The organism is Halapricum salinum (genome assembly GCF_004799665.1).
Lineage (GTDB): Archaea > Halobacteriota > Halobacteria > Halobacteriales > Haloarculaceae > Halapricum > Halapricum salinum.
Genome location: NZ_CP031310.1, coordinates 3149807 through 3262909 on the forward strand (window position 1 = coordinate 3149807; position 113103 = coordinate 3262909).

Consider the following 113103-nt stretch of genomic DNA (forward strand, 5'->3'; position numbering starts at 1 on the left):
GACACGCCATATCCTGACGCGTTCGAACAGGGACTCATCAAGGGTATCGGGAAGCACTTCGGAACGAACACCGGGTTCATCGCGATCCACGAGAGCGGGCGCTACCGGGCCGACGGTGGCGACGTCCGCGAGTTCGACCTGACGTGGTGGGAAACGCGCGACGACGTCAAGAAGATCAGCCCGCCACAAGAGCACGCACGCACTGGATCCCCTCAGTCAGCGCGCGCCGACTAGTCCTCGAGTCGACCCTTAGTCTTCGAACCGCACGTCGACGCTGTGTGCGTGGGCTTCCAGTCCTTCTTCTGTTGCGAGCGTCGTGATCGTCTCGCGAAGACCTGACAGTCCGTCTCTGGAGAGTCGCTGGACCGTCGCCGACCGGACGAACGTATCGACCGAAAGCCCACTGGCGAGTCGGGCCTGGCCATCGGTCGGAAGGACGTGGTTAGTGCCGCTGGCGTAGTCGCCGGCCGCGACTGGCGAATATTCGCCGAGGAAGGCGCTTCCGTAGTTCTCGATCCGATCGAGCAGGGCGTCCTCGTCGTCGGCCAGCACGTAGAGGTGCTCGGCCGCGAACTCGTCGGCGAACAGCGTCGCCTCGCTGAGCGACCGCGCGAGGAAGACGCCGCTGGCTTCGTTGGCCAGTGCCTCCCGAACGATTTCCTCGCGCTCGCGCTCGCTCGCCTGCTCGTCGACCGACTTCACGACAGCTTCGGCGAGGTCCGCGTCGTCGGTGACGGTCACGACAGCCGCGTTGGGATCGTGCTCGGCCTGCGTGAGCATCTCGGCCGCAAGGATATCGGGGTCTGCAGTCTCGTCGGCGAGTACCAGCACTTCGCTCGGGCCGGCGAGCATGTCGATTTTCACGTCACCCCGGACCTCGGCTTTCGCGGCCGTCACCCAGCGGTTTCCGGGGCCGACGATCACGTCGACGCCAGTGATCGACTCAGTGCCGTAGGCCATCGCTGCGATCGCCTGCGCACCTCCGACCTGATAGACTGCGTCCGCGCCGGCCGCGTGGATCGCGGCCAGTGTGACTGGGTTGATTTCTTCGGCCGGTGGGGTCGCCACCACGACGTGTTCGACGCCGGCGACCTTCGCGGGGATGACGCCCATCAGCGCGCTCGACGGATAGGCCGCGGTCCCGCCGGGCACGTAGACGCCCGCGCTGTCCAGCGGATAGAAGCGCCGACCGAGCCGCCGTCCCGCTGTCTCTGTGTCCCAGTCCTCGGGGACCTGTCGCTCGTGGAACTCTCGGATGTTAGTCGCGGCGGTCTCGATGGCCTCGCGAACGTCGTCGTCGATCTGCTCGTAGGCCCGTTCGGCCGCATCTGTGACCTCGAAGTTGCCGACCTCGACGTCGTCGAACTCCCGGCAGAACTCCCGGAGCGCCACGTCGCCTTCCTCGTGGACGCGGTCGACGATCTCTCTGACGTCCTCGCGGATGGCTTCGAGCCCCGCGTCGCGTTCGAACAGCGCACGGCGCTGGTCCGGATCGAGGTCTGCGATAGCCTGTACGTCCATACCTGCAAATCCGGACCGAGCGGGAAACGGTTTGCTATCCGTCGGCGCGATAGCGCCGGACGGCCATCCAGCTGCCGGCGACCGCCAGCACGAATGCGCCACCCAGGAAGAAGGCCAGAGCGGGGTCGATAGCGTTGACGACTTCGGTCGCGGGACCCGTCTGTTCGGTCTGGATAATGGGTTCAGATTGGGGCTGGCTCGGCTCGGGGGCAAGCCACTGCTGGACGGCAGCCCCGAACGCGAGACTCGCGGCCGCCAGGACCCCGACACCGCCGACGACTCTGGCGAGTGCTCGTTGGAGTCGCGAGCGACTCTCGTTGTCGCCGGCCATGAACACGACCGCATCGCTGGCGGGGGCGAAGACGGACATCTCGTTTCCTTTTTCTGAATAGCGGGTCCCGACCTGCCGGATCAGGCCCGCGGATTCGAGGTTGTCCAGATGGTAGTGGACGTTTTGGAGGGAAGTCCCGACCTGTTCCTGGAGCTCGGCCGGCGCGGCCGGCTGGTCGTACAGTTCGGTGAGAATCGTTCGTGCCGTCTCGGCCGAGAGTGCGCTGAGTGCGTCCTGTGTCTGCTCCTCTTCGAGCCCATATACTTTCGGGTCGTCGCGGGGCCGTGGATCGACCCGCGAGGGCAACAGCCGTTCCATCGACATACCAATTCCTTACAGGCTAACTTATATCTCGGTTTCCGTAGCTCAAATAGCTCTTTGACCGATCCAGAACCGCCCGAGTGAGGTCTTCTCACGTGTAGACGAGCGAAACCAGATGGAACGTCGACGCGGCGACTGCGGCGACGACCACGACGAATCCGAAGACGATTGCCGGAGCTACCAGTGCCGGGCCGACACTGGTGTAGAGGAAGATCGCCGTCGCGACGGCCGAACACACCAGCAAAACGTGCAGGACCAGCCAGATGCCGGCCGCGCTGACGAACTCGACGACACCGTGTGTTGACGAGTCAGTGTCGGCCGGTTCGGAGGGTCGGGACCGCGCCCAGGCGGCCGAGTTTCTGCTCCGGGACTGTGTCTCCGGACGAGTCGAGCCACCCGCAGGTTTCGGATCGGGGCCGGCTCGCGATCGCCACCAGTCCTCACTGCCGCCGTAGCCGTCGGCGACGGTTCTGGCCGCCGAGACTGTGTCCGCCGACACTCCCTGTGAGTGGTCGCCCCGCATGGGTTCGAGCGTGACGTCGAAGAGGTCAGTCCGATCGTGTTGGCGGACGTAGGCGTCGTGCCCGAGTTCGTCGTAGCGAGCGCGCTCGTCCTCGTCGAGAAGTGTATCGCGCGCGACGGTGAGCCGCTTGAATTGTCGGGTCGCATCGTCGGCGTCGCTCACGTCGGGGTGTGCGTCCTTCGCGCGATCCCGATAGGCGTCTTTGATCGCCTCGCGGTCGGCGTCCTCCGCGACGCCGAGGATAGCGTACAGCGACTCACCCATACCCTATCACCCGATAGAACCTCCCACCCCTTCAGTGTACCCGATAGTTTCTCAATGTGAGAAGACTCGACCCCCGGTTCGACGAGGCGTCAACCCGCTACGCCTCGTCGAACGTCTCGAATCGGAGATTCACGGGTTCGACCCGGCGCGCGCCGGGTCGAACGTCGCCGAGCGAGCTCAGCGTGCTCGACGAGGCGTCAACCTGCTACGCCTCGTCGAACAACGTCTCACCGTCGACCATATGTGCCTCGACGGCGTCCATATCGAGCGTCACACCCAGCCCCGGTTCTTCGGGAATCGTGACGTATCCGTTCTCGATGACGTCTTCTTCGACCAGATCGGCCCACCAGTCGAGTTCGTAGCTATGGTACTCGACGGCCAGCGCGTTGGGAATCGCGGCACCCACGTGCGCACTGGCCATCGTCCCGACCGGCGAGGAGACGTTGTGCATCGCCACCGGCACGTAGTATTGGTTCGCGACGTCGGCGATCTTTCTGGTCTCGCGCATCCCGCCGATCTTGGGCATATCCGGCGCGACGATGTCGACAGCGCCGTCTTCGATCAGCCGCCGGTGTTCGGTCACGCGATAGCGGTTCTCTCCCGCGGCGACCGGCGTCACCGTCGATTGGGTCACGCGCTGCTGAACGTCGAGGTTCTCCGGGGGGACCGGATCTTCGAGCCACCACACGTCGTACTCCTCGATGGCGTCAGTGAGCCGCTCCGCGGAGCCGCCGGAGAACGACCAGTGGCAGTCGAAGGCCACGTCCGCCCGGTCTTTCACCCGTTCGGTGACTTGCTCGACGATGTCGACCTTGTGGCGGATCTGCCCCGGTCGAAGGTGGCGGTTCGCGCGGTCTTTCTCGTGGCCCGTCGGCACGTCCAGGTCGAACTTCAGGGCGTCGTAGCCCAGTTCTTCGACGACGCGTTCGGCCTCGTCGGCACACGCCACGGGATCGGCCTCTTCCTCGGTGTGACAGTCACAGTAGACCCGTACCTGATCGCGGTATTTGCCGCCGAGCAACTGATAGGCCGGGATATCGAGGATCTTCCCGGCCAGGTCGTGCAGTGCGACCTCGATCCCCGAAATCGCCGTCACAGTGACGCCCTCGACGCTCCCCTCGCCGGACATCTTCTGGATCAGGTGTTCGTAGAGCCGATCGATATCCAGGGGATTCTCGCCGACGACGAACGGTTTCATCCGCTCGATGAGTTCCGGGACGCCCGCACCCCAGTAGGCTTCACCAGTGCCGACGATTCCGGCGTCGGTGTAGACTCGCACGAGCGTCCAGGGGAAGTTGCCGTCGACCATCGTGGTCTGGACGTCGGTGATCTCGACGTCACGACCGCCACCACGCTCACGGGAGTCGTCGAGCATCGTCTCCGCGGAGAGATTTCGCATCGTATATTCAGCGTTCGGATCGTGCAGACTCTCGTAGTTCGGGGCCATGTGCTCCCGTTCTGCCGGACCTGCCAAAAGTATGGAGGGGAGCGAGCGGTGGTCGATACCAGACGAGAAAATTCGTCCAGGAAGACGGGGACCACTACGCGATCGACGCGGCAGCGACTGTAGCGTCCGACTGGATCCACGCCGACGAGTTCTCGGCATCGTAGATCACGATACTGCCGTCTTCCAGGGAGAGTTCGGCGTATCGTTGCTCGTCGCGGGCGGGCGTTTCTGAGGCTGGCATGGGTGGACGGGAGGTGGTTACTCCCTGATTGCCCCTTCGCCTCGCTTCGTGTTAAGTGTTACCACACCACAAGAAAAATAGTCCTCGGTAACTCGCAAGCAACTATTTCGTCTTGGCCATCCTCTATGCAACCCATGGAAGTGGACTTCTCCCGGATACTGGTTCCAACAGACGGTAGCGACGCAGCAGACAGTGCGGTCGAGTATGCGCTCCACCTCGCAGCGGACAGTGACGCGACACTCCACGCGCTGTACGTGGTCGATACGCGTCTGTACGGTGATTCCGGATTTTCGAGTCTCGATGTGATGGTCACAGATATCGAAGACCGTGGCATCGAGATCCTCGACGAGGTGGCCAGCCGGGCCGAAGAACACGGAATCCCCATCGAAACGAAGTCCTGCCATGGCGTTCCCGACGAGGAAATCGCAACTTACGCCCGCGAGATCGACGCCGACATCGTCGTGATGGGCTTTCAGGGCGAAACCCACACCAAGAAGATCGGGTCGACGGCCGATCACGTCCTCCGGGAACTCGATCGCCCCGTCCTGACGGTCTGAGCCGGTGGGGACAAGCGCAACGGTTAGGACGACCCGCCCGATAGCGACTACGTGGACGAGACGATCGCCTGGCTTCGGGACCGACCGTACTACGAGGGACAGATCGCCGCCGAGCGCACCCTCGACGGCCGCGACGCCTCATTCGCCGATCTGGATCTCGATTCGCGCGTCGCAAGCGTCCTCGAATCCGAAGGGATCGACTCGCTGTACGACCACCAGGCGGCGGCCGTCGAAGCCGTCCGTGACGGCGACCACGTCGTCCTGGCGACCCCGACCGCCAGCGGCAAGAGCCTCGCCTACACGATCCCGGCCTTCGAGCGGGCGCTGGACGGCCGCCGAACGACCCTCTACATCGCCCCACAGGTCGCGCTGATCAACGATCAGGCCGAGACGCTCTCGGATCTCGCTCAGGGGCTGGGTTTCGCCTCGGGCGTCAACGTCGACCGCTACACGGGTCGGCTCTCGAAGACCGAGAAAGAACAGGTGCGCGAGCGCCAGCCCACCGTCTTGCTGACGACGCCCGACATGCTCCACTACGGAATCTTGCCCCACGCCCACCGCCTCTGGCAGTGGTTCTTCCAGCGACTCGACACCGTCGTCGTCGACGAAGTACACGAGTATCGCGGTGTCTTCGGCAGTCAGATTTCGCTCGTCCTGCGACGACTCAACCGGGTCGCCGACCGATTCGAGAGCGACCCGCAGTACGTCTGTTGCTCGGCGACGATCGGCAACCCCATCGAGCACGCCGCGACCGTCACTGGCCAGCCCGAATCCGACGTCACACTCGTCGACGAATCCACTGCGGCAACGGGACCGAAACACTGGCTGCTGTGGAATCCCCCCGAGTACGAGGGGGGCGGGTGGGGCAGTGGCCGCCGCAAGTCCAGCCATCCCGAGGCCAAGCGGCTGTTCGTCGACCTGCTCCAGCGCGGTCTCCAGACTGTAGTTTTCACCTCCTCGCGGCAAATTGCGGAGCGCTACGCGACCGAGAGCGCCGACACACTCAGGGATCGCGGCGAGTACGACCTCGCCTCGGGCGTCGCAGCGTATCAGGCCGCGCTCAAAAGCGACCGTCGGCGCGAACTCGAAGCCGGACTGGGAGACGGCTCCATCAGGGGCGTCTGGAGTACGAACGCGCTGGAACTCGGTGTCGACATCGGCGGCCTGGACGCGGTCATTCTCGACGGCTATCCCGGAACCAGAATGAACGCCTTCCAGCAGGCGGGCCGCGCAGGCCGGGGGACCGATCCCGCGCTCGTTGCCCTCGTCGCTGGCGAGGACCAGCTCGATCAGTACGTCGTCGCCAGTCCCGAGGCGCTGTTCGATCGCGACCCCGAACAGGCCATCGCTAATCCCGAGAACGACCACCTCCTGCCGGGCCACGTCCGCGCTGCCGCCCGGGAAAACTGGCTCAAACCCGACGACGACCGCCACTTCGGTGAGACGTTTCCGAAAGTAGTTGCCGACCTCGAATCGGCGGGTGACCTCGACCGACGCGACACTCGCGACGGCGTCCGCTGGACCTACGGGGGTGAAGGCAGCCCCCAGCACGAGATGAACCTTCGAACTGCGGAGGACCGCGAGGTCAAACTCTCGGTCCGAGGCACCAGTGACGCGATCGCGACGCTACCCTTCGGAGACGCCCTCCGGGACGCTCACCCGGGTGCGATCTACCATCACCAGGGGACCAGCTACGAAGTGACCGATCTCGACCGCCGACACGACGTCGCCACGCTCCAGCGAACCTACGCCGACTACTACACTCGGGTGCTGCACGACAAGGAAATCACCGTCGAGCGCGACCGAGAAGAGAAGCCCTTCCCCACGAGAGATGACGTCACGGTCCGCTTCGCCGACGTCACGATGCGCAAGCAGATCACCGGCTTCGAACGCCGCGACGGCTCCTCGGGGGAAGTGCTGGCGACCGAGTCGCTCGACCTCCCGGAGACGAGCCTGGAGACGACTGCGCTCTACTACACGCTGCCCCACGATCTCGCCGCGCGCCTGGACGAGATGGGCGACTTCGCCGGTGGGATCCACGCCGCAGAGCACGCCATGATCTCGCTCTTTCCGTTCGAGTATCTGTGTGATCGGCGCGATATCGGTGGTCTCTCGACGCCGATTCACCCCCACACTGATCGGAGTACGATCTTCATCTACGACGGGTATCCCGGTGGCGTCGGTCTCTCTCGAAGCGGCTACGAGGCGATCGACGACCTCGCGGCGACGACGCTGGACATGCTCCAGTCCTGCGACTGTGCGGACGGCTGTCCGGCGTGCGTGCAGTCACCCCACTGTGGCAACGCCAACGACCCGCTCGACAAGGGCGTGGCGATCGAGTTGCTGGAGTCGCTCCTCGGATAGTCTGTCCAGTCGCGAGCGATCAGCAGGCGACCGAGCGGGCCATCCCCATCGCGACCGAGCGATTCGCCCGCGTACTCACGAGATAGCGGTGCTCCTCGCATGTCCACGCGACGAATCGACGCTCGCTGAGCTCGGTATACGTCCCTTCGACTGGGCCGAGTGAGACGGGCGCTCCGTTCTGGATCGGGCCGAAAGAGGTATTGTCCCAGCGGAGAAGTCGAAGATCGGTCGTATCGTGCTGGTAGAACAGCAGCACCTGTTCGGTCCCGTTGATCGTCGTGACGTTGCCCCACCCGAACGCAAACTGTTCGGGCACGGTTGGTTCGGGGATGGGCGGCTGTATCTCTTCGTTCACGGCCGCTATCGTCTGGTGCTCGCCGAATCTCGATTCGAGTCCGGCCCAGAGATCCGTTCGCGTGGCGTTGGTCGGCGGTTGGAACGTCTCCGCAGACAGCTCGACGCCGCGTTCGATGTCCTCGTAGCGGTAGGTGACCGTCAGGGGGACCTCGTAGGCCCTCATGGTCAGACGCGTCTTGATCGGGAGCCAGCGATCGCGGTCGATCCAGACAGTCGCGTTCACGGGTGTCGATTCGTTCATCGCCGACGCCAGGCGGCTGCGTCGCTCGACCTCGCCCGAGATCAGCGACACCTTCGAGCCGTCGAGGGCGTAGGAGAGCTTCGCCGCGTCGTCACCGGCAACCGTCTCGTTGCCGGCGAAGGTGACGTTCGGGCCGAACTGCGTCGATGGCATCATCAATTGCGAGAGCGACCGCGGTCGCGTTTCGTTGTACCAGACGACCCGCTGGGTCGCGCCGTCGTATCCCCACAGCTGCGTTCCGTTGGCGATCACGGCGTCACCGGTCGCGTTCGGAATGCGATGGCCTGTCTGGTTCGTCACTTCGAGATACGTGAGATTGTAGTGGCGCGGGCGTTCGTACCGGAGGCGGACCCGCTCGGTGATCGTCGTGTTCCCCTGCTCGATCGTCGCGATCATCGTCGCTTCGAGCGTCTCTATCTCCTGCAGTTCGGTATCGACACGATCGGTGATCGCAGCAGCGTCACCACTGTCGCCACCGTCGTCGACGGCGATCGTACACCCGCTCAACGCGAGGACTGCCAGACACGCGAGGGCCAGCACACGGCGGGACATCTCGTTGTCGAATCATCTTCGAACAGCAAAATAGTCGTTGTGGTTGGACTGCGGCCGCTCCATTCGTCCCGGCAATCGCGGGCCAGGCTAGCGACCCATCTCGAAACAGTTTACAGTCTGAGTCGTGAGTTCTCGCCGACGACGAGCCGACGGCCGTCTGGAAGATAGCCGTCTTTGCTCTCGAGTCGTGTCCGGCGACCCAACAGACTATCCACGAACGTCTCGTGGGCCTCGATCGTCGACTCACCGATGACGACGCTGTTCTCGATGTGCGTCTCTCGGATCATCGTCTCCGGGCCGATCGAGGTGTAAGGACCGACGTACGCGCCGTCGCCGACGACCACGTCTTCGGCGATCGAAACCGGTCCACGGACCACGGCCCCGTCCTCGACGGTCGCCGTTTCGTGGAGGTCGATCTTCCCGACGACCTCCGCACCGGACTCCACCGTGCCGTCGATCGTCGATTCGATGTCGTCGAGGATCAGCCTGTTCGCTTCGAGGATGTCCTCCGGCCTCCCGGTATCTTTCCACCAGCCGTCGACGCGGTGTGAGTAGACCGGACCGCCCTCGTCGATGAGGATCTGGAAGGCGTCCGTGATCTCGTATTCGCCCCGTGCGGAGGGTTCGACCCGCTGAATCGCGTCGAAGACCTGCGCGGAGAACAGGTAGATCCCGATGACGACCAGATCACCCTCGGGATCGTCGGGTTTCTCGTCGATCCGGACGACGTTACCGTCCTCGTCCAGCGTCGCGACGCCGAACTGCTCGGGGTTCGGGACGTGCTGGAGTGCGACGCCGGCGGCGTACTCACCCTGCTCGAACCCACGGACGAAATCGGCGATCGATTCGTTGAGGATGTTGTCCCCGAGGTAGACGACGAAGTCGTCGCCGTCGACGAAATCCCGTGCACACCCAACTGCGTGGGCCAGCCCGAGTGGCTTACCCTGCACGATGTAAGTGATGTCGACGCCGAATCGTGAGCCGTCTCCGAGATACTCCCGGACCGCCTCTCGGCCCTGTGTGCCGAGGATGACGCCAATCTCGGTGATCCCGGCTTCTTTGAAATCGTCGATCGCGTACTCGATCACCGGCTTGTTGGCGATCGGAATCAGTTGCTTGGGACCGGTGTGGGTGATCGGCCGCAGTCTCGATCCAGTCCCGCCCGCGAGTAACACGCCTTTCATCGATTACTCCCCCAATACAGTGGGACAGTACCGCCGAAACCTGAAACCATAGGTATCTTTCGCCAGGAAATATCTTAAAAGTACGCGCCCCCTACCGCCGCGAGACATAGATTTTTGTAGACTCGGTGAGACTGTTAACCGATATGACAGTGCTCGTCACCGGCGGCCTCGGCTATCTCGGCTCGCAGTTGCTCCGGGACCTTCCGGACCATCCAGACTTCGCCGACGAGTCGATCCGAATCCTCGACAACTACCGCAAACCGCGCTATCAGGCCATGTGGGATCTCCCGTCGTACGCCGACTACGACTTCGCGGAGGTCGATATCCGTGACGAGGCTGCCGTTCGCGAGGCTATGAACGGCGTCGACACCGTCTTCCATCTCGCGGCGATCACCAACGCGCCCGAGACGTTCGACATCCCCGAGGAGACCTGGGACGTGAATCACGAGGGGGCGATGAACGTCTTCGAAGCCGCCAGAGACGCCGGTGCCAGCAACTTCGTCAACATCTCCTCGTGTTCGGTGTACGGCCGCACGAACGACGAGATCGACGAGAGCTACGCCTGCGACCCCGAGTCGCCCTACGGCGAGTCGAAACTCCAGTCCGAACAGGAGATGCTCGACTCTCGGGACGGGACGATGGACGTCACTGCCCTGCGGATGGGAACGGTCTACGGCTGGACGCCGGGGATGCGTTTCGACACGGTCGTCGACAAGTTCGCACTGCTGGCGGCGACAGGCGAACCGCTGACGGTCTACGAGGGTGCCGAAGACCAGCGTCGTCCGTACATCCACGTCAAGGACTCGATCCGGTCTCTGCTGTTCGCCGCGACCGAACTCGGCGACGGTGAGGTCTACAACGTCGTCGGTCAGAACGGCCGTCTGCAGGACGTGATCGACACCATAGAGACACACTTCCCCGAGGCCGAAGTCGGCTACACGCAGGTCGAACAGCTCAATCAGCTCTCGTACATCGTCAACGACGAAAAGATCCGCGCGGAAGGGTTCGAGCCGGTCTACGACATGGATCAGGGCGTCGCGGAACTGGCCGACAAGCTCCGGGCGTTCGTGTAAGCCTCGCTGTCGCGGTCACTGGTCGAGATATTCCTCACGATGCTCGCGATAGAAGTTGATCGTCTCTCGGAGTCCCGTCTCCAGATCCGTCCGAGGATGCCAGTCGATCGTCGATTCGAGTTTCGAGGGATCGCAGTAGACGTCGCCGCGGTCGATCTTCGTCCACTCTTCTGGCCACGGAACCAGTTCGACGCGCCCGATTCCGGCGATCTCGACGATCGTCTCTGCCAGTGCCAGTAGTTCGGTCGGGTCGCCGCTGCCGAGGACGAACTCCTCGCCGAGGACCGCGTCGTGAGTCCCGAGCGTCTCCAGTGCGTCGACGACGTCCTCGATGTAGACGATGTCCCGGATCATATCGCCTGGCTCGAAGACCTCGATGATCTCGTCGCGGAGCGCTTTCGCGACGAAGGTCCCCTGGACGCCGTAGCCCTTTTCGATCGGCGCGCGCGGGCCGTAGCCGTTCGCGAGCCGGCAGACCGTCGTCGGGACGCCCTCCTGCTCGTGATAGATTCGGCAGTAGTGTTCGGAGGCGCGTTTGTTCGCGCCGTAGAGATCCATCGGTCGTGCGGGCGTCGACTCGTCGACGGGATTCGTCTCCGGACGGCCGTAGACCGCCAGCGAACTCGTGTAGACCACGCGTGGCGCAGGATCACTGGCTGCCGCCGCGTCGAGGACGGTGACTGTTCCCTTGGCGTTGATGTCGACGTCCATCTGGGGCTGGCGGCCTGCGTGGGCCCGGTCGTTCTGGGCCGCACAGTGATAGACGACGTCGCTGTCGGCAACGAGGTCGGCGACCAGCGACTCGTCGCGGACGTCACCCTCGACGACCCGCACCTCCTCGGCGATGTCGGCAACGTTCGCGCGCTTGCCGCCGAGATGGGGTAGCAGTGCGTCCAGCAGTGTGACCTCAGCACCGTGCTCGACCAGTCTGTGGGCGAGGTTGCTTCCGATAAATCCCAGTCCCCCGGTAATCAGGACGCGGCGTCCGCTCCAGTCGGTCATAGCGCTGCTTGGTCAGGGACGGCGAAAAAGCTACCTTCCCCGGAGCATCGAACCCGTCGCACTGGCGAATTCGCGGTAGAGATCGACGTTCAGCGGATTGTAGAGTGCCGTCCGAAGACCGGCACGCGCACCAGCCACGAAGTCACCCTGGTCGTAGAGGCGAAAGCGCAGCTCCCGTAGCGAATGGTTCGACATCGCCCTGGCGTAGCGTCGCCGAGTGACCGGTGGGTCACCGTTGGGGTACCGCCACCGCATCCGTCGCAGGACGGTCTTCTCCTCGGCGAAGACGATATCGGAGCGACGGCCGAGATTCGCGTGTTCGTCGTCGCGAAGCATCCGGACCACAGGAGCGTCCATCTCGTAGACGGCGTCGTAGTGCTGGGCCGCGTCGAGCCAGTGCTCCCAGTCGCTCACCACCCTGAGATCCGGGTCGCCCCAGGGATGGGGGCCCTCAGGGAGGTGGTCACGGCGGAACAGCACCGACGGGCTGGCGATCGACATCCCGTCGACGTAGAGGTCGGTGAAGAACTCGCTGGCGTCGATCTTGCCTGGCCCCTGCCAGTCGCCCCAGGTCGTGAACACCTCGCCCTGTAGATCGACGAACTCCGCGGGCGAGTAGACGAGTCCGACGTCGGGGTGTTCGTCGAGAATTTCGACCTGCCGCTTCAGCCGCCCGGGCAGTGATTGGTCGTCCTGTGGGTGGACCCCGAGGTACTCCCCGTTCGCCAGTGTGATCGCCGTGCTCGTGGCGGCTGTCACGCCCCGATTCTCCTGGCTGACGTAGGTGATGTCCTGGTGGGGGAGGTATTGCTCGATGACGGCTTCGCTGTCGTCGGGCGAGCCGTCGTTGACGATCACGAGTTCGACCGAGTCGAACGACTGCTCGAGGACGGACTCGATCGCGTCGGCGACGTAGTCTTCCCCGCCGTAGACCGGCATCAGGAAACTCACGCGGTACTCCCAGGACATCGTCTCGTCTGGGTGGAGGTGGGTAGGGATAATTAAACCACCCCGATCATGCCAATGTTCGCAATCATTGATCCACCTCTCCTGGTACACTTCGAGTCGGTTCCCGAATGCGTGTCCCAGTGAGGATACCGATCGTTGATATTTTATCGATTGCCAACAATTTAGGAGGTGCCAATGGAGCGTCGTCAGTACCTCGCTTCGGCTGGAGTTATGCTCGGTGCGGGCTGTTTATCGAATAACAGCACGCCGGAGAGTTGGCAGTCGTACGAGGCTCCGACTGACACGCCACCGGGAGAGTTCGAGTCAGGTACCTCCTCCGGAATATGGGAATATGACTCCCCAGGCAACTACATGGCCATTGGGGTTGATGACGAGGGGGTGCACGTTGCGACGAGCACGGCTCTCACTTGCCTGTCCCCGGTCGGGGAGATAAATTGGATCACAGACTCCAGCGAGGACTCCTACGATGTCGTACGGCCTCACAATCTCACTGTCGCTGGCTCGACAGTGTACTACACGGCGAGGGTGTCCGGAACCAGTTTTGGTACCAATTATGTCGGTGAATACGGTGCGTACGATACAGCGTCTGGCGAACAGCGATGGGTGACAACCCTCGATACCGTTGCTCAGAACATAATTTCAGTGACTGAGGACACTGTCCTTGCCAGCCAGATGTCCGATGATCCGTCTACAGCACCAGTATTCGCGTTGGACGCTGAAACCGGAGAGGAGCAGTGGCGGACCGTGACCGGGATGGATATGGGATCGGCAGTGTCACACGGGCTCTGTCTGATCTACTCCATCGTGGACGGCCTCACCGCACTAGATATTGCGACTGGTGACGTGGCGTGGAGACGGACGCCCGGCGAGGGCTATAGTGCGCAAGTATCTGTCGCAGGTGATACTCTCTGTCTGTTCTTGGAAGGGACGGTTTACGGCTACTCACTTCCTGATGGAACACAGCAATGGGAGCAGTCAATAGCAGGCGATGGGTACGCCCGACATCCGCCATCGAATTCCGCACAAACTTCAGATCTCTATATCGCCACTGATAGCGGAAATCTGACGGCTCTGAATGCGGCGACCGGTGAAAAACGATGGGTCGTAACGACGAACGCCGACGGATACCCGGAGATGTGCGTGGGGACGGACTCAGTGTTTCAGCATTCCGGGACTGCAATCGCCAGTTACGACCCTGTAGACGGGGACCGGCGGTGGGCGTACTCACTTGGATCAGACTACGAGTCGAGTTGGCTGTTCATCGCTGATGGGAATCTGATTCTCATCACGCAAGAGGCTGACCAAGAGCCAGTGGTAAAAGCATTCGACGCCGAGACCGGCCACCGTCAATGGTCTGCGCAACTCCCAACAGCAGACATACCGCGAGTTATGGGTGTCTTTGACGAGTATATTGTCTTCGAGAAGGAGGAGCGCCTCATCGGTGTCCCAGCACCTCTTTCGACTCCCACGGAGCATGCAGAGTAACGACTCTTCGGGCAGTATCACCCATATAGACTGACCGATATACGGAGCGCGAGGAAGAAAGCCGATCAGCGTGAGACGTGCCTTGCATGCAGCAAGACCACTGAAATCGTTCATCGATTGAGAGATTCAACGACACCGAAGATCACGCCCGCATTCGGGAACGCCTTTAGGCCGAGGCCGACTACCCGATAGCATGACAGACGCGAGCACGCCCGAGGACGCCTGGTTCGCCGGGCTCGACTGGGGTGACGCCGACGCCGCCCGCACGGCGATCCGGGAGGGGTCGGCCCCAGAGGCCCGGGAGTGGCCGAGCGACGCCGTCGAAGCGGGCGTCGTCGCGGACACCGACGAGTACTACGACTGGCTCCGTTCGGCGACCATCGACGCCGCACGTACAGTCGCGGACGAGCACGAGCGAGCCGACGACCAGCAGTTGATCCACCTCCTCCGGGCGATGGACGACTGTGAGCGGACCGCCAACGAACTGGCCGAGCGCGTCGCCGAGTGGGGCGGCAGTCGCTTCGGCGAGTCCGGCAGTGGGATCGAGTTCGCCGCCGAGATCGCCGACCGCGACGCCGACGACCCGGCGACAGAACGGCTGGTCGGACTCGCGACGGAGGTCGTCGATATCGACCGCGAAGCCCGGGAAATCCGGGAGACGATCGAGCGACTCGCGCCCGACGTCGCCCCGAACCTCGCCGCGATGGCCGGCCCCGTGCTCGCCGCCCGCCTCGTCTCGCTCGCTGGTGGCCTGAAACCGCTGGCACGCTCGACCAGCGGCACGGTGCAGGTCCTCGGTGCGGAGGACGCGCTATTCGCCCACCTCAAGGGCAACGCCCCATCTCCAAAGCACGGGATCATCTACACCCACGAGTACGTCCATGGGACCCATCCCGACCACCGCGGCTCGGCGGCGCGCGCACTCGCTGGCAAGCTCACGCTCGCGGCCCGCGTCGACCACTACAGCGGCGAGCGCAAGCCCGAACTGCAGGCCGAACTCGACGAGCGCATCGCGACTATCCGCGCCCGAGGTGACGACGAATGACGCTTCCCAACGGCGTCGAGCGACGCGAGTTCGACGGCCGGGAGTCCCTGGCGACCGATGGTCCGACGGTCTCTGACGAACCCTCGATCGGCGGCTGGCGACGCTGGAATCCGAATCGCTCGAAAGTCGGGGCGATGCTCGATCACGGAATGGAACACGGTCTGTCGGGCGGTGAAACGGTCCTCTACCTCGGCGCGGCCAGCGGGACCACCGTGAGCCACGTCGCGGACTTCGCCGGCCCGACCTACGCCGTCGAGTTCGCGGCTCGCCCGATGCGCGACCTCGTCGGTGTCGCCGAGGATCGCCAGCGACTCTTTCCCCTGCTGAAAGACGCCCGCAAGCCCGAGAGCTACGCCCACGTCGTCGAGCCGGTCGACCTGCTGATCCAGGACGTCGCGACCCGAGGGCAGGCAGAAGTCGCACTCGCCAACCGCCAGTTCCTCGAAGACAATGGGCGGTTGCTCATGGCGATAAAAGCCCGCAGCGAGGACGTGACGGCCGATCCCGAGACGGTGTTCGACGAGGTCGTCGCGACCCTCGAAGAGGGCTACGAGATTCTCGACCGACAGCGACTGGAACCGTACCACGACGATCATCTCGGAGTCGTCGCGGTGCCGAACACGGACGGGTAGTAACACTGCCGTAACGAGAACGTTTTAGCGGCCAGCACCCAAACGCGTTGTATCGATGGATACGGGCTCTGCGTCGCCGTTCACCCGCCTGGGAACGCTGGGTATCGAAGAGGAGTTCTACGTCGTCGACGAGGCGGGCCGTCCCACCTCCGGCACGGACACGCTCGTCTACGAGACCGACCCGCCTGCGGTGCTTGAAGACAAACTGGATCACGAACTGTTCAAGACCGTCATCGAGATCCAGACGCGCCTGATCGAAGATCCTGACGAGGCTCGCGAGGCCCTCCTCGAAGTTCGGAACGCGCTGGTCGAACACGCCCGCGAACACGGCTACGACATCGCCGCCGCAGGGTTGCACCCACTCGCCAAGTGGCGCGAACTCGAACACGCCGACAAACCCCGCTACCGCAAACAGCTCGACCGGATCCAGTATCCGCAGCACCGCAACACGACGGCAGGCGTCCACGTCCACGTGGGTGTCGACGACGGCGAGAAGGCGATGTGGATCGCCAACGAACTGCGGTGGTATCTCCCCGTGATGCTCGCACTCTCTGCGAACTCTCCGTACTGGAACGGCTTCGACACCGGCCTCGAATCGGCACGAGCCAAGATCTTCGAGGGGTTGCCCAACACCGGGATGCCCACGAAATTCGACTCGATAGACGACTTCCGGGCCTTCGAGCGGCGGATGCTCGACACCGACTCGATCAACGACCGCGGGGAGCTGTGGTTCGACGTGCGCCCGCACACCGAGTACGGGACCGTCGAAATCCGCGCGCCGGACGGGCAGGCCGACCCAGACCGGACGATGGCGTTCGTCGAATACACTCACGCGCTCGTCCTCGACCTCGCAGCGCGATACGAGGACGGTGAGTCCGGTAGCGACCTCCGACGGGAGACCCTCGACGAGAACAAGTGGCGCGCGATCCGCCACGGCCACGACGCCTCGTTCGTGACCCGGGACGGCGAAGAGACAGTCGGCCTGGGCGACATCGTCGACCGAGAGTGTTCACGGCTCGAAATCAGCGGGATTCGCGACATCTACGAGGCGGGCAGTGGGTCCCAGCGTCAGCGGCGGCTCCGCGAGAACGAGGGAGCGGACGCGCTCTGTGACTCGCTTCGGCTCGGAATCGTCGACTCCTGAACTCTCGGGTGCCAGTGGGGTCGACAGGTACAATTGACTCTGGCTCCTCAGAGAACACGTGACCCGGGCAGCCGTCAGCGATGGGTTCGAACACTTTGTCAGTGACGCGATAGACGTCACCGCCGAGCACTTCAGCGTCGCTCGGGCGCTCCGAAACGGCGTCAGAGGACCCGGCGGATCGGCCGTCGATCGCCTCCTGAAAAACTCCGATGCTGTCTGGCGGCGGGTAGTCGAACCAGAACTCCAGGCGTATCGCCGGCAGACACTGACCCAGTTCGACGCCATCCTCGACTACGCCGAGAGTGATGCTTCGATCGAGGCATTCCGTGATCAGATTCTCGATCGAGACGCGTTCGCCAGCGCAATCCGCGACGACATCACGCCAGCACGGCGTGCGGAGGTCGTCGAGGCGCTGCTCGAACGCCACCGCATGCTCGGTGATGCGACAGTTCCGTTGATCGAGTCGCCCGAAGACGACTTCTGGGAGGCGGCCCGTACCACGATCGATCGCGAGGCGGCCGAACGACTCGTCGAACAGCGGTTCGTCTTCGTCGATCCGATCCGCCCCTACACCGACGCGATCGCGATGCGGACGGCGCTCGAACCCGGCGACGTGCTGGGCGGCATCGGCGGCCTGCTCGGCGGTGGCCTCCCGACGCTTTCCGTCGAATACACCGACGAAGCGATCCGGGCGATGAGCCGGGCCGAACAGGAAGTGATCGCCGACGCGAAACGCGAGATCGATCGTCGGTTCTGACCTCCGAAGCAGGTTTCACTCGCGGCCCCGCAACGAAAACCATGCAACAGCAGAACGTCCTCGGGACGGCCCTGGAACCCTGTAGCGCCGATCCCGAAACGGGGTTTCTCCGCGACGGGAACTGCACCGCCGTTCAACGTGATCCGGGCCGCCACGAAGTCTGTGCGGTGCTCACCGAGGAGTTTCTCGAATACAGTACAGCGCAGGGTAACGACCTCGTGACCCCGCGACCGGACCTCAATTTTCCGGGCCTGGAACCCGGCGATCGCTGGTGTCTCTGCCTCCCGCGATGGGAGGAAGCCCGCGAGGCCGGCGTCGCCCCGCCCGTCGTCCTGGAGGCGACCAATGAGGCCGTGCTGGATACCGTCGAGGCTGAGACGTTGAAAGAGTACGACGTCGAGAAGCGGGACGTGTAGGGGTCCTCCCCGAAGCAATCGAAATCGCGGTCGAGTTGGGTGGCCGAATCTTTCTTTCTTCCCCGATATTTCTTCGAGACTGTGCTGCATACAGGGCACGTATCTGTCACCGACTATCCGTCCCTTTTCTACGAGGCTATTTTGACGGACCCGCTGGATCGAGACGCCAGCTGACAGTCAGTCGTCAGCCACCTCCTTGGCGTCGGGGGCGTTGATCCCAACGGTCGATTCGAGGTGCTCCAGGCGGGCTTCGAGTTCCTCGTTGCGCTCGTGGAGTTGTCGGTTTTTCTCACGGAGCAATTCGGTCTGTTCTTCGAGTTCGTCGATGCGGTCGTCTTTCTCGTGGAGTCGCTCGGAGAGACCCTGAACCGCGGCAAGCGCGACGCCATCGGCGTCGACGTGACCGATCGTCTCGGGGTCGTCCCCGAGCCCGAACGTGTCGTGGAACTCGCCGGCCATCGGACCCATCCGGTCGACATCCGGGTTGGCGTCGTATGCCCATCGACTGATTGAGAGTGATTCCACTCCCGACAGCACCTCGTCGGGATCGATGGGTCTGACGTCGTGCTTGGCGCTGGCCGCCGACACCGTTTGCCAGGTGCTGTCGCCTGATGAGAGGTACGCGCCTGCGTTGGGATCGTCGTTGGTGTCGAGTCCCGTCACGAACCGGATTCCTCCTGTCGCTCGCACGTGGAACGTGTTATTCCCCGTGGGACTCGACCCCGTCCCGGACTGGTTCGATTCGAAATCCGCGTCCGTCCGGTCGGCCCAGACGAACGCGCCCGCGTTACGGGCTTTCGCTCGCTGGCCCGCAGCGAAGCCGTGATCGGCCTGTACCCGATTTTCTCGACCCCCTGGGATGGTCCCGTAACTACCGTCGACCTGGTTACTTTCACCGCCACCCACCGTTGCCGCGCGTGCGGTCGCGTCGTTCGAGTTACCCCCGGCAACGGTGTGGTACCGGTCACTATTGATGCCACCCGTCGACCCGCCCGCGGTGTTGGAGAAGCCGCCGCCGATAGTCGCATGTCGCCCGCTCGCAGTATTTTAGCCGCCGCCGCCCACGGTCGCTTCCTGGTCGCTGGCGGTATTACTCAAACCCCCACTCACGGTGGCGTACGTCGCGTACACGTCCGAGTCGCTGACTCCGGCCTGGTTGTCCCCGCCGCCGCCGACAGTCCCGTAGTCGTCGTACACCACGTTCTGGGTGCTGTCCTGATCCGGATCCTGCGGCGCGCCACCCGCGATGGTCCCGTAGTCGCCGGTGACCAGGTTGTTGTTTCCACCGGCGATAGTCGCGTACCGCGCGTCAGCGATGTTCAGTGACCCACCGCCGACTGTCGACCCGTTCGTCCTCGATTCGTTGTTCTCGCCGCCGCTGACCACGGTAGTGCTGTCGAGGGCCTTGTTGAATTTACCGCCGCAGACAGTCGATCTCACACCAGTTGCGTCGTTCTCCCCGCCGCCGCCGACGGTCGCGTTGATGGCCGTCGCTGTGTTGCTCGTTCCACCGGAGATGGTCGCGTTGTCCGCATTGGCAGTGTTATGATCGCCGCCGCCGACCGTGGCGTACTCCGCGTTCACAGCGCCGTCCTGGTCACCCGCCTGATTGCCATCTCCGCCACCGATGGTTCCGTAGTCGTCGTAGACGACGTTCCGAGGCGGGGAGAACGTATCCAAATCGGCTCCTTTCCCGCCGCCACCGATGGTGGCTGCTTTGCCCTTTGCTTCGTTGCCGTAGCCCCCACCGACAGTCGCCTCATCGCCGGTGGCGGCGTTGTTCAGACCACCGCCGATGGTCGTTCTCTGGGCAGTCGCTTCGTTTCTGGAACCGCCGCCGACGGTGGCGAGATCTGCGTTGGCGGTGTTCGAAAACCCCCCACCGACGACCGCGGTGCCGCCGCTGGCTTCGTTCGTACGTCCCCCGCCGACTGTCGCTCTCTTCCCGGCTCTATTGGCCAGCCCACCGCCGATAGTGCCGTAATCACCCGTTACAGCGTTGATGCTATCACGCAGGCCGTCACTATTGGAGGAACCGCCGCCGCCGATCGCCGCTCCGACGGTGCCGTTCTGGACGCCGTTGTCCTCGTAGCCCGCGATGACGTTCCCGCCGCCGGTGTCGCCGAACTCGTCAGTGTCCGTCGGACCCAACTGCAGGGTGGGCGCCCCGTCGATCCTCAGGGTGTGGCCGCTGGTCGATTCGATCGCTCCCTGGACCCTGGCGTCGTCGGGCGTCGCCAGACCGTACCCGCTGGCATTGTTGGGTACCGCTCCCTGGACACCGATCGGCGTGCCGTTATCGGCGTCGTTCTGGCCCAATACGCCGACACCGTCGTCAGCGTCGAGTTGGCCGAGTATCTTGAACGTCGACGTCACGGCAGTACTTTGCAGATCGATACTCTCGTTGCTCGAAATGTCGTCCGGTGGGTCGCCGTTTGCGTTGTTGGACATTCTGTGGTCTCCCACACCTTCCACATATACTATCCACGGTCATCGTCTCGCCAGTATGACTGAAAGGTGCTAACAGGTGGGAAATTAAACTGAATAGACAATAAACGTGCTGGTTGTCCTGCTGCATCGATCCGCTGTATTCGGCACGCCGTTTCTATCAACGGCGCATTGCTTCGCCGGCTGCACGTTGTGGGTAGCGGTCTATTTCTCGGGACTCTGTCTGCCCACAAGAGATCCACGTATTTCCGAGACGACGCTCGGCGACCGTGGTCGGCTGACGCCGTTCGACGCACTCCACTTCGTCGAATCGGACGGGGAGACCATCGTCTCGAGTGACGAGGCACCGAGGAGGTCACGACGCGGCTGGATCTGCGGTCGATCGAGAAAGACTGACCGTCCACGAACGGCAGGTGACCGACGGAACCTTTTAGAATATGAATCGAATATGAATACGTATGGCTTCCGAAACACGGACAGTCGGGGAGCGCGGTCAGGTAACGATTCCGAAGGAGCTACGCGAACGGCTGGGGATCATGGGGGGAGACGAGGTCGTTGTTCGAGAGGAAGACGGACGAGTGATAATCGAACAGATGACGGTTCGTGAGCGACTCGCGGAAGGGTATCGAGCGCGGGCCGGGCGCGATAGTCAACTCGAACGAGAAATGGCGGACGTCTCAGCAGAAGCCGACGACGATCTCGGCGACGCCCCGGAGTGGTGATCGTCGTGCGAGTCCGTCGCGGTGATGCCGTCGTCGTCGACCTGGATCCGACGAAGGGGTCTGAACAGCGGGGAACCCGGCCCTGCCTGGTCGTCCAGAACGACGTCGGAAACGAGAACGCTCCGACGACGATCGTCGTCCCGTTCACCACGTCTTTTGGCGACGAACTGTACCCGTTCGAGGTGCTCCTCCGGGGCGAGGAAGGGCCACTGAACGAGGATTCGGTCGCGCTCTGTAGTCAGGTCCGGACCGTGTCGATAGATGACCGGATCCGGAAGAATCTCGGGTCGATTCCCGACCATCGCATGGACGAGGTCGATCAGGCGTTACGGTACAGCTTCGGCCTGGTGCGTCCGACCTGATTGCTGCGTCGCTCCACAACCCCTAAGCGACGGACCCTCCTACAGAGTGCTAATGACCGACTGGACGGAGACGTACCGCCCGTCGACGCTGTCGGAAGTCCGGGGCAACGACAAGGCCCGCGACGCCCTGAAAGAGTGGGCCGACACCTGGGAGGACCACCGGGAGGCGGTCGTGCTCCACGGCTCGCCGGGCGTCGGCAAGACCTCTGCGGCACACGCCCTCGCCAGTGACCTGGGCTGGCCGACGATCGAACTCAACGCCAGCGACGCCCGCACGAAGGACGTCATCGAGCGCGTCGCGGGCGAGGCCGCGAAATCCGGCACCTTGAGCCAGGGCGGGTCGGGTCGCCGGGTCGTCATCATGGACGAGGCCGACAACATCCACGGCAACGCCGACCGCGGCGGGGCACGGGCGGTCACGTCGCTCGTCAAGGAGGCCGACCAGCCGATGATCCTCATCGCCAACGAGTTCTACGAGATGGGAAAGGGGCTGCGAAACGCCTGTCAGGACATCGAGTTCCGGGACGTCGGCAAGCGCTCGATCGTGCCCGTCCTCAGGGACATCTGCCGCAAAGAGGGAATCGAGTTCGAGGACGCCGCGCTGGATCAGATCGCAGATATGAATTCGGGAGATCTCCGCGGCGCGATCAAGGACCTGCAGGCGCTGACCGAGGGGCGGGATTCGATCGTCGAATCGGACGTCGTCACGGGCGAGCGCGACACCACGCAGGGAATCTTCGAGTATCTGGACGTCGTCATCAAGGAGGGCGACGCCGAAACGGCGCTCAAATCGTCCTACGACGTCGACGAGACGCCGGACGACCTGATCAACTGGATCGCGGACAACGTCCCAAAGGACTTCGAGGGCGCAGAGCTCGCGCGGGCCTACGACGCGCTGGCCCGAGCCGATCAGTGGCTCGGCCGGGTTCGAGCCACGCAGAACTACAGCTTCTGGAAGTACGCCGGCGACAACATGACTGCGGGCGTCGCCGCTGCTCGCGGGAGTCAGAAAGGCGGCTGGACACGTTACGGGCCACCCTCCTACTGGTCGAAACTCGGGCGCTCGAAGGGGACCCGGAAGACCCGCGATTACATCGCTCGCGAGATTGCGACCACCAACGGCGTCAGTATCTCGACGGCTCGGCGGGAGATCATGCCCTTCCTTGCGACGATGACTCATCACTGCAAGAACCGTGAGCTCACGGTTGCGATGGCTGCTGCGTACGACCTGAGTGCCGGTCACGTCGCCTTCATCACAGGGAGTGGCGAGGACACGAACAAGGTCCAGTCGATCGTCGAGGACGCCGAGACGCTTCGGGAAGAAGCGGCCGTCGCGGCCAGCGGTGACGCGTTCGCTGGTGGCCGCGCGGGCCAGTCCGAGTCGACCGACGCAGCGGCGGACGAAGCGAGCACTACGAAACGAGCAGACGAGGGCGAGCAGCAAGCGGCCTCGACAGACGCAGCCGACGATTCGGGGGCCGAGGAGTCCGAGGAGGCAGACGACGACGGACAGACTGGTCTCTCGGACTTCATGTGACCGCCGTCGAGCGTGGAATCCGACTCAGTACCAGTCGACGCCGGTGATCTCGAAGCGAGCGCCGCCCGAGTCGCTGTCACGGACGTCGATCTCCCAGTCGTGTGCCTCGACGATGGCCGAGACGATGTAGAGGCCGTAGCCTGAATCTTCTGCGGCATCGGCGTACTCGACCTCGAAAAGATCTGCTTTCTGCTCGTCCGGTATTCCGACGCCGTCGTCCGCGACGTAGAAGCCATGGTCGAGCAGCCCCACGTCGATCGAGGCCGGAGCGCCAGCGTGCTCGACGCTGTTGGTAAACAGGAAGTCGAACAGTTCGATCAGCGAGTCCGAGTTGGCTGCGAGCGTCGCCTCGGGCGGGGGATCGATCGTCGCGTGGTCGGTTTCGATCTTCGTCCAGGCGCTCGCCGCAGCTTCGCGGAGATCGGTCGCATCGGTCGTACGGGGAATCTTGCTCGTCTGGGCCAGCTGTAACAGCTGCGTCAGCAGACGTTCCATTCGTTCGAGTGTGTGCTCGGTCCCCTCTAGCCGCTGGGAGTCTCGAGTGGCACGCTCGCGAGCGACGTTTGCGAGCGCGATCTGCAAACGGTTGCGAAGCTCGTGTGCGCCGAGCGTCGCGAACTCTTCGAGCTGGCGGTTCTTCCGGGCCAGTTCGCGTTCGCGCTCGGCGCGGTCGAATGCGGCCGCGACGTTCGAGGCCAGGACGTGCGCGAGCCGATCGCTGAACTCGTCGACAGCCCCGCTGGGGGCGACCAGCCCGAGTACGCCGTGGCCACCCAGGGGGATGACGATCCCGACGTCACCGTGTTCGAACGACCCCTCGAAGACGGCGTCGACGATCGTCGACGCGTCACGTGTGATCGCGTCGTCCGAATCGACGTAGTGGGTTTCACCGCGTTCGTGGGTCCGCCGAAACGCCGTCCGGTAGCGGTCGAAGATCGACTCGGCTGCGTCTGTCGGGCTACTCTCGATCGGGGCGAGTTCATCGCCGCGTTCGAGCGCGACTTCTACTGCCGGCAGGTAGTCGATCTCCCGGGCGATGTCCACGGTGACGGCGGCGATCTCGGGTTTGGTCGTCGCTCGCGAGAGTTCTCGGCTGGCCTCGTGGAGAGCCGCCATCAGTGTCTCTTGCTGTTTCGCTGGTGTGACGTCCTGCGTGCCGCCCACGAGTCCGACGATTTCACCGCTCTCGTCGTAGCGGGGGACTTTCGTGGTGCTGACCCAGCGTCGGTTTCCACCCTGATCGACGTACTCTTCGACGTCGTTGATCATCGCCTGCCCGTCTGCGACGAGCCGTTGTTCCTGTTCCCAGAGTTCGTCAGCGTGGTTGGCCTCGAACAGTTCGTAGTCCGTCATCCCGATCAACTGCTCGCGCGTGAAGCCGTAGTTGCCCGCCGTGTGGGTCGTGACGTTGGCGAACCGACCAAGATCGTCCTTGATGAACAGTGTGTGCGGGTAATTCCGAAGGAGCGACGACAACTGAGCCGAGCTGGGTTCGAAGTCGGCGCCGTACCCCGCCGCGTGCTCAATCCGACGGGCGATCAACGCCGGTCGAGACGCCGGGACGCGGATCACGTCCGTCGCACCGAGATCTAGCGGCGCCCGCACAGACTCGTGTCCGGCGCGTCGCGTGTAGACGACGACGGGGGCATCGAATCGCTCACGTGCGTCGTCCAGAAGAGGGAGGGCGTTCACCTCGGGCTTGTCCTCCGTCTCGGGCGCGTCCAGAACGACCAGACAGTCCGGGGTCGTCTCGACCTCGTCGAGGCCGGGGACGCGTTCCGCGATCGGGAGCGACGCCGACCGGAGCGCGTCGGCTACCGGTTGGAGACGACCGTCCGGGTCGACGAGTACGATACCTGGCTCTGACATGGCTTTCCCCGCCCGCCCCTCCGAGGGCGACCGTACCCCGATACACCGACTACGTGGTAATAAACGTCCCGTCCGATTTCACCACGCGAAGAAACGTCGTCGACTCCGATTTCTCAGTTCGTGCTCACGAACTCCAGCAAGACGCCGCCCGTGTCTCGGGGGTGGAGGAACGCGACATCGTGACCCCAGGCCCCGGGACGCGGCTCGTCGTCGAGCGACTCGATCCCCATCCGTTCGGCCCGTGCCAGTGCCTGTTCAATGTCGACGGTCGCGAGAGCGAGATGGTGGATCCCGGAGCCCCGTCGATCGAGATAGCGCGCGATGGCGTTGTTCTCAGCGACTGGCTCGAGCAACTCGAAGTAACCGTTTCCGAGGTCGAGAAAGACGATTTCCATGCCGTCGAAGGTCTCCTGATGGGCGATCTCGGCGTCGAGCAACGACTCGTAGCGCTCTGCGAGCACCGCGGCGTCCTCGGTCGCGATCCCGGCGTGGTCGAAGCGCATAGCGGCCCGTCTCGTGGCTCCCATATCAACCTTGAGTCGGCATTGTTTTGTGAATGTGGGACAATATACACACTATGGACCGCAACGTCGGTATGACAGATCGATTCGTTCGAATGGGGCTCGGTTTCGTGGCACTGATCGCCGCACTCGCCTTGTTTGCCGGTGTCGGTGGCCTGTCCGGCACTGTCGGGACCGTCGCCGCTCCAATCGTCCTGGCAATCGTCGGTGCGGTATTGCTCGTGACAGGGTACACCCAGACCTGCCCAGCCTACCGGTTGATCGGCTTCCGGACGCTCAATCGCTGAGTGGGGTTACGTTCCAGGCTGGTGTTCGCCGAAGACGTCTCGTAACGCGTCACAGATCTCCCCGGTCGTCGCGTAGGCTTTCACTGCGTCGATCAACGGTGGCATGAGGTTGTCGCCGTTCTCGGCCGCGTCGCGAACTGCCGCCAGTGCGCTCGCGACGGCGTCGTCCTCGCGCTCTTCTCGCACTCCCTCCAGACGTTCGATCTGACGCTGCTGCTGTTGCTCGCTCACGTCTTCGATCGCGGCGTCTTGCTGGGTCTCGTCGACAGTGAACTCGTTGACGCCGACGATGATCCGCTCACCCGACTCGACTTCTTGCTGGCGTTCGTAGGCGACGTCCTGGATCTGCCGCTGGACCCATCCTGACTCGATCGCCTCGCGCATCCCGCCGCGATCGTCGACCTCGGCGATGATCTCCCGGGCTTCGGCTTCCAGATCGTCGGTCAGTGACTCGACGTAGTAGCTGCCGGCCAGCGGATCGATCGTGTCGGCGGCACCGGACTCGTGGGCGAGGATCTGCTGGGTTCGCAGCGCGGTCCGGACGCTCTGTTCGGTCGGTAGCGAGAGTGCCTCGTCTTTGCCGTTGGTGTGGAGACTCTGGGTGCCGCCGAGAACTGCCGCCAGCGCCTGGTAGGCGACCCTGACGACGTTGTTCTCTATCTGCTGGGCCGTCAGCGTCGAGCCCGCAGTCTGGGTGTGAAACTTCAACTGCTTGCTCGCCGGATCGTCTGGGTCGAACCGCTCCTCGACGATCGACGCCCAGAGCCGCCGCGCCGCACGGAACTTCGCCGCTTCCTCGAAGATGTCGTTGTAGGAAGCGAAGAAGAAAGATAGCTGGGGCGCGAACTCGTCGACGTCCAGTCCCGCGTCGAGGGCCGTCTCGACGTACTCGATGGCGTTCGCCAGCGTGAACGCGATCTCCTGGGCAGCGGTCGAGCCGGCCTCCCGGACGTGGTAGCCCGAGATCGAGATCGGATTGAACTTCGGGAGTTCCGCGGCCGCAAACTCGAAGATGTCAGTGACGATCCGCATCGACGGCTCCGGCGGGTAGATGTAGGTGTTGCGCGCGATGTACTCCTTGAGCACGTCGTTCTGGATGGTCCCCCGAAGTTCCTCGCGCGGGACGCCTTGCTGATCGCCCACCGCGACGTACATGGCCAGCAGGACGCTCGCCGGCGCGTTGATGGTCATACTCGTCGACACGTCCGAGAGCGGAATCCCGTCGAAGACCGTCTCCATATCCCGTAGCGAGTCGATGGCGACCCCCGCTTTCCCGACTTCCCCGGCAGCCATCGCAGCGTCCGAGTCGTAGCCCATCTGCGTGGGGAGGTCGAACGCCATCGAGAGGCCAGTCTGACCCTCCTCTAGCAGATAGTTGAATCGCTCGTTGGTCTCGCTCGCGGTGCCCATCCCTGCGTACTGGCGCATCGTCCAGAGCCGGCCGCGATACATCGTCGTGTAGACGCCGCGCGTGTAGGGTTCCTTTCCAGGGAAGCCGAGGTCCTCGCCGTAGTCGAGATCGGCGACGTCGGCTGGCGTGTAGAGGCGGTCGACCTGCTGGCCCCCAGTGTCGGTCCTGAACTGCTCGCGGCGCTCGCCGAACCGGTCGAGGGTCGGCTGGAGAGTCTGGTCTTCCCACTCGGCTTTCGCCTCGCGAATCGCCGCCAGCTCGTCCGGATCGAACATACCTCAGCCTACGCGCGCCCGGCCTTGAAGGTTGGCCGTCGAAAAGCGAAACACCCCAGTCGAGCGCCACCATAGCACGATTCGATGGCCGACTACGACACCGTCCTGCTCGATCTCGACGGGACACTCTGTGAGTACGTCCGGACCAAGAACGACCTGCTCGCTGCCGCATTCGGAGAGCTCGGCGTCGAACCGCCGTTCTCGGCACGTGACTACGTCGAACGAGTCGATCTCTACGCCGACCGGGCGGACTCGATGGTCGAGCGTCGCCGGCTGTGTTTTGCAGAACTCGCCGAAGAGAACGGCCACGACCCCGATATCGGTCGTGCAGCCGCCGACGTCTACGCCAGGGAGCGCGACCACAGCAACGTCCGCTTTCTCGACGGCGCGAGCGAGGCCCTGGCAGCACTCCGAGAGCGCTACCCGCTCGGCTTGGTGACTAACGGCGGCCCGGACATGCAGGACCAGAAGATCGATGGACTGGGTGTCCGCGAGCACTTCGAGACAGTCGTCTACGCCGGCCACGACACGCCGGCTAAACCCGATCCGGCGCCGTTCGAGCGCGCGCTGTCCGATCTCGGCTCGAACGCTGAGCGATCTATCTACGTCGGGAACAACTACGAATCCGACGTCGTCGGGGCCGCAAACGCCGGCCTGGCGTCGATTCTGGTCGGTGAACCACCGGTCGACGGCAGCGTCGATCCGCTGGCGACGGTCGACTCCCCGGCCGACGTGCCGCGGTTGCTCGAGTAGTCGCGGGGGCCGTTCGATAGTCGATAGCCTCTGATGATCAGTCGCTGGTATCGTACTTGTAGGTCGCTTCGTCGGGGTCGATCCCGAAGTCCTCTGGCGTCTCGGTCGGCTCGGGTTCCTCGTCGGTGACGCCGGCGGCTTTGAACGCTTGCCGGAGGTCAGTGGGCATCTCGAAATCCGCGACGTCCAGCCGCATCGGGACTGCCTCGGGCTGGATGTTCCCCCGCTTGGTGTCGAGTCGTTCCTGTAGCTTCTCGGGGAGTCCGTCGGCGTCCATCCCCTCGAAGCCGAACTGTGCGAGGTACTCGGGCTGGTCGGTCAGCGAGTAGACGACCTCGAACCCTTCGTCGCCCGCCTTCTGGACGAGACGCTCGATGACGTGCGCCCCGACGCCTTGCTCGCGCCAGTCGTCGAGCACCCCGATGCTGGTGAGTTCACAGGTCTCTCCGCCGTCGGTCTTGTGGATTCGGATGCGGCCGAAACCCGCCTTCGCGTTGGTCTGCTCGTCGATGGCGATGACGTAATCGCGCGAGCGAAAGGCGGTCTCGTCCAGGCCCATCTCTTCGATCCGATCCAGCAACCAGACCTCTTCTCGGTTCTTCGCGTCCCGGACGTACATACCTGCACGTAGGCTGGCCGCGCTCAAAAGGGTACTGTCGATAGGTGGTTGCGTCCCGGCTGGCCCGGCCGTTTTTTGTCGGCTCGACTCCCACGTCCGCTATGCAACTCCCCCTGGGGTCCGGGACCATCGAAGTTACGCTGCCCGATTGTTCCGTCGAGACAGCGGTCCCAGCCGGTGGCGAGTCGATCGACGTCCGGTCGGCTGCCGAACGCACCGTCGCCGATCCGCACGGCCCGCCGCTGGCAGACGCAGTGGACGCGAGCGACGACGTGGCGATCGTCGTCACGGACGTCACGCGGGCGACGCCCGACGACGTGCTGCTGGACGTTCTCGTGGACTGCCTCCGAGACTGCGGCGTCGGTCGCGAGCAAGTGACAGTCGTGCTCGGCCTCGGCCTCCACCGCCCCATGACCGACGACGAGATCCAGTCGGAATTCGACGAGAACGCCGACCTCGTCGAGAACCACGACCCGCAATCGGTCGTCACGGTCGGCCAGGTCGATGGCGTCGACATCGAGATTAATCGAACGGTCGCAGCCGCGGACACGGTCCTGGCGACGGGCATGGTCGAACCCCACCAGTACGCCGGCTTCTCCGGCGGCGCGAAGACGGTCGTGATCGGCGCAGGAGGCGAATCACAGATCGGCTACACCCACGGCCCGGATCTACTATCCCAGGACGGGACGCGGATCGGTCGGATCGCGGACAATCCCTTCCGGGACTTTCTGGATCGGGCCGGCGACCTCGCAGGTCCCGACTTCTGCATCAACGTCACCCACGGTCCGCAGGGATTTCTGGGCGTCGAGGCCGGCCGACCACGAGCGGTCGTTCGAGCGCTGGCTTCGACGGCCCGCGAGGCACTGGCCGTCGACGTAGACGGGGGATACGACGCCGTGATCGCAGGAATCGGCGCGCCCAAGGACGCCAACCTCTATCAGGCCTCACGAGCGGCGACATACGTCGCGCTGGGCGACCACAATCCACTCCACGAAGGCGGACGGATCGTCGTGCCCGCCGTACTCCCAGAAGGAGCGGGCGACGGTACTGGCGAACAGCGCTTCAAGCGCTGGCTCGAAAGCGCCGTCGACGCCGATTCGCTGTTCGAGACCATGCGAGATGGGTACGAACCCGGTGCCCAGCGGGCGTTCGTTCTCGCGCGCATCCTCCGGTCGTACGACGTGTGGATCACCAACAGTCAACACCCCCAGCTCGTCGCGGACTGTCTCATGCACGCCGCAGACTCGCCCGCGGACGCGATCGATTCCAGCAGTCGAGTCCTGGTCGTCCCCGACGCTATCAACACGCTCCTGCAATAAGCAATTCGGCCGGCAGTGTCAGGCGTCGAGTTCGGAGACCGCGATCAACATCCGGCCGTCGTCGAGTGCCGTGACCATCTTCGACTCAGTAAAGGTCGAGCCGTCGGCGCGCAATCCCTTGCTTCGGCCGGTCCACTCGCCGCCGCCCTGGACTACGGGCAGGACGTGTGTCTTGATGTGCTCGACCTCCTCGTCCGGGTGGAGTTCGGTCCAGTGTTTGCCAGTGACCTCCTCGGACTCGTAATCGTAGAGACTGGCGTACGTATCGTCGACCTCGTCGAAGGATTCGTCGACCCCCACGACACCGACGCCGTCGAGTTCGATTTCCGACTCGGGGTCGAACGCGCCGCCGCCCGCCATCGCGTGTTCGACTCGACGGACGAGCATCGTGTAGGGCTCGCCACCGAACCCCTTCTTGAGGTAGTCCGTCAGGCCGGCGTGGACGACCTCGGCGGCGACGTCAGAGGTCTCTGCACTCGAAAACAGCAACAGCGGGAGTTCGGGATGTAATTCCCGGACGGCTTCGAGGAAGTCGATACCGTTCATCTCGGGCATATCGTAGTCGCTGACGACACAGTCGTACTCGGTCGGTCCGTCCCGAAGCTCCTCCAGCGCGACCTCTGGATCGGTCTCTACGTCGACCGTACAGTTCAGTCCGCTCTGCTCGCGCTCTAAGTACGTCGCGACGATCTCGCCCATCGCCGGGTCGTCGTCGACGTGAAGAACATCGTAGTGAGTCATCAGCGCAGCCATACCTGAATGGACTGCGTGCTGAAATATGGCCTGAGTGCCTACCTCGTTTGGTATCACTCTTCGACAGCTACCGGCCCGACACCATCGTCATCTAGCTCCTCCAGCACGCGCTGGTGGAACTCCTGCAAGACGGCGGACTCGTCCTCGGCCAGCACCACGTCACTCGCCGAGAGGGTCGCCAGCCCGAACGCCCGCGGCGTCGGCGAGTCGACGCGGTGGTGAACGACGTCAATCTCGCCCACCTGCACCCCGTCCAGGAAGTCCTCGATGGCGTCGACGTCCAGTTTGTCCTCCAGTATCTCACGGTACGTTTCCTCCATCACCGCGAAGCAATCGAGGTCGTCCGCGAAACTCAGCAGCATGTCGGCGTTGAACTGCTGTTCGCTCGCGGACTTCTCGTAGCCCTTGTAGCGCTTGAGGATCATCAGTGCCCGCGTCGCGTTGATCCGGAAGTACCGCTCCAGGAGGTCCGTCCCCTCCAGACTCGCCCGGAGATCTGCCCGGACCTCGCCGGGGTCGAGATTCGCGACGATCCGCTCGACGTCGACCTTCCGATTCAGCGGCATCGAGAGCGTGAAACCGTTGTCAGCGACCGCGACCTGGACGTTGGCGGTCGCGGCCTGTGCGATCCGGTAGGCCAACAGCCTGGAAAAACCGTCGTTGAACTGCCGGCCGTAGACCGAATGGACGTGATAGCGACGCTCGTACTCCTGGCGATCCCTGACTTCCTCGATGACCAGTCGATCGTCGGTGGCGACGCTCTCCGGTCCCGCGTATCTGAGCTGTTCGTCGTACAGCCGCGCGATAGCCCGCACCGAGTGCTCGTCGATGGGAAACTCCCGGAGCCACACGCGGACGGCGGGCCGTCCGCCGTCGCGGAAGCGTTCGAGTAGCTCGCGCTGGAAGGACAGCACCTCCAGCCCGAGGTCGTAGCTCATCGGCAGGCGTTCGGAGAACCACGAGGGGACCGTCGGCCGCGCACTCGTGCGGTCGACGTAGACCTTCGACCCCCGCCTGTAGCGAAACTCGAAGTGATCGCCGCCGAGGACGAACACGTCCCCGGTTTCGAGGCCGTCCAGATACGCCTCGTCGAGTTGGCCGACCCAGTCCTCGCCCGAGCGGGTGAACACGTCACAGGTGAAGCTGTCGGGGATCGTCCCGATGTTGGTCATGTAGATGACCCGGGCCATCCGCCCGCGCTTGCCGATCAGGGGCTCGTCGACGTCGAATTGTTCGTAGTGGTGTTCGCCATCCGGGGAATCGTTGGTGTCGCGCCAGATCTTCGCGTAGACGTTCTTCTCCTCGAGGCCGGGATAGTCGGCCGTGAGATACCGCATGAGTGACTCCCACTCGTCGTCGCTGTAGGTCCGGTAGGGGTAGGCCCGTTCGAGAATCCCGCGGATATCGGATTCGGGTCTGGGGCCGTTGATCGCCATGCCGTAAACCTGCTGGGCGGCGACGTCCTGGGCGTTCTCGGGGACGAACACTCGATCGACGAACCCCTCTTCGGCCTTCTTCAGCATGACGGCACACTCGATCAGTTCGTCCCGGTCGAGGGCGATCACCCGCCCGGTCACTGTTTCGCCGAGCTGGTGGCCCGCGCGGCCGATCCGCTGGAGTAACGCGGCGACGGATTTGGGCGAGCCCACCTGGACGACCAGATCGATGTGGGGCATGTCGATCCCGAGTTCCAGGCTCGTCGAGGTGGTCACCACGTCGAGGCTCCCCTCCTTGAGCTGGCTCTCTATCTCCTCGCGCCTGTCTTTCGAGAGGCTGCCGTGGTGACACCCCGAGTTCTCCTCGCCGTAGGTCCCGAATTTCTCACGGAGGTTGTGCAGGACCCGCTCGGCCCCCGAGCGCGTATTCGTGAAGACGAGGGTGTTGGTGTGCTCCTGAACGAGGTCGTGAAGCTGGTCGTAGAACCGCTTGGAGACGATCTCACCGGGCGTGTCGATCAGGTCGTCGGTCGGACAGGAGAGTTCGATGTCGAACTCGCGGGCGAAGCGGGCGTCGACGATCTCGTAATCGCGGGGCTGGCTTGCTCGCGGGGCGTTCCCCACGCTCGCCCGTTCGGAGACGCGTGGCGTCTCCCGCCCGACCAGATACTCGGCCATCGTCTCCAGGGGCTCGACGGTCGCCGAACAACCGATCCGCGTCGGCGACTTCGCTGTCATGGCCTCCAGTCGTTCCAGCGACACCGAGAGGTGCGTCCCGCGCTTGTTCGCCGCCAGACTGTGGATCTCGTCGACGATGACGTACTCCACAGTCTCTAATTTCTGCTTGAATTTGGGAGAGTTGAGCAGGATCGCCAGCGTCTCGGGCGTCGTGTTGAGGATGTGTGGCGTCTCCTCCAACATTCGCTGGCGTTCGCTGTCGGGAGTGTCGCCGTGGCGGATCGCGTGACGAATCTCGACGTCTTCACCGCGCTCGTCAAGTGTCTCGGTGATTCCCTCCAGCGGGACCTCCAGATTGCGGTGGATGTCGTTGGCCAGCGACTTGAGGGGAGAGATGTAGAGACAGTAGACCGAGTTGTCGAGACGATCTGCGCGGTCACGAGCGAACAGTTCGTTGATGATCCCGACGAACGACGCCATCGTCTTCCCGCTCCCGGTTGGCGCGGCGATCAGCGCGTTCTCGCCCTCGTGAATCAGCGGGATGGCCTCCTTCTGTGGCGGCGTGAAGAAGCCGCCGTTGTCGGGGACGAACGCGCCGAACTGCTCGACCCACCACTCGCGAACGACGGGGTCCAGCAGGTCCAGCACCTCGCCGTCGTCGATTGCGACCGCCTCGGGGTCGAAGTCCACGTCCGACTCTGCGAGCAGTTGGCGACCTCCCATCTGTCTCGTCTCTCGGTGCTGGACAGACTTGTGGGTTTGGAGCGTACAGTGAAAGTGAAATTGTTGCCAAGAGCGTTCCTACCCCTCTCTGAGAGCTACGAGTCTGAGAGTTCGCGGGCGTCTGTCCAGACATCTTCGAAGGCGGTTTCGATCGAGTCGGCGAAGGGTTCGTCTCGGACGGCGACGACGCCGAGGCGCTCGCTCGGATCGAACGGGTCCGTGACGTGGACATAGACCGTGTGGCCGTCGACGACGTCGACGGTGATCGAGAGGTCGGGAGTCGACCGCACGGCGAGGCCGGCCGAGAGATCGAAGAGTTCGCTCTGGATCTCGTCGTCGATTCCCGACAGGAGTGACTCGCTGACGAGCACGCGAACGTCCAGTTCCGGATCGATCTCGCGCTCGATGACGTCGATCTCTCTGGCGTACTGCTGCCAGGCGGCGTTCTCGTAGGGCGCGCCGATCACCGACGTGATCCGGTCCTCGGCGAGTTCCTGTTGCTCCCTGGCGAGCGAGCACGCCTCCTCGCTGCCAAGTGCGGCCGTCCAGAACCGACTCTCAGTGGGGATCGCAGGCGAGAGTCGCTCGCTCACCGATTCGGCGACCGACTCGTAGTGTTTTCGCTGTTCGGTCAGTTCGCGCCGGCGTTCGTCGAGCAGGCGATCGACGGCGATCTCGGGGTCGACGGCCGCGTACCGCGTCGGCTCTCGCGAGTCGTGTGTCCGGACGAGTCCGCGACTGTCGAGCGTGTTCAACACGTCGTAGATCCGGCCTCGGGGCACGTCGCTCGCGTCCGAGATCGCCCTGGCCGGCGCGGAGCCGAGACCGAGCAGCGTCCGGTAGACCACGGCCTCGTAGCTCGACAGCCCCAGTTCGGCGAGGTCGCTCATACCCGCCGTTCAGCCACTATCGAGGAAATATTGACGGTCTCCCCTGCAACTGCGCGCAAGTGGCAGCGGATTCGAGAACGTACATTGGGGTGGTCGGCTTTTCCTCGCTCATGAATCCCGCGCTGGCGCTGGTGCTCGCGATCGCGGCCGAACTGGTCGGCACGACCGCCCTCAAACTGTCCGATGGCTTCTCGAATCACGTCGCAACCGGCGGTGTCGTCGTCGGCTATCTGAGTTCGTTCTACTTCCTCGGACTCGCCCTCGAAGCGATGGCGATCGGGAAGGTCTACGCCATCTGGTCAGCAGTGGGGATCGTCGGCACGACGGCGATCGGACTCGTCTACTTCGGCGAGTCGATCGACCTGGCCGCAGTGGTCGGGATCGGCCTCATTATCGCCGGGATCGTGTTACTGACGACGATTTCGGGCGCGTACACGCCCGCACACTGATTGCCGTCACCGTTCCATCTCGGCGGCCAGTTCCCTGAGTCGGCGGATTCGCTCGTCAGTCGGCGGATGTGTCCGGAACGGGTTGTCGCTCGTCTCTGCGGCGTCAGCCGGCAAGATATCCAGTACGCTGGCGGATTGCCGCCACGTTCGCAGGTCCTCGTCCGGCCGTCCACGTTCGGAATCCAGCGTCTCCAGAGCTGACGCGAGTGCGCTCGGCTCACCGGTCAGCCTTGCGGCGGCACGGTCGGCCGCGAACTCCCGTTCTCGCGAGAGGACGGCTAGCCCGAACTGATTTCCCACCCGCTGGATGGGAGCGACGACCGACAATAACGCCCACATCAGGTACGCCCCGATGTAGGGCAGGCCGAACGTCTGGATCGAGTGCAGAAGTAATCGAGTGCTCGGCGGGTCCCGATCGCTGAAGTGCTCGATGACCAGTGTGGGCGTCAGTACCAGTCCCATCAGTCGGCTGTCTCCGTTTGCGAGGTGGGCCACCTCGTGTGCGAGGACGCCCCGTAGCTCGGACTCCGAAAGCGTCGCAAGTAATCCGGACGTGACGACGATCGTCCCGTCTGACCGGCCACCGATGGCGTAGGACTCGGGTCGGCGGCGTCTCGTGACGAACACATCCGGTTCGGCGATGTCGGCCTGTTTCGAGAGGAGTGTAACCGTCCGGACGAGGTCGGTATCGCTGGGCCGGCCGTGCACGCCGAGTTCCTCCCGGAAGGACTCGATTTCGGAACGGACCGGGCCGAGAGACACCACCAGTATTAGCGCGAGACCGCCGAGAACGACCGTCAGCACTGGCTCGTTCAGCATCGTCGAGAAGAGCAAATATGGGTTTTCGGCGAACGGGATCAGTAGTGTCCCAACCACGACCCCCACCAGAAGCGAGAGTGGCACAGCCACCACACCCAGGACCAGCGTGGTGATGGCGACAACCACGGTGGAGACGGCCAGGACCACGAGCAGGGCGGCGAGCATCCGTCCGAGGCGGGCGGCTCCCGACCCGATGTCTGTGGAGGGCGCTGCTTTCATGGCTCGATTCCTGTCTTCGCACACCAGCGGATTAATTCTGTCCTTCGTCGTGGGAAAATACGAAGAGTGGTCCAGTGAGCGAATAGGAGGTGCCAGAACGTCTCTTTCAGGAGATCTGGATCGCCGGCTTTCCGGGCTCGGCTTTCGACGCGAGCTGGTCGTCGGCTGCCTCAGCCTCGTGGACGACGACTTCGGCGTCGAACTCGTCGTCGAGCAGCCAACTCGCCCGCTGTAGTTCCGCCGTCTCGGTCGCCCGCGAGAGGATGGGTTCAAGACCGTGCCCGCGCCCTTCGAGTGACTTCGCGTAGGACTCGGCTTGCTCACCGCGTTCGCGCATCGACTCCACACCCATGATCGCCGAGACGATCGAATCGCCCGACTGCTGGCGTGCTATCTCGTATGCGTTATACTTCCACTCCGGGGCCACCACGAGTTCGATCCGCTCGGGATCGTCGATCCCGGCCGTCTCGCAGATGTCACGCACGTCGTCTCTGACGGTGGTGACCAGGGTACGTTCGCGATCGTAGGCTTCGAGGTCGCTCTCGACCGTGGGCCAGTCGGCCTGGACGACCAGCCCCTCCGCCCGGAGCATGTTCCAGCACTCCTCGGCCAGGTAGGGCGCGACCGGCGCGATCAGCCTGAGCAGGACGTTCAATCCGTGGCGGTACGTTTCTCTGTCGGGGACGTCGTAGGCGCGGTACTGGCCCAGTAGTTGTGCCAGCCCCCTGACCTCGCCGATCGCCTGGTGGATTCGGAACCGCTCGTAGTCCTCGGTCGCGGCCGCGACTGTGCGGTCGAGTTCGCGTTCGAGGTACTGTTCGGCTGGGCCGTCACGATCGGTGGTCGGCTCGCCATCCGCGAAGTCGTAGACCAGCCCGTAGATTCGCTGCTGGAGGTCGTAGGCCTCCCCGACATCTTTGGCCGCCCAGTCGAAGTCCCGGTTGGGGTGGGCGGCGCTCAGAACGAACAGCCGAGTCGTCTCCGCGCCATACTCGTGGGGTGCGATGGCGTTCCCTTTCTTCTTGGACATCTTCTCGCCGCCGTGCAGCACCGTGCCCTGGTTGATGAGACGCTCGACGGGCTCTTGGTGGTCGAGCAAGCCGACGTCTGACAGGGCCCGAGCGAAAAAGCGGATGTAGAGTAGGTGGAGGACGGCGTGTTCCTTCCCACCGACGTAGACGTCCACCGGGAGCGTGTCGTTCGCGAGGTCGACGTCGTAGGGCGCATCGTCGAGGTCGGGCGAGAGGAATCGCAGGAAGTACCACGACGAGTCGACGAAGGTGTCCATCGTGTCGGTCTCGCGTTCGGCAGGTTCGCCGCAGTCGGGACAGGTCGTCTCCTTCCACTCCGTCGCCGCGTCGAGGGGGTTACCGCGAGACTGGACGAACTCCGGGAGTTCGACGGGGAGATCCGCTTCGGGAACGAGGACCGGCCCGCAGTCCTCGCAGTGGACCACCGGAATCGGCGTGCCCCAGTACCGCTGCCGGGAGATCAGCCAGTCTCGAAGCCGGTACTGAGTGTCGACTGCGGCACTGTCGAGGTCCTCGAGTAACTGGGTGTGCGCCTCCGCAGTCGAGAGTCCCGAATACTCCTCGCTGTCGACCAGTCGGCCAGCACCGGTGTACGGCTCAGTTTCGACGTCTACCTCGACGGTGCCGTCGCCGCGGGGTTCGACGACTTTCCGGACTGGAAGCCCCATCGCGGTCGCGAATGCGTGATCGCGCTCGTTGTGCCCGGGAACACCCATGACCGCGCCCGTCCCCACGTCGTCGAGGACGTAGGCGGCGACGGAGACGGGAATCTCCGCACCCGTTACGGGATTCGTGGCTGTCAGGTCCGTCTCGACGCCCGTCATCGACTCGGGGTCGTGTTCGTCGAGGTAGTCCGCGACGGCGTCGTCCTCGGCCGCGAGTGTCTTGGCGAGATCGTGGCCCGGCCCGACGGCGAGATAGGTCGCGCCACAGATCGTATCGAGTCGCGTGGTGAAGACCTCGACATCGCCGTAGCCTTCGACCGAGAATGCGACGCGGGCACCCTCGCGCTTGCCGATCCAGTTGCGTTGCATCTCGGTGACGCTGTCGGGCCACTGTTCGAGGTCGTCCAGTCCATCGAGGAGTTCGTCCGCGTAGTCGGTGATCGTGAAGAACCACTGATCGAGTTCGCGGGTCGTGACCGGGGTCTCACACCGCCAGCAGACGCCCTCGGCGTGGTCGTGTACGTCGACATCCTCGGGTGGATCGACGACCTGCGCGTCCGCGAGCACAGTCTGACAGTCGGGACACCAGTTGACCTCGGCACCGCGGTAATCGACCAGCCCCTCGTCGTAGAACTCCCGGAAGAAGAACTGATTCCAGCGGTAGTAGTCCGGCTCACAGGTCGTGACCTCACGGGACCAGTCGTAGCCGAATCCCATCGTCTCCATCTCCTCGCGCATCTGGGTGATACACGAGTCCGTCCACGACCGCGGGTCGGTCGCACGTTCGTAGGCGGCGTTTTCCGCGGGCAGGCCGAATGCGTCCCACCCCATCGGGTGCAGGACGTCCTCGCCTTGCATGCGTTTGAACCGGGCGTAGGCGTCCGTGATCGCGTAGTTGCGGACGTGGCCCATGTGGAGGTTCCCGGAGGTGTAGGGGAACATTCCGAGAACGTAGCGTGGATCCTCGGGGTCGTCGAGTTCGTAGACGTCCTCTTCGTTCCAGCGGAACTGCCAGAACTCCTGTACCTTCGCGTGATTGTAGGTGCGTCCTCGCTGCATGGTGTCTCCCCCGTGTGGGTTGTCGTAGTTCGTGGTTCGGGTGTCCGCGTGAAAATCCTTCGCCCCCTTCGCGTCTCTTTTGTATCTGTTTTCGCATCGCGGTCGCAATCGACCGCGCAGGCCGCGAAAACGCGCGCCGTTATTGCTTGACGACGCCTTTTCCGACACGAGAAAAATTGCGGCGGGAAGCCGAGGAGGTTTTGGTGAGGCCCCCGCAACCCCTGTCCATGGACGAAGACATACGCCAACAGGCCGAAGAGGCCGCCGAGATCAACGCTCTCTTCAACGCGCTCAAACACGACAGCGACGCTCAAGTGGGTGCGATCATGGGCCCACTCATGGGACAGAACCCCGAGTTCCGCGAGTACGGCGACGAGATCGCGGGCGTCATCGCACCCGTCGTCAACCGCGTCAACGGGATGGACGCCGAGGCAAAGCGCGATCGCCTCGAAGAACTCGCACCCGAGCGCGTCGAGGAACTGGAAGCCGAGGACGAGGCAGACGAACACGACCTTCCCGACCTGCCCAACGCCGACGACTACGACGAGATTCGCATGCGCGCCGCGCCCAATCCCAACGGCCCGTGGCACATCGGCCACGCCCGGATGCCCTCGGTCATCGGCACGTACAAGGAGCGCTACGACGGCAGCTTCATCGTCCGCTTCGACGACACCGACCCCGAGACCAAGCGTCCGGATCTCTCCGCCTACGACGCCATCCTCGACGATATCGACTATCTCGGCTTCGAACCCGACGAGGTCCTTCGGGCCAGCGACCGCCTCGACATCTACTACGACCACGCCCGCGAGTTGATCGAAAAAGGCGGCGCGTACACCTGCACCTGCCCACAAGAGGAGTTCTCCGACCTGAAGAACTCCGGGGAGGCCTGTCCCCATCGCGAGAAGGATGCCGAGCAGACGCTCTCGGAGTTCGAGGCCATGATCGACGGCGAGTACAGTTCGGGCGAGATCACCCTCCGGGTGCGGACCGACATCACCCACAAGAATCCTGCACTCAGAGACTTCGTGGCCTTCCGGATGATCGACACGCCACACCCCCGAGAGGAGGCCAGCGAGTATCGCTGCTGGCCCATGCTGGACTTCCAGAGCGGGATCGACGACCACCTCACGGGCGTCACGCACATCATCCGTGGGATCGACCTGCAGGATTCGGCCAAGCGCCAGGGGTTCGTCTACGACTACTTCGGCTGGGAGTACCCCGAAGTGATCCACTGGGGGCACGTCCAGGTCGACGCCTACGACGTGAAGATGTCCACCTCCTCGATCGCCGAGCAGATCGACGCTGGCGACCTCGACGGTTGGGACGACCCGCGCGCACCGACCCTGAAGAGTCTCAAGCGCCGTGGGATTCGGGGAGAAGCGATCGTCGACGCGATGGTCGAACTCGGTACTTCGACCTCGAACGTCGATCTCTCGATGTCGGCGGTCTACGCCAACAACCGCGACATGATCGACGAGGAGACCGACCGCGCGTTCTTCGTCCGGGACGGCCACGAGAACGACGACACAATCGGCCCGGCGGTCGAGAAACCGATCATCGGCGGTCCGGAGACTGGCGAGCCCCCGGTTCATCCGAACCACGAAGATCGCGGCATTCGCGAGATTCCGGTCGAGGGTGCAGTCCTCGTCGAGGCGGCAGACGTCCCGGCGAACGGTCAGAAAGTCTGGCTGAAGGGCTACGGCTGCGTGAAACACACCCGCGATGCATTCGAATTTACTGGTGACGAAATCGACGTGGTCCGGGAGGGTGACGTGGAGGTGATCCACTGGGTCCCGGCCGACTCGTCGCTTCCGATGCGGATGCGGACCATGGACGGCGACGTGACCGGCTACGCCGAACCCGGGATCGCCGAGTACGAACCCGACGACCTCCTGCAGTTCGTGCGCGTCGGATTCGTCCGGATTGATAGCGTGCCGCCCAGCGGCACGGAAGAGTCGAGCGGTGACGAGCCGCGAGACCGCCACGACGAGGAGTCTGTAACCTACTACGCGCACCCCTGAATTCGCCGGACTTGCTGTGGGGCCGTACACAGGTCACCGCCTGCAACTCTCTCGGACAACGTCGCCGTCCCGACCGTCGCAGTCGCGCTCGGGGTGGGTCGATGCCCCGAAACGACTGACCAGCAACAATTCGAGGAGGAATGCTCGTGGTTTTCACGCTTCGTCCCCTAGGAATACCAGCAGCGATGGCCGACACTTCAGACGCCGTCGATACGGCGGCGAAAGCGGAGGACGTCGAGTGGTGTTACGACATCGTACAGGACGTCTCCCGGACGTTTGCGATCACAGTCGACGTGCTCGAGGAACCGATGTCGTCGTCGATCTGTATCGGGTACCTGCTCTGTCGGATCCCGGATACGATCGAAGACGCCCGGCACATCCCACCGGAGACCAGGGCCGACTTGCTCGACGTGTACGACGAGGTCGTGTCGACGGACAGTTCGACTACGGCTGGGGCGTTCGAGGACGCCGTCGTGCCGTGGATTCCGGAGGACAGTGACGCCGACTGGGAGCTACTCGCACAGACCCCCAGAGTGCTGCGGGTGTTCGAAAGTCAGCCTGTAGACGTTCGGGAAGCCATCCGACCGGCGGTCCGCGAGATGGTCGACGGCATGGCGACGTTCCTCAGACGGTACGCGGACGAGGATGGCATCCGGATCCAGACCCGAGAGGAACTCCACGAGTACTGCCATTACGCCGCTGGAGTCGTCGGCGAACTCGTGACTAATCTCGTCCGTGACGAGGAACTGCCGGCAGCGTCCCGGAACCGTCTGACCGAAACCGCCGACTCGTTCGGTCACGCCCTGCAACTCGTCAACGTCGCCAAGGACGTGGGTGAAGACTACCGCGAAGAGGACAACGTCTATCTGCCGGTCAGGGAACTCGCGACAGCGGGTGTGGCGGTCGATGATCTCGGCGACCCGGACACTGTCGAGGGGGTAGTCACGGTCGTCGAGCGGACCATCGAGGACGCGCGAGGCCATCTCGACGACGCCCAGACCTGGCTCGAACACGTCCCCGAGCGAGCGGGCAACCGCGTCGCGGCGTGGTCGATTCCCTACCTGCTCGCGGTCGCGACGCTCCGTGAGATCGAATCTCGACCCGCGGACGTCCTCCGGACCGACGGCGTGAAAGTCGACCGCTCGGAGGTCGGCGCCGTCATCGAGGCGACTGTCGGTGGTCTCGAAGAGATGTCACTCGGTGAATTGCGTCGAGAGATCGCCGCGGAACCGCTGACCCCGGCGAATAGCTGAAAGCACAGGCGCTGCGGTCCGGGTCAGTAGAACTCTCGAACCAGATCCGTCGCGCCGTCGGGTGCACCGTCGGGGATCTCGGCCATGCTACCCTCGATCCCTTCGCGCTGCTCGTACGGAATGGAGTCGTCGTCCTGGTAGAGGACGCCGATGTATTCCTTCTCGCTCTCCAGAATCCGATCTTTGGCCTGGTCGAAACTCGACGAGTCGTGTTCGGTGTCTTCGAGGTCGACGATCGAGTCCCGGAAGTAGTCGTAGGTGTCGACGTCGTTGAACGTGACACACGGGCTGTAGACGTTCACGAAGCCGAAGCCGTCGTGCTCGATGGCTTGCTTGACCAGTTCGGTGTGCCGTTGGGAATCCGACGAAAAGGACTGGGCGATGAACGTCGCGCCCGCCGAGAGCGCCAGGGCCTTCGGGTTGACCGGCTGCTGGTTCGTCCCGTCCGGCGACGTCGACGTCTCGAAATCCTCGCGCGAAGTGGGCGAGGCCTGGCCCTTCGTCAGGCCGTAGATGCGGTTGTCCATGACGACGTAGCTCATGTCGACGTTCCGGCGGACGGCGTGGATGAAGTGGCCCACGCCGATCGAGTAGCCGTCGCCGTCCCCGCCCGCGACCATCACTTCGAGGTCGGGGTTGGCGAGCTTGACACCAGTCCCGACGGGGAGGGCACGACCGTGGACGCCGTGCAGCGCGTAGCTGTGCATGTACGTCCCGATCTTGCCAGAGCAGCCGATCCCCGCGACGATGAACGTCTCGTCGGGGTGGTTGCCGGTCTCGGCCAGGGCTTTCATCATGCCGTTCATCGTCCCGAAGTCGCCGCAGCCGGGACACCAGGTGGGTTGCTTGTCGGATTTGAAGTCTGTGAATCGAACGTCTGAACTCATGCTGTTGCCTCCGTTTTCTCGACGGCGTCGCGGATCTTTCCGGCCAGTTCGTCGGCCTTGAAGCGGACGCCAGTATACTTGTTGATTCGCTGGACGCGCGTCAACGCGTCGTGCTCGATGAGGTCTGCGAACTGCCCCCAGGCGTTACACTCGACGACGATCGCGTCTTCTGCTGCCTCGATCGCCTCACTGAGGTCGGGTCGCGGGAACATGTACGGCACCGAGATGAACCGTACAGGAAGCTCCCCCTCCAACTGTGAGATCGCCTCGCGGATCGCGCCCTCGTTCGAACCCCACGAGATCACCAGCGTCTCTGCGTCGGGGTCGCCGAACTCCCGGTAGTCCCAGTTCTCGCGTTCTTCGGCCGTCTCGACCTTGCGCTCGCGTTTCTGAACCTGCTCGACGCGGACTTCTTCCTCTTCTGTGCGCCGGCCGAGTTCGTCGTGCTCCAGCCCGGTCGTCATGTGCGCGCCGTCGATGGTCCCGGGGAACGCCCGCGGGCTGATCCCGTCGTCGGTCGCGGCGTGGGCGCGGAAGCGTCCCTTGTCGTCGAGCCACTCGTCGACCGACTCCTCGTCGACGACGTTGCCGCGCTCGATCTCGACGGCGTCCATGTCGAACTCCTCGGGCGCGTAGGTCTGTTCAGTTACTGCGAGCGAGAGATCCGCAGTCAGATAGACCGGTATCTGGTACTTCTCGGCGAGGTTGAAGGCCTCGATGGTCTTGTGGAAACACTCGGCGACGGTCGTGGGCGCGACGACCATCCGGTGGACCTCGCCGTGGCCGCCGTAGAGCATCTGGTTGAGGTCACCTTGCTCCTGTTTGGTCGGCATCCCCGTCGATGGCCCCGAGCGCATGATGTTGGCTATCACCAGCGGCGTCTCCGTCGTCGCGACGAGGCCGAACGTCTCGGTCATCAGGTCGATCCCGGGGCCAGAAGTGGCCGTCATCGAGCGTGCACCCGCACGAGCAGCGCCGAGGGCCATGTTCACGGCGGCGAGTTCGTCCTCGGCCTGGACGACCGCGCCACCGTACTGCTCGATTCGTCCAGTCAAGTATTCCATGACGTCGGTCGCGGGCGTGATCGGATAGCCAGCGTAGAACCGACAGCCGGCCGCGATCGCACCCATCCCGATCGCTTCGTCGCCGTTCAGCAGTACGTAGTCGTTGTCCGTCGTTTCGAGGTCGTACTCGAAGTCGTGGTCGTAGTTGTCCTGGACGTAATCCCGCCCCATCCGGGCGGCTTCCTTGTTGTTCTCGACGATGGCCTGCCCTTTCCCGCCGAAGCGCTTTTCGAGGGCTTCGTCGAGGTTCTCGATCGGGAAGTTGGCCACCTCGCAGGCAGCCCCGAGCGCGACGACGTTGCGCATGATCGCCCCGCCGGCTTCGACCGCCAGGTCCTTGATCGGCACGGGGAGACCGACCATCTCGCCGGGGATCTCGACGTCCTGCATCGTCGTCTGCTCGCCGTCGTAGATGATGACGCTGCCCTCGTGGAGCTCGTCGAGGTTCTCCTCGATCGTGCGCTCGGTCAGCGCGATCAGGATGTCGAGTCGGTCGACGACGCTCTCGACGGTGTCGACGGCGGTGCGAACTTTGTAGGCCGTGTACCCGCCTCGAATGCGCGAGGCGAAGTCTTTCGAGGTGTAGACGTGGCGCCCGGCACGGGAGAGCGCCCGGGCGAAGATCTTGCCCGTCGAGTCGATCCCGTCGCCGGCCTCGCCACCGATGGCCCAGTTGAGATCCTCATGCATGCTAGCGAGCCCTATCCATGGCCGGACGAAAAGCCTTCTGGAACCCGAAGTGTCTGTAATGAAGTTTCGTCTTCCGAAAAGGACTTTCGCCCCCCACTCCGCTGTCCGACTATGGACCAACAGCTGCTCACCGTCACCGCCATCGAGTCGGTCGGCCCCGATTCGGTCGCCATCCACTTCGAGACGCCTGCCGACTTCTCGGCCAGCCCCGGACAGTTCGTCAAGTTGACCCTCGACACTCCCGAAGGTGAGGAATCCCGGTTCTACACGATCTCCTCGCCCGACGTCGAGGACACCTTCGAGATCACCGTCGAGATCGACTCCGAGGGCGCGGTCGGCCCGCTGCTGGACGAACTGGAGGCCGGCGATTCGGTGCGCGTCGCTGGCCCGTTCGGCAGTTCCTACTACGAAGGCGAGCAGCGCGTCGTCGTCCTCGCTGGCGGCCCCGGCGTCGGCCCCGCGGTCGGGATCGGCGAACGCGCGATCGCGGACGGCAACGACGCCGCCATCGTCTATCGCGACAGCGACCCGATCCATCAGGACCGCCTGGAAGCACTGTCGGAGGCGGACGCGTTCGTCCGAATCGTCGCCGACGGCCAGGACCTGACCGATCCCGTCGCCGACGCGCTCGAATCTGTGGGAGACGGCGCGCAGGTGTTCGTCTACGGGTTCGCCGACTTCCTGGACGCCGCGACCTCCGCCATCGAGGCCGCGGGTGGGGAGCCTGACGAAGCCAAAGTAGAAAACTTCGGCTGAAAGCCCTTGCGCGGCCCTGGCGGGCCGCGCTGCGCCCTTTTCATGTCCACCAGGCCCGCATGACCACCGTCGGCGATTGCCGACGGGGTCTGAAGGCAACGCCAGCGCTTTCTGGAGTCGCGGGCGAATTGCCCGCTCACGGCTTCGCCGTTCGCGTGATACGAGGCGCGTCGCGCCTCGCTCCCGACGACTCCCCATTCCTCCCCGGCGGCCAGCATCAACGCTGGCCGCTGGCTTCCTGACCGCAGGCCGCTACGACCCACGGTCCGACCGTGGTCCGCCACAGCCACCTCCAGTGTGTCTCTGAGAGTTGCTACTCCAATCGCCACAACTGAACATCGAATCGACAGGTGGCCGCGTGGTTTTTACTTTTCCACGGTGAGTGAGAACTATGCGCAAGCCCGCGTTCGGTGGCCACCCCTCCGAGACACACTTTCTCTGGAGCGACGACGGCGGGAAACGCTTCGACGCCGAGCGACTTCAACGCTGGTGCGATCGCCACGACCTCACGATCGAGCGCGACAAGCGCGTCGACCACGACCGGGGCGACGAACTCCGCGAACAGTACCGGATCGTCGTCACGTGGGCCGACGGGGAGTCCGAATCCTTCGACATGGGCGGCGAGGAGTGGTCGATGACGACCCAGGAGACGCCGCGGACCTTCGTCGAGATCGACAGCGAAGGCATGGCCCGGGTGGCCTCGCTCGAAACCGAACGGGTTCTCGACCTGCGGGAGTGCTGGACCGACGGCGCGGCGCTCTGTTTCAAAGCCGACGGACTCGGTGGAACCAAACGACTCCCCCTCGATCGGCTTCGCTGACGCCGACCCGCAAACTGTTTTCTCGACCCGCTTCAACTGTGGCGCATGCACGTGGTCGTCAACGCCGCGATGAGTGCCGACGGCAAGCTCTCGACGCGCGAACGCGAACAGATCGCTATCAGCGGCCCCGACGACTTCGAGCGCGTCGATTCGCTCCGGGCCGACAGCGACGCCGTCATGGTCGGCGTCGGCACTGTCCTCGCTGACGATCCCTCGCTGACCGTCGACTCGGCGACTCGGATCGAGGCTCGTACTGACCAGGGAAAGCCACCACAGCCGGCCCGGATCGTCGCCGATTCCTCGCTCCGGACCCCCCTCGACGCTCGGATCCTCGACGACGCGGCCGAGACGATCCTGCTGGTCAGCGACGCGGTCGCCGACTCGCGGGTATCCGCGCTCGAGGACGACGGCGTGACCGTCGTCACGGCAGGCGATGGTCGCGTCGACCTCCGAGCAGCGTTCGCCGAACTCGAAGCGATGGGTCTCGACCAGGTGATGGTCGAAGGTGGCGGCGAACTCATCTTCTCGCTGTTCGAGGCCGACCTCCTCGACGAGCTCTCGGTGTTCGTCGGTTCGGTGGTCATCGGCGGTCGCGACGCCCCGACCCTCGCCGACGGCGACGGATTCGTCGCTGACTTTTCCCGACTCGAGCTCCGGACCGTCGAGCGACTGGACGACGGCGTCCTGCTGCGCTACGACGTCCAGTAAACTGGCGTTTTTGCCGACCCGATGCTAAACAGTGGGTATGACTGTCCTCGTCCTCGGCGACCAACTCACGGCCACGCGCGGGCCACTTTCCCGACGGCCCGACGACCGCGTCCTCATGATCGAGGCCACGGAATTCGCGCGCCGGCACCCCTACCATCCGCACAAGCTCACGCTCGTCTTCAGCGCCATGCGTCACTTCCGGGACGACCTTCGTGCCCGTGGTCGATCGGTCGACTACCGACAGGTCGAAACCTTCGCGGACGGCATCGACGCGCATCTCCGGGAGCATCCAGGCGACGAACTGGTCGTCATGCGACCCCCGAGCTATCGGGGCGGCAATCGACTTCGTGATCTCGTCGACGAGCACGACGGTTCACTCGACGTCGTCCAGAACGACCTGTTTCTCTGCTCGTCCGAGTCCTTCGACGAGTGGGCCGGCGATCGTTCGAGCTACCGCCACGAGGACTTCTACCGCTTCGTGCGTCGCGAGACTGGCTACCTGATGGAAGGCGGCGACCCCGTCGGCGGCCAGTGGAACTACGACGACCAGAACCGCGAGACGCCACCCGACGGATACGAACCACCAGAGCCGCCCGCCTTCGAACCCGACGAGACGACTCGTGAAGTAGTCGAGTGGGTCACTGAGACCTTCGCTGGGGAGTACGACGAACCTCCTTACGGCGGAGACTGGGCCGACCCCGAGCCGTTCCGCTGGCCGGTCACCCAGGAACAGGCCCGGGCGGTGCTCGACCACTTCGTGACCGAACGCCTGGACGACTTCGGTCCCTACCAGGACGCGATGCGCACCGACTCGTGGGCCATGCACCACTCGCTACTGTCAGCCGCGCTCAATCTCGGAGTCATCCACCCACGCAGGATACTCGATCGGGTGACGAACGCTGCAGAGGAGCGAGACGTGCCGCTGAACAGCGTCGAAGGATTCGTTCGGCAGGTACTGGGCTGGCGGGAGTTCATGCGCCACGTCTACCGCCGGGAGATGCCCGATCTCGCGAGTGCGAACCAACTCGACCAGACCGAGCCCCTTCCCGAGTTGTTCTGGACCGGCGAAACCGATATGGCCTGCCTGAGCGACGTCGTCGACGGCGTCCGCGAGCGCGGCTACTCCCATCACATCGAGCGGCTGATGATCCTCTCGAACTTCGCGACGCTGCTAGGGGTCGAACCACAGGCGCTCAACCGCTGGTTTCACGCCGCCTACGTCGACGCCTACCACTGGGTGACGACCCCGAACGTCGTCGGCATGGGCACCTTTGGCTCGGCCGTCCTCTCGACCAAGCCCTACGTCTCCTCGGCCAACTACGTCGATACAATGAGTGACTATTGCAACGACTGCCACTTCTACAAGACCAAGGCCACGGGCGAGCGCGCCTGTCCCTTTAATTCGCTGTACTGGGACTTTCTCGATCGAAACGCCGACAAGCTCCGAAACAACCATCGGATGAACCTCGTCTACAGCCACCTCGACGACAAAGACGAGGCGGAAATCGAGACGATTCGAGATCGGGCCGCGTCACTCCGGGAACGCGCCCGCCGAGGCGATCTCTGACGGCCAGTACTGTTTTGGCGTCGCATTACTAACGCTGCGTATGGATTCAGAACAGCCCGAAACAGACGCTGAAACTGTTCGATACGTCTTCGGTGCGGGCTTCGTCTTCGGTGTGGTCACCGCGACGCTCGTGCTCGCGGGCGTGATGGCTGCTGCGACCGGATCGAGCGCGCTCGACCTGCTCGCAGCGCCGTTGATGCTCTCGGTCGGGGCCGCGATCGTTGTCGCTGCCGTCGTCGGCTCGGCGCTGTTCTTGCTCGCGTTCCCCGAGAACAGAGTCCGCGTCCCCGTCGTCCGCGGCGACCTCACCGACGAACGCGAGTAATCCGCGCTCCGAGGGCTGTGAGTGATCCGAACTGGATCGCCCCGTTTTTGTAGACTCCTCCCGAGGATTCGCCCGATGACCAGTTTCGACCCCGAGAAGTTCGAGGACAAGTACGAACACTACTTCACCGAACTCCAGCAGGCGTACAAGCAGGCGTTCGACGCCATGTCCGACCGCCACAGCTCCGATCTCGTCCACGGTGTCGACCAGCGCGTCCTCGCCGAGAGCGAACCCTTCTACGAGGGCGACGGCCAGTTCCGCGTCGAGCTGCCCGAGGACGCCGTCGCACGCCTCACTGGGGAGTTCCCGCTCTCGGACGCCGAACTCCAGGAAGTCTACGACGAGTACACCGACGAGATCGAACGCCAGTTGCGGTCGGTGTTCGATCTCGAATAGCGATCTGTCGGACGCCCACCCCGATATTAGGCGAACCAAAGGTTGAAACGACCTCCACACCTACCCCCTTTCATGAGCACTGAGAGTGAAGACGGCACGAGCGACCTCGAAGACCGCATCGCGAACTTCCTGCGCCGGAACTTCCCACAGATCCAGATGCACGGCGGCAACGCCGCGATCCAGGAACTCGATCCCGAGAAGGGCGAAGTCACGATCGCGCTGGGCGGCGCCTGCAGCGGCTGTGGCATCTCGCCGATGACTATTCAGGCCATCAAGACGCGCATGACCAAGGAGATCCCCGAGATCGACACCGTCCACGCCAACACCGGCGGTGGCGGCGGCATGGGTGCAGGCGCGGATAGCCCGTCTGTTCCCGGCGAGTCCCGCGGCGGCAGCATCGGCGGCGAGGACGACGAAGGCCCCCAGGCCCCGTTCTAAATTTTGCGGATATCCCGCGCGTCTTCCCACGCCCGAACGAGCGACGTGAGTGTCTCGTTGACGGGCACTGGTTCGGAGGCACGATCGACGACAGCGCCGTTGATCGCGTCAATCTCGGTTCGACGCCCCTGCTGGAGGTCCTGATACATCGATGATTCGTTGTCAGCGGTCGAGGCAGCCACCGACTGGACGGCAGCGACGGCATCGTCGTCGGTGAGGTCGATCTCGGCCGCCCGAGCGACTCGCGCAGTCTCACGGGCTGCGGCTGTCGCCACATCCCGCGCCGGCCCGGCAGCCAGTGCACCGTTTTCGATCCGAGCCAGCGCCGTCGTGGCGTTGATACCGGCGTTGACGGCCAGTTTCTCCCAGAGCCGTCGCGGCATGTCGCTCGCGACTGTCGCCTCGATTCCGGCTTGCTCGAACGCGGCGCCGACCCGGTCTGCAGTAGGCGAGTGACTACCATCACGGGCGCCCAGCACGACCTCGCCGAGACCGGTACACCGGACGACTCCCGGTTCCGTGAGCAACGCGCCGTAGGTGCACGTCCCCGCGAGGACCGTCGAATCGAGCGTTTGTGCGAGCGTCTGTTCGTTTCCGAGGCCGTTCTGGACTGTGAGGACGATTTCGGGTTCGCACGCCTGCAACGCTCGGGCGGCCTCTGCGGTGTCGTAGCTCTTGACCGTAACGAGCGCGAGGTCGACACTCGATAGATCGGCCGGAATCTCGGTCGCAGCGTCTGGAGTGGCAGTCTCGCGAATCTCACCCTCGATCGAGAGCCCGTGTTCACGGACCGTCGAGACGTGCGGGTCGCGTCCGACGAGCGTGACGTCGTCGGTCCGCGCGAGGAGACCACCGAGCAAACTACCGAGACTGCCAGCGCCGAAGACGACGACCGTCATTCAATCCTGGAGGTGGTAATAGATGTCTTCCTGGGGCGCACCGCAGTCCGGGCAGCCGTCCTCTGGCAGTTCCTCGATGTCGCCGATCGCCCCACATTCGTAACAGCGCCAGGTCAACTCAGCCTCGCCGGCGATACCAGAGGATATGTGCTCTCCCGAGAGTGCAGTGATCCCCTGGTCGGTGCTCACGAAGAAGCCGTGTTCGTCGAACCCTCGGACCGTTCCGAGGCGGTTGCCCTTCTGGTCGTATATTTCCGTACCGAAAGTCACGTCGACGTCCGTCTCTGCGGAGCGATCCATATCCCAACTACCGCGGGAGCGCTGTTAAAGTTAGGTGGCCAAATCGGCGCGCAGACGGATGCAAACGTTTTTTGTCGACTGTCGACAGTGATAGAAGCAATGGCAACACGGCCGCAAGTGTTGTTCGTCCGGAATCCGGACGGGGGTGGACATCTGGCTGCCGCGCTGAAAGACGCCGGGCTGGACGTCGTCACCGCCGAGAGCGCACGCTCGGCAGCGACGACACTCGAAGCACGAACGCCACAGTGTGTCGTCAGTCAGTACGCTGTGCCGCCCGAGTCAGGCACGGAGACAGACGGTGGCGCCACCGTCCGCGAGGCCGTCACCTCGATCGATCCCGACCTCCCGTTCATCCTGGTCTCGGACATCGAACACTACGACGACGCACGTGAACAGTTCGACGAGGACATCTTCGGATACGTCCCGTTACGCGAGGACACCGACACAGTCAAACTCCTGTTACGGCAGATCCAGTCGGCGATCTCCCAGCTTCCCGCTCGCCGCCGCGCCGCGATGCAGGCTCAGATCAACGAGGTCATCCGACAGGTCAACGGGACGCTCGTTCGCGCCCGCGACCGCGAGGAGATCGAGCAGTCGGTCGTCGACGTCCTCACCCAGTCTCATCGCTATCGCTGGGCCTGTCTGGCGAGTGTTGACACCCAGGCCGGGACCGCAGCCCCGCGAACGGGGGGTCGCGGCGGTGCTGACGAGGGCTGGCGCGACCGCGACCGCGAGCGTGCGCTAACGATCGCCCACCAGCAACCGCTCGTCGAGGCCAAAGAGGAGGGCGAGACCGTTGTCTCTCGACTCACGACCGAACGCACCCTCCCTGGCGAGGATGCCGGGACAGTCACCCAGATGGAGTCGGTGTTCGCGGTCCCGCTTGATTACGAGGGGAGCCACTACGGCGTGTTGGCAGTCTACTCGAATCGCGCCAGTGCCTTCCAGACCGACGAACGCCGGGCTTTGCGCGAGGCCGCTCGCAACGTCGCGCTCGCGATCCACGCCGCCGAAGCCCGCGTCGAACTGCGCGAGCGGACCCGAGCACTGAAACGCCAGCACGACCGGCTGGAGGAGTTCGCCCGCGTGATCTCTCACGAGCTGCGCCATCCCCTCCAGGTCGCGATGGGGCGATTAGAGATTGTCGAGGACGTGGCCAACGGCGAGGATCTGCTGTTCGATCAGATCGACACGATCGAGCGCAACCACACCCAGATGGAGCAACTGATCGACGATCTGGTGGCGCTGGCCCGCGAGAACGCCCGTCAGCACGAATCCGAACCGACGAGTCTCCCCGTCACTGCTCGGCGCGCGGCCGGGATGGTCGACGGGCCGGGACCGACGTTGCGGATCGACACCGAGGCGTTCGTCGACGCCGATCCCGAACGACTGCGACATCTCTTCGAAGTCGTCTTCGAGTTCGCGGTCGATAGAGCCGGCGACACGGCGACCCTCGGCGTCGAACGCCTCGACAGCGACGCCGGCTTCGCGGTCGTCTCGACCGACGACGCCCTCCCCGACGCCGACCCCGAAGAGCTGTTCCAGATGCACCCCGAGCCCAGCGATGCGCGCCGCATCTCGATGCGGATCATCATGAATATCATCGAGTCACACGACTGGTCGTTCGACGTCGAGTCACGCGGCGAAGAGACCCGATTCGTCTTCACCAACGTCGAGTTCATCTGAGCGTTCGCACCAGACCCTCCGTCTCTGATCGCAACGTACTCCCGTCCGCTATCCTAACGCGTATCCAATGCAGACGACGATTCGCCGTCGACTCCCACTGGTCACCGGACTGTTGACTGTCGTCTCGCTCGTGGCTGTCGTCGCGGCTGTCAGGCAAGCGATCCCGGACGCGCTCCTGCCGCCGGTCCCACATTCGATCCTCGCTGCGATCCCACACCTCAACGCCCTTCTCAGTGCAGCGGCCATCGTCACGATCATCGCTGGTTGGCGATCGATCCAGGCTGACGACGTCGACCGACATCGACGGCTGATGCTCACGAGCCTGGGTCTCTTTCTGGGCTTTCTCGCGCTGTATCTGCTCCGGGTCGCGATCGAAGGGCCGACATCCTTCGGGGGTCCCGAGTGGCTGAAACTCTGGGTCTACTACCCGATTCTTGGGGTTCACATGCTGCTCGCGATCGTCTGTATCCCACTGGTCTACCACGTCCTCCTGCTGGGGTTGACCCACGCTCCTGCCGAGCTTTCTGAGACCCTGCACCCGCGGCTCGGACGGATCGCGGCGACGCTGTGGCTGATCTCGTTCTCGCTGGGGATCGTCGTCTACCTCATGCTGTACGTTCTGCCACTGTGAGAAGAGAAAACCGATTCAGTCGTCGGCCGGCGACGGTTCGATCGTCGGTCGATTGACCTCACGATCTGTCGCCTCGTCCTCGATATCGTAGGGATACTCGCCAGTGACACAGCCGAGACAGAGGTCGCCCCGGGTGCTGTCGAGCGCGTCCGCGATCGCGTCGATCGACAGGTACGACAGGCTGTCGGCCTTGATCTCCTCGCGGATCTCTTCGATCGACTTGTCGGCGGCGATCAACTCCTCGCGCGAAGCCATGTCGATCCCCATGTAACAGGGGGCGATGATCGGTGGCGCACCGATCCGAACGTGGACCTCCTCTGCACCGGCGTCGCGCATCAGTTGAACGAGCTGGGTCGAAGTCGTCCCGCGGACGATCGAGTCGTCGATCAGCGTGACGCTTTTGCCTTCGACAGTGTTCTTGATCGGGTTGAGCTTCAGCCGGACCGCGCGTTCGCGCTCGTCCTGGGTCGGCATGATGAACGTTCGCCCGACGTAGCGGTTCTTCATCAAGCCCTCTGCGAAGTCGACGTCCGCGCCGGCGTCCTGTGCCGCGTCGGCGTACCCCGAGGCAAATGCCCGGCCTGAGTCCGGGACGGGGAGGACGACGTCGGTGTCGATACCGTTCTCCTCGTAGAGTTTGCGTCCGAGTTCGCGCCGGACGTCGTAGACGAGCTTCTCGTCGATGTTCGAGTCCGGGCGCGCGAAGTAGACGTGCTCGAAGAAACAGTGGGCCGTCGAGTCAGCGTCGACGAGCTGGTAGGTGTCGTAGCCTGTTCCGTCGGGATGCAGCACGACCAGTTCGCCCGGTTGGACGTCCCGCACGAGTTCGCCGTCGAGCGTGTCGATGGCGGCCGATTCTGATGCGAGGACGTAGCCGTCGCCCAGGTCGCCGATACACAGCGGACGATTGCCCTGGGGGTCTCGAACGCCGAGGACGGTGTCGTCGTGCATGATCGTCAGCGAGTAGGACCCGTGGATTCGGTTCATCGTGCGCTTGACCGCACGGACGAGATCGGATTCGAGCAGGTTCCGGGCGAGATCGTGTGCGATGACCTCGGTGTCGCCGTCGGACGTGAAGGCGTGACCCAGATCGGCCAGTTCCGAACGAATATCCGGTGTATTGACGAGGTTACCGTTGTGGCTCAGCCCGAGCGATCCGGACTTGAACGACACCGAAAATGGCTGGGCACAGCAGGCGTTGACGCTGCCGGCCGTGGGATAGCGGACGTGGCCGATACCGTTCGAGCCGTTCAACTGCGCCAGATCGTCCTCGTCGAAGACGTCACCGACCAACCCCATCTCGACGTGGGAGTGCTGCTGGAAGCCGTCGTGGGTGACGATTCCGGCAGACTCCTGGCCGCGGTGCTGGAGAGCATACAGAGAGTAGTAAAGCGGTCGGGCGGCGCTACGATCCTCCAGAGAGATGCCGACAACGCCGCACTTCTCGTGCATCGTCGATCCTATTCGCCTGCTTTGCTCTGCCACTCGTACTCACGTCGCTTCGCCGATTTGCCGAAGCCACAGGACGCGCAGACGCCCTTCTTGACGTGATAGGACTTGTTTCCACAGCGTCGGCATTTGACGTGTGTGGTCTGGTTCTTCTTGCCCTGGCTCGGAGTTCCTGCACCAGTCATGGACTAATCGTGACGACGTTATCGCCGCGTATAATCGTTGTGTCTTCGCCCTCTTCGATGACGAGGTTCATGTGCTGGTCGTACCCGGCCAGCACGCCCGTGAACATCTCGCCGTCTTTGAGGTGTACCGTTACCTCCTCTTCGAGCGACGCTTCGAGTACGTCAAGCGGTCGGCCACTCATGCCTCTAGGCGCTAACCTCTCGGGCTTAAACGTACCGGCTCCGACCAGTCAGTGTGTCACCGCAACAGGATTTCTTCTACGCCGCTGTCACACGCCGGGCACGTCTCGTGGTCACGCGCGAACGCCCTCCCGCACCCCGAGCACTCGTATACTCGCAGTTGAGACTGCTCAGACTCGGTCCGGCTGATGGCTCTTTCTACCTCGTTTCCCAGGGACATGGCACCACTTCTAAACAATAGCGCTCTAGTCTCTTAGCGTTTGTTGACTGTTACCATACAAACTACACCTGTTGTGAGTCGGCACGTCGACGCCGACCCTTTTAGTAGGAGCCAGTCGAATCACCGGTGATGAATCTCGACAACGAGGCCGAGGAGCTCGCCTCCGCTCTCGGCACAGACAAACAGGAGGTCAAACGCGATCTGGAGAACCTGGTGTCCTACAGCGTCCCGCTGGAGGAAGCAAAGCAGAGTCTCCGCCGGAAGTACGGCGACGGCGGCGACAGCGGCGGGCCCGAACCCGAGAGCAAGGACCTGGCCAACGTGACGACCGAGGACTCGAACGTCACCGTCACGGGCCGGATCCTGACCCTCGGCAAGCGCTCGATCCGCTATCAGGGCGCTGATCACACGATCTACGAGGGCGAGATTGCCGACGCGACTGGCAAACTCTCTTACACTGCATGGGAGGACTTCGGACTGGCAGCCGGTGACACCATCCGCGCTGGAAACGCCGGCGTCCGCGAGTGGGAGAGCAACGCCGAACTCAACCTCGGCGAATCGACGAGCGTCGAGACGCTCGACGAGCCACTCGACGTCCCCTACGAGATCGGCGGCGACACCGATCTGATCGACGTCGAACCCGGCGACCGCGGTCTCAACGTCGAGGTCAGCGTCGTCGACTCCGAACAGAAGGTCATCGACGGCCGCGACGGTGAAACGACGATTCTCAGCGGCGTCCTGGGCGACGAGACGGCCCGCCTGCCGTTCACTGACTGGGACCCTCACTCCGAGATTGAAGCTGGCGGGTCCGTCCGCATCGAGAACACCTACGTCCGAGAGTTCCGGGGCTCGCCCTCGATCAACGTCTCGGAGTTTTCGCGTGTCACAGCGCTCGACCGCGAGGTCGAGGTCGCCGAGAACGCACCTCGGCTATCGATAAAGCAGGCGCTCGACTCCGGCGGGATGTTCGACGTCGAGTTGCTGGGCAACGTTATCGCGGTTCGGGACGGCTCGGGATTGATCGAGCGCTGTCCCGAGTGTGGACGCATCGTCCAGAACGACCAGTGTCGAACCCACGGGCAGGTCGAGTCGGTCGAAGACCTCCGGACCAAGGCGATCCTCGACGACGGTTCGGGGACCGTGACGGTCATTCTGGACGACGAACTCACCGAAGTAATATACGGGGGAGACGTCGACGACGCCCGCGAGCACGCCCGCGACGCGATGGACAAGGAAGTCGTCGCCGACGCCATCCGTGAGGAACTGGTCGGCAGGGAGTTCCGCGTCCGGGGGACGCTGAGTATCGACGACTACGGCGCGAACCTCAACGCCGACGAGTTCGCCGAGGTCGAGGACGACCCCGCAGACCGCGCCGCGGCGCTGCTCGCGGAGGTGGACGTATGAGCGACTCCGAAGACGGCGGGCCGGGCCGCCGGGAGACGGCCTACCGGCTGTTCGCCAGCGAGTTCGAGGACGCGGACTTCTCCTACGCCGAGAGCGACGAGGAACGCACGCCGAACTACGTCGTCACACCCACCGGAGCACGGATCAATCGCCTGTTCGTCGTCGGCGTCCTGACGGAAGTCACACCCGTCAGCGACGACGTGCTCCGGGCGCGTGTGGTCGACCCGACTGGTGCGTTCGTCGTCTACGCCGGCCAGTACCAGCCCGAAGCGCAGGCCTTCCTCGACCGCGCCGAGCCGCCGACGTTCGTCGCCGTCTCCGGGAAAGCCCGGACCTTCCAGCCCGAGGACAGCGACGTCACCTACACATCGATCCGACCCGAGAGCGTCAACGAGGTCGACGCCGACACGCGCGACCGCTGGGTGGTCCAGACGGCCGAACAGACGCTCGCACGGATCGCAGACGTCGCCAGCGCGCTCCAGAGCGACGTCCGCGGTGACGAACTCCGCTCGGCGCTGGACGCCGACGGCGTCTCCGAGGGGCTGGCGGCCGGCATTCCGCTGGCGATCGATCACTACGGGACGGGTGGGGCGTACCTCCAGGCGCTTCGTGAGACGGCGCTCGACGCCGTCCGCGTCGTCGCCGGCGAAATCGACGAGGTCGAAGACCGCTCGGTCGCGCCCGACGCGACGGGCGAGGTCGACCTCTCGGCGCTGACCGATCGCCACCTCGACACGAGCGGGGCCACACCGGCCGAACCCGGCGCAGAGTCGCCGGCCGGTGCCGTCGACGAGGCTATCGAGAGTACGGCCGAGGCGGACTCGCGGGCCGGGAGCGCGGCCGAGGCGGCCAACAGCGAGCCCGAACAGGAGTCAGCTGTGACGGCGGAATCGACGAGCGACGAAACTGCCGCGTCGACCTCCTCGGAACCCAGCGAAGCGTCGTCGAGTCAGCCAGCAGCCGCTGGCTCAGAGAGCGCGGCTGACACGTCCGAAACCGACACGGCTGACACGCCCAGCACGTCTGCGGCCGAGACGGCAGCAACCGAGACGGACGCGTCCGGTTCGACCGCGGACTCGGAGGACATCGGCGACTTCGAGCCCGGCGAGTTCGACCTCGACGAGGAGACGCGCGAGGAGGTCGAATCCGAGTACGGAACCGAGTTCCAGAGCGGGACCGAAGTCGAAGAACCCGGCGAGGCCGACATCGAGACGCCCGACCCCGAGGACGTCGAGGCGGCGGAGAGCGCCGGCGCGCCGGCGGGGGCCGCAGACGCCGAGGCTGCGCCGGACTCCGCGGGTGCGCCTGCCGGTGACGAATCGGCGACGCCCAGCGAGAGCGCGGCGACGACCGACGCCGTCACGGAGACGCCCGAGACCGACACCGAGGCCGGAGCCGACGAGGAAGCCGGGGAGGTCGACGCGACCGACGCCGACGAGGAAGACGTCAGCGGGGCCGACCTCGAAGACGCCGTGATGGACGCGATGCGCGACCTCGACGACGGCGAGGGCGCGGACCGAGAGGGCGTAATCGCCGCTGTCGTCGAGCAGACCGGTGCCGATCCGGGCGACGTCGAGGAAGCCATCCAGGAAGCGCTGATGAACGGGCGCTGTTACGAGCCCGACGACGAGACGCTCACGCCGATCTGATGGGCGTCGAACCGATTCCCGACGCGCCCGCGGCCATCGCCGACTGTGGCTCCGAGCGCGCGCTCGTCGTCGCGGACTACCACGCCGGCCTGGAAGCCGACCTCAAATACCAGGGCGTCGAGCTCGATTCGGCGGCCGACCACCGTCGTCAGGCGGTGCTCGATCTGCTCGGCACCCACCGCCCCGACCGACTCGTGTTGCTCGGGGATCTCGCGACTGCGATCGGCGCAGCCACTGGCGAGGAACACGCCGAGATCGAGGCGCTGTTCGAGGCCGTCGACATTCCGATCACGCTCACGAAGGGAAACCACGACGGCGACATCGAGGCGCTGACCGACGAGTACGACGGCGTGACCGTCGTCGATGGCGAGGGGGTGCGGCTCGGTTCGGTCGGGTTCGCTCACGGACACACCTGGCCCGCACCTGCGGTGCTGGGCGCTGATACAGTCTGTGTCGCCCACGAACACCCCGTCGTCCGCCTCGAAGACGAGGTCGGCGGGAGTCGAATGGAACGAGTCTGGCTCCGCGGGCGGGTCGACTCCGCCCCCTTCCGAGACCACTACGGCGACGACCTGGGCGAGATCGACGCCGACCTCGTGGTCTGCCCGGCGTTCAACGACCGTTCAGGCGGCACGTGGATCAACGTCGACGGCCGGGACTTTCTCTCACCGTTTCTCCCCGCGGGACTCGCAAACGGCGAGGCGTATTTGCTCGACGGTACCCGGCTCGGTCCCTACACCGCGATATAGTCGCCGATCGTTGCCTGCTCGAATACGAAGAGATACAGCACGACCGCGACGAGAACGACGCCCACCACGTCGAGGAGCAACTGCTGGCGCGACACGCGCGGGCGGTCGAACCGATCGGGCAGCACCAGCGACGGAATCACCCGGTACAGCCCCAGGAGACCCAGCGCCAGGAAACCCAGCGTGTAGAGGTCGACGCCGAAGCGCCGGTACGTTACCGCAGCGATCGCCAACAGCCCACCGGCCGTGGGCACGCTCAGCAGCACGTGCAGGTGATACCGTCTCATACCGAGTCCGACACGTCACTGGTAGAAACAACTTTGGGTACTGTTCACACGTGTCGCTTGGCGACGAGCGATTCGAACGGCTGGTCGGCCAGCCACTCGCTCAGCCGGACGAGTTGGTCACTCGCAGCCTCGAACAGTTGCTGTCCTTTCTCGGCGGTGGCGTCGGTCTGGTCGCCGAAGACACCGTTGGCGGAGTTGTCGATCGCGTCGTAGAACGTCCGTGCGCCGTGTTTGCGACCGGTGAACTCGTCGAACGCTGACAGTCCGCCGTCGCGGGCGTCGGCGAGGCGGTCGTCGTGGACTAACTCGCCCGCGATGTGCTGGATCATCGCCGTCTCCTTGGGCCCACCGTGCGGGCCGTTCTGCTCGAAGAGGTCGTCCACGAGGTCGGGGATCGACTCGTCCCACATCCACTCGATCGCGTAGGCGTCGCCCGAATCCCGAAGGCGACGGCCGACCTCTCGAAGGTGCTGGACGTTGCCACCGTGGGCGTTGACGTAGATCACGCGATCGATCCCGTGGTAGGTGAGATTTCGGGTAATGGACTCGACGTAGTCCCGGAACGCGGGTGCGTTGGCCCACATCGTTCCGTGGAACTGGCGATGGTGTGAGCTGACACCCACGTTGATGGTCGGTGTGCAGAGATAGCCCGTCCGGTCTGCCGCTTCCCGAGCCAGTGCCTCGGCGATCAGGTGGTCGGTCCCCTCCGGGAGATGCGGGCCGTGTTGCTCGGTCGAGCCCAGGGGCACGAGCGCCAGCGACTCCGTCTCGAAATACGACTCCAGATCCGGCCACGCCTCGTCCGCGAGATACATACTCCGGGGTTGGTGATGGGCTGTGAAGAACGTGTGGACTCGTGTGCGCGGGACCGAGATGGTATAACAACGTGTCTCGTATTTTGACGGAGAAAAGCTACGAATTTCGACAAATTCACCCGGGAGGTGCAACACCGTCTCGAGCTCCCGGAGACTGGTGAGGCTGTCCGTGCGGTTCGAGCGACGCTGATGACAGTGGGCCAGCGAATCCCCGAAGGAAACGCCGATGATCTCGCCGCCTCCCTCCCAATGGAGATCAAGTGGTACATGACCGGCGCTGTCCACGAACACGGCCAGCGGTTCGACTGGAAGGAATTCGTTACGCGCGTCAGTGAGATCGAAGGTGCGGAGCGATCGGAGGCGACCTATCACGCACAGGTCATCATCGACCTCGTGAGTACACTCGTTCCTCCATCCGACCTCCAACAACTCCGTAATCAACTGCCCGAGAGCGAAGACGACGAGAACTGGCGGAAACTCTTCGCGGTCGTTGACGCTGGGGATGGGGGGACGCCCAAGAGGCTCAAACTGGCGGAGGTCCCCAGGACGAACCCAGTTGAGTCCGGGGGATTCCCGGCCATTTGAGTCGTGTCCCTTGTTCACCGACGAGACTGGTTGTACAGGTCGAGAACTCGCCCTGTCGCTTATCGGGGTGTCGGACGTACCACTCGGTATGGGAGAGCTCGAAACCGAGAGTGAGAAATCACGGTCAGAAATCGCATCGTACCTCCGCGAAGTAGCAGATCAACTCGAGGGTGGTGGAGACGTGACGCTCGAACTCGGTGGTCGGCAGGCGCGATTGAATCCGACGAATCCAGTGACCTTCAAGCTGGAAGGCGAATCGGACTGGACCGAAGGCGATACCGAGGCGAAACAGAGTATCGAGTTCGAGCTAGTCTGGTGGCGTGACGCCCAGACGCCCGAAGAGGGACGACTGGATATCAGCACCGGGGGAGAGTAACGCCCCTCCCTGGATTACGGTCTTTTGTACGACGGCATTCTGGTTCCGACAGACGGGAGTCAGGGCGCGAAAGCCGCTCTCGAACACGGTATAGAGATCGCGTCGAAATGGGATGCGACCTTGCATACTCTGTACGTCGTCGATGCTCACCTGGGGCGCTCCGGACCGTTGCTCGAAACACTCCGGGACGAAAAACGCCAGACAGTACGAGATGTCGAGGTGGCAGGAACGCAAGCCGATTTGACCGTCGTGACCGAAATCGTCGAGGGGAATACGCACGAAGAGATTCTGGACTACGTCACCAGGTACGGTATCGACATGGTCATCATGGGAACCCACGGCCGGACAGGTCTCGACAGGGTCGTCATGGGAAGCGTCACTGAGCGAGTGGTTCGGCGGTCGCCTGTTCCCGTACTGACCGTACGGAGCGAGGAGCAGAACTGAGTTTTCATCAGACTCCGATCTCTAAGCCTCCCTCTCGTGGGTTTGGGAGTGTGGCTGGTCCTCTGTTTCAGAGCATGGGGGGTACCGCGCCTTCCAGCTCAGTTTGTGGAGTTCGATAGCGACGGCGATGGTCAGGGCGATCACGCCGAGAACGAGCCACTGTTCCAGCGCGACAGGTGCTGTTCCGAGGACCGCCTGAGCGGGCGGGAAGTACATCGCCCCGAGGTGGACCAAGAACGCGGTAATCGTTCCGGTGAGCAAGATCGGGCTCCGAAACGGTGAGAGCTGGAACAGCGATGTCGTCTCGGATCGAGCGTTGCCGATGTTAATCATCTGGAACAGGACTATCAGGAGGAGCAGGTGATTGCGGACGGCAGCCTCTGAGAGCCCCTGGCCCAGCAACCAGACGAACGTCCCGAACCCGATCACGCCGATAACCAGTGCGGCGACGACCGTCCGTTCGATCATGATTCGATTGAAGATTCGTTCGTCCGGCGAGCGCGGTGGTCGATTCAATACGTCGCCCTCCTTGGGTTCGAAGGCGAGAGCGACGTCCTGAATGCCGTTCGTGACGAGGTTCAGCCAGAGTATCTGGACGGGTACCAGCGGGAGTGGCAGTCCGGCCGCCAGGCTCAACAGGACGAGGGCGACTTCACCAGCGCCGGTGGAGATGAGCAAGAAGATCACCTTGCGGATGTTGTCGAACGCGACACGGCCCTGTTCGATACCGGCGACGATCGTCGCAAAGTTGTCGTCGCTGATGACGAGTTCGGCCGCGTCGCGGGCCACGTCGGTTCCCATCTTTCCCATAGCGATCCCGATGTTCGCCTGTCGAAGCGCCGGTGCGTCGTTGACCCCGTCACCCGTGACGGCTACGTAGTGTCCCATTCCCCGGGCAGCTTCGACGATTTTGAGTTTCTGGTCCGGCGAGACGCGTGCGAACACCAGCGTCGTTTCGAGGATTTCTTCGAGTTGCTCTTGGGAGGCGTCCATGAGTTCGGCCCCAGTGGTGACCTCGTCTGGCGACTCGGCAAGTCCGAGATCTCGGGCGATGGCGAGTGCCGTCTCCGGATGGTCCCCGGTGATCATCGTGACTGTGATACCTGCCTGTTGGGCCGACGTAATCGCCTCTGCCACGCCGGATCGAAGCGGATCGATCAGCCCGAGAAAGCCCAGAAAGGTCAGATCGGTTGGTTCGGACGGCGGCTGATTCAGCTCCCCGTCGGTCTCCACTGTTCCCTCCGCCACAGCGAGTACGCGGTACCCGTCGTGGGCCATCTCGTTTGCCTGCTGCAGGAGGGCTGGCAGTGAGAATTCGCCCTCGCTTGCATCCGTGCACATCTCCAGAACGCGCTCGGGCGCGCCCTTGACGAATACCCGCGTCTCGTCGTCTGTCCGGTGGAACGTCGCCGCATAACGCTGTTCGGGTTCGAAGGGAATCTCGTCGGTCTGTGGATGTGTATCGAGTGCGGACTGGCGGGACCACCCGAGCTTTCGGCCGAGCGCGAGGAGGGCAATGTCGGTCGGATCACCGCGCCACGTCCACTCGTCGTTCCGCCGAGACAGGCGGCCCTCGTTACAGAGCACAGACGCTCGAGCGAGACGGGACAACTCGTCTGCGAGGTCAGGCTCCGGAGGGTACCCGTCTCGGAGGACGTTCCCTTCCGGAGCGTACCCCTCGCCGGTCACCTCGAACGTGCTTCCCTCGGGGAGTTGCACCTGTTTGACGGTCAGTTCGTTCGCCGTCAGCGTCCCCGTCTTGTCCGAGGCAATCATCGTACAACTTCCCAGCCCCTCGACAGCCACCAGGCGACGAACGATGACGCCCACTTTCGCCATGCGCCGGCTCGCAACGCCCAACGCGACAGTGATCCCGACGGGGAGTCCCTCGGGAATCGCTGACACGGCCAATGCAACAGAGAACAGGAACATCTCGACGGCGTCGTACTGCTGGACGAAAATCCCGAGAAGCGCAGTGAGCGCTGCGGCGACGAGGACGACGAGGCCGACGAGACGGGTGAACCGCTCCATGCGCATCACGAGTGGCGGCTGCCCACCCTCGACGGCCGTGACGTCCTCCGCCAGTCGGCCGACGACCGTGTCGGCACCCGTTTCGACGACGACACCGCGGCCCCGTCCGCGATTCACCACAGTGCCAGCGTAGACCATGTTACGCCGATCCCCGAGAGGGGCGCGGTCGTCGCCTGTCCACGCCTCGTCTTTCAGAACGGGCGCTGACTCACCGGTGAGTGCCGACTCGTCGATCTCCAGGCCGTGCGTGGAGACCAGACGAATGTCTGCAGGAACGCGATAGCCCGATTCGAGAAGGACGACGTCGCCCGGAACTACATCTTCTCCATCGATGTCGCGTGTCTCTCCATCGCGGATGACCGTCGCGCGGGTACGGATGAGTTGTTGAAGTGCCTGACTGCTACGTTCCGCACGCCATTCCTGGATACCGCCGACGAGCGCGTTTATCAACAGCACTAGAGCGATGAATCCGGCGTCAGTCTCCTCTCCGATGGCGAACGAGACGATTGCCGCGACAGCGAGAATGTAGATGAGCGGGTTCTTGAACTGACGGAGGAAGATCTGCCACACGGCGACCGGCTTTGCCTTCGGCAGCCGATTCGGGCCGTGTTCAGAGCGTCGTCTGTCAGCTTCTTCGGTCGAGAGACCATCTGAATCGGCATCGAGAGAGTCGTAAATCTGGCTTATCCCCCGCGAATACCAGGATTCAGTGTCCGTCGAAGCGGGGACGGCCATAAGTTACAGAAAATACAGCGGGGGACGACTTATACTTCCGGCTGTACGTTCGAAAAGATACTCGGCACCTGGGGTGCCGAATTCCTTCTCCATGTTACTATGGTCGTCCACTCTCTCGATAACGGCCGCAGCAAGAGGCTGGTCTGACATGCTGAGAACGCCGAAACGAGACGGCTCACTCGAGTTCGTCGTCAACACCCGTCCCAGAGAGAACCCCGTCACTGAACGTGAAGTCGCTCCGCAATCGAACGATCAGCCACAGATTCCCCAACAGGAAACTCACCAGAATGACCACCAATCTTGTACCCGGTGTCAACCCATTCGGGGCGGCCGCGAGAGAATTTCACGGGTCTGAGTGCAGTGTCAAGACCCGTCAGTACGATCGTGGTTTCGCGTAGCTCTCTGTTGCAAGCGCAGGCTCGATCTGAATGGTACAGCGTTCGTTCTACTTGGCTGTCATAGTTGCTGGCCCAAGCAAAACCACACGATGCGAGCAAAGTCGAGTGCGCGGGACCGGATTTGAACCGGATGAAGACGTGCTCACTTCGTTGCGCGCGACTTCCAGGGTTCAAATCTGTCCTGCTCTTCGCTCACTGCGTTCGCTCATGCGCGGGACCGGATTTGAACCGGCGGACCCCTACGGGACAGCGTCCTAAGCGCTGCGCCTTTGGCCGTGCTCGGCAACCCGCGCGCAGTCACCCATATTCCAGAAGAACTCAAGAACCCATCGCTTCGGCGTCGCCAGACGCCACCTCCCTCAAGAAATGTACAGCGGCTTCTCGTTCCCACCTGCAAACGGTCGATTACCCGTGCCGTTGCAGGCTCCGCAAAGCTCACCTGATCGTTCGCCGGTACCACCGCACTCTGGGCAGCCATCGGTATTCCCGGACATCACCCCTATATTGGCACTAATAAGCCTTCAATCATCGGAAATATACTAGAAAATATATAACCCGTTCCAATATAATATTGCTGATGGATCAGCGTCTCCCCCGACGCTGGCGAGAGGGCGACGTTTTTGAGCACTGCGGTCCAATCAGGGGTGTGTACCGCGCTCGCGACGCCGTCGAGAACGAGGAGTGGGCCGCCGCCATCGACGAGGCCGGTGAACGCCTCGACCTGGGAACTGAAGCCCGCTCGCGAGCGGTCGATCTCTTCCTGTCGAACGTTCCCGACGAGGATCGCTCGAAGGAGGCAGTGCTGGCGACGAGCGTCTACGTCGCCGCACTCACGACGGGCGAACAGCGCTCGCAGAGTGCCGTCGCCGACGCGACTGGCGTCTCCCGGTTGACGATCCAGCAACGCTGGAAACCGATCCTCGAATCCGCAGGATTAGACGCCCCCGAGTGGTAGTTACTCCTCGATCGGATCGCGGCCGTCGCGTTCGGGCGTGAGATTGCCGTATTGGTCGATCTCACCGCGGACGATTCGGGTACTGGAGATGATGTCCCCGTCCTCGGCGTGGACGTGCTCGACGACCTCGATTTCGAGCGGGTCGTAGCCCTTCTCCCCTCGGATCTCGTTGATCCGCCGGCCACCAGTCTGCGTCTCCGGAGAGACGACGAGCGCGTCGAACTGCGGCTCGGTGGCGATCCCGGTCGGCTCGGTCAGTTCGCGAATCTCGTACTCCCGATCGAACGCCTCGGCCAAGCGCGACAGTTCGGCGTCCAGATCACGTTTTCGCTGCTCGAAATCCCGGACGTAACGGTTCTCGTGGCGAGTCCTGGGGGCCAGTTCGTCGCTCGTCAGCCCGACCGTAACGTCACCGAGCTCGAACGCGCGTTCGAACAGCGCCCGGTGTCCGTCGTGGATCGGGTCGAACGTCCCGCCCAACGCGACCTTCATACTCGTCCCCAGGCAGGCTCTCGGTTTAGTGGCTTCGCTTCGAGCAGTTCACTCCGTCTCGGCGTCCTCGACGGAGATTGTTACTGGTTCGGTCGTCTCCTCGTCCTCGTCGTCTTCCGATAGATACGAGTCGAGGTTGAACACCGTGTTCAACTGCTCTTGAACGTCCCCGACGGCCTCGGAAACGAGTTCGCTCGGCGCGATCGCGCTGTACTCGTAGGGATTGTTGCCCGCTCCGTCGTTCTCACGTTTGCGCCGCGTGAGTGTCTCCTCCTCGTGCAACTCCGCCAGCGCCTCCCTGACGGTGCTTGGATACAGGCCCGTCCCGTCGGCGATCTCCTCGCTCGTGCTGTGGGGGTGCTGGCGGAGATGGACGTAGATACGCGCCCGTGTCTCGGTGTCGAGCAACCACGCCAGCAGATCGACGAGCGTCTCGTCGAACTGCTCAACCGCTTTGTCGGCTTCCTGTTCGAGTCGCTCCCGGACGTTGCCGTCTGCTTCGGTTCCGGCCTCGTCTTCGGTGTCCGTCTCAGTGACGACCTCGACCTCCTCGCTGTCGTCCGCTGTGTCCTCTGGAGACATACGTCGTTTCTACGAGGACAAAAGCCATTCTGGGGTAAAAACCCTTGCCCCGCTACGGACTGAGGAACGACGCTAGCATCTCCTTGCCGTGCTCGGTCAGGATACTCTCGGGGTGGAACTGCACGCCGACGTGTGGCAGCGAGTCGTGACGGACGCCCATCACGACCGACCGCTCGTCGTCGGTGTGGGCCGTCTCGATCAAACAGTCCGGAAGTGACCCACGCTCGACCGCAAGCGAGTGATACCGCCCGACTTCGAATCCATCGGGGAGGTTCGCGAACACGCCGCGTCCGTCGTGAGTGATCGCCGACGGCTTGCCGTGGACTACCTCGGGCGCGTGACCGACGGGTGCGCCGTGGACGGCACACAACGCCTGGTGTCCCAGACACACTCCGAGCGTCGGGATCGACAACGACTCGAAGATCGGCATCGAGACGCCCGCGTCCCGGGGATGGCCCGGCCCGGGAGAGACGACGATAGCGTCGGGATCGAGTGCGCGAACCCCGTCGAGATCGATCGCGTCGTTGCGGCGGACGATCACCTCGCCGTCGACGCCCCCCAGCCACTGGTCGGTCGTCACGATTTCGCCAACGTACTGGACGAGGTTGTACGCAAAGGAGTCGTAGTTGTCGACGACCAGCACTGTCGGGTCAGTCATCGCTTCTCACCGTCGCTGGCGGACTGTGAGCTGGCTGCGTCTTCGATCGAGAGATCGGTTCCGCCGTCGAGTGCGGTGTCGACCGCGTTGATCAACGCCCGGCCCTTGTCGAGCGTCTCCAGGTACTCGCGTTCGGGGATCGAGTCGTGGACGATCCCAGCGCCGACACGCAGATGATACTCCGACCCGTAGCGGACGAGCGTCCGGATGACGATGTTCAGCGTCGCCCGCTCGTCGAACCCGAAGAGGCCGATCGAGCCGGTGTAGGGACCGCGCCGAGTAGATTCGACCTCGTCGATGATCTCCATCGTCCGGGGCTTGGGCGCGCCGGTGATCGTCCCGCCCGGAAAGACGGCGGCGACGGCGTCGGCGAGGTCGTGTTCGTCCCGCAGTCGTCCTTCGACCAGCGAGACGAGGTGCATCACCTCGCTGTACCGATCTACTCGGCGGTACTCGCTGACGTCGACGCTGCCGTACTCGCTGACCTTGCCGAGATCGTTCCGTTCGAGGTCGACCAGCATCGCGTGCTCGGCTCGCTCTTTCTCGTCGCCGGTCAGTTCCGCTGCAAGCGTCGCGTCTGTTTCTGGATCCTCTCCGCGCGGCCGCGTGCCGGCGATCGGTTCTGTCTCCAGGTGGTCACCCTCACGGTGCAGGAGGAGTTCCGGACTCGCACTCACGAGATCGACGCCCGGAAACTCTACCAGGGCGGAGTATGGAGCCGGATTCACGTCACGAAGTGCGTCGAAGACAGCCACCGGATGCACAGCGGCCGGAGCAGTCAATCGATGCGAGATGTTCGCCTGAAAGGTATCGCCGTCGCGGATGTACTGCTTGACCCGGCGGACCCGGTCGGCGAAAGCCGCCTCCCCGCAGTCGCTCTCGAAGGTCGCTTCCGTGCGTTCGGCCGGCGGCGAGCCGACCGACCGATCGCCCTCGACCACCGCACTTGCGAGGTCCAGCGCGCGTTCTCGGCCGTGTTCGTAAGCCGATAGGGGGTCTTCGAAGCCTCGCTCACCGTTGCCGGACTGCCCGTCGACGTCCCCGAGACGCGGGCAGGCAGTGACGTGCAGCGTCGTCGCTCCATCGCGTGGCTCCTCCCAGGCTGCGAGTCGGTCGTAGATACCGAGTTGCAGCCACGGGAGGTCGCGGTCGCTGGTGGCGCTCTCAGGGAGGTGCTCGATCTCGCGAGCAGCGTCGTAGGAGAGCCAGCCGATCGCTCCACAGGGGTAGGGGACCGAACAATCCCCACGGACGAGTGTCTCCCGGGCAACGACGGAATCGAGCGTGGCCAACGCACCTTCCTCGGGGTCGGCCGCGACCAGCGAGACGGGGTCGACACCGAAGTATCCCCAACCGGGCTGGCCGCCGGTCGTCCCCAGGTAGATCCCGCCACTGCCGTCTCCGTGGCGCGCTCGCCGATACGCTTCGAAGGGATCGTCGACGGTCACTTCCACTTCGACCGGGATTCGAACGCCAGGTGGGGCGCTAGACGCGATCGCCAGGAAGGATTCGCGGTCGGTCACCAGCCGCGGGTCGCTCATTAGCTACTGCCAGCGGGTGCGGGTGTTTGTAGGTTACGAGTCCGGCAACGAGCCGATGGCTGCTGAGGAATCAGCGGTGTCTGGCGCGGTCGATCCAGTTCTGCAGTCGTGTCTCGGAGATCCCCGTTTCCTCCGAGAGCGACTCGGCGTCGCCGGTCGCCAGGTCGGCGACTGTCTCGACGCCCGCTTCAGAAAGACGCTCAGCGTAGGCCGACCCGATACCCTTGATCACGTCGGTCGGTTCGTCGGTCCCGAGATCGGATTCGGAGGCAGCCGGATCGTCGGCAGCTTCCGCCTCGGATTCATCAGCGGCTTCGTCTTCGGAGCCTTCAGTGGCTTCCTCCGCAGAGTCTTCCGTGACTTCCCCCTCGGATTCTCCGGTGGCGTGCTCGCTCTCGGAGCCGCCGGTCGTCTCGGGTTCCGTGTCGGTCCCTTTCACGGCGTCTTCCGTCTCCGTCGAGGGTTCACGTTCGACGGTCACGTTCGTCCCCTGCTGTTGGCCGGCCGCGGGCTCTTGGGCCTGTTCCTGTGGTGGCTGGCCTTGCTGGGGCTGGCCCTGCTGGTACTGTCCCTGCGGTGGCTGCTGCCGGCGTGAACCGCCGATCCCGAGCGCGGATTTGATCCGGCTGAGTATATCCGACAATCCCATACCCGCCTGTTCTATCCGGTCTCACTTAAAGCCGGGCGCGAAGCGCTTCGTTCATCTCGCCGACAGGTGCGTCCCGACCCGTCCAGATCTCGAAGGCTTCGACGCCCTGGAACAGCAGCATCCACGCCCCGTCGACGGTCGTCGCGCCCGCGGCCGCAGCCTCCCGCAATAGCCGCGTCTCGATCGGCGAATAGACCGCGTCGAGGACGGCCAGCTCTCCGTGGAGCGCGTCTGCCGGGACCGGGGATCGGTCTTCGTCCATGCCGACGCTGGTAGCGTTGACGAGCACGTCGGCGTCCGCGAGAAGATCGGCGAGATCGTCTAGTCCGTGACCGCTCGCGCCCGGCACGTCCGACGCGAGATCGTGGGCCGTCTCGACGGTTCGATTGGCGATCTCGACGGTCATCCCTTCGTCTGCCAACCCGAACGCTATCGCCCGGCCCGCGCCGCCGGCACCGACGACGACAGCCGTTCCCTCGAGGCTGACGTCGTGTCTCCGCAGTGCGCGCACCGCCCCGACGGCGTCGGTGTTGTATCCGACAGGCCCGGAATCAGTGAAATCGATCGTGTTCACAGCGCCGATTCGAGCGGCCAGGTCGTCCGTCTCGACAACTTCGAGAACGTCCTGTTTGAACGGAATCGTCACGTTCAAGCCCGAGATTCCGAGTGTTTCGGCCGCTTCGACGGCCGCCGCTCCGGCGTCAGCCCCGGGATCGAAGGTCACGTATCGAGCCTCCATCGCCAACGCTGCGTACGCGGCCTCGTGCATCGGCGGCGACAGTGAGTGTTCGACCGGGTGTCCGAGAAGTCCGTAGACGTCCATGTCTTGGCGGTCGACAGCGATCCCGATAAGCGTTCTCGAATCTGCGTCCCGACCGCACGTGCCGCCGTGCTCACGGTCATCGCTAGAACTCCTGATCGTCGCCGCGAAGCCAACCACTGCGATTCGCAAGCTTTTCGACCGGAGGTACGGACACTCCTGTAGTGAGTCGACTCCGTCATCCACTCGTCCAGGTTGCAGTGGCATTTTCTCTGACTGCACCGTGGGTGTTCGTCTACGCTTCGGGCACCCATCTCGGGAACGGAGTGACCGTGCTGGTGAGCGGCCTCGCGGTCCTCGGCGCGTCGTTCCTGCTCGCATGGGGGGCAGAGACCGCCGAGAAAGACGTCCCGAGAGCGTTCGCCATCGCCGTCCTCGCAGTTCTGGCAGTCGCGCCCGAGTACGCCGTCGACGCCCTCTACGCATGGAACGCCGGGGCCGGCGGCGCGTCGACCGACGCCTGCGCACAGTTCACGGCCGCTCAGATCGAGAACGCCGCCGAGGGCACGACTGCAGCCGCCTGTCACGACGCCAATCTCGCTGTCGCCAACATGACGGGGGCCAACCGGATCCTGATCGGGCTCGGCTGGGCTGGAATCGCCTTCTACACGGTCTGGCAAGCCACGAAGACGAACGACCCCGCCGTCGAGAAACGCCCAGGACGGCTGGCCGACGCCGTCACGATCGATCGGAGTCTCTCGACGGAGATTGCCTTCCTGTTCGTCGCAACTGTCTTCGCGTTCGCCGTCCCGCTGGCGGGCGGGATCGGCGTCATCGACACGATCCTGCTCGTCGGGCTCTACGTGGCCTACATCGGGATCATCATTCGGGGGGACGTCGAAGAAGCCGAAGAGCACGTCGGCGTCCCGGCGTACTTCCAGCGCAAGCGCCGACCCATCCGGATCGCGGTCGTCCTGGGCCTCTTTGCGTACTCCGGGCTGATGATCTTCACGGCGGTCGAGCCGTTCGCCCACGGCCTCGAGGAGATCGGCCTCCAGTACGGCGTCCCCGAGTTCTTCATGATCCAGTGGATCGCGCCGCTGGCGAGTGAATCACCGGAGCTGATCGTCGTCGCCGTCCTCGTCAACAAGGCGCGCTCGACCGCCGGGTTCAACGCCCTGATCTCCTCGAAGCTCAACCAGTGGACGCTGCTGATCGGGACCATCGCCGTCGTCTACTCCATCGCGTTCGGGGCTGTCGGGACGCTGCCCTTCGACGAAAAACAGACTGCCGAGATCTGGATCACCGCCGCCCAATCGTTCTTCGCGCTGTCGATCCTGATCAACTTCGAGATCTCGACCCGCGAGGCGCTTGCGCTCTTCGTACTCTTCATCTCGCAGGTCGCTACAGAGTTCCTCCTCTTGCGCGTGCTGTCGATCGCGAACCCGGAGGCGCTGAGCATCGACCTGCTGTACGCCTATACCGCGCTGTACCTCCTTCTGGGGACAGCGATCCTCTATCGGCGGCGTGGTGCTCTCAGCGAAGTGTTCACGCGAGCAGGGAACGCGGCTCGAACGGCCGTCGGTCGCGAGCCAGTCGCTGTCGAGGGTGCTGATTGATGCTCGCGATCGTCGTCTCTCGCGCGGACGGCGCCTCCGTCCACATCGGCGAGCACCTCCGCGACCTCGAAGACTGGTCGGTCGACCGCGACGACTCCCGGAGCGACGCCCAGGGCGGTGGTGACATCTGGCGACTCCCCGACGTGGAACTTCGCGAATTCGACACGCCGCATCTCGAACTCGAAGACACCGCCGAGGCCTTCGACGACCCGGATCTGCTCGTGTTCGCCTCGAAACACGCCGGCGACACCGGCAGGCTGTTGACCGCCCATCACACTGGCAACTTCGGCCCTGCCGAATACGGTGGCGCGGATCACGCGCTTGCGCGGGCCTGTCCCGCCGCCCACAGGCGTGTCGTCCAGGCGCTCGGCGAACACGCGCCAGACGACTACGAGATCGGTATGGAGTGTACCCACCACGGGCCGACCGAGGTGGGCGTGCCGTCGATGTTCGTCGAAGTCGGCAGCGCACGGCCACAGTGGGACGACCCCGACGCGGCCCGCGCAGTCGCGAAGGCGATCCTCGATCTCCGTGGCGTCTCACCCGACGCCCCTCGCGAAGACGGAACCCGCCGGCACCTCGTCGGGTTCGGCGGCGGTCACTACGTCCCGCGGTTCGAACGGATCGTCCGCGAGACCGACTGGGCCGTCGGCCACATCGCGGCCGACTGGTGTCTCGACGCGATGGGCGACCCCGCAGTCCACCGCGAGGTGATCCGGGCCACTTTCGAGGAGAGCGCGGCGGATTTCGCCCTCTTGGCCGACGAGCGACCCGGCCTGCGAGACGTTCTCGACGACCTCGGATTTCGAGTGGTCGACGAGACGTTCCTCAGGGAGACGACCGGCGTCTCCCTGGACGTGGTCGAGCGCGTCGAAGACGCCCTCGGTTCGGTCGAATCTGGAACGCGATTGGGCGAACATGCGGCGGATTTCGAGGGCGGTATCGAGATCGTGTCCCTTCCAGGAGCGCTTCGCGAACAGGTGCAGGGCATCGACCAGAACGAGGCCCGAACCGCGGTCGAGTGCCATACAGTCGGGTTCGAGACCGAAGCGTCGGGGACCAGACTGGGCGAACGCGTCGTAGTCGCGGACTCATCGGAGCGCCGTGCGATCATCGAGACGTTCGCGACGATTCTCGAATCGAAGTACGACGAAGTCGAAATCGAAGACGACACCGTCGTCGCTCACGAGACGGCGTTCGTCCCAGAGAAGGCCCGCGCACTCGGGATCTCCGAAGGGCCGACCTTCGGAAAGCTATCCGCCGGCCAGTCGGTCGAGGTCGGCGGGCGGACGATCCCGCCCGAAGCCGTCCACGAACAACGAGTCCACCGATTTCCGATCTGACCCGCCACTGTTTCGTTTCCAGATTCTTTGATAATCTCCAGGAAACGTTTTGATCGCGAAAGCGCCGCGATATACGTCGTTCGACGTTTCTTTCGCCGCGTCGAATCGTCAGCCAAGCGTCAGACGAAGGGGCAAAGAATAATAACGGTGGCTCTGCAACGACGTTTTAAATATGGACTCGATTATCGACGACGCCATGGAGGAAGCCGAGCAACAACGGGAGGAGCCGGCGTCCCAGGACGTCAGCGACCACGACGGGGCGTCTCAGGACGTCTCGACGTCGGGGCAGATGACAGACGATGAACTCGCCGACGTCGTCAAAGACCTCGAAACGAAGATCACCGTCGTCGGGTGTGGTGGTGCCGGCGGCAACACCGTGACACGGATGATGGAAGAGGGCATCCACGGTGCGAAACTGGTGGCCGCCAACACCGACGCCCAGCACCTCGCCGACGAGGTCAAGGCCGACACGAAGATCCTGATCGGGCGCAAGCGGACGGGAGGCCGCGGCGCCGGATCGGTCCCCAAGATCGGCGAGGAAGCGGCACAGGAGAACATCGAAGATATCCAGCAGTCCATCGACGGCTCGGACATGGTGTTCGTCACCGCAGGACTGGGCGGCGGCACTGGGACCGGCTCCGCGCCAGTCATCGCGCAGGCCGCACAGGAGCAGGGTGCCCTCACGATCTCTATCGTCACGATCCCCTTTACTGCCGAAGGTGAGCGCCGGCGCGCGAACGCTGACGCCGGTCTCGAACGCCTGCGTGCAGTCTCAGATACCGTCATCGTCGTGCCCAACGACCGCTTGCTCGACTACGCGCCCAGCATGCCGCTGCAGGACGCGTTCAAGATCTGCGATCGAGTCCTCATGCGCTCGGTCAAAGGCATGACCGAACTCATCACCAAGCCCGGCCTCGTCAACGTCGACTTCGCCGACGTTCGGACGATCATGGAGAACGGCGGCGTCGCCATGATCGGGCTGGGCGAGTCCGACAGCGAGAACAAGGCCCAGGATTCGATTCGCTCGGCGCTGCGCTCGCCGCTGCTCGACGTCGAGTTCGACGGTGCGAACAGTGCTCTCGTGAACGTCGTCGGTGGCCCGGACATGTCTATCGAAGAGGCTGAAGGCGTCGTCGAGGAGATTTACGATCGGATCGACCCCGACGCCCGGATCATCTGGGGCGCGAGCGTCGATCCGGAGTTCGAGGGCAAGATGGAGACGATGATCGTCGTCACGGGCGTCGAGAGCCCACAGATATACGGCAAGAGTGAAGCCGAAGAAGAGCGCTCGGCCCAGCAGCTCGGCGACGACATCGACTACGTCGAGTAGCGGACCTCGTTGTTCTGATTCGACTGCTGACCAGCTTTTATTGAGCAGCCATCGGAAGTACCAGTATGGGCATCGGTCGCCGGTCGTATCTCGCCCGTCTCGGCGTTCTCGTCGGCGGCGCTGTCGGGAGCGCGAGCGCTGGGTGCGTGGGTATCGACTCTGAACGACCGCCGTCTGTAACCACCGTCGTCGAAGACTGGCGCCGAACGTTTTCGCCGTCTCGATACGAAGGTCACGACGGAATAGGCAGACTGGCTGCAACCGACGACGGATCACTGGCCGTCGCCGGTCTGACGCGGACGAGAGACGACGAGGGTCACGTGCGCCACGTCCCGTGGATTCGCGGATTCGATAGCGAGGGGAGGAGCCAGTGGGAATACTACGTCCCGTCGACAACAGCCGGTTCGAACGCGGACGAGACTGGTGAGACAGCACCGAGCCAGCTTCCGTTCGGTCTCTCGACGTACGACGGAGACTTCGTCGTCGGCATCGCCACGGTGGGCCCCGAGGGACGGGTAACTGATCCGACCCTCGTCAGACTCGGACCGGACGGTTCCGAGCGGTGGACAAACACGTTCGCTGCCGCGAACGTCGGTCAGTTCGCGATCGCCTCGCGCGAGGGAGGAGGCTCGCGGATCATCGTCCCGTCGACCGAGCCTCGGGGTGATGACCGAGTGTCTCTGAATACAGTCGGACTGGCCGATCCGTCCACGAGGCGAGTAGTGCTCGACACCGAGTTGCTCGGCTCGGTCCACCTGCTCCAGTCGGCGGGTCCCGAGAGACTCGCGCTGCTCGGAGCGGCTGCGGGTGAGCGCGAGTCGTTGGTGCGTGCCGACGTGCGCCCCGAGGGGCGGGTAGTCCGGGAATTGACGATCGGCTCGGATCTGGAGACTGCCAACCCGAAGCCCGTCCTGTCGGAAGACGGCTCTGTGGTAGCGATCAATTCGACGACTCCGACCTTCACAGCCTGGGCCGACGTCGTCACGCTGACCGACGGGTCGATCGTACACCATCTCGACTTCCGGGGCTGGGAAGTGGTCGACATCACGCAGTCCGACCCGTTCGCGCCACCCGGAGGATTCCTCCTGACGATGCGAAACGCCGGCGAGAACGAGGGCGAACCACCGGGAGCGCTCTTCGTCGCCGTCGATGGCGACGGAGAGGTCCGATGGCACTACGACGGTCTCGGGCAGGACACGGCGATCGGCCCGGGTATCGGCGACGCGGTCGTGGTTGGGGAGCATCTATTTGTCGGTGGTACCGCTCCGGAGGGCGACGACAGCGATCGACGCGGGAGACTCGTCAGATACTCGCCTGGCCCCGGCCAGACGACCACGGAGTCAGACTAGCATCCTCGGGAGGACAGTCAGACTGGCGACGGTCTCCGAGCGCGATGCCGGCCGACTGTCGAAGCAGCATCAATAGATAGAAAAGCACTGACGAGCAACCACGAGATATGCACCTACCCACCGATCTCTCGTCGTACGTCCGCGTACTCAAACTCGCGAGTACGCCGTCGTGGGAGGAGTTCTCCCAGATCGCGAAGATCGCCGGCGCAGGCATTCTCCTCGTCGGGTTGCTCGGCTTTCTCATCTTCGCACTGATGTCGTTCGTCCCGGGTGGTCCCTGATGGGCATCTTCGCCGTCAAGACCACCGCGAGTCAGGAGCGCACCGTCGCAGACATGATCATGAACCGTGAAGAGTCGGAGATCCACGCCGCACTCGCGCCGGACTCGCTGACCTCCTACGTCATGGTAGAGGCAGATAACGCGGCCGTCTTCGATCGTATTCTCGACGAAATCCCGCACGCCAACGGCGTCGTCCCCGGCGAGTCCTCGATCACCGAAGTCGAGCACTTCCTCTCGCCGAAACCCGACGTCGAGGGGATCGCCGAAGGTGACATCGTCGAGCTCATCGCCGGCCCGTTCAAGGGCGAGAAAGCGCAGGTCCAGCGCATCGACGAAGGCAAGGATCAGGTCACCGTCGAGCTCTATGAAGCGACGGTTCCGATCCCTGTCACGGTTCGTGGCGACCAGATCCGAGTCCTGGACTCTGAAGAGCGATAGGACTGCGACGAGCAGCGCGAGTCGCAGCGTTTTGGTCCAGCTTTTTCGAGGAGCGGTAATTCGCTGCTTTTCACCTACTCGCGGTGACCCCAGCGCTTTCCGTCCTCGGCATAGCGCGCGTCGACGATCCGATTGAACTGCCCGTCCGACAGCGAAATGTCGACCGCGCCGACGTTCTCTTCGAGTTGCTCGGGCGTTCGCGCGCCGACGATCGGCACACAGGTAAAGTCGGGCTGTTCGATCAGCCAGCGGAGCGCGACCTGTGCGGGCGTCGCGTCGAGTTCCTCACCCACTGCCCGCAGTTCGTCGAGGACGTGCCACCCGCGTTCGGAGAGATAGTAGTCCTCGAAGCGATCGTCCAGCGTTCCGCGAGATCCTTCAGGACCCTCGAACTTCGTCGGGTCGTCCTCGTCGACGCGCTCGTACTTGCCCGTCAAGAATCCACCCGCCAGCGGCGAGTAGGGACAGACCGCCATGTCCTGGTCGGTACAGACGTCGAGATAGTCCGTCACGTCGTCGCGATAGCCCGCGTGAAAGAGCGGCTGAGTCACGTCGAACCGCTCCAGGCCCTCGACGTCCGATTTCCAGAGTGCCTTCGTGAGTTGCCACGCGGCCATCGTCGAGGCTCCGAGGTAGTTGACTGTGCCCTCGCGAACCAGATCGTCGAGCGTCCGTAGCGTCTCTTCGATCGGTGTGTCCTCGTCCCAGCGGTGGATGTAGTAGAGATCGAGGTAGTCCGTCCCGAGCCTATCGAGCGTCCCCTCGATCTGGGTGCGGATGTGCTTGCGACCGAGTCCGCGGTCGTTCGGACCGGGCTCGCCCCACCCGTCGAAGGGGAAATATACCTTCGAAGCGATCACGTAGTCATCGCGGTCGCGCGAGTCGAGCCACTCGCCGATGTACTCCTCGCTGGTGCCGTGGGGCGTCCCGTAGACGTTCGCTGTATCGATAAAGTTGATCCCGTGTTCGGCGGCCGCATCGAGCAGTTCGTGGGCCTCCTCACGGCCGGTCTCGACGACGCCGCCTGTCTCCCGACCGAAGCGCCAGGTGCCGAAACACAACTGTGAGACGCGCGTGCCTGTCGAACCGAGTGTCGTATACTCCATGGCCGGACCTACGTCCGCCAGAAGATATAGCTTGCCGGAGTTTACGGGAGCACGGGAACCCGGATGCGGCAGTTGACGCGCGCTGGCTCGCGTTGTGCGGTCGCTTGCGACCGATGTGAAGTGGTGGCCTTAGGCAATATCCCGACTCGTATCGACCGTCACTGACTGGCCGAGATTCAGCCCGAGGACGCGGTCGTCGTCGGCCAGCGTGAGGCCGCTGGCTTTCGGGACCTCGAGTTCGTGGGTGATCTCGCTCCCCTCGCGTCGACAGCGGAGCCGCCAGACGAAATCGGCCGCCGAGAGCGTGAACTTGCGGTTGGAAGAGATCTCGGCACTGTCGAGGCAATGAATAATACCGATGCTTTCGGTCTCTTGCAACCGTGAGGCGAAGTCGTTGAGGAAGGTCACCAGCGACTGGCGATCGGCGGCTTCTTCGAGCGGGTCGAAGGCATCGACGATGACGTCTTCACGTTCGTCCAGCGCTTCCATCCCCGCCAGGATCTCGACGAGGGCACCGTCGGTCCCGACGTGTCGGATGTCGTCTATCTGTGGATCGGTCAATAGACGGTCGAGTTCGTTCTCGACTGCTGAGACGGTTCTGATCGTCGTGAAGTACAGCGAGGGACGGACGTGCACGCCAGCGTGGAGCAGCGGCCCGACCTGCGCGTCAGGCGGCGAAGTCAACACGACGAGCGAGCCAGCTGGAATGCCACCGCCGAGCGTCCGGTCGACCGCACGAATCCCCGTCGAGAGCGTCATTAGCATGTAACACGAGAGAACGTGGCATATACTCTGTGCTCCTCAATACTCAGTCTGCGTCTCATCCTCGATAGATTGCTCGATCGACTGCAACGTCGTGAGAATCTTCCAGAGCACCAGCAGGTGAGCAACGCCGAGGGCGAGTAGGGGATCGACCGGGAGCGATATCCAGGGATCGCTCCCACTCCCGGCGGCAACAATCAACAGGAGGACGCCGATCACCAGCCACGGGACGACCACTCTTCGGGAGAGATACGACCTGAACGATCGCTCTCGGTGCGATTGTGACATACTATCTGCTGCAGGTCCAGAGAATAAAAGCGCTGCGTCAGACGAATCGGAACGTTTCGAGGTTCTTCGGCGCGAACGTCCGCATGTTGTACTCGTGGTAGAGCGCCGAGGACAGATCCTGTGCCGAAGACTCGTCACCGTGGACACAGAGGACTTTCTCCGGGCGGGGATTCATGGTCTTGACGAAGTTCTCCAGGCCCTGGCGGTCGGCGTGCCCGGAGAACCCATCCACAGTTTCGACGTCCATGTGCATCTTCATCGTGTTGCGCCCGCGACCGCCGCCGTTGCCGACGGGAATCTCGTTCCAGCCGTTCTGAATGCGACGGCCGAGCGTCCCCTGGGCCTGGTAGCCGACGAAGACGAGTTTCGAATCCGACTCGGGGCCGAGGTGTTCGAGCCAGGACATGATCGGCCCGCCAGTGACCATCCCCGACGTCGAGAGGATGATACACTGATCGCCGTCGGCGACTTCCTGGCGCTCATCTTCACCGCCGTCGATGTGGTTGAACTGGTCGGAGAGGAATGGGTTCTTGTCCTCGTGGAAGATTCGATCGCGGAGGTCGTCACGGAGATACTCGGGGTAGGTCGTGTGGATCGCGGTCGCCTCCCAGATCATCCCGTCGAGGTGGACCGGCATCTCCGGGATGTCGCCGTTTCGCATCGCCTCTTCGAGGACGAGCATGATCTCCTGGGACCGCCCGACAGCGAACGCCGGGATCAGGACTTTTCCGCCTTTCTCGTAGGTGTCGTTGATGACTTCCGTGAGTTTTCGCTCGGAGTCTTCCTGGTCGGTCTGGTAGTCGTTGCGCCCGCCGTACGTGGATTCGAGGATTAGCGTCTCGACGCGCGGGAACTCGTTGACTGCGCCGTTGAATAGCCGCGTATCCTCGTAGTGGATGTCGCCCGAGAAGGCGACGTTGTACAGGCCGTCGCCGATGTGAAAGTGCGCGATAGAGGAGCCGAGGATGTGGCCCGCGTTGTGCAGCGTGAGTTTGATGTCCGGCGAGATGTCCGTGACGTCGCCGTACTCGATCGGGATACAGTGTTTGATCGCCTCGCGCACCATCTCGGACTCGTAGGGTGGAGCGCGCCCTTCCTTGGCCGCGACGTCGAGATAGTCCAGCGTGAGCAGTCCCATCAGATCGCGCGTCGGCTCCGTGCAGTAGATGGGGCCGTCGTATCCGTATTTGAACAGGAGGGGAATGAGCGCCGAGTGGTCGAGGTGAGCGTGCGTCAGGACAACGGCGTCGAGCGAACTCGCACCGGAGCCGAGCGCTTCGGGCACCTGTAGATACGGCACTTCGCCTTCGGCTCCTGGCTTGTCACCACAGTCGATCAGCACTCTGGTTTCGGGCGTCGAGACGATGAACGCGGCCCGGCCGACCTCTCGGCAGCACCCCAGGGTCGTGACCCGGACCCACTCGTCGTCGGACATCTCTTCGCGGTGGATCTGTCGACCGATCCGTTCGAGGATGTCCCGCCGTTCGTCCCGCTCTTGCTTGAGGAAGTTCCGGACGTTCTGGACCGTCGAAGATTCGATCGGGGGCGTCCGAACGACTTCGGGGGTCCAGCCGACTTCCTGGGTGATCTCGCGCATCGTCGACCCGTGACGCCCGATCACCAGTCCGGGTTTCTCGGCTTCGATGACGACCTCGCCGGTGTCTGCGTGAAAATCGAGGTCGGTGACGCCGGCCTCTTCGGGCACGACGTCCATGATCTGCTCGCGGGCGTCGTCCGGCCGCGAGAGCACGTCCGGGTCCGGACGCACGGTGATTCGCTTTCGTAGCTTCGAGGCGAGTCGCCGGACGAGGTCGCCGTCCTGGGCGAACTGTTTCGGGTCCCGCGTGTAGATGACCAGTTCCGGTCCCTCGTAGGTGACGTCCGAGATGGAGATCCCGGCAGGGACTTCGTTTCGTATCGTTGCCTCAATCTCGTCGAGTTTCTGCTCTACTTTACTCATACGTTCAAAGAGCTGCCTGCAGCGGCCACGGCGACCACCGCGGAGGTGGCCGAGTAGTGCTCACTGCTGTCGGATAATATTGTCATAGTCTCTCTGTCGGCGTGGATTGCCACTCCGGACGGCTCACACTGATCGTGAGTGTCCGGAAAACCGATCTATACCAGCGTGTAAACCCTTCGGATTATAAAAGTCTTCGCAAAACCCTACCGGGAGCAGCGAGTACGGGCCACTATGAACCTCACTCCGGAGACGGTTGCGGCCCAGGCTGACTGGGTTCACGACCGTCACTCGACCGTCGTCCCGCTCGTCAACGACGTCCGTTCGGATCTCGGGACTGCCTTCGAAACGACCGTGGATCCCATCGTCGACCAGCAGTACCACCGGGCGGTCGACACCGTCTTTCGCGACGGTGACCGTGCGGTCAACGTCGCTGCACTCGTCGCGATCCTGCGTGATCTCGATGTCGTCGACGATTATCCCGGATTCGTCGTCGACGAACTGCTCGCCCGGGAACTCGCTGCGATGATCGCCGGCAAGCAACCCCTTCGACTGCTCGCAGAAGCGACGTTCCACTACGCGGATGTCGCTCACCACGGGAGTGACGACGAGGGGGCCGGGCTGGACGACCTCGACGCTGCACTCGCTGCCGGCGTGCAGACGCGGCTTCCGGGGTGGGACTGGCGAGAGGATCCGAGTCCGTTCGGGGTCGAGAGCAGCGAGATGTGAACCGTTCTCTCACCTTCGACACGTTTAGTAGTGGCCTCGGCGACGGTTCGGATAATGAGCGACGACGATCAGGAACTCGGTATCACACTTCGACTGCAACCGTGCACCAGCTGAAACCAGTCCTGTTCGTCGCCTCAGATTCGTCTTGGATCGTTCCAATATATAAACCTCCGACAGGGAGAGAACCATAGACGGTAGAGGTCCCTAAATCTAGAAATGACAGACCAAGAACTCGGCATCACAAAGAGCAAAGAGCACCAGACAGGTGAATGGTACGCGGAATTGGTAACCAAGGCCGGCCTCGCCGACTACGCCCCCATGGGTGGATTCATCGTCACTCGGCCCCGCGGGTACGCTATCTGGGAGCGCCTCCAGAACCACCTCGATTCGTGGTTCAAGGACACGGGCGTCCAGAACGCCTACTTCCCGATGTTCATCCCCGAGAGCTATCTGGAAAAGGAGAAAGACATCGTGGAGGGCTTCGACCCCGAGGTCGCGTGGGTGACCCACGGCGGCTACGAGGAGCTCGAAGAACGGCTCGCCGTCCGCCCAACCAGCGAGTCGATCATCACGCCGTTCATGGCCCAGTGGGTCCGCAGCCACCGCGATCTCCCGCTGCGGCTCAACCAGTGGTGCTCGGTCGTCCGGTGGGAAGCGACGGAAACCAAGCCGTTCTTCCGGACCAAGGAGTTCCTCTGGCAGGAGGGCCACACCGCCCACCACGACGAAGACGACGCCTTCGAGGAGACAATGACCCGGCTGGAGCAATACGAACGCCTCTACGAGGACGTGCTGGCGATGCCTGCCCTCACTGGCCGCAAGCCGCCCCACGACAAGTTCCCCGGCGCGCACACGACGACGACCGTCGAGACGCTGATGCCCGACGGCAAGTCCGTCCAGGCCGCGACCTCGCACTATCTCGGCACCTCCTTCGCGGAGGCCTACGACGTGACCTATGTCGACGAGGACGAGGAGGAGCAATTGGCCCACACGACTTCCTGGGGGCTGTCCTGGCGGGCGCTGGGGGCGCTGTTCATGACCCACAGCGACGACCAGGGACTCGTGCTCCCGCCGACGGTCGCGCCCACGCAGGTCGTCATCGTCCCGATCTGGGACGAGGAGAGTCAGGACGAGGTGCTGGAGTACGCTGCCGACCTCGCTGCCGAACTCGACGAGGCAAACGTCCGTGTCGAACTCGACGACCGGGACAACCGCAATCCCGGCTTCAAGTACAACGAACACGAACTCGAAGGGGTCCCCCTTCGGATCGAGATCGGCTCCTACGAGGTCGAGGACGAGGAAGCGACGCTGGTCCACCGGCCCGATGGCGAAGAGGCGACGGTCGACCGCGAGGGAATCGCCGCGACTGTCGAGGAGCACCTCGACACCATCTACGCGAAGCTCTACGCCGAGGCCGAGGAGACACTCGAAGGGGAGATTCGGGAGGCCGACTCACGCGAGGAGATCCTCGGAACGATCGGCCAGCATGGTGGCTACGTCAAGTGCGGCTGGTGTGGCGACGAAGCGTGTGAGGACCCCATCAAGGACGCTATCGCCGCCGAGATCGTGATGGTGCCGCTCGACCGCGACGAGGAACCAGTCCACGACGACTGTGCGATCTGTGGCGAGGACGCCGAAGAAACGGCGTACTTTGCGAAGTCGTACTGAGACTGTACGGCGACTGGTCGCCGTTTCATCGCGACGACCGAAGGGAGTCGCGGATTTTCATCGACGTTTTGCGATGAGTGGTTCCCGCAGGGCCGACGGCCCGAGGAAACCCGAGGAGTAAAAGGTCGGAGTGGGCGATCTGTGGCGAGGACGCCGAAGAAACGGCGTACTTTGCGAAGTCGTACTGACCGTTTCTGACCGGAGATCTGACGATCTTTTCTATGTCGTCGCGCAATCAGGCGGTTTTTGTTGCGTATGAAACACCTGCTCGTTCGGAGTCTGTCCTGGCATTTTGTATAGCTGTATGTAATTTATAGATTCGAAGTGAGACAGCCGACTTCCTTTCAGTTGGTAGCAAAATCGCCGGTGACGAGAGAGATCGCCCAAGAACACTCGAAATCGACTGGCGATACTTCAGCAATCGATCTCGGTGTCCATGGAGAATCGAGCGTCGGCGCGTTGGGACCACATTGAGAACGCTCGCAAGTATAGGAAAATTCGCACTCGCTATACGCCAAGTCGGTAGATATGCCGTTCGTACACCTGACGCACCCGATCTCCCCAGTCGTGGGTGTAGGTGTCGATAATGTCCTGGGCGACGTCGCCGCGGAGGTACTTGACGATCCCGCGATCGCCCGTTCGATCGCGAAGGTGAGTGGTGAAAAAGTGCCGGAAGTAGTGGGGCGTGACGTTGTTTGCGGCCCCAGCACCGTCGTGATACCAGCCGTGCTCTCTGGCGTGTAGTTCGACAGTGTGATGAACCATATTCGTCGTGATTCGCCGGCCCCAGTTGTCACGAGTGCCCGTGAACAGGGGTTTCGCAGGCGAGACAGGATCGGGTCGAACGGCAAGCCATCGCCGGAGGACGCGTGCCAGTTCGTCGTCGATCGGAATCACAGTATCGCGCTGGCGTTTGTTCGACGCCTCTCGCGTCTCGTGGTTGGTCTGATCGCCACGAGAAGGCTCGGCAGCGACGTACAGTGAATCGGGACGCCCGTCGAGTTGGGGCCGAACTGTGACGTCCGACCGTGGGTCGTCGGCGAGATGGAGATCGCGCTGGTCGAGATTACACAGCTCGCCGGCCCGGATTCCGGTCTTCAACAGCGTCACGATGGCAGCCCGATCCAGCGGATGGCCGATAGTCTCGACGAACGACCGCATCTCGGGGATAGAGACGTCACGACGAGCTGGATCAGTTTCGATAGTCTCACTCATCTCCTCGACGACGAGTCCCATCGGATTCGATTCGAACGCACCGACCTGCGTCATGTACGCGTAAAATCGGTGGAGATACGACGCGTACGTCGCGACTGTGCTGTCGCCGACATCCCCGCGAAGCGAGTGGACGTACGCCATACAATCGCGGTGAGTCGCTTCAGAGAGGCTCAGCGACGCGTCATTCCCGTCCACGTCTCTCTGGAGGAACTGTTCGAAGTCGTCCAAGACGCGCTCGTAGGCGGCTCGTGTCCGATCGCTCTTGCCCTGATACGCAAGGTCCTGGAGGAAGTATTCGATCGGCTCCTCGACCGCTTCGTCGGTGTCTGCTACACTCATTCTTCCACCAGCGTGTATCCCCCGTGACGGCCGCTGTAGCGGACGCGATTCTCGTCCTGGAGATCAGCAAGCGTGTCTTCGAGTCGGTCCTCTATTCGGTCGGTCAACGCTTCGAGCAGTTCGTCCCAGTCGAGATGCTGGTCTGTTTCGAGAACAGCCATGACACGCTCTCGGAGGTCTCCACCCGAGCCCTCCGTGTCGTCGTCCGGCTGTGCTTCGGCCGTGTCTGGCGGCGCATCGAGGAATCCACGTCGCCCCGCCTGAACCATCGCCTTGACGTACTCGCTCTGACTCATCCCGAGCTGGTCGGCGTGTTCCTGCCACTGTTCTTTCTGATAGGCCGGAAGATACGTCTTCACAGTCACCCGCGACGTGTCGACCTCACCATCGGCAACCATGGTCGACCGCTGAACCCCCACCCTCATCAATTTATCCCTAGATTCGGTGATAAAGTCCCTTATTTGTGTTCGTGGTGCCCTATTTGGGCGCTATACTGGTTGAAAAGGACAATTAAACATCAGGATGGGTGGGTATTGGGGCTATATTCACATCTAAAATACTAACCCTCTAGTTTACATCACGCTGGATGGGGGGTGAGCCAATCTGGCCCTCGGTCGTCCCGAATCTAGAACGGTGTTTTCTCACCTTCTACCCCAGGGGTTGAGTACAGAAAACGGGGTCACAAACAATATGCATTTTTGACAGTTGTGCCACCGCGACGGCCAGAATTAGTCCTCTCCAGAAGGACGGAATTTTGCAAACAAAAAATGAATTTTGATTTCTAACTCATAAACTAAATAATGCTATACACGTCTCGTTTGTTCGGCAACCGACGAAAAGACAAAATACTGATATTTGCAGCGTCCTCCCGGGTGGGAGGTCGAGCGTCCTGAAGACACCGAGAGTCTCGAGTAGAGAACAACGAACAGAGGGTCTGCTGATTCCGATAGTCGGGTACGTGTCGCGAAATACGTGAGGGTAGGACAGGCCACTGAACGGAATTCCACAGGTGATCGTATTCAGGAGCACATCGGAACCACTACGCTTCGGGGTCCGAATCGACGATAGCGACGCGTTCACGGCTTCACCTTCCAAAGCGATCTGCAGTCACGTGTAAGGTTACAGAACAGAGTGGTACCGATCGATCCGATTTGACTCGTATCCGGTCCCCATCGTGCTGCGGCACGTAGGTTCTGTCCTCGAACTTCGAACACATCGACCGGAACGTACTTTCGGCCACCCACTGTCGGCTTTTCACGATGACACCCAGGCCCGATCCAGCCCCGTTGGAGGGGATCGAACAATTGTATGCCGAGTATCGCCCCGGCTACACCAGGGACGTGTACACCTACCTCACTGCCCGGTTGAACTCGATGACACAGCTCGCGTCCTCGACCTGGGGAGTGGTACTGGTCAGATCGCTGTTCCGATGGCACAGTATGTCGACTGCGTGGTCGCGATGGACCCCATCGAGGCGATGATCGAAGAAGGGCGTCGTCGCGCTGGGAACGTCCCCGTCACGAACGTCGAGTGGATGTGCGGTTCGGACGCAGATGTCGAAGCCAAACTCGGGCCGATCCATCTGACCACGATCGGCCGGGCGTTCCACTGGATGGATCAAGCGGAGACTCTCGAACGCCTCCGAGGTGTCACTGAAAACGGGGGCAGTGTGGCGATTCTCGACGATCCCGAATGGCTTACTCAGGGCCAAGTACTCCCGCAGAGTGCCGTGTACAACGTCGCCAGGGGGATTTTTTCGAAGATATTCCCGGACGGAACGACCAGTCAGAAATCGAATACGAGGATCCGTGGGACGAACTACTGAGAGAGTGTGGATACTCCGCTGTCGAAAGGAGATCGTTCGAGCACTGTCGCGAGTGGACGGTCGAATCTATCGTCGGCTACGTGTTCACGTTGTCGTTTTCTCCGTCGTCTCTCGCCAGTGACGAGCTGGAGGCGTTCGCGGAGGTCGTCCGCGAGCGACTCTCTGAGCTGGGCAGCGAACCCTTCCACATGAAGCGACAATATCGGTCATTAGTGGCCGAGAGTGACAGCGACTTCGTGTCTCGTAACACACTCGTCCTGATCGTCGATACCCAGATGCGATCGTGCTTGTATAGGTGTCCCAAAGAGCAAACTGGAGCGCACTGTTTGAGACAGTAGTCAACGAGTGGAGCCCCCGATCTATAGTTACACCGCATCGTCGATTGCCACCGACTTCCGGGTATTTTCTGTCCCCTATTGTTCAGTTTCCCTGATAACCGTCTCTGCTATCCAACTCATGAATTATATATCGCTATATCAAATTCGGATCGCGATACCTCGCTATGAGACGGCTGAAAAACAAACGAAAACGGGTCTGACCTTCAGATCGACCGTACACTCAGTGCGTGAGCGGTCGCACACGCAGCGAAGGCCACGAGCACCACAAGGAGCATTGCTTGAGTGATTTGTGTCGACGTGGAGCCGGACACGTACGTGCCTGCGAGGGCAACGGTTCCGAGAGCGACGATCGCTGCATAGTACCCATACCAGGGTCGACCAGGCACGTGTTGACCGAGATATGGTTTCAGTTGTTCGGCGCTTTCTCTCAGTTCCATCACCCCCCTCGATTTGTTGAACGAGATGATTCCCATGTCGTCCAGCTTTGGAAGGTGGCACTGATAGAGTGCGACGTAGACTCGCTTTCGCTCGTCGTACGTAATCTCCTGGATCGACTTGTCGTTTTCTTCAGCAGCGATACGCTCGGCAACATCACTGAGTTCTGTTCGGCCGTCTTGGGCCTCCAGATACTTGATAACTCGCCGACGTCGTTCGTTCTTCAGTGCTTCGAAGATGACGTCGACAGTCAATTCTTCGGTCGTTTCCTGATCGTCCTGGCCGAGTGGGTGAGCTGTCTCTGGAACCGACACTGGTGGTGTCGTCGACGATGCGTCAGTCGTCGCAGTCTCACTCATGGGCCGCCACCTCGACAGCACGCCGTCGACGGTCAGGTCTATCGATGCCGGCTTTCCCCAGTGTACCGGAATGTGTCATGGTATCTACCGCCCCCATCCTATGAGGCGGTCTGAAGTTCACGCCCACCGATGCTGTAGCAAGTGGATGAATAGCCAACGCTCTTATTAGTGTGTGTCAATCTCTCACTACCAGGGATAAGCACACAATACGCACGCACCCACCGCGAGTAAGAGTCGATTTAAGATCAGCTATCGCTACATCATGTTCCTACCCCTCAGTATCGTATCTTCCCCACGCACTGCCCGGTCGAGTGTGCTTTCAAGGGGGCTGCCTCGAGGATTATCCGTCGCTGGATCATTCATCGAACATGATTTGTCGGATCTACGAGAGAGTGGTCTGCGACCGATCGCCTCGAAGGTCTGCTGGTATAGCTGGAATAACCGAGAGGTAGGCGGCCAACGAGCTGGGTATGCTGATCGTAACAAAGTATGATCGGAACGCTAGTCTCAACCAGGTAACCCAGTACGGTTCGATCGAGTGGGTGCGGTATTACGAATGAGTGACTCAGATCAGGAACTTTCACGCAACGAAATCTTCGACCTCCTGAGCAACAGCCGACGTCGATACGTGCTATCGTACCTCACGAACAATCCCGACGAGGTGACATTGCAGGACCTCTCTCGACAGATTGCGGCCTCGGAGAACGACTGTGACGTCGAAGACGTTACCCAGAAACAGCAAAAGCGGATATACGTCTCCCTCTATCAGACTCATATCCCACGCCTGAGTGAGGCAGGGGTACTCTCGCACGACGATTCGACTGGGCATCTCACGCTTCAGCGACGGGCAAACGAAATCGTGCCCTACCTCGAACGTGACAACACGACGCGGCGACCGTGGCACTGGTACTATCTCGCCGTCGTCGGGGCCAGTACCGTCGCATTCGTCGTGACCGTCTTGGACGCCGGCCCATTCGCCACCGTCAGCGACACGCTGGTCGTGATCGGAATCATTCTCGCATTTGCTTTGCTTACCATCGCCAAGATATACAGTCAGCGGTCAGTCGTTCGAAAACCACCTGGCCCACGCCGCCAGTAATCGACAGTGACTGTCTCGCCGGCGTCTATCGCGCTCTCTGGAACTCGAACCGTCGTCTCACCGACCTCGTATCGGCCAGAATACGGCACTACGACCTCGAAGTTGCCGTCCTCGTCGGCTTCGATCCGACGTTCGTACGTGAAAGATGCGCCCGGTATCGATACCCGCGTAGTTAGCTCGATCGTCTGTCTGGCCGTAGCCACGCCCGTGAGCGTCGCTCCCTGGACGAGTTGGTAGACTTTCGGTCGTCCTGTATCTCCGACGTAGATCGCTCGATAGTGTTCGACACCGTCGACCCGTCCCGTCCGCGAGCCGTAGGTCTCGAAGAGTCGTTCGTACATCGAAGCTGCGTGCAAGTCTGAACTGAGATAATCAACGACGACGAACCCGACGCGGTCGTCGAGTCGTTCGTACCACTCACCTGGCTCGGAGGCCAGCAAGAAACGTAGATAGTTCTCGCGCGCAAATCGATAGGATCGAGCGTGGCCGTTGACCAAGTAGTTGTAGAACCGATTGTCGCCCCAGCGTGAGAAGACGTAATTCTCGGGCCAGGCGAGACGCTGTTGGTCGGCGTATGCTCCGAGCCAGTTGGCGGCGCGATACATCGACGGACGAACACGGACCCGCGAGTGCAGGGCTGCAGCATTGACGGCCGGAAAGGCGACGAACGTCAGCGAGAGAGCACCGGTAGCCAGGAACCGACGACGGTCCGGAACGGCGAGAGAGGACGCCGATCGTCGCCCTCGATCTGACGTGAGCGGCTGTCTCTCGACCGGGAGGGGTTGGAGATCCGCGATCTGGGTGAGAATCCAGACGAGCCCGTAACCACCGACGACCGCAACAAACGGGGCCAGTTCTCCCACGAATCGCCGTTGCACGAGCGCGAGCATGAGGAAGTAACAGACGTAAACGTCGAGGAGCAGCCACCCGATCGAGGGCTGTCGATAGCTTTGCCAGAGCGTCCACACGACCACGGGGAGCCCGATCGCACCAGCGAAGCCGAGCATGATTATCGGTCCGAGAACCGGACCGAACCCACCGCCGAGTGCCGTCGTCTCGGCGATGGTCGTCGACACGAACAATCGATCGAAACCAGCGTCGAGTGCGCCCGCGAACAGTGTCGACCGAGTCACAACGAAGGCGATAGCGACGACCCCGACGACTTCGAGAAGGAGAAGGGTGAGCGAACGACGGCCGTACTGCCGAACGATCGATGCGGCCGCGTAGAGGGCAATCGCCCCGAAAAACAGGGCCAACGGGGTGGCGGCAGTTGCTGTCGATTGCCACCCCAGCCCGAGATGACCAAGGAGTGTCAACCCTGTCGCGGCTGCCAAACCTGTGACGACCGGGACGAGCCGAGACAGACAGTCGTCTCTGAGGAGAACCGGACCAGCGACGGCGATAGCGACTGCGAGGGGGACCAGCAGCAACGGACCAGCCTCCCACGCGAGCGTCTGAGCGGCAACCGACAGGCCGAGCAGGGCCGAGAACCACCATCGTCGGCGATCACCCTCGGGGGTCGTTACGGCACCGATCAGTCCGTAGAACGTGAGTGTCAACCAGAGGTAATCGAACGCGTGATGGTCTGCGAATCCCAGGCCCGTCCGCAAGGCGTGTCCAGGGACGACTGCGAACAGTGCGAGTCCCGCGATTGCAACTCGCGCGTCCCCACTCACTCGCTTCCCGATCGCATAGACGACGACGCCACTCACTACCGCGGAAACGGGTGGATAAACCGCCAGGATCACTCCGACAGCGGCGTCGCCCCCACCGAAGAGTGCCGCGATGAAGCCGAGGACGGCCACCAGTAACGGTTCACCACTTCCGATGTTCGAGTACGCGTCGACGGAGAACGGGGACGCCAATCGGGCAGTGATCGATTCTACTAGTGTCCGGTAGGCCCAGGGATCGTTGCCCGTCAGAATGACGTCCTCACCCCGAAAGACGTTCGGAAACGGCAGGAGCCGTACCAGTGCGACCATCGAGAGACCGGCTCCGACGACGAGCCACTCCGGGAGGACACGTTCACCTGCCAGGGATCGACTGGTATCGGTTTCAGCGTCCGGATCTCGATTCATATCACTCAGTGAGATACTCGTCACAGACTGGCCTGTAGCTCACTCGTCAGCTCGACTTCGAAGACACGAGCACCACAGACGTCACAACTGACTGCAGCGACGTCTACCGTTCGACAACACGATTCGACAGCTTCCTGCTCGACTGTCACTGACTGCCCACAGGCTGGACACTGTTCGACGAACATGCGAAGCGCGTTCAGAATGCGACTCCGGTTCAGCACGTGCATCGACGACCACGATTCGTGGAAACCAGACAGCGTCCGATCAGCAGCGATATCCGCGACGATAGCCGCGGTCGACTCCCACTGGCCAGCCTGGTGTCCATCGATTCTGAGTACCGCAGCCTCGCCGTAGGTGGACAGTGATAGTCGATCCGGGTCCTCGACGTCGAGCAGGCTCGCGATTGTCGTCTCGTCGACCTGCCGTTCGTCCATCGTTTCGATTCGTGCGTGCCACTCCCGACCGAACGAAGGTTCGAGACAGAGGTCGTCCACGCGGGGACACGCAGAGAGGACGCCAAGTCGCTGGAGGGAATCTTCGACGTCCAGGAGTTCGATCTCGTCGGCATCCGAGGGAGTCGACGGCGTCTTCTCGAACCACGCGAGGACTGGCTCTGGGAGGTATCGCTTCGTCAGCGTCGGCGTGTACGGAATCAGGTAGCCGCGTAGATAGATCGCCATCGAACCGACGAGGACGACGACGAACCCGAGACCGACCGCCGACGCTAGCGTACTCCCGCCGAACAAGAGTCCGAGCGCTATCGCCACGGCGAGTGAAACGGTGAGAACTCCGTTCACGATCGTACAGGGCACACAGCGATTGTCACCAACGTATTCGGGTTGGCGAAATCGGTCGACGATCGAACCGCCGACGTTCAGCAGCGACGACGAACCCATTTCACAGTTCCCCCCGTTCGACGTCGTCTTCGGACTCTCTGTCTTCCATCTCGTCGAATGCGATCCACTCTTGAAAGTCCGCGCCCGACGCTGCAGCGTTGGAATCATCTTCGATTGGCCTGTCGGCAGTCTCCGACCAGTTCTCCTCGAAGACGGAGCTCACCGCTACAGACGAGAGTTCGAAATCGACCACAGTGGCTTCGTCGTCGCTGGAGATTTCAGGAGCCGTCTCGTCATTCGGAGTCGATCGTTCGCCATGGTCTTCGGCATCTTCGTCGGGTCGCGATCCGAAGTACGCCACAGCGAGTTCCCACGATTCGCTCACGATCAATAGTGAGAGCGGCGTCAACACGAAGAAGATGATCCCCAGGTCAGTCTGCAAGAACGTGATCAGGACCCCGATTAGCGGAACCGAAAACAGCACTTCACCGACGTAGGCACGGGGTGGGACCAGATATGGATCTGGCTCCTCGTTGGCGATACCTTGCGTCTGAAAGAGTGTCTGATTGTCTTCTTCGACGATGTCGACGACCTTGTGCGTCGTCGTCCCTGTGCTGTCTGGAGTGTGATACGTTATCGTGTCGTTGATCTGGACGTGGTCAGGCGAATTCTGGTGGACGAAAACGACGTCACCGGAGTGGAATTCCGGCATCATACTGTTCGAGAGGACCACGTAGCCGCCGTAGAACGGGACGAACTGACCGATCACGTACAGCAGCAGTGGAATTACGACGATGAGGACAAGACAGATGGCGATTATCTGCACGACCCGCCGGCCCGACGGTCGCTCGATCGTCATGGCGTTGCCCCACTCTGATAGTGTTCATCGAACGATGCAGGAAGCCGGGTATCGAATGCGTACTTCATGGTCGATGGTATCGTGGTTCTGCAGCGGCCGGAGTCTCGACGACTCCAGACAGGAGTTTCATCGTACAGTCCTGATCGGAATTGCCGACACCACAGGATCCGTCGGAATTGCCCCCGGAATCCGTGTTTCCGGCCGAGGCGAGGACGTCGTTGGTGACGGTGTTTCCGGCACCGAACTCCGAGTCAGTCTCCAATGATATGCTCGAACGCTCGGCGTCCTGGAAGGCGCCGAAAGTGAAGCCACTGCCGAAGAGGACGACGACTGCGAGCGTCAGCGCGAGGAGTTTCAGCGACTCCGACCGAACCATCACTGTTCACCCCCGCACGTGTTCTCACAGACTGCTTCCCAGGTCTCCTCACCGAATTCGAACTTCACGCCACACCCGCTCGGGTCCTCCTCTGATGGATTCGGGCATGGATCTCTGGGGCACTGTCCGTACGCTGTCGCGTCCTGGCCACCGTCCCAGAGCCGTTTAGAATCGTAGTACGGATTGGTCGGCGTATCATCGCTGGCACTGTTGACGTGGACGCTTCCGGCAGTTTCCTGGCCGGCGTAGTGAAAGTTTTCGAAGAACTTGCCCTGGCTGGAGCCGTAATACAGTACTATCCACTCCGGTGGCACGTCGCTACTCCAGTCGAGTTTGAATGGATTCCCGTCGGTGTCGTAGTACGGCGTGAACCTGACGTCTCCAGGCGCAATGGTTCCGTCTTCGATACAGAACGCGACGAAACTGATCTCCTGAAACTCACACGGCGGACAGTCCTCGGTACAGTCGACGGAGCAGTCGTCTTCCCACCCCGGTGGTCGCGTTGGATCGGGGTCGTGTCGCCACTGCTCGGCGAACAGATCGACGTCGATCGTCAGTGAATCGCCGGTGATGCACGGATCGACGATCGAGAACTCGAATCCGAGACAGCAGGTGTCTCCTGGCTGGAGTGGGGCAGGTTCCTCGGTGGTCGGATCCCGGTCGAGAAGCACCCCCTCCCGAAGCGTCGTCAGGACGTCACAGAGGCGACCGGACGCGATCACCCGGCCGGAATCGACGACGCCATCACACTGCTCGTCGTACCAGACCGTCAGTTCGATGCCGCGCTCGAGGCCACACCCGTCTTCGGGACAGCTCGTGCGCAACCACAGCCAGGCCGGATTGTCAGAGAGTGCACAGCGGAGCGTCGCCTGCTGTGTCCCCCCGTTCGAGAGATCATCGAGGGAGAGTGATGCAGAATCGGCGTTCGGATCACAGGTCTCGCCTGGCTGTTCCAAACAGGTCGTCAGATCGAGCTCACCCGCCTGGACGACGTTCGGTTCGAGTGAGCCCCACGATTCCAGATCCCAGAACCCGCCGGACGGAGACCCGGAGCTTGAACTCGGGAGCGGCCCGGTCGTGGTCGACGTTTCGTCACCGTCGAACGCGACAGCGAGTGCCCCACCTCCAATCGCGCCTAGCCCCCCGATTGTTCCGAGCCCGGAGAGGATCGTTCGGCGAGAGACACGCTCTCGACGCCCACCTTCTGTATCCCCGTCGCCGTTATCTGCTGGCACTGAAATTTCCTCCGTTGAATCGCCGGCCGTGTCCAGTCATGCGTCGCACGCCCCCGTAAGTACTCGTTGGTTTACACAGCTCTATGACCTGTTTAGGAGGTCTTTACTCCCCTCCTGGACGTCTCAGTTCGAACATGATTCAGCCCGAAATCCGATCTGGAAGTCGACGCTGTCTGTCTGTGCGAGTACCGGATCGGTCGTTCCAGGATCGAACGACCACTCGATGCCGATGCAGAGTTGTTCATCCTGGCCGACACAGGAGTCACCGTCTACGCCGGGTGTCGCGTCGAGCGGCGTCCAGGTCGAGAGCACGTCGGCGACATCGGCGAGCGATCCCGCTGCCACCAGTGTCTCACCGGGATCGAAATCCCCGTCACAGCGACCAGCAAACTCCGTATCACCGATCATGATGCCAACGTCGTACCAGACGCGTAGCTGGATGAGGTTCTGTAGCTCTCCCTGGTCGACACTCGTATCTCCAGCCATCTGCTCGGGTTCGGTGATACCGTTCTCGTCGTACGAACTGACTGGGGCGACCAGCTGCATCGAGAGCTGAGCGGCGTCGAGAGTACTCTGCTCGCCGAGGGCGAGTCCGAAGTGCAGTCGGCCCGAATCCCCTGGCAGCACGTTCCGAAGGTCGACGAGCGGCCCGTTCACGTCGACGGGCGAGGCCTGGTCCTCGAGTTTCGTGTCGTTGTACCACTCCGCCCAGTTCACGAGGAGTTCGACATCCGATTGCTGGACGAGAAACTGCTGATTGTGGTCGACTTCCCCCGAGTCGATCGTGAGATACGCACCAGTCGTCGCCACGACAGCACCGAAGCTCCCCGTCGCGAGAAACCGTCGTCGTGAGAGGTCGTTCAGATTCATGGCTGGTCAATAGCGTCGTCGTGAATCGGTCGCCACCGGCTCGTCGATTCTCGTAAGGATATACCAAGAGTGTCCATAGTTATCCGCCGATTACAGCGGTGACAACCACCGGAAGACAATCGATACCCAATCGATCGGTTCGAAGTGATTCTGGGAACGTCTCCATAGCTACGCCGATCGATCGCACTGCCGGGTCGTGGTTCCGATGTGTTCGTATCCACACACTCTCCGGCGTCGAACGGAACGATCGCGCGGTCGAAGTTGACGCCGAGTCCAAGGGCGAGGACCACGGACTCGGGCCTTCCCGGCGACTCACTCTGGTGTCGGAGTATCACCACCCGGTGACTGGGCGTTGTTCTCGGCGTCTGCTTCGCCGAGCGTGCCGGCCATCGGTGCACCGTCGTTGCCGACGTTGTGACGGCACTGGATGGCGTCGAAGCCGAACTGGAACGCCAGCCGGTCGGTCTGGATCACGTTGTCGTTGACGCCGGGAATGTCCGTGGGCACCCAGCACAGAACTCCAATATACTCGGTGTCGGAGTTCTGATAACAGTAGGTTCCCTGGAAGTCCGTCGCGACGCTCCCAGCGAGCGAGTCCTGGGCGTTGAACAGGACGTCCGTGCCGTCCATCTCCGCGACAGTGCCAGCGAAGACCGCCGCGTCGGTATCGACGATGTCGCTGGGCTGTTGGGCCATCCCGATCTCCATGACGTAGTCTTCTTTCGTCGCGTCGTCGAGTTCGTCGTCTGGCGAGTCCTCCGTCCCGTCGGGCAGTTCGGTCTCGCCGGTCCAGATCTCACCGGGGATGTTGTCCCCGTCGTCGTACCAGATGACGCAGTTCATCACGTCGTCGAGTTCGCCGTCGTCGGTCTCTTCGGCGGGCGGGACGGTCGAGAAGCTTTCTCCCTCTATCAAGACCCAGGAGTCCAGCGAGTTATCGCTCGCGTCGGCGATGGCGAGCTTCAGCGTGTTCGTCTCACCGGGATTGACCTGTCCACTAACATCCAGGACGACGGTGAGTCCGTCCATCTGGGTGTCCAGACTGCCGTCGGTGTTGTCGATGTAGAGGTCCGAGTTCTCTCCGTTGTTGATCGAGTTGATCGTCACTGGCTGCGTCCCGTCAGTCGGATCGTCGACCGTCGCGACGTTCGTCCCGTTGACGAAGAACCCGAACACGTCCTCGAAGTTGGACCCGACGAACTCGTTGTACTCCTCGGAGCCGAAGACGTAGCTGAAGAACACCTCTTCGGCGTCGTTCGGGACTTCGAACTCGATCTCGAGGATGCACTGGTCGTACATCCCGAAGCTCGAGAGCGACGCGAGGTCCGGGTCGTCTGCCGGCTCTGTATCGACTGAATTTACGGTCAGGTTTGTATCGTCGTTCGGGCCTTCGACGTCGAACGCGTACCCGGAGCTGAGGATGATTCCCTCGTCGATTCCGATCGCGTCTGCGCCGTCGGTGAACGTCCCTGCAGATTGTTCAGCACCCTGATAGGTGACGTTGGTGACCGTGATATCACCCGCACCAGAGACCAGCGTGTCAGCCAGATCCTGTGGCGTCAGACTCCCGGCGAGCGTGTCGGTGACTGTCGGACTGGCGGCCGCAGCACTGCCGGTCGCCGCACCGAGGCCGACGAGCCCCGCAGCACCGAGAGCCGCACCCTTGAACACCTGTCGTGCCGAGAGGGTGCTGTCGTCCTCCTCGTCCTGCAGGCGCCGCCTGAGCGCGTCACCCAGAAGGCCTGCTGCCCCGAGACCGAGTCCCGCAGCGTACGGATCGCCGTCGGACTGGTCGGGCGTGTGGCCGTTGACCTTGTCCTCGGGTTCGGTGATCCCGTTGTCTTCGTCGGCGTGTTCCTGATAGTGCCACCCCAGGAACGCGGGGTTGCCGTAGACGTGCGCCGACAGGGTCGCTTCCATGACGTCGCCGGGTTTGACGTCCGTCAGGTCGATGATCGGTCCTGGCTGGTCGACCATATCCGGTTCGCCGTCTTCGTTCGTGTCGCTGATCGCGATCAGCTCGTCGGTGCTGTCGATCCAGTCGTAGTACCGAACTTCCCAGTCGACGCCCAGATCCAGCTCGCCACCCTGCAGGACGTTCGGATCGGACTCGTTGCCGAACTTCTCTTCGTCCCACAGCAGCGACGTCGTCGTCGCGCCGCCGATGAGACCGGCGCCGCCCATGACTCCCAGACCGCCGAGGATCTTGCGCCGTGAGAGTCCGTTGCTGTCGTCAGTCATCGTTGGCGTAGTGCTGAGCGTTGTTTTCGGCGTCGGCTCCCGGGAGCGTCTGGACCGGCATTCCGTCCTCGTTGGTGTTGTGGCGACACTGGACGGCCTCGAAGCTCACCTGGAACTCCAGCCGGTCGGTCTGGACGATGTTGTCGTTGACGCCCGGGATGTCGTAGGGGAGCCACCACTCCATCGCGACACAGCCGGTGTTCGACGGCGCCTGACAGTACTGGCCGAACTGCTCGGCGGCAGCGATGCCAGTCGCGTCCGGTCTGAGGAGCACGCAGTCTTCGAGACCGTTCCAGTCGCCCTCTTGCTGTCCGCCGATCAGTTCGTTGATCGGCATCGGGCCAGCGATGATCTCTTCGCCACCGGCGGAGCTACAGACCACTGTCTGGACCGTCTCGATGGCATCTCCGAGTTCGCTGTAGTTGGCTGCGAACAGCGGGTTGAGACCCTCAGTCGCCAGGGCGTTGGCGTAGTCGACGTCGTCACCGCTCGGATCGGCGTTGACGATCACTGGCAGAATGTCGACACTGTCCAGTTGTGCGTCGTCGGCGGTCTGCTGTGCCTCTGCCAGAGTCGTCTCACCGGGTTTGCCGTCAGTGAAGACGACGATGAGCTTGCGGACCTCTCCCGGGAATGCGGCGTTCCCACTGGGATCGATTCCCTCTTTGCCGCTGCTCGCGCTGACGAACGCGTCGGGCAGCAACGCGCGGTGAGCCCGCTCGATGCCGGCCGGGACCGCCGTCCCACCGTCCTCCGTGTACGGGCGCTCGGCCTCGTACTCGTTTCCGCCGGTGTTGTTGACGGGGTCTTCGGTGACGAAGTCGGGACTGAAGTCCGTGTCCGGCCCAAAGAGGTTCTTGAGGTCCTCGTAGTCGGCCGCAGTGTTGCCATCGTCGTCGCCGGCGTTCGCGGCCGTGAGCGCGCGGTCGAGGTTGGCGTCGAGACCGCCGTCGTCGAAGCCGACCTGCGTGCCGTCGTCGTCGTCGCCGTCGTCGAGGTTGTCCAGGTGGTGCAGGTTGACCGCCGTGCTCACGCTTCCGACCTCGATGTTTCCACCGCCACAGCTGGCGATCTCCGAAAGAAGGTCGACGTCCGAGCCGAGCGCCGGGTGATCACCCATGTGGGCCTTGATCGCTTCGAGGCGGGTGTTGTCCCCGGCCTGGTTCGCGTCACCGGGATTGTCGTCGACGTCGGGCGTGCCGGAGAACGGCTCCCCCATCGACTCGGAGACGTCGGTCACGAACATGACCTCGATCTCCCCGCCCTGATGGAGATTGTCGCAGTTGCGGTCGTAGAACAGCTTGGCCTGGATGTGGTCTCCCAGGTCGCCGCCCTCGGTGCCGTCAGACTCGTCGGGCGTGTGGCCGTTGACTTTGTCTTCGGGTTCGGTCAGCCCGTTGTCTACATCTGCGTGGACTTCCCCACACATCGAGACGAATCCGGGGTTGCCGAAGAGGTGGTAACTGAACGTCACCTCACCGAAGTCGCCCGGTTTGACGTCTTCGAGTGTGACGACCGGGTCGGGCTGGTCGTTCGGGCTATCTGGCCCGGCTTCTTCTTTGACGAGGTCCTGTTCTTCGATAATCGTGTCCAGCCAGAGAGCGTTGAAGTCTTCCTGGGGGACGGCGATCATCGGATTGTTCGGGGGGAGGTAGGCCTCTCCTTCCTGCAGGTCATCGAGACTGTCGATACGCCGGACGTCGTACTCTGTCTCCGCACCGAGCCAGTCGACGTAGTGTTCTTCCCAGTCGACCGCGAGGTCGAGTGCACCGGCCTGCAAGACGTTGGGATTCGACGCGTTGCCGAACTTCTCTTCGTCCCACAGCAGCGACGTCGTCGCTGCACCACCGAACGCGCCGGCCGCACCGATGGTGCCGAGCCCACCGAGTAGCTTCCTGCGCGAAAGGTTTGATTTGTCGTCGCTCATTGTCCTATCCCGTCACCCCGTTAGGTCGGGTCCGGGGTAGTCGTGCCACCCTCGGGCGAGTTCGCGTTGTTCTCGGCGTCGGCGTCCGCGATGGTGTCGTCCATCGGGAGACCGTCGTTGCCGACGTTGTGGCGGCACTGGATGGCGTCGAAGCCGAACTGGAACTCCAGGCGGTCGGTCTGGACGATGTTGTCGTTGACCCCGGGGATGTCCGTCGGCAGCCACACCAGTACCGCGATGTATTCTGTGACCGAGTTCTGGTAACACGCGGTGTCGGGGAACTCTTCGGCGACGGCTCCCGAGTTCGAATCGCGGGCGTCGAAGCGAACGTTCGCCCCGTCGAGACCGGCCAGGTTGCCGGCGTAGACGACTGGGTCTGCCCCACCGAAGGCATCGGCTGCGCTCTGTATGGAAGCGACGTCCATCACGTACTCTTCTTCATCGATAACGAGTTCATCTCCCTCATTACCGTCTCCATCGGTAATATCCGGGAGTACCTCGTCCGGGAGGTTGTCGCCGTCGTCGTACCAGATGACGACCTGCAAGTACTCGTCGAGGTCCCCGTCTTCCGTCCCGTCGGACTGGTCTGGGTCGTGGCCGTTGACCTTGTCCTCTGGTTCGGTGATTCCGTTGTCGGTGTCGGCGTGCTCCTCGTAGTGCCATCCCAGGAACGCGGGGTTCCCGAAGATGTGCGCACTCTGGGTGACCTCGAGCACGTCGCCGGGCTTGACGTCCTGGAGATTGATGATGGGCCCTGGCTGGTCGACGAGGTTCGGGCCCTCTTCGACGACGACTGCCGGGTCCTCGACGTCGTTACTGCTGAACGTCGGGTTGTCGATCCAGTTGTAGTACGTCCCTTCCCAGTCGACTTTGAGATCCAGTTCCCCTGCCTGCAACACGTTCGGGTTGTCCGCGTTACCGAATTTTTCTTCGTCCCACAGCAGCGAGGTCGTCGCTGCGCCACCGAGCGCCCCGGCGCCGCCGATAACGGCGGCTGTGCCGAGGAGCTTTCGTCGTGAAAGCGGTAGTTTGCTATCTTCTGACATTGTCTTTCCTCGATTGTTGACGGTCACGGTGGGCCCCCACTATCCCAGGCGCCACCCCGCGACCTGTGAAAACAATGCACAATGACTTCCGTAGTTGTAAACTGCCTATCAAATTTAGCCTGGCCGAGTCGAGGCTTACGACGGCCGTTCGACCGGGTTCTGGCGTGGTAAACGAATGTTACGGACCTGTCTCGACAACCGATAGCCTCGCAAGTGAACGCGTCTGATACGAGTTCGAAGACCACTGCGTAGGGGCAGTTTCTCGGTCTTCAGTCGCAGGTAGACGGTTTCTACCGAGAGTAGTCAGTGGCAAACTAAGTGACTCCCACGGCAGTATTACGCTCAATGCCACGGATCGGTTCAGCGCGCTGGACCTCGCTCCCGTCCATCCGGTCTCGCTCAGAGGCCCTCTCCAGAGAGACGGTGTTCGAGATGCTGAAGAACACCCGGCGGCGGTACGTATTTCACATCCTCAGCCAGCGAGCCGAGCCGATCACACTGGCGGCGCTGAGCGAGGAGGTGGCTGCCCTGGAATACGATACCGAAGTCGAGGACCTGGACGGCGATCAACGCCAGCGAATCTACGTCTCACTCCGGCAGACACATCTGCCGCGGCTCGACGAGGCGAACGTCGTCGACTTCGACGCCGAGGCGAATACGGTCGCACTGGCCGAGAACGCGTCCGACCTGCAGGTATATCTCGAGACAGTCCCGGACGACGATATCCTCTGGGCACAATTCTATCTCGGGCTGGCGGGGGTCGGCGTCGGACTCCTCCTGTTTCTCTGGCTCGGCGTCCCGCCCCTTTCGACGTACCCCACACTCGTCGGGACCGTCATGCTTGCCGTCCTCGGTGGGTCGGCAGTCGTCCACCATCGCCATCTCCAGCGACGGCGGCTCGGAACGGGTGAGTCACCGATATGACCGCAGCACATGACCACGACTCCGGGGGTGGGTGATCGTGGCCCAGAGCGTCCCCGATGGCCACGCCGACGACGAGACGGACGTCGAGACGGACAGCGTCGTCTCGCGAGACGACCTATTCGAGATGCTCGGTAACGACCGACGGCGTCGTGCGCTGGAGATCGTCATGGAGCGCGAGGGCGGTGTATCCGTTACCGAACTCGTCGAAGAAGTCGCCGCGCAGGAATACGACAAACCGGTCGATGAACTCAGTCGATCCGAACGGAAAGCTGTCTATACGGCAGTCGTCCAGCGACACTTGCCGAAACTCGAGGATCGCGGTCTCATCGCACGCGATCACGAGGCCGGTGAAGTGGTTCCATCGGAGACGCTCGTGGACCTGAACATCTACTTCGAGATTTCCGGCGACGGTCGGTTCCCGTTCAGCGTCTACTACGTCGGACTCTCGGGACTGGGAATCGTCCTGCTACTGGCTGCTTCGTTCGGCCTCGAGCCGGTCGATGCGTTCTCGCCTGTGACCTGGTTGTCAATCACACTGGGAATACTCGGCGTGACAGCGCTGGTTCACCTCCACCGGATGCGACGGATGCGTGTCGACCCGACGGGGAGCGAGGATGTCGAGAAGGAAACAGACGATCGAGTCGTGCTGTCGGTGTTGGCGTCGGGAATCGCAGCGACTGCCGGCGGCCTCGTCGGGGGGGCAGCGATGTGGGTAATCCTCCACCACGTCATGTTCTTCACTCCGGTGATCATGGCCGTCTACGGGTTCGAGACGAGTGACCCCACGATCCTCGCCCACCTCGGTCACAGTCTCGTCTTCGCGGCGGTGTTCGCTGCACTACTCACCCGAGAGCAGTTTCGGCTCGTCTCACAGACGGTCGGGGAGACAGTCGCGCTGGGGATGCTGTACGGTGTCGGCCTCTGGTTCGTGGCCGAAGGGGTCGTCGTTCCGGCCATCTCGGGCGTGGTGCTGGCGACGCAGTTCGAGGTCTTCGGAGTCGACGTGCTCTATCTGCCACTGGACGGGCTCTCAGCCCACGTGATATTCGGGGCACTGCTCGGCGGCGTCTACACGTACACGCGCCAGAGGCTCGAAGGATCGATCGAGGGCTAGCCCGTGAATTCGACCTGACTTCCGGTATCGACCTGTCCGTCCGAGCTCTCTGCGACTGCCTGGTAGACGTAGGTCGTACCGTAGCTGTCGTAGAAGTTCTCGCTGAAGGCTCCGGTCGAACGTCGCGTCTGGGTGTCGGTCGTTTCGAGCGTCGAGGACTTCGCTCCCTTCTCCCAGTACTCGAAATACACAGTCGCGGAACTTGCGCCACCGAGATTCGAGACGGAACCATTCAGAGTAGCACGGAGCCAGGTTTGCTCGACAGACCCCGTCTCGACGGTCAGTCCGCCACTACTCTCGCGCTCGGTACTGAACGCGACCGCCGATCCGGTGTCTGAGTCGCCATCACTTGCGTCGGCAACAGCCCGGAATTCGTAGTCCGTCCCTGTGCTGAGGCCCGACAGAGTCTCACTGAACGAGCCGGTGGAGGACAGCGTCTGGCTTGTCGTCGTTTCCCAGGTAGCGGTTCCGCGTTGTCGATACTGGAAGTAACATTCAGCCGACGTCGCGCCGCCGAGGTCAGTCAGCGATCCCGCGAGTGTCGCCGAGGACTCCGAAACGCTCGATATCGAGCCGGTCGAGACGACGACAGACGTGTCCTGTGAATCAGTCGTGAACGAAACAGTCGAACCGGTGTCCGAATCGCCGTCGCTAGCGTCGGCAATCGCCCGGAACTCGTAGTCTGTCCCCGAGCTGAGATCCGATAGATCCTCAGTGAACGACCCGGTTGAATCGAGAGTTTGTCCCGGCGTCGTGGCCCAGCTATCGGCGCCGCTCTGACGGTACTGGAAGTAACATTCGGCAGAACTCGCGCCGCCAAGATCGGTGACCGAACCGGACAGTGTTGCTGCCGAGCTGGAGACACTCGAGATCGACCCCGTCGAGACGACGACAGTCGTGTCTTCCTGGTCAGTGCTGAACGAGGTAGCAGAACTGGTCGCCGAGTCACCGTCACTGGCGTCGACAACGGCCCGGAACTCGTAGGAAGTATCTGATTCGAGGGCCGTCACGTCGGCACTGAACGAACCGGTCGAGGTACGAGGTGTCGAGGTCGTCGTATTCCAGGTTGACCCACCACTCTGTCGATACTGGAAGTAACATTCGGCAGAACTCGCACCGCCGAGGTCGTCGAGCGATCCGTTCAGCGTCACAGTCGTCGTACCGAGGTTGGTGGTACCTGCAGTGCTGACGGCGAGCGTCGCCGTCGACTCGGTCGTGAACTCGACTGTGCCGCCGTCTTTCCAGGCACCGTCCGAGGCCTCACCACGCGCTGCGTAGACGTACGTCGTGCCCGAAGCGAGATCGGTCGCCTTCTCGCTGTACGAGCCGGTGCTGTCGAGAGAGTCCAGACCGACGAAGGTCGACGTCGAGGACTGACTCCCCTTCTCCCAGAGTTTGAAGTAACAGCCGGCACTGTCGGCGCCGTCGAGTGATTCGAGGTATCCGTTGAGCGTTGCCTGATCGGTCGTGACGTTCGTCGGTTGGTCGGTCTGCATCGTGAATTCAGAAGTCTGTGTGTCGTCGAGTGCTGCGTCGACATCTAATAATCCGCTTCCCTGTTCGGTCGAGGAGAGGCCGATGTCTTCGGCCGTCGAGTTGAGTCGGTCGCGCGCTTCTGTCGCCGTGTACCCATTGGCCACCAAGAGCCCAGCCGCACCCGCGACGTGTGGCGTGGCCATCGACGTGCCGGACTTGTACACCGTTCCGCCTGGGATGGTCGACCGAATGGACGCGCCAGGTGCGGCGATCTCGACCTCTATCCCGGTCGACGAGAAGCTCGCCAGGTTGTCGTCTGAATCAGTCGCCGATACGGCGATCACTTCAGAATATGCGGCCGGGTATTTAACACAATCCTGACACGGGCCGGCGTTCCCGGCTGCGGCGACGAGCAAGACGTCCCGCTGGGTGGCATACTGGACCGCGTCGTAAATGGCACTGGAACCGGAACTCGCGCCGAGACTCATACTCGCAACGTCCCAGCCCTGGTCGGCGACGTACGTGATCGCGCTGGCGACGTCGGAGTAGTTGCCGTAGCCACTGCAGCCGAGCACTTTGACTGCGTGAAGGGTCGCGTTCGTGGCTACACCGACGACACCGGTTTCGTTATCGATGGCATCAGCGATGCCCGCACAGTGTGACCCGTGGTCGTTGTCGTCGTCCCACGGCTCGATGCACGAATTGCCGTTCGTCGTACTGCAATCGCTGTCGTCAGGGTGGGTTCCGCAGCGGACAAATGCTTTCCCGGCTCCGAGGTTCCCCTGGAGATCGGGATGGTCACTGTCGATACCCGAGTCGATGATAGCGATGTGAGCACCGTCACCGGTCGCGCCGTCATCGTGGGCGACATCTGCGTCGACGCGGTCGACGCCCCATGGGAGACTCTCGCCGAGTGCCTCCACGAGACCATCTCGTTCGACATATCTGACGTCCGGTCGATTCTCCAGCGCCTGGGCGGCTGCCTCCGAAAATCGGCCAGCCACCGCTTTCCCACGCGAACCGAAGTCGAGCTCTCGCTTCACAGCGTCTGCTTTCGAAGTAACTGCACTCGCTGAGAAGCCCGGTTTCGTCCCGACGATATAGCGGTCGTTGCCGCCTGACCGCGACGACGCACCGGCGCGCCCAGCGACCGAGCCGGCCGCCAGACCAACGCCGAGATGCTGAAGGATTCCACGCCGACTTATTCGTTCTGTTCCATCTGACATCGTGTCTGGAGAGAGGTCCGATTTTCGGAGTCTTAAGCCTTGAGAACCAATTATCAGGGTTAGTAACGTACAATTCTGATGGAAATTATGTCGGTGATTCGGGATGGTGTTTTCCCTCCGAGTAAGGAGAGATTACCGAAGACTGCAGTAGCGAGGTCGGGAGTAAAAAGTGGTTGTTTCAGGCACACCTATTGAAGCTGTCATAGATTTCCGTGCAATGATCACTATCAAATGTTGTTTTTCCAATCAATTCGAGCATGGAGGTTCAAATCTCGTATTCTCCTCCAACAGCGATCCGACAACACGCAACCAGATATATACGTAAAGATATAATTACTGGCGAAGTTGGATCCCTGTAGTGCATCTTTTCCTGGCTAGAAATTTTCAGTATCCAGTTCAGTGTGGGTAGACATCGAACGGCCCTATCGAAACAGCAACCTGGTCCGGGATCGTGGGTGACTCACTCGGAGCGGTCCACCGCAGTGATCTCCACACCGAGATCGAACCGTCCATCGACGTCGATATCCCACCCACCTTCGACATCGACATCTCCATCTACTGCGCGATTCAATAGTGCCGTCAGCTCTGCCTCGAATTCTCTGACAGTCATCTGTTCGTCGGCGTCACAGTCCGTCATCAGGTTGTCTCCAGTTGGACTGTAGAGAAGTTTGCGAGACGGTCATTAATTGGGGGATAGTGACAGATACAGAACTCCCACTACTTTAAATCACCTGTTTATCTGCCATCGGAAAATCTCGTCCTCAGGCGTGGGCTGAACTGATAGCCCGAACTCGCATCGATAGTCGATCCGGTCCAGGGTGTCCTCGTCGGTTGTCTCTCTCGAAAAGATCGAAAGGGATGGACCGTGGGGGTGGGAGCACACGGGGAAAACACCCTTTCCGTACTTTCCACGCGGAAAGCAGTTCACATTACAGACTCGGCCAGATTCAGTTCGATCATTGGACCTCCAAGTGAATGAGAACAGGTTGGGATTCACTGACCAGAACTGATTGTCCGAAAACTGGCGAATACAGATCACGCCTCACTGCCCAGTGAGCTGTAGGCGATCCTTCGTGTCACCCTCGGTGAGAAACGACTGGCTGAGCGTCTTCATCGCGCGCCGAATCCGTGCCGAGACTGCCTGGTCCGAGATACCGAGTTCGTCTGCTAGCTCGACCAGGGTTGTCCGTCGCGGAACGTCGAAATACCCCTTCTCTAGAGCGAGTTCGATCGTTTCGTGCTGGCGTGGACTCAACAACTCCGTCGGCATCTGTCTGGCCTGGCTACTGACGACTCGATCGATGGACAGAGAGACGTTCTGGTCTGCACATTCCCGCTGGAACCGACTCACTGCGTCGTGTGAGTCAAACTGAAGCCGGAAATCCCACTGCTCGGCTGTGCCTCTGATCTGAACGACATTGATATCGGTGTTGCACAGACAGCCCAGGAACCCCTCCAGCTCGTCGACCCATTCGATTCGATAGAGCCCTTTTTTGTCGTCGAGCTGGACTCTATGTGCCGCTTCCACATTCGAAGTATTCTTCAACAGGCGCTCGAACAATGGCTGTTCACAAGTATACGCCCAGAGATACGGTTCTGCACTCTCCCCGACTGGTACTGACCGATCGAAGTGAACTCTGACGTCTCGCAAGTTCGACAGGGACTGGCCAAGGTCGAACTCGAGGCTCTGTACGGTCAGGTCAGTCAAAACGACCATGTCTCGGTCACCCACACCGACGACTGACAATCCACCCATTGACCCATCCGTCTCGAATGTCGTCTGCTCCCCCAGGCATCGTACTAATGTAGATGAACGTGAATGATTATAAATCTATCAATCTGACAAGTACCTGAATTTTACCCCGAGAGACAGTACTGGGACGGAAACGCAATCGCTCCCCGATTGGTGGTCTGGTGTGACTCGGCCCACGCATCATAGCTACGATAGGCAAAAACACCTTGGAAAATCATCCTCCAGAACGATTCCGTGTTCGAGTCATAGATGCTATCAGGTGTTTCTCGATGCGAGAATACAAGCGGCCCGACCTCGAATTGTACGTTCGCTCTCTTGGCCCTGACGTGGCCACGGAGGACCGAGAGGCGGTCATCGAACGATTGCAACGGCTCGACGGCGAGGACGCCATCGGTTCCTACCGGGTGCGCATCTACGGGAGCGGACTGCTCCCGAAAAGCGCGTCAGCGCGGACCGGGGTCGGGATGAAACTCTCGCATCGTCTCTTCGTTCTCAAACAGTGGGCAGCCGTCAACGACGGTGACCACAGACACTTCGTGGTGACCAGAGACAGGGAGGTCGGTACTGGTCCGCGGACACACTCGTACGTCTTTCCCCAGATGGTTCTTCTGGAGTACGACTCGACACGACTACAGTTCGGAACGCCGTTCGAGAAGGCAAATCGTCGTTATACCATCGAGGAACACCTCGACGCGCTAGACCCCGGTTCCCGGACTGTCCTCCCAGCCAGACAGACCGCTGTGGGAATCGAAGACCCGGTTCGAACGGGACAGCGAAACGTGCCAGTCGATCAGCGATCCCCCAGCCCCCAGCGACCGTGAACAGAGACGGATCGGAGCAGGCCCATCAGCAGCTCGACAGCAGTGCGTAGCCTGACTGGACCAGTGAACGATCCTGTGACGCCGTGTTCTCTACGCCAGTTCGGCTTCGATAACCGAACGCAACTCGGCCACGGAGGTCGCAGAGACACGAAGCGACTCCGTGCCAGCATCGACCGAGAGCGCACCGGTGTCGTCGGACACACCGAGTTCCGAGACGGGTGCGGCATCCTCGAAAGCTGCCCGGACTGCGTCGGGATCGGTTGTCTCGATAACGACTCGTCCGGGCTGCTCATCGAACAGAGTCGATGGATCGTCGACTGAAACGGCGGCGCCTGCGTCCTCGGTGAGCATCTCCGCGAGCGCGACCGCGAGACCGCCGTGACTCACGTCGTGCGTGGCGTGCGTACTCTCGAAGTCCGCGACCGTCGCAATCGTCTCGATCAGTTCGCCGGGGTTGGTCGGGAGTTCGGGGAACCGATCGCTGCCACCGAGGCGAGCGAGCAGTTCCGAGCCACCGAGTGCAGGCTCGTCGTCGGTGCCCCCGACGATCAGGAGCGTTCCCTCACCCGAGAGGGCCATCGGCGGGGCATCGTAGCCGTCTTTCGTGCCGACCATCGCGAGCGTCGGTGTGGGCGGAATGGGGCCCGAAACTGAATCGTTGTATAGCGAGACGTTCCCGCCGACGACCGGAACGCCGATGGCTCTACACATGTCGGCGAGGCCGTCGACGATCCCTTTGAAGCCGCCGTAGACGTCGGGCTTCTCCGGGTTGCCACCGTTGAGACAGTCGACGGCAGCCAGCGGCGTCGCCCCCTTGGCCGCGATGTTCGTCGCGTTCTCCAGGCCGACGGCCTGTGCGCCCTGATACGGTGCGGCGGTGGTCCAGTTCGGATCGGCTCCCGAAGAGATCGCGAGCCCCTGCTCCGCTTCTCGGATGGCCAGGAGTGCCGCGTCGTCGCCTGGTGGTGTGGCCGTCCGGACCTGGACCTCGTGGTCGTACTGCCGATACACCCAGCGTTTGCTCGCGGTGTTGGGCGCGCCGACGACCGTCTCGAACGCGTCATCGAGGTCGTACTCGGGCACGTCTTTCTTCGGCTCCGGGGGTTCGACGTGTTCGAGGTCGTTCATCGGTGCACCCTCCCCGAGGAACTCGGCGTCAGCGTCGACAACCGTCTCACCTTCGAACGTGCAGTGATAGTTGCCATCGGTGACCTCGCCGATGACCGAAGCCTGCATCTCGTAGCGCTCGGCGATCTCTTGCACTCGCTCGACGTTCTCCGGCGTGACCTCGTAGACCATTCGCTCCTGTGACTCACTGAGCAGAATCTCCGTCCCGTTCATCCCCGGCTCGCGCTGGTGAACCTTCGAGAGTTCGATATCGGCACCGAGACCGCCCTTGGCGACCAGTTCCGAGGAGGCACCACCGAGCCCGGCCGCGCCGAGGTCGCGGGCGGACTCGATCATATCCTCGTCGATCAGTTGCTCGTTGGCCTCGATCAACAGTTTCTCGCTATATGGATCGCCGACCTGGACCGCCGGTCGATCCTCGGTCTCGGCATCCTCAGCGAGATCTTCGCTCGCGAACGAGGCCCCACCCATGCCGTCGCGGCCAGTCTCGCGACCGAACAGGACGAGTTTGTTTCCGGGTTGCTGGGCCTCAGCCGTCACGAGCCGGTCAGCGTTCGTCAGGCCGACGCAGGCGACGTTCACGAGCGGATTGCCCTCGTAGTCGTCGTGGAAGGCGACGCTGCCCGCGACGGTCGGTACGCCGATGCAGTTGCCGTAGTGGCTGATCCCCTCGACGACACCCTCGAACAGATAGCGGGAGTGTTCGCGGTCGAAGTCCCCGAAGTAGAGACTGTCGGCGAGACCGATCGGGTAGGCCCCCATCGAGAGGATGTCCCGGACGATGCCGCCGACGCCCGTAGCCGCGCCGTCGAAGGGGTCGACGTAGCTGGGATGATTGTGGCTTTCGATCCCCATCGCGATGTAGGTGTCTTCATCGAGTGCGACCACACCAGCGTCGTCGCCGGGTGGGATAACAACGTTCTCGCCGTCGGTCTCGAACGCGCCAAGCAGGGGCCTGGACGAACGGTACGCGCAGTGTTCGCTCCAGAGGTTCTCGAACAGGGCCGTCTCGGCCTGTGTGGGTTCGCGCCCGAGATGCTCTGAGACGATCTCGTGGTCGGAATCGCTGAGGCTCATTACCGGGTTCTCGCGCAGGCGCGCTCAAAGCGCTTTCCATCACGAGATGCGACCGGGTGCATGCGCCGGCTGGCGGTCGTGAATCTCGCAGGCGTCTATCACTCCGTCTCGAGAACGCGCCGGGCGACCGCCTGAGCGACCTGTTGATCCCTGTAGATTCCCGGAGCGGTGGCGACGACGGCTCGTTTGACAGTCCCGTCGAATGCGCGAACTCGAAACTCGGTTTCGGGGGCGGGATCACCATCTTCGAACAGCTTCCTGAACCTCCCCAGGGCCTCGTCGCGGTCGTCTTCGACCAGTAATTCGGGCATCGTGACGCCGTCGAGTGCGGTCGCATCGGCCACTTCGAGAAAGTCCAGGGCCGCGTCGTTGACGTAGGCAATCGAGCCACTCTCTTTGAACAACATGACCGGGACTGGGGCGGTATCGATGAGGTTGTGATAGCGTTCGTCCGCCGCAGCGGCCGCCGACTGGGCACGCTGGCGATCGACGACGTTCTTGATCCGGTTGGCCAGGACCTCGTACTGGTCGGTCGTCGCCTCTTTCTGGAGGTAGTCGTCGACGCCTGCGGAGATGGCGTCGCTGGCAATCTCTTCGCTCCCCTTGCCAGTGTAGAGGATGAACGGCAGATCGGGATACTCCTTGCGGAGCGAGCGGAGAAATTCCAGGCCGTCTTTGTCGGGCATGTCGTAATCACTGACGACACAGTCGACGCCGTCCTGGCGAACGTACTCGATGCCTGACGCGGCGTCGGTCGCCGTCTCGACGTCGAGCCAGCCGTGTCTGTGTTCGAGAAACTCGGCGACGACCTCACAGAGCCCCGGCTCGTCGTCGACGTGGAGGACAGTGACCGAATCAGACTGATATGCCGTCATCTACCTAGCGGCCAATGAGTCGCCGGGAATAAATCATCTTGGGCGTTCAGAACGGTAACTCGGTCCCACGCTCGGTCGACACCTCACCGTCTTCGTCGGTGCCGAGTCCGAGATCGTGGCGGACATCACCCGTCTCGACGAAGTGTTCTTCGAGCGCCTGGAGTCGTTGATTGACCAGCGCACTCTCGTTGAGCATCTCGTCGACACGCACCTTCACACAGTCGAATTCGTGAGCGTCACGCTCGCCGTTGAACGCCCGGAACGCGCCCACGGCCAGTGAATCCCCCTGCGGGCAGAACTCCGTGGTCGGCGTGAACTCCGCCAGGAGTATCGAGGGATCATCCGGGTCGCGGGCGTACCGGAACCCAGCGTCGGGGTGGCGCGTATCTCTATTGAGCTTCGCGAGATTGTATCCGAAGGTGACGTCGTAGACGCCGCGTTCTTCGAACACCTCGCGGGCCATCCGATGGACTGCGATGTGGTCGTCGCCGGTCAGTATTTCGACGTCGTTCAGAAACGATCCGGGTTCGGGGAGGTGTTCGGGGACGAACGTGTCCTGTTCGTCGAAGGTGTCGCCACCACCCAGTGAGGGGATGCCTGGCATGTGCGGTGGTTCGGACTCCCCCTCCCTCAGCGTGGTCCCGAATATGTTCGCCGCGGTGAATCAATCGATCCGTCACTCGACGACGACAGCGCCTTTCATTCCCTGGAACTCGTGCGGATTACACTTGTAGAGATAGACACCGCTCTGTTCGAACGTGTGGTCGTAAGTGTGGCCCTCCTCGGCCGTGAGACTCGAATTGAGCGGTCCTCCACCCTGGGAGGCAACGTTGTGGGCGTTCCCACGGCCGGTCCACCTCCAGGTCACGGTCGTTCCAGTCGACACCGTGATCGCCGGCGGCCCGAACGCGTAATAGCTCCCGTTCCCCTGCACACCGACCGTCACTTCGATTTCGTCTCTACCTGTGAGATCGACCATCGTCCCGTCGAAGTTCGACGAAGCCGAAACGTAGTCGCTGACTTCCTCGGGTGCCGAGACGGATTCGGCCTCGTAAGTCGTCCGGTTCACGTCGCCGCCGCCACAGCCGGCTAGCGCTACACCTGCCGAACCGCCGAGTGCCGCGAGGTATCGGCGTCGCGAGAGTGTCATCACCCGGAATCTGGGGACTGGCGATAAAAGCCGCTGTCGATATTCCCGACAGGTGAGAACCGACTGGGTCGGAAGGACGAGTGCGAAACATCGATAGTGACCCGCGTTCGACGGGGTAGTATGACACGAACCAGCAACCTCGATCACGCGTTTCTCGCCAAGACCGGATTCTTGCTCGGACTCGGGCTGTTCGCGTTCGGCGTCGGTGGTGAACTACTCGGCCACTCCGTATTCCAGAATCTCCCCGCCTGGGAGTACACGCTGTTCAGCTACTCCGAAGTGGCTGGTCTCGTGATCGGCTTCTTCTCGCCGTGGGTCTTCGGCGTGGCGCTGCCCCTCCTCGAATAGCACGCTCGGTCTACCGGCAGCCTCAGTCGTACTTCTCGGGGTAGGCTTTCGCCAGTAGCTCGGGCTCGTCGTCTAGCCTGGATCGGATCGGGTCGATGACTTCGGAGATGTACTCGCCGGCCGCGTTCTTCAGGTCCTGGGGGTGGAGGTCTTCACTCATGAAGTCGTCTTCGAGTTCGTCGTAGCTCTCGTAGACGAGGTCGCCCCCGTACTGCTCGGGGCGCTCGACCACGAAGTCCTCTCCACGCTCCTCGAGGATCGGGAAGACGAGATAGCGGACGTATTCGAGGACGCCGTTGTCCTCGACCTCGCCCATCGGGCAGTAGGCGTCGTTCAGTTTGTCCTGAACGGCGTCGGGCGAGTCGTTGAGATTGACCTTCGAGGATTCCTTGGAGGCGCTCATCTTCCCAC

At 62.8% G+C, this 113103-nt stretch carries 108 protein-coding genes, 1 tRNA gene and 1 pseudogene (2 of these 110 only partly in view); 49 read left to right on the forward strand and 61 right to left on the reverse strand.

What is annotated here, in order from left to right:
* Nucleotides 1-234: the final stretch of a hypothetical protein gene (locus DV733_RS15510; RefSeq protein ID WP_049992885.1), read on the forward strand. Its footprint begins 393 nt before the window's first position; only the last 234 of its 627 coding nucleotides appear in the window; its start codon lies beyond the left edge, outside the window; the stop codon is at nt 232-234.
* Nucleotides 235-249: 15 nt separating this feature from the next.
* Here DV733_RS15510 and hisD read toward each other — a convergent pair whose 3' ends face one another.
* The 5 genes from hisD to DV733_RS17415 all read right to left on the reverse strand — a co-directional run bounded on the left by hisD (nt 250) and on the right by DV733_RS17415 (nt 4648).
* Nucleotides 250-1521 carry a histidinol dehydrogenase gene (hisD, locus tag DV733_RS15515; RefSeq protein ID WP_049992886.1) on the reverse strand — a complete coding sequence of 424 codons (1272 nt, stop codon included), beginning with the start codon at nt 1519-1521 and terminating at the stop codon, nt 250-252.
* Nucleotides 1522-1555: 34 nt separating this feature from the next.
* Nucleotides 1556-2176, reverse strand: a complete 621-nt coding sequence (locus DV733_RS15520; RefSeq protein ID WP_049992887.1) for an ArsR/SmtB family transcription factor — start codon at nt 2174-2176, stop codon at nt 1556-1558.
* An 88-nt stretch (nt 2177-2264) separates the two neighbouring features.
* Nucleotides 2265-2960 carry a J domain-containing protein gene (locus DV733_RS15525; RefSeq protein WP_049992888.1) on the reverse strand — a complete coding sequence of 232 codons (696 nt, stop codon included), beginning with the start codon at nt 2958-2960 and terminating at the stop codon, nt 2265-2267.
* A gap of 205 nt (nt 2961-3165) precedes the next feature.
* On the reverse strand, nt 3166-4407 hold the full coding sequence (locus DV733_RS15530) for a mandelate racemase/muconate lactonizing enzyme family protein (RefSeq protein ID WP_049992889.1): 1242 nt from the start codon (nt 4405-4407) through the stop codon (nt 3166-3168).
* A 94-nt stretch (nt 4408-4501) separates the two neighbouring features.
* Nucleotides 4502-4648 carry a DUF7331 family protein gene (locus tag DV733_RS17415; RefSeq protein ID WP_170178714.1) on the reverse strand — a complete coding sequence of 49 codons (147 nt, stop codon included), beginning with the start codon at nt 4646-4648 and terminating at the stop codon, nt 4502-4504.
* Nucleotides 4649-4782: 134 nt separating this feature from the next.
* Here DV733_RS17415 and DV733_RS15535 point away from each other — a divergent pair, with 134 nt between their 5' ends.
* On the forward strand, nt 4783-5205 hold the full coding sequence (locus DV733_RS15535) for a universal stress protein (protein ID WP_049992890.1): 423 nt from the start codon (nt 4783-4785) through the stop codon (nt 5203-5205).
* A 51-nt stretch (nt 5206-5256) separates the two neighbouring features.
* Nucleotides 5257-7569 (forward strand): DEAD/DEAH box helicase, encoded by a 2313-nt coding sequence (locus tag DV733_RS15540; protein ID WP_049992891.1) that lies wholly within the window; start codon nt 5257-5259, stop codon nt 7567-7569.
* A 19-nt stretch (nt 7570-7588) separates the two neighbouring features.
* On the opposite strand, the gene DV733_RS15545 is transcribed toward DV733_RS15540, so the two are convergent.
* Nucleotides 7589-8719: a LolA family protein gene (locus tag DV733_RS15545; protein ID WP_049992892.1), complete on the reverse strand. Its 1131-nt coding sequence runs from the start codon at nt 8717-8719 to the stop codon at nt 7589-7591.
* A gap of 110 nt (nt 8720-8829) precedes the next feature.
* Entirely contained in the window at nt 8830-9903 is a 1074-nt protein-coding gene (locus DV733_RS15550; protein WP_049992893.1) for a glucose-1-phosphate thymidylyltransferase, read from the reverse strand.
* Between the two features lie 143 nt (nt 9904-10046).
* Here DV733_RS15550 and DV733_RS15555 point away from each other — a divergent pair, with 143 nt between their 5' ends.
* Nucleotides 10047-10976 carry an NAD-dependent epimerase/dehydratase family protein gene (locus tag DV733_RS15555; protein ID WP_049992894.1) on the forward strand — a complete coding sequence of 310 codons (930 nt, stop codon included), beginning with the start codon at nt 10047-10049 and terminating at the stop codon, nt 10974-10976.
* A 15-nt stretch (nt 10977-10991) separates the two neighbouring features.
* Here the strand turns inward: DV733_RS15555 and DV733_RS15560 are convergent, their stop codons facing one another.
* Nucleotides 10992-11978 carry an NAD-dependent epimerase/dehydratase family protein gene (locus DV733_RS15560; protein WP_049992895.1) on the reverse strand — a complete coding sequence of 329 codons (987 nt, stop codon included), beginning with the start codon at nt 11976-11978 and terminating at the stop codon, nt 10992-10994.
* Nucleotides 11979-12008: 30 nt separating this feature from the next.
* Nucleotides 12009-12947: a glycosyltransferase gene (locus DV733_RS15565; protein WP_049992896.1), complete on the reverse strand. Its 939-nt coding sequence runs from the start codon at nt 12945-12947 to the stop codon at nt 12009-12011.
* Nucleotides 12948-13121: 174 nt separating this feature from the next.
* Between DV733_RS15565 and DV733_RS15570 the strand changes: the two genes are divergently transcribed.
* The 6 genes from DV733_RS15570 (at nt 13122) to DV733_RS15595 (ending at nt 18426) form a co-directional block, all read left to right on the forward strand.
* Nucleotides 13122-14432, forward strand: coding sequence for a PQQ-binding-like beta-propeller repeat protein (locus DV733_RS15570; RefSeq protein ID WP_049992897.1), 1311 nt, complete (start codon nt 13122-13124; stop codon nt 14430-14432).
* A gap of 193 nt (nt 14433-14625) precedes the next feature.
* Nucleotides 14626-15477 carry an NOP5/NOP56 family protein gene (locus DV733_RS15575; protein WP_049992898.1) on the forward strand — a complete coding sequence of 284 codons (852 nt, stop codon included), beginning with the start codon at nt 14626-14628 and terminating at the stop codon, nt 15475-15477.
* Entirely contained in the window at nt 15474-16109 is a 636-nt protein-coding gene (locus tag DV733_RS15580) for a fibrillarin-like rRNA/tRNA 2'-O-methyltransferase (protein ID WP_049992899.1), read from the forward strand. Before DV733_RS15575 ends, DV733_RS15580 begins: the two co-directional genes overlap by 4 nt.
* Nucleotides 16110-16164: 55 nt before the next feature.
* Nucleotides 16165-17253: a glutamate--cysteine ligase gene (locus DV733_RS15585; protein ID WP_049992900.1), complete on the forward strand. Its 1089-nt coding sequence runs from the start codon at nt 16165-16167 to the stop codon at nt 17251-17253.
* 58 nt (nt 17254-17311) lie between these two features.
* Nucleotides 17312-18010, forward strand: a complete 699-nt coding sequence (locus DV733_RS15590; RefSeq protein WP_049992901.1) for a hypothetical protein — start codon at nt 17312-17314, stop codon at nt 18008-18010.
* Nucleotides 18011-18051: 41 nt separating this feature from the next.
* Nucleotides 18052-18426 (forward strand): DUF2237 family protein, encoded by a 375-nt coding sequence (locus tag DV733_RS15595; RefSeq protein ID WP_049992902.1) that lies wholly within the window; start codon nt 18052-18054, stop codon nt 18424-18426.
* A 177-nt stretch (nt 18427-18603) separates the two neighbouring features.
* Here the strand turns inward: DV733_RS15595 and DV733_RS15600 are convergent, their stop codons facing one another.
* The gene (locus tag DV733_RS15600) at nt 18604-19332 is read right to left on the reverse strand and encodes a hypothetical protein (protein ID WP_049992903.1); all 729 of its coding nucleotides are present in this window, start codon (nt 19330-19332) and stop codon (nt 18604-18606) included.
* A gap of 141 nt (nt 19333-19473) precedes the next feature.
* Nucleotides 19474-20877, reverse strand: a complete 1404-nt coding sequence (locus DV733_RS15605; RefSeq protein ID WP_049992904.1) for a hypothetical protein — start codon at nt 20875-20877, stop codon at nt 19474-19476.
* Nucleotides 20878-21332: 455 nt separating this feature from the next.
* Here DV733_RS15605 and DV733_RS15610 point away from each other — a divergent pair, with 455 nt between their 5' ends.
* From DV733_RS15610 to DV733_RS15620, 3 genes are read left to right on the forward strand one after another with little or no spacing between them, the layout of a single operon-like run.
* Nucleotides 21333-21596 carry an AbrB/MazE/SpoVT family DNA-binding domain-containing protein gene (locus DV733_RS15610; protein WP_049992905.1) on the forward strand — a complete coding sequence of 88 codons (264 nt, stop codon included), beginning with the start codon at nt 21333-21335 and terminating at the stop codon, nt 21594-21596.
* 5 nt (nt 21597-21601) lie between these two features.
* The gene (locus tag DV733_RS15615) at nt 21602-21958 is read left to right on the forward strand and encodes a type II toxin-antitoxin system PemK/MazF family toxin (RefSeq protein WP_049994271.1); all 357 of its coding nucleotides are present in this window, start codon (nt 21602-21604) and stop codon (nt 21956-21958) included.
* A gap of 52 nt (nt 21959-22010) precedes the next feature.
* Nucleotides 22011-23495 (forward strand): replication factor C large subunit, encoded by a 1485-nt coding sequence (locus DV733_RS15620; RefSeq protein WP_049992906.1) that lies wholly within the window; start codon nt 22011-22013, stop codon nt 23493-23495.
* 24 nt (nt 23496-23519) lie between these two features.
* Here DV733_RS15620 and DV733_RS15625 read toward each other — a convergent pair whose 3' ends face one another.
* Both DV733_RS15625 and mce read right to left on the reverse strand, forming a co-directional pair.
* Nucleotides 23520-25364, reverse strand: coding sequence for a PAS domain-containing protein (locus DV733_RS15625; RefSeq protein WP_049992907.1), 1845 nt, complete (start codon nt 25362-25364; stop codon nt 23520-23522).
* A gap of 113 nt (nt 25365-25477) precedes the next feature.
* Nucleotides 25478-25867 carry a methylmalonyl-CoA epimerase gene (mce, locus tag DV733_RS15630; protein ID WP_049992908.1) on the reverse strand — a complete coding sequence of 130 codons (390 nt, stop codon included), beginning with the start codon at nt 25865-25867 and terminating at the stop codon, nt 25478-25480.
* Between the two features lie 74 nt (nt 25868-25941).
* Between mce and DV733_RS15635 the strand changes: the two genes are divergently transcribed.
* Nucleotides 25942-26172: a YgaP family membrane protein gene (locus DV733_RS15635; protein WP_049992909.1), complete on the forward strand. Its 231-nt coding sequence runs from the start codon at nt 25942-25944 to the stop codon at nt 26170-26172.
* 6 nt (nt 26173-26178) lie between these two features.
* Here the strand turns inward: DV733_RS15635 and DV733_RS15640 are convergent, their stop codons facing one another.
* Nucleotides 26179-27858, reverse strand: a complete 1680-nt coding sequence (locus DV733_RS15640) for an acyl-CoA mutase large subunit family protein (RefSeq protein ID WP_049992910.1) — start codon at nt 27856-27858, stop codon at nt 26179-26181.
* An 84-nt stretch (nt 27859-27942) separates the two neighbouring features.
* Here DV733_RS15640 and DV733_RS15645 point away from each other — a divergent pair, with 84 nt between their 5' ends.
* Nucleotides 27943-28611, forward strand: a complete 669-nt coding sequence (locus tag DV733_RS15645; protein WP_049992911.1) for an HAD family hydrolase — start codon at nt 27943-27945, stop codon at nt 28609-28611.
* 37 nt (nt 28612-28648) lie between these two features.
* Here DV733_RS15645 and DV733_RS15650 read toward each other — a convergent pair whose 3' ends face one another.
* Entirely contained in the window at nt 28649-29230 is a 582-nt protein-coding gene (locus tag DV733_RS15650) for a GNAT family N-acetyltransferase (protein ID WP_049992912.1), read from the reverse strand.
* Between the two features lie 101 nt (nt 29231-29331).
* On the opposite strand from DV733_RS15650, the gene DV733_RS15655 reads away from it, so the two are divergent.
* Nucleotides 29332-30549, forward strand: coding sequence for a lactate racemase domain-containing protein (locus DV733_RS15655; protein ID WP_049992913.1), 1218 nt, complete (start codon nt 29332-29334; stop codon nt 30547-30549).
* Nucleotides 30550-30567: 18 nt separating this feature from the next.
* On the opposite strand, the gene DV733_RS15660 is transcribed toward DV733_RS15655, so the two are convergent.
* The 3 genes from DV733_RS15660 to DV733_RS15670 all read right to left on the reverse strand — a co-directional run bounded on the left by DV733_RS15660 (nt 30568) and on the right by DV733_RS15670 (nt 35029).
* Entirely contained in the window at nt 30568-31290 is a 723-nt protein-coding gene (locus DV733_RS15660) for a response regulator (RefSeq protein WP_049994272.1), read from the reverse strand.
* Nucleotides 31291-31355: 65 nt separating this feature from the next.
* The gene (locus tag DV733_RS15665) at nt 31356-34139 is read right to left on the reverse strand and encodes an ATP-dependent helicase (RefSeq protein ID WP_049992914.1); all 2784 of its coding nucleotides are present in this window, start codon (nt 34137-34139) and stop codon (nt 31356-31358) included.
* 95 nt (nt 34140-34234) lie between these two features.
* Nucleotides 34235-35029: a TrmB family transcriptional regulator gene (locus tag DV733_RS15670; protein WP_049992915.1), complete on the reverse strand. Its 795-nt coding sequence runs from the start codon at nt 35027-35029 to the stop codon at nt 34235-34237.
* A gap of 110 nt (nt 35030-35139) precedes the next feature.
* On the opposite strand from DV733_RS15670, the gene DV733_RS15675 reads away from it, so the two are divergent.
* On the forward strand, nt 35140-35478 hold the full coding sequence (locus tag DV733_RS15675; RefSeq protein ID WP_049992916.1) for a DMT family transporter: 339 nt from the start codon (nt 35140-35142) through the stop codon (nt 35476-35478).
* Nucleotides 35479-35484: 6 nt separating this feature from the next.
* On the opposite strand, the gene DV733_RS15680 is transcribed toward DV733_RS15675, so the two are convergent.
* Both DV733_RS15680 and leuS read right to left on the reverse strand, forming a co-directional pair.
* Nucleotides 35485-36516, reverse strand: a complete 1032-nt coding sequence (locus DV733_RS15680) for a M48 family metallopeptidase (RefSeq protein WP_079979365.1) — start codon at nt 36514-36516, stop codon at nt 35485-35487.
* 106 nt (nt 36517-36622) lie between these two features.
* Entirely contained in the window at nt 36623-39271 is a 2649-nt protein-coding gene (gene leuS, locus DV733_RS15685; RefSeq protein ID WP_049992918.1) for a leucine--tRNA ligase, read from the reverse strand.
* A 227-nt stretch (nt 39272-39498) separates the two neighbouring features.
* On the opposite strand from leuS, the gene DV733_RS15690 reads away from it, so the two are divergent.
* Nucleotides 39499-41292, forward strand: a complete 1794-nt coding sequence (locus tag DV733_RS15690) for a glutamate--tRNA ligase (RefSeq protein WP_049992919.1) — start codon at nt 39499-39501, stop codon at nt 41290-41292.
* Between the two features lie 185 nt (nt 41293-41477).
* Nucleotides 41478-42545, forward strand: coding sequence for a phytoene/squalene synthase family protein (locus tag DV733_RS15695; protein WP_049992920.1), 1068 nt, complete (start codon nt 41478-41480; stop codon nt 42543-42545).
* A 23-nt stretch (nt 42546-42568) separates the two neighbouring features.
* Here DV733_RS15695 and DV733_RS15700 read toward each other — a convergent pair whose 3' ends face one another.
* Together DV733_RS15700 and DV733_RS15705 are read right to left on the reverse strand one after the other, a co-directional pair.
* Nucleotides 42569-43432 (reverse strand): 2-oxoacid:ferredoxin oxidoreductase subunit beta, encoded by an 864-nt coding sequence (locus tag DV733_RS15700; RefSeq protein WP_049992921.1) that lies wholly within the window; start codon nt 43430-43432, stop codon nt 42569-42571.
* Complete coding sequence (locus DV733_RS15705) at nt 43429-45186, reverse strand: 2-oxoacid:acceptor oxidoreductase subunit alpha (RefSeq protein ID WP_049992922.1); 1758 nt, start codon at nt 45184-45186, stop codon at nt 43429-43431. The genes DV733_RS15700 and DV733_RS15705 overlap by 4 nt, the downstream gene beginning before the upstream one ends.
* Before the next feature lie 111 nt (nt 45187-45297).
* Here DV733_RS15705 and DV733_RS15710 point away from each other — a divergent pair, with 111 nt between their 5' ends.
* From DV733_RS15710 to DV733_RS15740, 7 genes are all read left to right on the forward strand, one after another.
* Nucleotides 45298-45942 (forward strand): FAD-dependent oxidoreductase, encoded by a 645-nt coding sequence (locus tag DV733_RS15710; protein ID WP_049992923.1) that lies wholly within the window; start codon nt 45298-45300, stop codon nt 45940-45942.
* A 391-nt stretch (nt 45943-46333) separates the two neighbouring features.
* Nucleotides 46334-46762 carry a hypothetical protein gene (locus DV733_RS15715; RefSeq protein ID WP_049992924.1) on the forward strand — a complete coding sequence of 143 codons (429 nt, stop codon included), beginning with the start codon at nt 46334-46336 and terminating at the stop codon, nt 46760-46762.
* A 45-nt stretch (nt 46763-46807) separates the two neighbouring features.
* Nucleotides 46808-47470, forward strand: a complete 663-nt coding sequence (locus tag DV733_RS15720; RefSeq protein WP_049992925.1) for a 2,5-diamino-6-(ribosylamino)-4(3H)-pyrimidinone 5'-phosphate reductase — start codon at nt 46808-46810, stop codon at nt 47468-47470.
* A 37-nt stretch (nt 47471-47507) separates the two neighbouring features.
* A complete protein-coding gene (locus DV733_RS15725) occupies nt 47508-49037 on the forward strand; it encodes a cryptochrome/photolyase family protein (RefSeq protein ID WP_049992926.1) in 1530 nt (509 codons plus the stop codon).
* A gap of 40 nt (nt 49038-49077) precedes the next feature.
* The gene (locus tag DV733_RS15730; RefSeq protein ID WP_049992927.1) at nt 49078-49362 is read left to right on the forward strand and encodes a hypothetical protein; all 285 of its coding nucleotides are present in this window, start codon (nt 49078-49080) and stop codon (nt 49360-49362) included.
* A gap of 75 nt (nt 49363-49437) precedes the next feature.
* Complete coding sequence (locus DV733_RS15735; protein WP_049992928.1) at nt 49438-49758, forward strand: DUF5783 family protein; 321 nt, start codon at nt 49438-49440, stop codon at nt 49756-49758.
* 72 nt (nt 49759-49830) lie between these two features.
* Nucleotides 49831-50196 (forward strand): iron-sulfur cluster biogenesis protein NfuA, encoded by a 366-nt coding sequence (locus tag DV733_RS15740; protein ID WP_049992929.1) that lies wholly within the window; start codon nt 49831-49833, stop codon nt 50194-50196.
* Here the strand turns inward: DV733_RS15740 and DV733_RS15745 are convergent.
* Nucleotides 50193-51095, reverse strand: coding sequence for a ketopantoate reductase family protein (locus DV733_RS15745; RefSeq protein WP_049992930.1), 903 nt, complete (start codon nt 51093-51095; stop codon nt 50193-50195). The genes DV733_RS15740 and DV733_RS15745 overlap by 4 nt on opposite strands.
* On the reverse strand, nt 51096-51395 hold the full coding sequence (locus tag DV733_RS15750) for a DUF7130 family rubredoxin-like protein (protein ID WP_049992931.1): 300 nt from the start codon (nt 51393-51395) through the stop codon (nt 51096-51098).
* A 99-nt stretch (nt 51396-51494) separates the two neighbouring features.
* Here DV733_RS15750 and DV733_RS15755 point away from each other — a divergent pair, with 99 nt between their 5' ends.
* Both DV733_RS15755 and DV733_RS15760 read left to right on the forward strand, forming a co-directional pair.
* Entirely contained in the window at nt 51495-53081 is a 1587-nt protein-coding gene (locus DV733_RS15755; RefSeq protein WP_049992932.1) for an ATP-binding response regulator, read from the forward strand.
* 67 nt (nt 53082-53148) lie between these two features.
* A complete protein-coding gene (locus DV733_RS15760) occupies nt 53149-53712 on the forward strand; it encodes a DUF420 domain-containing protein (RefSeq protein WP_049992933.1) in 564 nt (187 codons plus the stop codon).
* A 15-nt stretch (nt 53713-53727) separates the two neighbouring features.
* Here the strand turns inward: DV733_RS15760 and purF are convergent, their stop codons facing one another.
* The 3 genes from purF to DV733_RS15775 are packed head-to-tail and all read right to left on the reverse strand — an operon-like array spanning nt 53728 to nt 55528.
* The gene (gene purF, locus DV733_RS15765) at nt 53728-55164 is read right to left on the reverse strand and encodes an amidophosphoribosyltransferase (RefSeq protein WP_049992934.1); all 1437 of its coding nucleotides are present in this window, start codon (nt 55162-55164) and stop codon (nt 53728-53730) included.
* A gap of 8 nt (nt 55165-55172) precedes the next feature.
* A complete protein-coding gene (locus DV733_RS15770) occupies nt 55173-55346 on the reverse strand; it encodes a 50S ribosomal protein L37e (RefSeq protein ID WP_079979366.1) in 174 nt (57 codons plus the stop codon).
* Nucleotides 55343-55528 carry an LSM domain-containing protein gene (locus DV733_RS15775; protein WP_049992935.1) on the reverse strand — a complete coding sequence of 62 codons (186 nt, stop codon included), beginning with the start codon at nt 55526-55528 and terminating at the stop codon, nt 55343-55345. The genes DV733_RS15770 and DV733_RS15775 overlap by 4 nt, the downstream gene beginning before the upstream one ends.
* A gap of 347 nt (nt 55529-55875) precedes the next feature.
* On the opposite strand from DV733_RS15775, the gene DV733_RS15780 reads away from it, so the two are divergent.
* From DV733_RS15780 to DV733_RS15790, 3 genes are read left to right on the forward strand one after another with little or no spacing between them, the layout of a single operon-like run.
* Nucleotides 55876-57150, forward strand: a complete 1275-nt coding sequence (locus DV733_RS15780; protein ID WP_049992936.1) for a Single-stranded DNA binding protein — start codon at nt 55876-55878, stop codon at nt 57148-57150.
* Complete coding sequence (locus tag DV733_RS15785) at nt 57147-58799, forward strand: hypothetical protein (protein WP_049992937.1); 1653 nt, start codon at nt 57147-57149, stop codon at nt 58797-58799. The genes DV733_RS15780 and DV733_RS15785 overlap by 4 nt, the downstream gene beginning before the upstream one ends.
* Nucleotides 58799-59548 (forward strand): metallophosphoesterase, encoded by a 750-nt coding sequence (locus tag DV733_RS15790; RefSeq protein WP_049992938.1) that lies wholly within the window; start codon nt 58799-58801, stop codon nt 59546-59548. Before DV733_RS15785 ends, DV733_RS15790 begins: the two co-directional genes overlap by 1 nt.
* Here the strand turns inward: DV733_RS15790 and DV733_RS15795 are convergent.
* The gene (locus DV733_RS15795) at nt 59533-59832 is read right to left on the reverse strand and encodes a hypothetical protein (RefSeq protein WP_049992939.1); all 300 of its coding nucleotides are present in this window, start codon (nt 59830-59832) and stop codon (nt 59533-59535) included. The genes DV733_RS15790 and DV733_RS15795 overlap by 16 nt on opposite strands.
* A gap of 44 nt (nt 59833-59876) precedes the next feature.
* A complete protein-coding gene (locus DV733_RS15800; protein ID WP_049992940.1) occupies nt 59877-60647 on the reverse strand; it encodes a creatininase family protein in 771 nt (256 codons plus the stop codon).
* Between the two features lie 126 nt (nt 60648-60773).
* Here DV733_RS15800 and DV733_RS15805 point away from each other — a divergent pair.
* The 3 genes and pseudogenes from DV733_RS15805 to DV733_RS15815 all read left to right on the forward strand — a co-directional run bounded on the left by DV733_RS15805 (nt 60774) and on the right by DV733_RS15815 (nt 62052).
* Nucleotides 60774-61207 (forward strand): annotated as a pseudogene (locus DV733_RS15805) (DUF2267 domain-containing protein).
* Nucleotides 61208-61320: 113 nt separating this feature from the next.
* Nucleotides 61321-61608 carry an amphi-Trp domain-containing protein gene (locus DV733_RS15810; RefSeq protein ID WP_049992941.1) on the forward strand — a complete coding sequence of 96 codons (288 nt, stop codon included), beginning with the start codon at nt 61321-61323 and terminating at the stop codon, nt 61606-61608.
* A gap of 24 nt (nt 61609-61632) precedes the next feature.
* On the forward strand, nt 61633-62052 hold the full coding sequence (locus DV733_RS15815) for a universal stress protein (RefSeq protein WP_049992942.1): 420 nt from the start codon (nt 61633-61635) through the stop codon (nt 62050-62052).
* A gap of 21 nt (nt 62053-62073) precedes the next feature.
* Here DV733_RS15815 and DV733_RS15820 read toward each other — a convergent pair whose 3' ends face one another.
* Nucleotides 62074-64818, reverse strand: coding sequence for a cation-translocating P-type ATPase (locus DV733_RS15820; protein ID WP_049992943.1), 2745 nt, complete (start codon nt 64816-64818; stop codon nt 62074-62076).
* A gap of 606 nt (nt 64819-65424) precedes the next feature.
* A tRNA-Leu gene (locus DV733_RS15825) sits at nt 65425-65509 on the reverse strand.
* A 353-nt stretch (nt 65510-65862) separates the two neighbouring features.
* On the opposite strand from DV733_RS15825, the gene DV733_RS15830 reads away from it, so the two are divergent.
* Entirely contained in the window at nt 65863-66171 is a 309-nt protein-coding gene (locus tag DV733_RS15830) for a transcription initiation factor IIB family protein (protein WP_049992944.1), read from the forward strand.
* Here the strand turns inward: DV733_RS15830 and DV733_RS15835 are convergent, their stop codons facing one another.
* The 6 genes from DV733_RS15835 to DV733_RS15860 all read right to left on the reverse strand — a co-directional run bounded on the left by DV733_RS15835 (nt 66172) and on the right by DV733_RS15860 (nt 70916).
* Nucleotides 66172-66663, reverse strand: coding sequence for a phosphopantetheine adenylyltransferase (locus DV733_RS15835; RefSeq protein ID WP_049992945.1), 492 nt, complete (start codon nt 66661-66663; stop codon nt 66172-66174).
* 48 nt (nt 66664-66711) lie between these two features.
* Nucleotides 66712-67245, reverse strand: a complete 534-nt coding sequence (locus DV733_RS15840; RefSeq protein WP_049992946.1) for a winged helix-turn-helix transcriptional regulator — start codon at nt 67243-67245, stop codon at nt 66712-66714.
* Nucleotides 67246-67297: 52 nt separating this feature from the next.
* Nucleotides 67298-67903 carry an anthranilate synthase component II gene (locus DV733_RS15845; RefSeq protein ID WP_049992947.1) on the reverse strand — a complete coding sequence of 202 codons (606 nt, stop codon included), beginning with the start codon at nt 67901-67903 and terminating at the stop codon, nt 67298-67300.
* Nucleotides 67900-69444 carry an aminodeoxychorismate synthase, component I gene (pabB, locus tag DV733_RS15850; protein ID WP_049992948.1) on the reverse strand — a complete coding sequence of 515 codons (1545 nt, stop codon included), beginning with the start codon at nt 69442-69444 and terminating at the stop codon, nt 67900-67902. The genes DV733_RS15845 and pabB overlap by 4 nt, the downstream gene beginning before the upstream one ends.
* A 70-nt stretch (nt 69445-69514) precedes the next feature.
* Complete coding sequence (locus DV733_RS15855) at nt 69515-70093, reverse strand: helix-hairpin-helix domain-containing protein (protein WP_049992949.1); 579 nt, start codon at nt 70091-70093, stop codon at nt 69515-69517.
* 25 nt (nt 70094-70118) lie between these two features.
* Entirely contained in the window at nt 70119-70916 is a 798-nt protein-coding gene (locus DV733_RS15860; RefSeq protein WP_049992950.1) for a shikimate dehydrogenase, read from the reverse strand.
* 161 nt (nt 70917-71077) lie between these two features.
* Here DV733_RS15860 and DV733_RS15865 point away from each other — a divergent pair, with 161 nt between their 5' ends.
* The 6 genes from DV733_RS15865 to DV733_RS15890 all read left to right on the forward strand — a co-directional run bounded on the left by DV733_RS15865 (nt 71078) and on the right by DV733_RS15890 (nt 77212).
* Nucleotides 71078-72472, forward strand: a complete 1395-nt coding sequence (locus tag DV733_RS15865) for a sodium:calcium antiporter (RefSeq protein ID WP_079979367.1) — start codon at nt 71078-71080, stop codon at nt 72470-72472.
* Entirely contained in the window at nt 72472-73815 is a 1344-nt protein-coding gene (locus tag DV733_RS15870; RefSeq protein WP_049992951.1) for a D-aminoacyl-tRNA deacylase, read from the forward strand. The genes DV733_RS15865 and DV733_RS15870 overlap by 1 nt, the downstream gene beginning before the upstream one ends.
* A 172-nt stretch (nt 73816-73987) precedes the next feature.
* On the forward strand, nt 73988-75145 hold the full coding sequence (gene ftsZ / locus DV733_RS15875) for a cell division protein FtsZ (RefSeq protein WP_049992952.1): 1158 nt from the start codon (nt 73988-73990) through the stop codon (nt 75143-75145).
* Nucleotides 75146-75210: 65 nt separating this feature from the next.
* The gene (locus DV733_RS15880) at nt 75211-76494 is read left to right on the forward strand and encodes a hypothetical protein (RefSeq protein ID WP_049992953.1); all 1284 of its coding nucleotides are present in this window, start codon (nt 75211-75213) and stop codon (nt 76492-76494) included.
* A gap of 107 nt (nt 76495-76601) precedes the next feature.
* Entirely contained in the window at nt 76602-76775 is a 174-nt protein-coding gene (locus tag DV733_RS15885; RefSeq protein WP_049992954.1) for a protein translocase SEC61 complex subunit gamma, read from the forward strand.
* Nucleotides 76775-77212: a transcription elongation factor Spt5 gene (locus DV733_RS15890; RefSeq protein WP_049992955.1), complete on the forward strand. Its 438-nt coding sequence runs from the start codon at nt 76775-76777 to the stop codon at nt 77210-77212. Before DV733_RS15885 ends, DV733_RS15890 begins: the two co-directional genes overlap by 1 nt.
* Nucleotides 77213-77286: 74 nt before the next feature.
* Here the strand turns inward: DV733_RS15890 and DV733_RS15895 are convergent, their stop codons facing one another.
* The 4 genes from DV733_RS15895 to DV733_RS15910 form a co-directional block, all read right to left on the reverse strand.
* Entirely contained in the window at nt 77287-78318 is a 1032-nt protein-coding gene (locus tag DV733_RS15895) for an aldo/keto reductase (protein WP_049992956.1), read from the reverse strand.
* A gap of 129 nt (nt 78319-78447) precedes the next feature.
* Entirely contained in the window at nt 78448-79077 is a 630-nt protein-coding gene (locus DV733_RS15900) for an RAD55 family ATPase (RefSeq protein ID WP_049992957.1), read from the reverse strand.
* Nucleotides 79078-79119: 42 nt separating this feature from the next.
* Nucleotides 79120-79368, reverse strand: a complete 249-nt coding sequence (locus DV733_RS15905; protein ID WP_136342366.1) for a hypothetical protein — start codon at nt 79366-79368, stop codon at nt 79120-79122.
* A gap of 37 nt (nt 79369-79405) precedes the next feature.
* Entirely contained in the window at nt 79406-81328 is a 1923-nt protein-coding gene (locus tag DV733_RS15910) for a beta-CASP ribonuclease aCPSF1 (protein WP_049992959.1), read from the reverse strand.
* Nucleotides 81329-81559: 231 nt separating this feature from the next.
* On the opposite strand from DV733_RS15910, the gene DV733_RS15915 reads away from it, so the two are divergent.
* Both DV733_RS15915 and proS read left to right on the forward strand, forming a co-directional pair.
* A complete protein-coding gene (locus DV733_RS15915) occupies nt 81560-82054 on the forward strand; it encodes a hypothetical protein (RefSeq protein WP_049992960.1) in 495 nt (164 codons plus the stop codon).
* Nucleotides 82055-82270: 216 nt separating this feature from the next.
* Nucleotides 82271-83722, forward strand: a complete 1452-nt coding sequence (proS, locus tag DV733_RS15920; RefSeq protein WP_049992961.1) for a proline--tRNA ligase — start codon at nt 82271-82273, stop codon at nt 83720-83722.
* 507 nt (nt 83723-84229) lie between these two features.
* Here proS and DV733_RS15925 read toward each other — a convergent pair.
* Together DV733_RS15925 and DV733_RS15930 are read right to left on the reverse strand one after the other, a co-directional pair.
* Nucleotides 84230-85276: a tyrosine-type recombinase/integrase gene (locus DV733_RS15925; RefSeq protein WP_049992962.1), complete on the reverse strand. Its 1047-nt coding sequence runs from the start codon at nt 85274-85276 to the stop codon at nt 84230-84232.
* Nucleotides 85273-85674, reverse strand: coding sequence for a DUF5805 domain-containing protein (locus tag DV733_RS15930; RefSeq protein WP_049992963.1), 402 nt, complete (start codon nt 85672-85674; stop codon nt 85273-85275). The genes DV733_RS15925 and DV733_RS15930 overlap by 4 nt, the downstream gene beginning before the upstream one ends.
* Nucleotides 85675-86450: 776 nt before the next feature.
* On the opposite strand from DV733_RS15930, the gene DV733_RS15935 reads away from it, so the two are divergent.
* Entirely contained in the window at nt 86451-87101 is a 651-nt protein-coding gene (locus DV733_RS15935; RefSeq protein ID WP_161569364.1) for a class I SAM-dependent methyltransferase, read from the forward strand.
* Nucleotides 87102-87642: 541 nt separating this feature from the next.
* On the opposite strand, the gene DV733_RS15940 is transcribed toward DV733_RS15935, so the two are convergent.
* Nucleotides 87643-88233 carry a DUF7344 domain-containing protein gene (locus DV733_RS15940; RefSeq protein WP_049992966.1) on the reverse strand — a complete coding sequence of 197 codons (591 nt, stop codon included), beginning with the start codon at nt 88231-88233 and terminating at the stop codon, nt 87643-87645.
* A 556-nt stretch (nt 88234-88789) separates the two neighbouring features.
* Here DV733_RS15940 and DV733_RS15945 point away from each other — a divergent pair.
* Nucleotides 88790-89332: a DUF7344 domain-containing protein gene (locus tag DV733_RS15945; protein WP_049992967.1), complete on the forward strand. Its 543-nt coding sequence runs from the start codon at nt 88790-88792 to the stop codon at nt 89330-89332.
* Here the strand turns inward: DV733_RS15945 and DV733_RS15950 are convergent.
* The 9 genes from DV733_RS15950 to DV733_RS15990 all read right to left on the reverse strand — a co-directional run bounded on the left by DV733_RS15950 (nt 89287) and on the right by DV733_RS15990 (nt 100800).
* A complete protein-coding gene (locus DV733_RS15950) occupies nt 89287-91410 on the reverse strand; it encodes an STT3 domain-containing protein (protein WP_049992968.1) in 2124 nt (707 codons plus the stop codon). The two genes, DV733_RS15945 and DV733_RS15950, sit on opposite strands and share 46 nt — an antisense overlap.
* 20 nt (nt 91411-91430) lie before the next feature.
* Nucleotides 91431-92306 carry a hypothetical protein gene (locus DV733_RS15955; RefSeq protein ID WP_049992969.1) on the reverse strand — a complete coding sequence of 292 codons (876 nt, stop codon included), beginning with the start codon at nt 92304-92306 and terminating at the stop codon, nt 91431-91433.
* Nucleotide 92307: 1 nt separating this feature from the next.
* Nucleotides 92308-93105 carry a signal peptidase I gene (locus DV733_RS15960; RefSeq protein WP_049992970.1) on the reverse strand — a complete coding sequence of 266 codons (798 nt, stop codon included), beginning with the start codon at nt 93103-93105 and terminating at the stop codon, nt 92308-92310.
* 64 nt (nt 93106-93169) lie between these two features.
* On the reverse strand, nt 93170-93481 hold the full coding sequence (locus tag DV733_RS15965; RefSeq protein ID WP_049992971.1) for a hypothetical protein: 312 nt from the start codon (nt 93479-93481) through the stop codon (nt 93170-93172).
* Nucleotides 93481-94716: a hypothetical protein gene (locus DV733_RS15970; RefSeq protein WP_049992972.1), complete on the reverse strand. Its 1236-nt coding sequence runs from the start codon at nt 94714-94716 to the stop codon at nt 93481-93483. The genes DV733_RS15965 and DV733_RS15970 overlap by 1 nt, the downstream gene beginning before the upstream one ends.
* Nucleotides 94717-94839: 123 nt before the next feature.
* Nucleotides 94840-95586: a hypothetical protein gene (locus DV733_RS15975; protein WP_049992973.1), complete on the reverse strand. Its 747-nt coding sequence runs from the start codon at nt 95584-95586 to the stop codon at nt 94840-94842.
* 312 nt (nt 95587-95898) lie between these two features.
* A complete protein-coding gene (locus tag DV733_RS15980) occupies nt 95899-97827 on the reverse strand; it encodes a choice-of-anchor L domain-containing protein (RefSeq protein WP_049992974.1) in 1929 nt (642 codons plus the stop codon).
* Nucleotides 97820-99754 (reverse strand): hypothetical protein, encoded by a 1935-nt coding sequence (locus tag DV733_RS15985; RefSeq protein ID WP_049992975.1) that lies wholly within the window; start codon nt 99752-99754, stop codon nt 97820-97822. Before DV733_RS15985 ends, DV733_RS15980 begins: the two co-directional genes overlap by 8 nt.
* Before the next feature lie 20 nt (nt 99755-99774).
* Nucleotides 99775-100800 (reverse strand): twin-arginine translocation signal domain-containing protein, encoded by a 1026-nt coding sequence (locus DV733_RS15990; protein WP_049992976.1) that lies wholly within the window; start codon nt 100798-100800, stop codon nt 99775-99777.
* 345 nt (nt 100801-101145) lie between these two features.
* On the opposite strand from DV733_RS15990, the gene DV733_RS15995 reads away from it, so the two are divergent.
* The gene (locus DV733_RS15995) at nt 101146-101724 is read left to right on the forward strand and encodes a DUF7344 domain-containing protein (protein WP_049992977.1); all 579 of its coding nucleotides are present in this window, start codon (nt 101146-101148) and stop codon (nt 101722-101724) included.
* A 37-nt stretch (nt 101725-101761) separates the two neighbouring features.
* Nucleotides 101762-102838 (forward strand): DUF7344 domain-containing protein, encoded by a 1077-nt coding sequence (locus tag DV733_RS16000; RefSeq protein WP_136342367.1) that lies wholly within the window; start codon nt 101762-101764, stop codon nt 102836-102838.
* Here DV733_RS16000 and DV733_RS16005 read toward each other — a convergent pair.
* The 3 genes from DV733_RS16005 to DV733_RS17195 all read right to left on the reverse strand — a co-directional run bounded on the left by DV733_RS16005 (nt 102835) and on the right by DV733_RS17195 (nt 106891).
* Nucleotides 102835-105318 (reverse strand): S8 family serine peptidase, encoded by a 2484-nt coding sequence (locus tag DV733_RS16005; protein ID WP_237560475.1) that lies wholly within the window; start codon nt 105316-105318, stop codon nt 102835-102837. The genes DV733_RS16000 and DV733_RS16005 overlap by 4 nt on opposite strands.
* 682 nt (nt 105319-106000) lie before the next feature.
* Nucleotides 106001-106177 (reverse strand): hypothetical protein, encoded by a 177-nt coding sequence (locus tag DV733_RS17190; protein WP_154019512.1) that lies wholly within the window; start codon nt 106175-106177, stop codon nt 106001-106003.
* A gap of 405 nt (nt 106178-106582) precedes the next feature.
* A complete protein-coding gene (locus DV733_RS17195) occupies nt 106583-106891 on the reverse strand; it encodes a helix-turn-helix domain-containing protein (RefSeq protein WP_161569365.1) in 309 nt (102 codons plus the stop codon).
* A 671-nt stretch (nt 106892-107562) separates the two neighbouring features.
* On the opposite strand from DV733_RS17195, the gene DV733_RS16015 reads away from it, so the two are divergent.
* Nucleotides 107563-108114 (forward strand): HTH domain-containing protein, encoded by a 552-nt coding sequence (locus DV733_RS16015; protein WP_049992980.1) that lies wholly within the window; start codon nt 107563-107565, stop codon nt 108112-108114.
* 90 nt (nt 108115-108204) lie between these two features.
* Here DV733_RS16015 and purL read toward each other — a convergent pair whose 3' ends face one another.
* From purL to DV733_RS16035, 4 genes are all read right to left on the reverse strand, one after another.
* The gene (gene purL / locus DV733_RS16020; RefSeq protein WP_049992981.1) at nt 108205-110319 is read right to left on the reverse strand and encodes a phosphoribosylformylglycinamidine synthase subunit PurL; all 2115 of its coding nucleotides are present in this window, start codon (nt 110317-110319) and stop codon (nt 108205-108207) included.
* Between the two features lie 98 nt (nt 110320-110417).
* Nucleotides 110418-111194, reverse strand: coding sequence for a response regulator (locus DV733_RS16025; protein ID WP_049992982.1), 777 nt, complete (start codon nt 111192-111194; stop codon nt 110418-110420).
* A gap of 46 nt (nt 111195-111240) precedes the next feature.
* Entirely contained in the window at nt 111241-111798 is a 558-nt protein-coding gene (locus DV733_RS16030; protein WP_049992983.1) for a hypothetical protein, read from the reverse strand.
* A gap of 72 nt (nt 111799-111870) precedes the next feature.
* The gene (locus DV733_RS16035; protein WP_049992984.1) at nt 111871-112344 is read right to left on the reverse strand and encodes a halocyanin domain-containing protein; all 474 of its coding nucleotides are present in this window, start codon (nt 112342-112344) and stop codon (nt 111871-111873) included.
* Between the two features lie 120 nt (nt 112345-112464).
* Between DV733_RS16035 and DV733_RS16040 the strand changes: the two genes are divergently transcribed.
* Nucleotides 112465-112692: a DUF7860 family protein gene (locus tag DV733_RS16040; RefSeq protein ID WP_049992985.1), complete on the forward strand. Its 228-nt coding sequence runs from the start codon at nt 112465-112467 to the stop codon at nt 112690-112692.
* 22 nt (nt 112693-112714) lie between these two features.
* Here DV733_RS16040 and DV733_RS16045 read toward each other — a convergent pair whose 3' ends face one another.
* A protein-coding gene (locus DV733_RS16045; protein WP_049992986.1) for a tyrosine--tRNA ligase crosses the window boundary here: on the reverse strand, nt 112715-113103 show its end. The gene runs 649 nt beyond the window's last position; 389 of the gene's 1038 nt are visible here — the last part of the coding sequence; its start codon lies beyond the right edge, outside the window; it ends in the stop codon at nt 112715-112717.

Bases quoted from the DNA above. Each gene is read 5' to 3' on its own strand.
- hisD (WP_049992886.1), bottom strand. From the start codon at position 1,521: ATGGACGTACAGGCTATCGCAGACCTCGATCCGGACCAGCGCCGTGCG.
- DV733_RS15520 (WP_049992887.1), bottom strand. From the start codon at position 2,176: ATGTCGATGGAACGGCTGTTGCCCTCGCGGGTCGATCCACGGCCCCGC.
- DV733_RS15525 (WP_049992888.1), bottom strand. From the start codon at position 2,960: ATGGGTGAGTCGCTGTACGCTATCCTCGGCGTCGCGGAGGACGCCGAC.
- DV733_RS15530 (WP_049992889.1), bottom strand. From the start codon at position 4,407: ATGGCCCCGAACTACGAGAGTCTGCACGATCCGAACGCTGAATATACG.
- DV733_RS17415 (WP_170178714.1), bottom strand. From the start codon at position 4,648: ATGCCAGCCTCAGAAACGCCCGCCCGCGACGAGCAACGATACGCCGAA.
- DV733_RS15535 (WP_049992890.1), top strand. From the start codon at position 4,783: ATGGAAGTGGACTTCTCCCGGATACTGGTTCCAACAGACGGTAGCGAC.
- DV733_RS15545 (WP_049992892.1), bottom strand. From the start codon at position 8,719: ATGTCCCGCCGTGTGCTGGCCCTCGCGTGTCTGGCAGTCCTCGCGTTG.
- DV733_RS15550 (WP_049992893.1), bottom strand. From the start codon at position 9,903: ATGAAAGGCGTGTTACTCGCGGGCGGGACTGGATCGAGACTGCGGCCG.
- DV733_RS15555 (WP_049992894.1), top strand. From the start codon at position 10,047: ATGACAGTGCTCGTCACCGGCGGCCTCGGCTATCTCGGCTCGCAGTTG.
- DV733_RS15560 (WP_049992895.1), bottom strand. From the start codon at position 11,978: ATGACCGACTGGAGCGGACGCCGCGTCCTGATTACCGGGGGACTGGGA.
- DV733_RS15565 (WP_049992896.1), bottom strand. From the start codon at position 12,947: ATGTCCTGGGAGTACCGCGTGAGTTTCCTGATGCCGGTCTACGGCGGG.
- DV733_RS15570 (WP_049992897.1), top strand. From the start codon at position 13,122: ATGGAGCGTCGTCAGTACCTCGCTTCGGCTGGAGTTATGCTCGGTGCG.
- DV733_RS15575 (WP_049992898.1), top strand. From the start codon at position 14,626: ATGACAGACGCGAGCACGCCCGAGGACGCCTGGTTCGCCGGGCTCGAC.
- DV733_RS15580 (WP_049992899.1), top strand. From the start codon at position 15,474: ATGACGCTTCCCAACGGCGTCGAGCGACGCGAGTTCGACGGCCGGGAG.
- DV733_RS15585 (WP_049992900.1), top strand. From the start codon at position 16,165: ATGGATACGGGCTCTGCGTCGCCGTTCACCCGCCTGGGAACGCTGGGT.
- DV733_RS15595 (WP_049992902.1), top strand. From the start codon at position 18,052: ATGCAACAGCAGAACGTCCTCGGGACGGCCCTGGAACCCTGTAGCGCC.
- DV733_RS15605 (WP_049992904.1), bottom strand. From the start codon at position 20,877: ATGTCCAACAACGCAAACGGCGACCCACCGGACGACATTTCGAGCAAC.
- DV733_RS15610 (WP_049992905.1), top strand. From the start codon at position 21,333: ATGGCTTCCGAAACACGGACAGTCGGGGAGCGCGGTCAGGTAACGATT.
- DV733_RS15620 (WP_049992906.1), top strand. From the start codon at position 22,011: ATGACCGACTGGACGGAGACGTACCGCCCGTCGACGCTGTCGGAAGTC.
- DV733_RS15625 (WP_049992907.1), bottom strand. From the start codon at position 25,364: ATGTCAGAGCCAGGTATCGTACTCGTCGACCCGGACGGTCGTCTCCAA.
- mce (WP_049992908.1), bottom strand. From the start codon at position 25,867: ATGCGCTTCGACCACGCCGGGATCGCGACCGAGGACGCCGCGGTGCTC.
- DV733_RS15635 (WP_049992909.1), top strand. From the start codon at position 25,942: ATGGACCGCAACGTCGGTATGACAGATCGATTCGTTCGAATGGGGCTC.
- DV733_RS15640 (WP_049992910.1), bottom strand. From the start codon at position 27,858: ATGTTCGATCCGGACGAGCTGGCGGCGATTCGCGAGGCGAAAGCCGAG.
- DV733_RS15645 (WP_049992911.1), top strand. From the start codon at position 27,943: ATGGCCGACTACGACACCGTCCTGCTCGATCTCGACGGGACACTCTGT.
- DV733_RS15650 (WP_049992912.1), bottom strand. From the start codon at position 29,230: ATGTACGTCCGGGACGCGAAGAACCGAGAAGAGGTCTGGTTGCTGGAT.
- DV733_RS15655 (WP_049992913.1), top strand. From the start codon at position 29,332: ATGCAACTCCCCCTGGGGTCCGGGACCATCGAAGTTACGCTGCCCGAT.
- DV733_RS15660 (WP_049994272.1), bottom strand. From the start codon at position 31,290: ATGACTCACTACGATGTTCTTCACGTCGACGACGACCCGGCGATGGGC.
- DV733_RS15665 (WP_049992914.1), bottom strand. From the start codon at position 34,139: ATGGGAGGTCGCCAACTGCTCGCAGAGTCGGACGTGGACTTCGACCCC.
- DV733_RS15670 (WP_049992915.1), bottom strand. From the start codon at position 35,029: ATGAGCGACCTCGCCGAACTGGGGCTGTCGAGCTACGAGGCCGTGGTC.
- DV733_RS15675 (WP_049992916.1), top strand. From the start codon at position 35,140: ATGAATCCCGCGCTGGCGCTGGTGCTCGCGATCGCGGCCGAACTGGTC.
- DV733_RS15680 (WP_079979365.1), bottom strand. From the start codon at position 36,516: ATGAAAGCAGCGCCCTCCACAGACATCGGGTCGGGAGCCGCCCGCCTC.
- leuS (WP_049992918.1), bottom strand. From the start codon at position 39,271: ATGCAGCGAGGACGCACCTACAATCACGCGAAGGTACAGGAGTTCTGG.
- DV733_RS15690 (WP_049992919.1), top strand. From the start codon at position 39,499: ATGGACGAAGACATACGCCAACAGGCCGAAGAGGCCGCCGAGATCAAC.
- DV733_RS15695 (WP_049992920.1), top strand. From the start codon at position 41,478: ATGGCCGACACTTCAGACGCCGTCGATACGGCGGCGAAAGCGGAGGAC.
- DV733_RS15700 (WP_049992921.1), bottom strand. From the start codon at position 43,432: ATGAGTTCAGACGTTCGATTCACAGACTTCAAATCCGACAAGCAACCC.
- DV733_RS15705 (WP_049992922.1), bottom strand. From the start codon at position 45,186: ATGCATGAGGATCTCAACTGGGCCATCGGTGGCGAGGCCGGCGACGGG.
- DV733_RS15710 (WP_049992923.1), top strand. From the start codon at position 45,298: ATGGACCAACAGCTGCTCACCGTCACCGCCATCGAGTCGGTCGGCCCC.
- DV733_RS15715 (WP_049992924.1), top strand. From the start codon at position 46,334: ATGCGCAAGCCCGCGTTCGGTGGCCACCCCTCCGAGACACACTTTCTC.
- DV733_RS15720 (WP_049992925.1), top strand. From the start codon at position 46,808: ATGCACGTGGTCGTCAACGCCGCGATGAGTGCCGACGGCAAGCTCTCG.
- DV733_RS15725 (WP_049992926.1), top strand. From the start codon at position 47,508: ATGACTGTCCTCGTCCTCGGCGACCAACTCACGGCCACGCGCGGGCCA.
- DV733_RS15730 (WP_049992927.1), top strand. From the start codon at position 49,078: ATGGATTCAGAACAGCCCGAAACAGACGCTGAAACTGTTCGATACGTC.
- DV733_RS15735 (WP_049992928.1), top strand. From the start codon at position 49,438: ATGACCAGTTTCGACCCCGAGAAGTTCGAGGACAAGTACGAACACTAC.
- DV733_RS15740 (WP_049992929.1), top strand. From the start codon at position 49,831: ATGAGCACTGAGAGTGAAGACGGCACGAGCGACCTCGAAGACCGCATC.
- DV733_RS15745 (WP_049992930.1), bottom strand. From the start codon at position 51,095: ATGACGGTCGTCGTCTTCGGCGCTGGCAGTCTCGGTAGTTTGCTCGGT.
- DV733_RS15750 (WP_049992931.1), bottom strand. From the start codon at position 51,395: ATGGATCGCTCCGCAGAGACGGACGTCGACGTGACTTTCGGTACGGAA.
- DV733_RS15755 (WP_049992932.1), top strand. From the start codon at position 51,495: ATGGCAACACGGCCGCAAGTGTTGTTCGTCCGGAATCCGGACGGGGGT.
- DV733_RS15760 (WP_049992933.1), top strand. From the start codon at position 53,149: ATGCAGACGACGATTCGCCGTCGACTCCCACTGGTCACCGGACTGTTG.
- purF (WP_049992934.1), bottom strand. From the start codon at position 55,164: ATGCACGAGAAGTGCGGCGTTGTCGGCATCTCTCTGGAGGATCGTAGC.
- DV733_RS15770 (WP_079979366.1), bottom strand. From the start codon at position 55,346: ATGACTGGTGCAGGAACTCCGAGCCAGGGCAAGAAGAACCAGACCACA.
- DV733_RS15775 (WP_049992935.1), bottom strand. From the start codon at position 55,528: ATGAGTGGCCGACCGCTTGACGTACTCGAAGCGTCGCTCGAAGAGGAG.
- DV733_RS15780 (WP_049992936.1), top strand. From the start codon at position 55,876: ATGAATCTCGACAACGAGGCCGAGGAGCTCGCCTCCGCTCTCGGCACA.
- DV733_RS15785 (WP_049992937.1), top strand. From the start codon at position 57,147: ATGAGCGACTCCGAAGACGGCGGGCCGGGCCGCCGGGAGACGGCCTAC.
- DV733_RS15790 (WP_049992938.1), top strand. From the start codon at position 58,799: ATGGGCGTCGAACCGATTCCCGACGCGCCCGCGGCCATCGCCGACTGT.
- DV733_RS15795 (WP_049992939.1), bottom strand. From the start codon at position 59,832: ATGAGACGGTATCACCTGCACGTGCTGCTGAGCGTGCCCACGGCCGGT.
- DV733_RS15800 (WP_049992940.1), bottom strand. From the start codon at position 60,647: ATGTATCTCGCGGACGAGGCGTGGCCGGATCTGGAGTCGTATTTCGAG.
- DV733_RS15810 (WP_049992941.1), top strand. From the start codon at position 61,321: ATGGGAGAGCTCGAAACCGAGAGTGAGAAATCACGGTCAGAAATCGCA.
- DV733_RS15820 (WP_049992943.1), bottom strand. From the start codon at position 64,818: ATGGCCGTCCCCGCTTCGACGGACACTGAATCCTGGTATTCGCGGGGG.
- DV733_RS15835 (WP_049992945.1), bottom strand. From the start codon at position 66,663: ATGAAGGTCGCGTTGGGCGGGACGTTCGACCCGATCCACGACGGACAC.
- DV733_RS15840 (WP_049992946.1), bottom strand. From the start codon at position 67,245: ATGTCTCCAGAGGACACAGCGGACGACAGCGAGGAGGTCGAGGTCGTC.
- DV733_RS15845 (WP_049992947.1), bottom strand. From the start codon at position 67,903: ATGACTGACCCGACAGTGCTGGTCGTCGACAACTACGACTCCTTTGCG.
- pabB (WP_049992948.1), bottom strand. From the start codon at position 69,444: ATGAGCGACCCGCGGCTGGTGACCGACCGCGAATCCTTCCTGGCGATC.
- DV733_RS15855 (WP_049992949.1), bottom strand. From the start codon at position 70,093: ATGGGATTGTCGGATATACTCAGCCGGATCAAATCCGCGCTCGGGATC.
- DV733_RS15860 (WP_049992950.1), bottom strand. From the start codon at position 70,916: ATGGACGTCTACGGACTTCTCGGACACCCGGTCGAACACTCACTGTCG.
- DV733_RS15870 (WP_049992951.1), top strand. From the start codon at position 72,472: ATGCTCGCGATCGTCGTCTCTCGCGCGGACGGCGCCTCCGTCCACATC.
- ftsZ (WP_049992952.1), top strand. From the start codon at position 73,988: ATGGACTCGATTATCGACGACGCCATGGAGGAAGCCGAGCAACAACGG.
- DV733_RS15880 (WP_049992953.1), top strand. From the start codon at position 75,211: ATGGGCATCGGTCGCCGGTCGTATCTCGCCCGTCTCGGCGTTCTCGTC.
- DV733_RS15885 (WP_049992954.1), top strand. From the start codon at position 76,602: ATGCACCTACCCACCGATCTCTCGTCGTACGTCCGCGTACTCAAACTC.
- DV733_RS15890 (WP_049992955.1), top strand. From the start codon at position 76,775: ATGGGCATCTTCGCCGTCAAGACCACCGCGAGTCAGGAGCGCACCGTC.
- DV733_RS15895 (WP_049992956.1), bottom strand. From the start codon at position 78,318: ATGGAGTATACGACACTCGGTTCGACAGGCACGCGCGTCTCACAGTTG.
- DV733_RS15900 (WP_049992957.1), bottom strand. From the start codon at position 79,077: ATGACGCTCTCGACGGGGATTCGTGCGGTCGACCGGACGCTCGGCGGT.
- DV733_RS15905 (WP_136342366.1), bottom strand. From the start codon at position 79,368: ATGTCACAATCGCACCGAGAGCGATCGTTCAGGTCGTATCTCTCCCGA.
- DV733_RS15910 (WP_049992959.1), bottom strand. From the start codon at position 81,328: ATGAGTAAAGTAGAGCAGAAACTCGACGAGATTGAGGCAACGATACGA.
- DV733_RS15915 (WP_049992960.1), top strand. From the start codon at position 81,560: ATGAACCTCACTCCGGAGACGGTTGCGGCCCAGGCTGACTGGGTTCAC.
- proS (WP_049992961.1), top strand. From the start codon at position 82,271: ATGACAGACCAAGAACTCGGCATCACAAAGAGCAAAGAGCACCAGACA.
- DV733_RS15925 (WP_049992962.1), bottom strand. From the start codon at position 85,276: ATGAGTGTAGCAGACACCGACGAAGCGGTCGAGGAGCCGATCGAATAC.
- DV733_RS15930 (WP_049992963.1), bottom strand. From the start codon at position 85,674: ATGGTTGCCGATGGTGAGGTCGACACGTCGCGGGTGACTGTGAAGACG.
- DV733_RS15940 (WP_049992966.1), bottom strand. From the start codon at position 88,233: ATGAGTGAGACTGCGACGACTGACGCATCGTCGACGACACCACCAGTG.
- DV733_RS15945 (WP_049992967.1), top strand. From the start codon at position 88,790: ATGAGTGACTCAGATCAGGAACTTTCACGCAACGAAATCTTCGACCTC.
- DV733_RS15950 (WP_049992968.1), bottom strand. From the start codon at position 91,410: ATGAATCGAGATCCGGACGCTGAAACCGATACCAGTCGATCCCTGGCA.
- DV733_RS15955 (WP_049992969.1), bottom strand. From the start codon at position 92,306: ATGGGTTCGTCGTCGCTGCTGAACGTCGGCGGTTCGATCGTCGACCGA.
- DV733_RS15960 (WP_049992970.1), bottom strand. From the start codon at position 93,105: ATGACGATCGAGCGACCGTCGGGCCGGCGGGTCGTGCAGATAATCGCC.
- DV733_RS15965 (WP_049992971.1), bottom strand. From the start codon at position 93,481: ATGGTTCGGTCGGAGTCGCTGAAACTCCTCGCGCTGACGCTCGCAGTC.
- DV733_RS15975 (WP_049992973.1), bottom strand. From the start codon at position 95,586: ATGAATCTGAACGACCTCTCACGACGACGGTTTCTCGCGACGGGGAGC.
- DV733_RS15980 (WP_049992974.1), bottom strand. From the start codon at position 97,827: ATGACTGACGACAGCAACGGACTCTCACGGCGCAAGATCCTCGGCGGT.
- DV733_RS15985 (WP_049992975.1), bottom strand. From the start codon at position 99,754: ATGAGCGACGACAAATCAAACCTTTCGCGCAGGAAGCTACTCGGTGGG.
- DV733_RS15990 (WP_049992976.1), bottom strand. From the start codon at position 100,800: ATGTCAGAAGATAGCAAACTACCGCTTTCACGACGAAAGCTCCTCGGC.
- DV733_RS15995 (WP_049992977.1), top strand. From the start codon at position 101,146: ATGCCACGGATCGGTTCAGCGCGCTGGACCTCGCTCCCGTCCATCCGG.
- DV733_RS17190 (WP_154019512.1), bottom strand. From the start codon at position 106,177: ATGACGGACTGTGACGCCGACGAACAGATGACTGTCAGAGAATTCGAG.
- DV733_RS16015 (WP_049992980.1), top strand. From the start codon at position 107,563: ATGCGAGAATACAAGCGGCCCGACCTCGAATTGTACGTTCGCTCTCTT.
- purL (WP_049992981.1), bottom strand. From the start codon at position 110,319: ATGAGCCTCAGCGATTCCGACCACGAGATCGTCTCAGAGCATCTCGGG.
- DV733_RS16025 (WP_049992982.1), bottom strand. From the start codon at position 111,194: ATGACGGCATATCAGTCTGATTCGGTCACTGTCCTCCACGTCGACGAC.
- DV733_RS16030 (WP_049992983.1), bottom strand. From the start codon at position 111,798: ATGCCAGGCATCCCCTCACTGGGTGGTGGCGACACCTTCGACGAACAG.
- DV733_RS16035 (WP_049992984.1), bottom strand. From the start codon at position 112,344: ATGACACTCTCGCGACGCCGATACCTCGCGGCACTCGGCGGTTCGGCA.
- DV733_RS16040 (WP_049992985.1), top strand. From the start codon at position 112,465: ATGACACGAACCAGCAACCTCGATCACGCGTTTCTCGCCAAGACCGGA.